Origin of the sequence: Chryseobacterium capnotolerans, assembly GCF_021278965.1 — a bacterium.
GTDB classification, from domain to species: Bacteria; Bacteroidota; Bacteroidia; order Flavobacteriales; family Weeksellaceae; genus Chryseobacterium; species Chryseobacterium capnotolerans.
The window spans coordinates 1,559,129-1,674,471 of record NZ_CP065589.1 but is presented as its reverse complement, the minus strand read 5'-3'; the positions used below and the strand labels follow the sequence as shown (position 1 = coordinate 1,674,471).

Here is a 115,343-nt window from a genome sequence, read left to right as displayed (position 1 = left end):
ATACAGAAGCAGCTCGATATTTCTGAGAAGAGCATCAACAATACATTACAATTATTAGCAGAAGACTGTACCATTCCTTTTATTTCCCGTTACAGAAAAGATAAAACCGGAAACCTGGATGAAGTACAGATTGAGCAGATCGCTAAAATCAGCAAGCAGTTTGATGAGATTGTTAAAAGAAAGGAATCTATTTTAAAATCGATAGAAGAACAGAATGCTTTAACTCCTGAACTGAGACAAAGAATTGAAGAAAGCTTTGATGTTCAGGAACTGGAAGACTTATATCTTCCTTTTAAGAAGCGTAAGAAAACGAAGGCTGATGCTGCTAAGGAAAAAGGATTAGAACCTTTAGCGAAAATCATTATGAGCCAGAAAAACGATGACGTCCAGTTTCTGGCCTCCAAATATCTGAATAATGATGTTCCTTCAGAGGAAGAAGCACTTCAGGGAGCAAGGGATATCATGGCAGAATGGATCAATGAAAATATGTATGTCCGTAAGAACCTGCGCCGTTTGTTCCAGCGTAAGGCTGTTGTTACTTCTAAAGTGGTGAAAGCTAAAAAGGATGAAGAAGATGCCCAGAAGTTTTCCCAGTATTTTGAATGGGAAGAGAACCTCAGCAGAACTCCTTCCCACAGGCTTTTGGCGATGCTGAGAGCAGAATCGGAAGGTTTTGTGAAAACCAATGTGGGAATTGATAAAGAAGAAGCCATCGATTTTATTGAAAAAGCCATCATTAAGTCTAATAATGAAAGTTCTGAACAGATTGCTTTAGCGATCAAGGACAGTTATAAAAGACTTTTGGAACCGGCAATTTCCAATGAAGCTTTACAGGAAGCCAAAGAAAAAGCCGATAAAAAAGCGATTGAGATCTTCTCTGAGAATCTGAGTCAGCTGCTTTTGGCTCCGCCATTGGGAGAAAAAAGAATTCTGGCGATTGATCCAGGTTACAGAAGCGGCTGTAAAGTGGTTTGTCTGGATGAAAAGGGTGATCTTCTTCATAATGAGACCCTTTACCCTCACGCTCCTCAGAATGAATCCGGAATGGCCATGAAAAAGATCCGTTCTATGGTGAATGCTTACAATATTGAAGCGATTTCTATCGGAAACGGGACTGCAAGCCGTGAAACGGAGTTTTTTATTAAGAAAATAGCTTTTGATAAACCTTTACAGGTTTTTGTGGTTTCGGAAGCGGGTGCCTCCGTGTATTCTGCCAGCAAAATTGCAAGGGACGAGTTTCCAAGTTATGATGTAACGGTTCGTGGTGCGGTTTCTATCGGAAGAAGGCTTTCTGATCCGTTGGCGGAACTGGTAAAGATTGATCCAAAATCTATTGGAGTCGGGCAATATCAACATGATGTGGATCAGACTCAATTGAAAAATGAACTGGATTCTACTGTAATGAAATGTGTAAACTCTGTAGGAATTAACCTAAACACTGCCAGTAAATCTTTATTAAGCTATGTTTCCGGGATTGGAGAAAAAATGGCTGAAAACATTGTGAATTATAGGGCTGAAAACGGTGCTTTTGAGGATAGAAAACAGCTTAAAAAAGTACCTAGACTTGGCGAAAAAGCCTTCCAGCAGGCAGCCGCATTTGTAAAGATTACCAATTCAAAAAATCCACTGGACAATTCTGCAGTGCATCCTGAAGCCTATAAAATTGTAGAAAAAATGGCTAAAGATCTGGGTATTAAAACCGATGAACTGATCGCCAATAAGGAAAAAATTGCTCAGATAAAACCAGAGAACTATATCACCGAAGAGATCGGAATTCTGGGAATCAAGGATATTTTAAAGGAGCTTGAAAAACCAGGCTTAGATCCAAGAAAAGCAGCCAAGGTATTTGAATTTGATCCTAGTGTAAAAAGTATTAAAGACCTGAAGACAGGTATGATTCTACCAGGAATCGTTAACAATATTACGGCTTTCGGATGTTTTGTAGATCTTGGAATCAAAGAAAGCGGGCTGGTTCACATTTCACAGCTTAAAGACGGGTTTGTATCGGATGTGAATGAGGTGGTAAAACTGCATCAACATGTGAGAGTAAAGGTAACTGAAGTGGATGAAGCAAGGAAAAGGATACAATTGAGCATGATTCTGTAAGTTGTATCTATTATTTTAACCATTAAGATATTTAAGGCGTTTAGAATATTAAGCTGAGCTTCGCTTTAAGGCGTTTTGCTTATAAAGATTTTTCTTTAATTAAGTTTAAGATTTAAACCCACCTTAATGGTTGAATAATCACCTCATGAAATTAAGAATCATTATTCATCAATTAAAAAAGAAATACGTTGAAATATAAAAATTTAATTTTCGATCTGGATGGAACTTTATGGGACTCCAGAGCAACAATCATTAAAATATGGAATGATGTTTTAAACAAGCATCAATTGATCCAACAGGAACTGAAACCTGACGATATGAATCAGTATATGGGCTTACTGGCTCATGATATTCTAAAGGATATGCTTCCAGGAGTTTCAGACCGCCAGATTCAGGAAATCCTTTCTGAAGTGGTTGCTCAGGAAAATAAGGTACTGCGTATACAAGGTGGCATTCTTTATCCCAGTGTGGAAGAGACATTAAAAAGTCTGGCGAACACTCATAATCTTTTTATTGTAAGCAACTGCCAGGATGGATACATAGAGTCTTTTTTAGAATATTATCAGTTCAATAGCCTCTTTACAGACTTTGAATCTCATGGAAGGACTCAAAAGACAAAAGCAGAAAATATTCAGCTTCTCATGGAAAGAAACAGTTTATCTATTGATGATTCTGTATACGTTGGAGACACTCAGACTGATTATAACTCTGCTGCGTCTAACGAATTACCTTTTATCTTCTGTGACTATGGTTTTGGAAAGCTTTCCAAACAACATGAGGTCCAGATTTCAGTATTTTCTGATTTAAAAAAGTATATTTAAATAAAGAGGGTGTCTCAAAAGTCAAATAATTTGACTTTTGAGACACCCTCTTTATTTTATCTTATCTTTTTATTTCTTCAGATTTATTTACTTCTGAATTTTTTATGTTTTTAATCAGCACTATATACTATAGTTCGCCTTACATTATTTCCTATTTGTTCAAGGGAAAGTTTTGTAACTCCTCCTTCATAAGTAAGTTCAAAAATTATTTTTGTCTTTTTTATAATAGTGTACGAAATTGATATTAGTGCACTTCCATTTTTGATTTCTTTTGCCCCATTCCTATATGGAAGGCTAACAGGTAAATTTTCAATAGCATCTATTTCATTTTCTGCTATAGTTTTTTGATATACCACTTCTGAAGTAATATTTTTAAAAATACACTCTTGTTTCAAGCCATCATCAAGATGAATATTTTTACAATTGCTAACACTTGGGTTTTTATCATTATTTATTTTAAGCGATTGATCTGAATTAAAATAACAATCAATTACCTTGTTCCATATATTACTATTATATTTCAATACAATAGGGTTTTCAATGTCATTTGTTACATCTAGTATTTTTTTATTTCCTCCGTCAATTATAATTGATCCAATAGTATTTTGGCTAGTATCTGAACTATCATATAACATTATTGTCATTCTATTTTTTTCAATTTTATCTATATTAATATCAATGTTTTTGATAAATGGATTTTGAATAGATGAACTGGCAATAAGTTGTCTTAGTAATTTCTTACAGTTATCAATATTATCTTTAGATGTGTGTTTCTGTGAGTTTTCTACCCCTAAATATTGCTTATTGGTCGTATTTACATTATTACGCTGTTTTCCATAACTATTATGCTCCTTACAAGAACATAATGCTATTAAAAATACAATTATGACTTTTAGAATATAGCTATTTTTCATCTTTAAAACTATCTACTATTTTTGATTTTATACCCTTTAGAGATTCTCGATATTTCTCTTGTGCTTTTATATCTTTGGCATTGTACCATCTTGCATAATTTCCATTATATCTTTGTATATATTCTGCTTTATACTCCATTCCTGCTACAACTGAAGGTAGTTTTACAAAGGCCTTGGGTTTCTTAGTTTCCTGAACATTACCTCCTTGCCCACTTAATCCTTTTCCTTCCATATGACTCCAAATACCAATAGGTGTATATTCTGGATGATTTTTAAAAGTTGTTGGATCCCACCCATAATATGGTGCAGAGCCATGAACCTCCATACCTCCTGTTCCACAATTTTTATACTGCTCAGAAGTAAAATGTGTGGTCTCTAACCGATACATTTTTTCAACAATGATTGCTATTTCTCTTCCGTGTTTGTCATATATATACAATAGCGCAACTCTTGCATCATGTTCACTGAAGCCATGCTCATCATTATATTCTTGAGTAGAAGAACTGTCGAAGGAATTTTTATATCCTTCTCTTAAAATAGGTAATGCATCAAAAACATCTCTTCTGCGTTGATGATTTCTTTCACCTTTATCAGTTAAAGGATTTTTATCCAAGTTAAATCCTATAGATCCAGTAAAATATTCAAAATGTAACATATAAATTGTTTCACCATTTAATTTCATTAAAGGAACATATTCATGTGTCTTTTTGATATATTTTAGCAGCTTTCCAGTTTTACCCAATTCTTGCTTTTGCACAACCTTATCTCCCTTCTTAACCTTAATACTTTTTGGATCAAGCTCTCCATACCTAATAATAAAATCTCTCCCATCTTTAAGAGTATGTCGGATACTGATTTGATGCGTTTCACAATAAAAATCCCTAACTTCTAAAACTTCGCCATCTGCAATGGCAACAACAGTTTCAAGGGGATTAGTGTATAAATCCCTCCCTGCATGTTTCCTTGTCGTACCGGATCTCCCTGCATTATATGTTGCCATATTATTTCCCGGTTGAGTGGCCCAGTTTCTTGCTTTTCCCCACTTTTTCATATCATCATTTTCTGGTTTAACAAGCAACGGAAAAATAATTAACTTATCTTTCTTCTTATCCTGTTTCGGCTCTTTAATAATCGCAGGAGAATCATTCGGATCTACTTTCACGGATTCAGCACCAGCACTTACAGGGATCACCTGGGATGTTACAGAGGTATTCAAATGCTCAACTTCTATAAAATACTCCCTTTCGTTGCCTTCGCCCCATTCGTAGCTTTTGGTATACATATCTTTGGTCAAAATAACACCATTGATAAAGTTTATAGTATTGTGAATCAACTGTACTGATACTTCATATATCAGATCATTGCTATACTGTGAGAAGTCTTCTTCCCAAATCCTTATTTTTATATTTTTCCCTTTCATGTTTTGGGTAGTGATCTTAACAGATACAGCATCTCCTGTTTTAGCATTTTTCAAAGGTTTTCCTGTAGCATCTGTAAATTCTGCACTTATGATTTTCCCTTCAGGATCTGCCTGTTTCTTTGCAGCTGGAGTTTGTGGAAATTTTGGGGTATCTTCTTTAGGTTTTGGTTTATCAGGTTTTACTTCCCTCTTTTCAGGAGCCATGGGAGGTTTCCTGTGAGCAGGATGATTTTCCTTTGGCTTCTGTTTTTCAGGAGGCTCAGGAATATGAGCAGGATTAGCCACATTTACATTGGGGCTGGCCTTTATAATATGTTTGGAGATCATTTCTGCTGTCACGTAATATTCATGGGTTTTACCCTCACTTTTATCTCCTCTGGCTACTTGAGCATTGGCAATCTGTACTGCCATAGTATAACTGGGCAGCCTGAAAACCACTTTAGCAACTCCTTCATGATCTACTTCTCCTACAAGAGGCACCGGATTGATCCTGTTCATCATGTTTATAACCGGATCGTGTCCCTTTCCTATTGCATCATCTTCCCATAAAGTAAAAGATACTTTATGTCCGAACATTCCCACACAATGAGCTTTGGCAATGAGTGTATCTGTATAATGAAGCTGTTTCCCTTTTTGCAATCGTTGAGAATTAATATCTAATACATCTACACGGAGAATTTTCGGTTCTTCAGCCTGCTTTGGTTTTATATAAAGTTCACCTTTATCTTTCCCTCTTTTCACTTCAATTTTTAAAGCTTTATATTGTAAACTTTTATGTGTGAATTGATACGTAATATGTTCACCTTCTTTGGTATTCCCATGAGCAATTCTCCATCCTTTTTTATCCTGTACATGAATATTCCATTGTATTTTGGGTGGCGGAAAAGAAAATGGGTTGGAAGATACCAGATTATAAAACACCGAAAGTGAATAAGCTTCTGTATTTCCAACAACAGGTTGGGTACTGCCTGTAATAGTCAATTTTGCCATGTCTGTTATTTTTGAAGTCTTTTATTCATAAATCGGATCGGGTTCTTCCAGTTCTTCCTGAGATTCTTTCAAATCCATAAACGGATTAATAAGATGGTAACTTTGAGGATCAGCCAGTGTTATATTCTGACGGTTCATCGTAGAGGATTGTCCATGATCTTTCACAGTAATTATTCCCCCAGTAGTGCACATAAGCTCAGAGATTTCTGAAAGACAGCTTTTGCCCATGACCTTTACCTTTTCATAGGTCTTCTGCCACGTTCCAGCAGGAGCATAAGCACAAGGTAAATATCCACCAGAAGATGGTTTTAATCGACACTTTCCGAAGCTTGGCCCAGAAGGAATAAACTCTATGTCTTCCTCCGTTACAGCAAGATAATCTGCTGAAACCTCTTTATGATTCCAATAATGCTTTTGATGGGAGCTAACCTTAAACTGCGGGAACAGATCTCCCTGATTGCAGCTGGCTTTGCCTTTTTGAATGACAAAATGTTTACCGTCGTGTGCTGATAAATTTTCTGACATAATTTTTGTGTTGGGTTCGTTCAATGATGTTTTTTAATTATCCCGCTAATTTTTCCAATTCAAAAGTGATGGACTTCTCATAATCAGCAATCTGGACATCAAATTCTGCTTTTACTTTCTGAACTGAAAAATCTTCAGCATTTAACGTATATATTGCCGAATGATTGGCTGCTAGTGATTTTGAATGAATCGTTTCCGATGGATTATATTCCCGACCAGAATCAAAAAGTTCCTCAACTGTGCGATAATCCACCGATTTTCCGGTCTGCAGCACTTCTATACGATTTGATTTTTTCTTCTGATATAATTTGATTAATGACATCCATCCTAATTGGAGAAGCCGGAGCCAGCCATGAAAAATTCTTCTGTATAAGGACCCGTACTATTTTGTGGGTTATAATGAGCCTGATAAAAGCTGCCAAAAAGCAACTGTATGGGCAATATATTTTTCAAGCTCTTATAAATAACCTTTAAATCAGCCATTTTATCTTTCATCTGATCAATATGCATGGATGCATACCTACCCTTGTGATAGTTCTTTAATGCCTCAATTTCATTAATGATATGTTGAATTTCTTTATGGGTTTCAGCTGCCACCAACTTTCCCGATCTCTCGATCATTAATGTTATCGGATAAATGATTTTTACAAACGCAGAAGCCAGACTATTGATCTTTTGTTCCAATTCTCCCCCATCTTTTGTAAAATCACTCATTGAAAAATGAATATAATGCCTGTTTTCCTCTTCTTTTAGATAATGAAAATGTATTGAATAAGCATATTAACTTTTCTGAATGCCATCATCACTTTCGGTTTGTATGACCCTGTATTTTCCGGAAACAGCCTCTGCATTAAAAAAAAGTTTTCCGTTTGGAAGTTGTTTAAATAAACTTTCTCCTCTTTCCTGTATGACAGAGTTTATTTTCAAAATCTCTTCCGGACTGGGAATACAAAGTTTCTGCAACAGCCTTAATTTTCCATTCTCAGGAATGATATCCAGAAAACTGCAGCACTGATTATGATATTCTTTGAGATATTGGGAATTTTCAAGCATAAGATCCTGAGAAATACTATCCAGTGTTTCACCAGGCTTTACAATATAAAAATATTGTTTATCTATAGGGTCTGTTCTACGGACCGGATTTTTCCGGTCTGAAATATCTTTTTCATAATGTGGTGTGTTTTTTTAATTCTAAAAGCTTTTTAAAATTAAAAATCCACCCTTTACCTCTTTTTGTATTTACATGTTTTTTTATTGCATATTATACCCTCTGACAATATGTACAACAAACAAAATATTGTACAAATAAAAAGACTGCCCTTTCGGACAGCCTTTTTGAAAAATTCTTTTTTGTAAAGAATCTTTTTATTATTTATAATCTTTAGAACTTCTTTTAGGTTCTTTTGCTTCCGGCCACTGTACCAGGTTTCCTTTATCGTCTTTAGGCATCACTCTTTTTCTCTGTTGGTAAATTCAGGATCTTCAGACGCCATATAGGCCAATGCTGCCGTTAGGATCACATTATTCTTCACCTCATCAAAAACGATTTTGTCGTAGGTATCTTTTGTTGTATGCCATGTGTACCCAAAATAGCCCCAGTTCAAAGAACCCAGCGAGAATCCAGGCACTCCTGCTGCAACAAATGAAGCATGGTCAGATCCACCGCCGCCAGGCATTCCAGGGAAGTCAGTCTTAATGTGGCTTCTTACTGCTTTTGGAACTCCGTCAAGCCATTTCCCTATATAATCATAAGCCTTTACAAACCCTTGGCCACTGATATTCACGACACGCCCAGTCCCGTTATCCTGGTTGAAAGCAGCCTGTGTTCCTTTTATAATCTGAGGGTTATCTGCTACAAAACCTCTTGAACCGTTCAATCCCTGTTCTTCGCTTCCCCAAAGACCAATGACAATTGTTCTTTTGTTATTGGGATAGTATTTTTTCAGAATTCTCATGGTTTCCAGCATCGTCAGGGTACCGGTTCCGTTGTCTGTAGCCCCTTGAGCACCATCCCAAGAATCAAGGTGAGCCGAAAGAATGACATACTCATCCGGTTTTTCTTTTCCTTTAATCATACCGATTGTATTAAAGCTTTTCGCTTCAGGAAGCACCTTAGACTGTGCATCAATTTTAATTTTAGGCTGTGCCCCTTTCTCTGCCATTCTGTAAAGCATTCCATAGTCTTCCACATCAATGTCTATCATTGGGATTTTAGATGTTTTTGCTCCAAAAATTCTGTTAGCCCCCATGATTCCGGTCCAGTTTGAAATGGCAATTCCAGCTGCACCTGCATTTTCCAATGCTTCTGGAAGGGTATTATTATCATACCCTATGTTCTTTACATAGGCTGTAAAGTCTTTGGAAGCCTGTTCTTTTTCAGCTTTAAGCTTTTCATAAAGTTCCGGGGTTGCAAATTCTTTGATCTGTTCATCAGAACGTCCGATCTTCTGATATTGAGCCATCAGTACAATCTTTCCCTTTACAGACGGAAGCCATTTGTCGAATTCTGCTTTAGATGATACTTTTGGAAGAATGACTACCTCTGCTTCAACCGCTTTTTTAGTGGCAGGACTCCACGCCAGCTGAGTAGCAGCCAAAGATTTTACTCTTGGAAATACCATATCAACATGGGTAGTTCCTCTCTGCCATCCTTTCCAGGTTCCAAATTGCTGAAGATTGGCATCAATTCCCCATGAACGAAGCTTTTCTGCACTCCATTCATTAGCGGCAAGCATTTCCGGAGTTCCCACAAGACGTGGTCCTATCCCATCCAGAAGTTCATAAGCCATCCCTTCAAGCTGGGAATTGTTATTAACCTCATCTACAAAACTTTTTACGATTGGGTGAAGGTTTTCTTTTGGGTCTACCTTTACCTGAGCCCATGAAAATTGGGCAGCCAGCATAACAGCCGGTACTGCAAAAAATCTATTTATCCTCATAATGTATATTGATTGCATTAAAGATAGAGGAAATTGCGGAGATGATAAAGAAATTAAAGTAAAAAAGTCTTTAGGCATCAGTATTTAAATCCATTTTAGAAGAAAAATGAAATTATTTTCCTGATCTCTTAATTTAACAATATAACATTTCTCTTTTATTTTGATCCGAAATCCGGTAAACTTCTGTTGATAAAGGCCTGTTCCTCTGTAGTAAGCAGAATCGAATTATTTTTATCTTCTTTTACTGAGGTGTTATCCCAGATATTTTTATTAAAATCTACTCTGGGAGTTAATCCATTTTTATCAGATTTCTTAAAAGTATTATAAATAAGCTCTCTACTTATTTTCCGTTCATGTTTAACCCCTTTATAATAAGCAATATATTTATTGCCTTCAATCCTACTCATCGCAGGAACATACACTCCTTCATTTTTGTAAAAATCAAAAACAAGAATTGCATTTCCCAACTGATAATCATACTCTTCCCCATTTCCTATTTTTCTTTTAACCATTGGGTACTGATCCTGCAAATAATGAATTTCAAAATAAGTAATCACCTTATCGGTCTTATTATATTTCATTTCTCCTTCCATATCAATTCCCAATCCTGACTTAATAGTAAAGGTGATTAATTGCTCATCTCCCTGTTCGAAAATCATCCACCCGGAATATTTTGATTCTTCATTTTTCACATGAGTCAAGGCTCTGTTCAACTCAAAATTAAAGAAATAATTACCCATATATTCTGGAGAGAATTTCTGTATTTCATTTACAAAAATGCTGTCTGATTTTAAATCCTTAAAATACTTCACATTATTCAGCTGCATTTGGAGGTTATTGTCAAATGATTTGTTGGGATTGTAAAAATTAGTTTTACTCCATAGCTTTGTTTCTGCAATGACTAAAAAATGAATTTGATGATTGTCAACCTTTTTTTCTTTAAATGTAACATCATAAAGGGAGGGCTCATTATAATATCTCTTTTTGTAATTTCTGGCCACATCTTCAAAGATTTTTTTCAGGTCCACCTTAGTCAGTTTTACCTCATCAATACTTTTATATCCTCTTTTCAATTTTATTGGAGAATACAATTTCTGAATAGATGCCTTTTGAAATCCCGATGCTGAAACTTCAAAATCTACTGAGCTTTGATCTACGGGCGCAAAGCCCTCTTCATTAGTATAAACAATCTGATTGTGCAGAAGAATTCTTGCATTAGGAATCGGTTTTCCATTTTCAGCATCTACTACCTGAAGTTTTTGAGCCGAATAAAAATTAAAAATCAGGATAAACAGCAAAAAGGAATGCTTCATTGTATTTCCGTGTAATTGATATTCCTAAAATACAAATTATACAGATGATAACCACTCTACAAGGGAAAATTTAATATTGAAACCCCAAAAGTATATTTCAATTTTTAAAATTCTTTTAAAATGGATGTCTTTGCTGTTTTTGAGAGGCCATCGCAACCAAGAGAAGATAATTGTGCTAAGGGCATAAAAAAACCGGCTACAAAAGCCGGCTAAAGGTTGAATTACTTCTTAGATTCTTCTACAGAAACTTTTCTGAAATCCTTGAACAATTTGCTTAATTCTAAAGCTGATTTACGAGCTCTTGTACCAGCTGCTTTGTTTCCTTTTTCCGCTTGTTGGTTTGCCTCAGTTGTGAACGCCTCAAATTCTGCGTTGATTTTTTCAATTAGTTCTTTCATTATATTTAAAAATTTAGGCTGCAAATATAGGTTTTATGGTGATTCCAGCCTAGTAGCAAGGAAAAAAGTTTAAGCAAAATGAGCGAAATTTTAACATATTTCTATTCACGAACCGATTTTTATCGATTTTTAACCTTCAATTTCGATATAAAACCCGTTGTAATCGTGAGTAAGTCAAATTTCACCACTGAATTTTACATTGATTATTCTTCTTTATTTTCGTTTTATTGATAACACCTTTCTTCTGTTTTTGGATTTTTATCTTACATTTGGAAAAAACGAACTAATCCATGATCAGAAAATTATTGTTCCTGGCACTCATACTGCCGTTCATTGCTTTTTCACAAAACAAGATCAATTATAAGGTTTATTATGATGCAGATCTTTCAAAGAATGGTTTAAAAGTTCAGGTAGATTATAAGCTGAAAAAAGCGTCAGATACTTTATCCTTCTATTATGCCAATGAAAACTGGGGAGAAAATGATCTTTTTAAAAACCTGGTCCTATTAAAGGAGGATAATCCTCATCTTACTTTTGAAATAAAGCCTGAAAGTAATGCCATAAAGATCCATCAGAACAAAGGAACCCAATTTTCTCTGACTTATCATATTAAACAGGATTTTACAGATCCTAATTATAAGATCTTCAACCGCCCCAGAATCAACAATGCTTTCTTCCATGTTTTAGGGAAAAATCTTTTTGTAGTTCCGGCCTCCTTTACAAAAATGCCGAATGAACAGGAATTTGAATTTTCTATTGAATGGTTAAATTTCCCTGAAAAGTTTAAGCTTCATAATAATTTTGCCTCTCAAGTTCGCAAGCAGAAAATCAAGGCTGTTCTTTGGGAAGGTTTTTACAATTCAATTTTTATAGGAGGCGATTACAGGTTTTATTCTTTTACAATACATGATAAGCCTATTTATTTTGCGTTGAGAGATCAATGGAATAACGAGTTGACTGATGAGTTCTTATTTTCCAATCTTAAAAAAGCCGTACAATCTCAAAGGGACTTCTGGCAGGATTATGATCAGGATTATTTTACGGTTACCATGACGCCCACTGTTTCTCAAAAAGACAGTTTATATAAAGGCTACAGTACTACAGGTTCTGCGATCAAAAATGCATTTATAATCCAGGGAACAAATAATCCCTTCAATAACAAGGATTCATACCGATATCTTTTTCATCATGAACTGATGCATGAATGGATCGGGAATACAATTCAAAATAAACATGAAGAACTGAATTATTGGTTCAGCGAAGGTTTTACAGATTATTATACTTATAAAAACAGATTAAGAATAAAAGATATTTCGATGGATGAATGGCAAAAACTCTTTAACAGCGAAGTCATCAAAAGCCATTGGAAAAACCCGGAAAGAAATATTCCTAATTATAAAATAAAGGATAACTTCTGGAAAAGCAGAAATGTAGAAAAGGTTCCCTACAGACGCGGGGCTATTTTTGCCTTCTGGCTGGATAATCAAATTATGCTGAAAACCAATTATAAAAAGTCCTTGGATGATCTGATGCGGGAACTATTGAAAATCTGTAAAGAGAAAAAAATAAAGTTTACGGATGAGCTTCTTCTTGAGCTTGCTCAAAAATATCTGAAACAGGATATTTCCTATTTCTTCCAAAAGCATATGATAAACGGCGAAGATATTGATCTTGCCAAGGAAAAATGGATCAATGGCTTTTCTTTCCAGGTTACTGATGGAATTCCTCTATTGGAAGTTGATAAGAATATCAGATATTTGATTGAATAAAGTAGAGAATTAACCACTCGTCCAATCTTTATCTTTGATCTGATACGAATATATTTGTCTTCCATTGTAATAATTGAGCTAATGAGACTTTTTCTTTTATTTTAGTTTCCATTGAGAATAAATTCATGAACTTTTGTTCCTGCTTCTTCTAATAAACGAAGGCTTTCGGAAGTAATTCTTTCTGAAAAGACAACCCGAAAATGGTGATCATACTTATCTGTAAGAGAAAATGTATTTCCAGGTGTGAATAAAATTTCATGCTTCTCACAATACTTATGAAATTTTTTCATATCCATATTGTCCGGCATTTGTGCCCAGATACTGTATCCGCCTTGAGGTCTGTGAAAATAGGAGCCCTCCGGAAAAGATTTCTTCAGCACCTCAAGCAGCTGAATAGCCTGCTGATTTAATTTTTTACGAAATGAGCGCAGATGTCTTTCATAACTATTCTCCTGTAGCAATTTCAGGATAAGTTCCTGGTAAAGCGGAGATACAGACCTGCCCAATGCAAATTTTGCTCTTTCTGCTCTTGCATAAAATTGCCCGGCATACAGCCAGCCCAAACGAATTCCGGGAGCCAGCGTTTTTGAAAACGAAGAATAGGTCATCACCCATCCTTTTTCATCAAAACTTTTAATACTGGATGGACGCTTTTCTTCAAAGTAAAGATCTGAATACATATCATTTTCGATAATACATACCTGGTGATCTTCCGCAATTCCCAATACATCCTTCTTAGTTTCATCACTCATCCTGATACCGGTTGGGTTATGGAAATTCGGGGTAATGATAAGAGCACGGATATCGTTTTCTGAACAAACCTTCCGAAAATATTCAGAATCAAAACCGTTTCTATAATGAACAGGGATCTCAATAACCTTCAGATCCAGATTAGCAATTACTTCCAAGATAGAAAATACACACGGGCTATCCACTGCTACTACATCTCCAGCCTTGGTTACAGAGCATAACGCAATCGTTAATGCCTGCAGAGCACCATCTGTGATGATCAACTCATCAGGATTGAGCCGGGAGCCATATATTCCCATTTGCTTTATGATCTGTTTCCTCAGTGCTTCAAGTCCATTGGAAGGATAATACCTCAGTAAAGAAGCTCCTTTTTCCCGAATTACTTCCTGCATGGTTCTTAAAATCAGCTTCTGAGGAATTAAAAGATCACCGGGCACAGCCGTATTGAAGGAACTAGATTCTGAAATTCTTTTGGAGGTCAGCAGTAGATTTTTCATAAACCCCTCATCCCGAACTACCGCAGGAAGCTTAATTCTGATCTCAGGAATATATTCTTCTTTTTTTTCTGTTACAAAATAGCCTGAACGTGGGCGGCTTTCAATTAACCCTTTAATCATCAGATATTCGAAACCACTTTGTACGGAACTTATACTCAGATTATACTTTTCTTTTATTTCCCGGATGGATGGCAGCTTATCTCCGCCCTGTAAAATTCCGTTTCTGATCTGCTCTTCTATGATTGCTGTAAAAGCCTCGTATTTGTAAATTTTCATCATCTCTCATTAATCTGTACTGAACAAATTTACAAAATTAGAATCTGTACCGGTTATATTTTAACGATCTGTATCCTTTATGAATGCGTTAATCTGATAATTTTGAAGAAAAAAGAATGAATATTGTTTCAAAATTTACCATAGGTTCCGACGAGGGTGTTGATGATCTTTTTACCATCATTAAATCTGCTGTAAACACTACTTATAAAGAACTTATTTCAGAAGAGGAGATCCAGCATTATATAGAAAACTGGGATCCCAGGAAAATGATTAATGAATTGAATAATCTTTCTAATCAGCTTATTATCATTTATGCTGATGAGAAACCTATAGGGTATGGTATTTTAAAAAGCGGTTCCGGATATCCAGGTTCTCAGAAAGGAAAAAGATTCACACAACTTGATTTTGTTATTCTCGAGGAATATAATACTCCTGAGACCCGTGAATCTCTATGGAAAAAATGTCGTACTGCAGCTTCGTTCACGGATATCATCTGGACCAATGTTCTTGCTGAAGATCCTTTATTGGAGTTTTTGAAAGAGTCTGGATTTGTTATTAAAGAAGATGCTCAAACAATTCCTTTTCAGCTTCCTTCTTATATCATAGAAATGCAGATCAGTAAGAATTAGTAAGGATCTTATATCAATATCAATTATAAAAACTATCAAAGGCAAATCTGAAAAACGAAAGATTTACCTATCTTTGATTTTTATAATTCTGGAAAAATGAGTGATCAACTGGAAACCATAAAAGACTACTACAAACGTACCCGCAGAAACATTCTCGAAATATCTGATGCTGATCTTGAGACCGGAAAGACCCATTTCAACATCATTCCGAGGAAATACTGCAGTTTTAAAAGCCCTTATAACCGACGTGATTATTATAAAATCTGTTTTATCATAGGAAAAGGAACGGCTCATTACGGAACTCATACGACGTATGTTGACCGCCCAGTTCTCTTTTTCCCTTCCCCTAATATTCCTTATACCTGGGAATGTGAAGATGACTTCCAGGAGGGGTTTTCATGTTTATTCAATCAGGAATTCTTTAATATCAATTCAGAGTTTAATCTGTTTAAAAAGACTTCATTATTTAAAGAATGGAGTAACCCGTTTATATTTCTGAATGAGGAACAGATCCAGCTGGCTACCATGTATTTTGAGCAGATGTACAAACTGAATCATTCCACCTATCCTTTCCGCTGCAGCGGTATTAAAAGCAACCTGGCTTCAGTATTGCATCTTGCCCTTGAAAATCGTGTTGAGGATGTGAGTCTTAATGAACTTCCTGCTAATGTCCGCCTGTACAGACTGTTTGATGAACTCCTGAATAAGCAGTTTCCTCTGGATTCGCCAGCCTATCCATTAGCTTTAAAAACCGCTTCTGATTTTGCAGATCACCTGAATGTGCATGTCAATCATTTAAATTCATCTGTAAAATCGGTTACAAGCCTTACTACCACTCAGATTATTAAAGAAAAAATATTTGAAGAATCTAAGAACCTGCTGAAATATACGAATTGGGATATTGCTCAAGTTGGCTACACGCTTGGTTTTGAACAGCCTTCCCATTTTAATAATTTCTTTAAAAAGCATGCCGAGACTTCTCCTTTGAAATTTAAGAACTCTTTCTAAATATTTGAATTTTGTAATTTTTACTTTGTCTTTTAAAATTTAATTTTCTATTCTTGAAGTATTTTTGCAGAGTAAAAAATGAATGAATATGTTGAGAGAAGCATCTGAGAAACGCATCAGATTAATAACCATTATGGCTTTCGTGTCTATCCCGCTTTCAGGGTTTGTCACTGATATTTACCTGCCATCCTTTCCTTCTATGGCCAAGGAAATGATGGTTTCGGAAAAAGATATACAGATCACTTTAACGTCTTATCTGTTGAGTTATGGAATTTCACAGCTATTTGTGGGTGGAATTCTAGACAGCATCGGCCGCTACCGACCTAAATTACTTGCTTTATTGGTTTTGATCCTAAGCAGTATTTTTATTACAATGACCAACAGTATTTTATTAATATGCCTGCTACGTATTCTTCAGGGAATTGCTGTTTCGGTACTGGTTGTAGCTACCCGCGCTATTTTTGTAGATATTTATGATGCTGAACGGGTAAAGCATTACCTGAGCTATTTTACGATTGCCTGGTCCTGCGGCCCTATCCTCGCTCCTTTCCTTGGGGGTTATCTTGAAAAGTTGTTTAACTGGCATGCTAACTTTTATTTCCTTGCCTTTTATGCGGGTTTTTTATTCCTGTTCGAATGGTTTTTCAGTGGCGAGAGTCTTCCACAGAAGAAAAAGCTGGATCTTTCAGAGAACATCAACCTGTATTCAATGATGCTTAAAAATAAGATCTTCATGTTGGGGATTATTATCCTGGGATTAAGTTATTCTATTGTAATGCTCTTTAATATTACCGGGCCTTTCATTATTGAAAACACCTTCCACTTTACTCCTGTAGTGATTGGATATTGCACTTTGATTTTAGGATTTTCATGGATGATTGGAGGCTTTATAGGAAAACGAAGATTGGGACTGGAATTTAAATCAAGAATTCTATTACCTATTATCCTTCAACTGATCCTGATTGCCGGATTAATCACTACCAGCTATTTTGCGGAGAGTCTTTATATTATGATTCCTTTTGCCTTTTTTATTCATATCTGTTCGGGGGTTTTATTTACTTCATTCTTTACAACGAGTATGTTGTATTTTCCTAAGAATGCCGGAACAGCCGGTGGGCTGATGGGCGGACTGGTATATGTTATCACTTCTGTGACCAGCTTTATAATTTCCGTAAGCGGAACAGTAACAGAACAAAAAGACCTTTCCTGGCGATACCTTATCATTGCAATACTGCTATTGGGAGTGATCCTTTTTATGCATCAAGCGGTTAAAAAAGAAAAAGCAGAGAATTGATCTCTGCTTTTTTATTTCAATTACTGGTCTATTATTGATAAAGAAGGAATTATAAGATCAGGATGCTGAAACTGATGTAAAAGGTCACAATCAGCAAATAGAAATATCCATTTATCTCTAAACATCCCTTTAAATTAATGGAATATCAGTGTTCTTCATTTTTTGCAGCGTATACCTATGCAAATTTATTAGTTTTTGAGTATTTTGAGAGTACAACATGAACTATAAGTTTAAATATTTTCTTTGAAGTGAAATATTTAAATTCTAAAAATAATTTTAAAATGCCCTTGCAATAGTATATTTGATAGCTTTACCATAAATCTCAAGTAGGTATTAATCCATTATATTAATCTTCTCATACTTTTTTTTTCAATAAAAAACTTTATCTTTACTCATTCATTTCAATCACAGATAATGTATTATCATGATTATGGGAATGATCTATTAACAAGGCAATATTATTTGGTATAATGAAGCCTATTTTTACTAAAATTTAAATTATAATGAATTATAAGCTCGAGCTCAATACTCAGGAGCCTAACTCTAAAATTGTTTTTCACAACATCATATTTGATACCTTCAAAATCAATATTGTTGAAAGATATATTGGGGCAATGAATTTCCGTCCGAAACTATCTAATGTTTTATTTAAAGTAAGAACTTTAGACAATCAACTTATTAACCGGAAAGATGGTAATATAAGGGTGAAAATTAAAGATGACAACTTTGATACGTATCAAAGATTAACACAGGCATTAAATTCTTACGAATATAAAAATAAGCTGATCAACAGGCAGGAAACGGATCAGAATTATGTACATTTTATATTGAGCCTGGTTATTGCAAACTATAATCTTAATTAATTTTTTGCACTTGATTCTTCATTGATGCCATCTCTTTTGAGCTCAATCTTTATCAATTTATCTTCATCATTGGATAGCTTATACTTTCCTATGAAATAAAAAATTTTTACCGGAGAATTTTCACTGAATTTCACCACTGAAATCATTTGAAACAATCAAATAAGCCTGGAAGCTTTGAAAACTTCCAGGCCATATTATATTTGAATATAATTGGTATTATTTCTTATTCAATCTTATCATTGATTAAGTAATTTCCTACAGGTTTTCTTATATCCTGCCGTTATAACTATTATTCCTTTCAAAATAAACCCATTATCAGCCAGAGTCTTTTCTAAAGGAATCTCAGTTGAAAATTTTTGTATAATAATCAACTATACTTATACAACAATAATTATTTTTCTCAATCTTATTAAAAATAAAAATTTTATTATATTATCCCCATTATACAATATTAAATTTAAAGAATAGGTAATATTAATATATCTTAATTTCCATTTTACCAATATGAACTAATAATTTAAAAAGCAAATGAAATTTACAATAGAACTTATTGATATCTACAATTGCCTAATAACATAATTTGTATTAAATTTGCAACCGATTCTCATGTTTAATTTGAGTTTTCATGGTTATTAGTTTTTATCCTCGAAGTCATTCGGGGATTTTGTTTTTATACTGGTTTAACAAAACATAAACTTTTTCTTAATTATCTTACTTGGCTTATAAAATAGTTTCAAGCTGTTTTCATCAACTAGAATAAATTTTAGTATTTGTACTGTTTGCGGAAATTACCCGGCGTTTGTCCTGTCCGTTTTTTGAAGAATTTTGAAAATTCAGAAGGATCATAAGTGAACTTTCTCGCAATTTCAGCTATGGCCACCTCTTCTTTTACCAATATTTCTTTTATAAGGTTAAAGTAATGATGATGGGAATCGTAATTTGAAAAAGATGGAGTATTCTTTCATCATTTATATGTAAATAAAAGCTGTACCGTGTATTAGTGCAGCCTATTTCGAAACGAAATATGGCCTGATGATGAATAAACTATATGATTACGATAAACCTACCTTTACAATAAATAGTATATATGACAATTTCTGAATTATTCCATCTATCACAGAAATCAAATACTTTAATTACTAAATACTTACATTAAAAACACAGTTAACTATTATAAAAAAATACGAAACCCTTATAGCGTTTCGCATTATTATAGCTTAAATATTGTATAAGAACGTTTCTTTTTAGCAGACTAGCTTGTTTAAATTACAATAAAAATCATACTACCACTTTCAATTGTTCCACAAAATAAGAAGGTGTAAACCCTGTTTGCTGTTTGAAAGCATTAACAAAAACCCTTGGTGTTACATACCCGCACTCTTCTGCGAGGGAAGCAATCTTATACTCTCTGTAAACCGGGTTGTCATAAAGCATCTTAATAGCATAGTTGACGCGAAGTTCATTAATGTAGCTTGTAAAACTATGATTTTTATAAATCTTAATGACTTCCGACAGATATTTCGGATTGGTTCCCAAGCTATTCGCCATCCAACTAAGGCTCAGATCCTTACGAAGAAACTTCTTTGAGCCTTCAAATTTTTCAAGTTTAAGAAGCAGCGCCTTTATGGTTTCGTCTGTAATGGTAATAGAGGATTTTATTGCATTATTTTCGGTAGTCTTCTCTTGTACTGGTTCTCTTGTACTGTTCTGATTTTCAAGATTCATTTTAACGATCAGATCATCATATTTTTTACGGATCATCTTATTGCTTCTTCTTCGGTATATCAGCATGCCTGAAGTTATAAAAACAAGAACAATAAAAGAGATAAGAACAATTGTTTTTATCTTTTTATCTCCGGCAATCTTAGTCTCTGAGATCACCTTTTTAACAGGAGCTTCCACAGCATCTTTTTCTGCGGAAATAATACTGTCATTCAATTTTGAAAAAGATCAAGGTATTTTTGTGAAGTTGTATTATCTCCAATTCCCAGGTAAGATTTTGCCAATACCATATATCCGACTCTTCTATTATAAGGCATGCTGTTAGACTTTTCCAAAACCAGCATATTATCTCCATATTCTATAGCTTTCCTATAATCTTTTTTCAGATGATAAAACTCTTGAAGTGCCTGATATAAGTCTATTTTTGTCTCAGGATTTACTTCTCCTTTAATTAAATCAAGTTGTTTAAGAGCTTCCATAAAATGGAATTCAGACAACTTGATATTCCTTCCTTTATTTCTGGAGTCTCTGTAATGAATTCCCAGGTTCATATTTACTGATACCAGCATATCAATTTTTTTGTCTAAAGGAACCTCTTTACTGGTATCGCTTATTTTCAGAGCCTCTTCCCTACTTTTATCAAGATAATACAGTACTTTTTCATCTGATCGTCCTTGATAATATGGAGCAAAATTATAATAAACCAAAGACGTCTGATAATGCTTATGATCTGCTTCAGAAATCAACTGCGCATATTTTAGAGCCGTTTCATATTCTTTCAGGCTCTCACCATATAGCCCCAAATTTTCGTATAGTATTGCTCTTTTATTATATAAAGTGGATAGTGTTTCATAATCTTTCTGATTAACGGCTACATTTATAGCTCTGTTTGATATTTTCAAAGCTTTTTTATAATCATAATCCTGAGAATAAATTAACATTATATTTTTTGTTGCTTCCAGTTCTCCTTTCTCACATTTCATAGTATTGGCAAGTTCATTAGCCTTTTGAAGGAGTCCAAGAGCTTCTTTAGCTTTTCCGTTGTTATTAAGAGAAATTGCCTGATCTATTAATTGATCTATCTTTTCATTTCCAGGACATAAAATTTTTCCTGCATGGATCATGGAGAAACATAAGAGACACAACAGAGAGATAAAAACAGTCTGTAATCTTTGAAAGAAACTTTTACTGTCTGAACAAATCAACAAGAATATTTGCAAATATAATTTTTCATTCATAAAATGATATGTTATAATAAGTTAGCAATTATTTAATTTAAAACACTAATAATCAAACTACTCAAACATCAAAAAATACTTATTATCAAGACTCCTGGAGCTGATGGTAAATAAATTGATCATTATGCAGAAGCTTTCAATTGTTCCACAAAATAAGAAGGGGTAAAACCTGTTTCTTTTTTGAAAGCATTCACAAATACACGTGGCGTTGTGTAGCCACATTCTTCCGCCAGATAAGTTATCTTATATTCCCTGTAGATTGGGTTTTCATAGAGTTTCCTGATGATATAATTAATGCGGAGTTCATTGATATAACTGGTGAAATTATGATTTCTATACCCTTTAATGACCTCAGAAAGGTATTTTGGATTGGTATTAAGATGATTAGCCATCCAACTAAGGCTTAAGTCCTTACGAAGGTATTTATCTGAATTTTCGAATTTTTCAAGCTTAGGCAGTAGTGATTTTACTGTTTCGTCTGTGATCACAACTGATGACTTCGATTCATTATCTTTAATATCTGGTAACGGTTCTGACGCTTTCTTTTCATCATTGATCTTAGTAATCAATTCCTCATATTTCTTATGAATGATCCTTTTTTTCTTCTCCAAAGGATAATAGTAACCACTGTTGCCATAAGAATGAGAATACCAATGATCATCAACTGTTTTTTTGAATTTTCCTTATGCCCGTTATCTACTTCTGCAACCATTTTCTTTATTGTAGTATTGGCATTTGTTCTCCCTGTAATCGTTATACTATCTTTAAGGTTGGTATATTGCCTCATATAATATTTAGATTTTTCCTTCTCTCCAATTTCCATATAACAGGTGGCAAGGAATTCAAAAGATTCCACTCTTGAAGAAGGACGGCTTTGCTGTTTTTCCAATTGCAATGAACGATTTGCATAATCAATAGACTTCTGGTATTCCTTCTTTTCCATATACAGCCAGCTCAGCTGATTAAAAAGCGTGGTTTGTGAACGGATAGGCAAACCATTTGTTTCTTCCTGGAGTTTTTCTGCTTTCAGAAGATTTTTTTCAGCCAATCCAAGATTTCCTTTTTCATCAGAATATTCAAGATAGAATATACCGAGTCGTATGTAAATAAAAATAACTTCATTATACTTAATCTTATTCGATATTTCTCCGTTATTATCTTTTATTTTTTGTCCGGCATCCAAAGACTTATTAAGATAGTATAAAGTTGAATCTTTGTATATTTTTTTTTCAAATTGATGATTCATACTGGCATAATAAGAATGCAGGTCCATATAGCATTGAGTCTGTCTCAAGTATTTCCGATCAGGATTCTTTATTGTTTTTGCAAATTCAATGGCTGTTTCCACATCCCTTTTACTATCACTATCGAGGCCCAGATACATTAAAGCCAATGCATTCTTTCTATATATACTGGATATAACCCCTGTAGGGTCATCTTTTCTATCTTTAATTATTTTCTTCAGCTCATTTCCCAGGGCAACAATCTCCTTATTTTTATCTTGTTCACTATATGTTGCCATTAAATAATCACTACTTAATAAAACCCCTTCTTCAAACTTTATTTTTTCTGATTCGAATTTAAGTTGCAGCAATACAGCTTCCTCTTGTTTTGGATTTAGGGAAGTATTCTCTTTGATATATTTCAACTTCCCAATAATCACCTCTTTTGTCATGGATCCAGAATTCAGAGGTTTTGCATTTTGGGCCAATGCTCCATAAAAAGACAAAAGGATAAAAAGTAAATAAATTTTCTTCATTTCAGTAAGTTTTAACTAGTATTTATGATAATAACATTATCAGTAATCTAATCTCAATATGAGCTTAAGGAAACTTCAATGCAATTATTACTCTATTTTTTATTTTAAATATTAATAATTATCAACCTTAAAATTCAATGATTCATTACTCTTCATAAGGTTGATTCTTTTTAACAACAAACCTTATTTATATTTATCATTTGCGCAAATTTAATGAAATATATACCCCAAAAATTCAAATACCTAATTGGGATTTTTTAAATTTTATTAAAATACATTAACATCATGCAACTAACTGATTTACAGTATAGCAAATTTGTAAAACAGATTAAACAGTACATGAAACTTTCCGAATTATTCATGTATCAGACTTGTACAGAGATTATGGCAGTCATAATATTGCATCAAAATGAAAACCGATTCTGAAAATAACATGATGAACCAACTCTTCTCTCTGCATTCATTTGGAGGGAGGAGATTTTTCTTATTCGTCTTACTGCTGATCAATTTTCAGATCATACAGGCTGTTTGTAACCATGGCGAATCCCCTTCATTAGAGGCTCCAAATATATCAACCGCTATTGTTATATCAGAGGGCACCATAGTTTCAGGTATGGAACAAATATATGTTTCCCATCCAAAAAAGGAAAAAATAAAGAAGGTTTTCAAAAGAAAAAGCACATTCATATCCAGCAAAAGAAAGCAAAAGAAAGAGGTGAACCTTTCTCAGCCTATTAAAAACAGTCATAAAACCATATTAATTTTCAGTAGAGATAGCCAATCAGAAAAATCTTTATTGGCGCTTTCTGAGAATGAAAAGCAAATTATCAGGCCACAACACATGATGAAATTCCTTCTGCTTAAGCCTGAAAGCAAAACATCTGTTTTATTCCATTTGCTGGATATTTATCTGAATAAAATCCATAAAAATCATGGGTTTTCTCATCTTAGTTTTTCTCAAAACTTCAACCGTCCTCCCCCTCAGATTCATTCCATTTTTCCGCTCATTTAATTTAGGTATCAAGCAGCCTTTATTCAATGAAAAATTTACCCTAATTCATCCTTATTTGCCAGGTTTACCTGATGCGAACAGGCTGTACTATTTATTAAATCAGGCACAAGATTCATAAGCAAAGTCTCATTAACAGCGCCCCTTTACAAAGTTCCCCTTATAAAATCACAGGTTGCAATTGGGAAAACTATACAAAATTGGCCTTAGATAGCATTTTTAAATCCTTCAATCCACTGGATATCCTCAAGAATATCACCTCATATAACCATTTGGGTAGAGATTATAAAGCAACGGAACTATAAGCCTCATCCTTACACAAACCTCTTGAATGAATACCCCTCAGGTTTCATCCTGATTTTAAACTTAAAAAACCTTTTAAAATGAAAAAAAAACCAATTTTATTAACAGCATCTCTTATAAGTGCAACTATTTTTGGACAAGTAGGCATCAATACTCCCAACCCGCACCCCAGCGCTTCTCTGGAACTTGCTTCTACCAATAAAGCCCTCTATCTAAACAGAGTAGCCAATCCTTCGATTATTACTGATCCGCAATCAGGAATGCTTATCTATGACCTTAATGATAAATGTGTAAAAGCCTACCAAGGTAATCCTGCGGGATGGTCAGGGTGCATTGTTGGAAACGGAGGACTTACCGGATCTGTTACCAGCCTTAATTGTGCCAGTGCGTATTTCACTCCAAGCTTTGCCACTGTCGGACAGACTTATAGTGGAACATTAACCATTCCTTATACTGGTGGTAATGGCGGAATATATCCGTCACAAACCACTACAGTAAAAGGACTTACGTTTGACCTTCCATTAGGAGTTTTTGCCAACGGAGATGGTAATGTGGTATATCATGTTACGGGAATTCCTATCACAGCTGGAACGACTCCGGTTAACATTACTATTGGCGGACAAAGCTGCTCAGGAGTCAATGCTATATCCCTTACAGTAAATCCCGCAACAGGTAATCCTGGAGGTATATTGCCTGGAACCGTTACATTATCAAAAAACCAAATATATTGGGTAGCATCTATACTAGACAGTGATTACTTACCTTATACAGTACCTACAACGCCTGCAAGTACAACAAGACCTGTAGCTGCTGACGGAACTGCAGACGTTCCAGTGGATGTACAGGGAAGTATAACCACTACAGGCACTACAGTATATATCCCGGCTACTGTTACGGGGAGTGGAGGCACTGTGTCAGCATGGAGCAATACCATTACCGTTCCGGCAAATCTCACAGAGAATGGTGTAGCAACACAGGTAACATTATCCTGGGCATCGCAAGCCCTTACAACTGCCAATAACAGCATTGCAGCTACCATAAAAACCGTTGGGAATGATTTACTTGCCAAAAAGTTAGACATCAATGCAGGGATAGGAAATGATTATCTGGGTATATTGTTAGGAACCTTCCAATATCCATACAATTCAGCAGGGAATCTCACTACTTATGAACTGCGCGATATACCGGGAATACCAGACAGAATGTTTGGGCAGATAAGCAATGGCGTATATGAGCATAATTTCCTTTACTTACCCATAACAGCAGAAGATGGTAAAGTGTGGCTGAACAATAACCTCGGAGCAAACTATGCCAATGTTAATGACCCCAACTTTAACCTTACCCAACAGGCAACAGAAACAAAAGATAAAAATGCCATGGGCTCCCTCTTTCAATGGGGCAGAAAACCGGATGGACATGAACTCATAATCAGAAATGTTAGTCCTCCTGACCCTACTTTCAATCCACCCGCTTCATATTATGACTCAACATATAAATATGGAACTCTTCAGGGACAAGCAACAACATGGAGCCCTACGACTCCTAATAGAATAAACGCATATGGAGCAACTTCTTCCAGTGACTGGTTATTGACAACAGTGACGACACCAGCACGAGCAGGCAGATGGTTGGCTTCTTCTCCCAACAACCCATGCCCTCAAGGTTTCAAAGTACCCTCACAGGCAGAATGGTCAGCATTAATGGCTGCTACCGGTGGACAAAATGTTGCAAGTAGTAAAATGTATGCAAGTAATAGCCCATCAAAATTGAAATTAACAGGAGGCGGACATAGCAATGCTGATGCTATGCAAGTGACCACTCCTACTATTAACGACTATAGCTACGGTTACTATTCCATAGGAGACTCAGGAGTTTATAACAATAATTTTGTAACCCATATATGGGCTGCCAGATTTGTAAATGGTGGTGCTACAGATGACACTAGAGTACAATATACCAGATCTGTACGTTGCATCAAGGAGTAAAATAAGCTAAAATCCATCTGTCGTTAAGCAGGCACTTTCCACCACCATGTATAACATGTGTAAATAGATTATTCTTCTGCTTAACGGTTCTAAACCTAAATAATTTAATCATATGAATAAATATATAACGCTTATACTCATCATGATGGGGAGCTTCGCTTCCTGTCAGGTTGGTATAGGCACTGCTACACCAAACTCAAGCTCAGACCTTGACTTGGGAGATGCCAATAAGGCTCTTTACCTCAACAGAGTATCCAATACCAATTCCATTAACGATCCACAGCCAGGCATGATGATCTATGATGTATCTGAACACTGTATAAAGGCCTATCAGGATAATCCGGCAAAGTGGTCAGATTGTATGGAATCAGTATCTGGAGTTGTTTCGGGATTTACCTGTGGTTCCGCGTCATTCACCCCAACAGCTATCCAAGGAGCAACCTATAATGGTACATTAACCATTCCTTACACAGGTGGTAATGGAGGAACCCATCCTGCACAAAGCTTTATTCAGAATGGACTTACGTTCACTCTTGCAGCCGGAAACTTCAGTATAGGAAACGGAAACCTTATATATAGTATCAATGGCATTCCTATTACTTCAGGAAATACTTCAGTGAACATCACGATGGGAGGAAAAAGCTGTAGTGGATTAACATTACCTGTAAATCCATAAAACAATAAAAAATGCCTAATAGATCTGAAACTAAGAAGATATTCCATTCAAATCATATAAAAACCTATTTAAAAAATCATGAAAAAACAATTTCTGCCCATCGCAATTTTTCTTGCTGTATCGGGCATTGTAAAGTCTCAGGTTGCCATAGGGAAATCGACAGTAACCAATACTTCGGTCTCCATGGAATTTGCAGACACAGAAAACCGGGGACTGATACTCCCCCTACGTAGAAACGAAAACAGGCATTACAAACAACGGTACCCTTATTTATGATACTGCCGACTACAAAGTAAAATACCTGAAGGATACCGGAACCTGGACTGATCTAAGTATTGATAATACCGGCACAGCCAGTCTTTCGGCCCAAACCAGCAAAACTGAGTCTACAACTGCAAAATCAGTCATCGGATCAGCCGCTGCCACAGACACTACTCCGGGGATATTGGTTTTATCCGATCCCAACAAGGCGATGATATTACCCAAAGTGGCCAGTCCGCACCTCAACATCATTGACCCCGCTCCCGGAATGATGGCTTATGATACAGTTAAACGACAACTTGCCGTATACAACGGCAAAGTCTGGACCTTTTGGAAGCCTTAATTGAATACATACAGCTAAAAACTATTACATCATGAAAAAACAAACCGTCTTTTTCTTCATATTGCTCATCATAGGTAATATGATGATTTCGGCACAAAGCTGCAACATTAATGCAGGAGCCAATGCCGTCATTTGCGGCACGTCTGCCAATCTATCGGGAAGTCCGGGAGGAAGTACAGTTGGAAATCCATTATGGACCCTCGTCTCGAAACCTTCCGGAGCTCAGGACCCGGTTATTGTAACTCCTTCAGGTTATAATACCAACGTCACCGGAATGACCTCTCCCGGAAATTATGTATTCCAGATTGCACAAAACTGTACTACCGGAACAGCAACCTCACAGGTAACCATTACAGCTCCGGGAGATGTTTCATCTTTTACTGCCGGGCCTGATATTACCAATATTTCTGCCAATACCGGAACAGCAACGTTAAATGCTGTAATCCCAGCAGGGTATACAGCTTCATGGACTTACTACAACATTTATAATAAGGAATATTATAACCAGACCACGACCACAAATGCTACTATGTCTAATACAACTACAGCAGCCCCTACTCTGACTCTTATCAAGAAAGCCAATCATGATATTGATCCAGCTTATCGTGCGGTATTAAGAATAACATCCATCAACAATCCAAACTGCTGGTATGAAGACGATGCTATTGTCAGGTTCATTCCTAATCCACAAATCAGTATCCCTGCTATCAATAACAGATGCTATCCATCAACAGATACCAACCGATACATCAGTTTGAGTGGAACGTCTCCAATGTTTGCAAGCAATACAGCAAACTCATCTGGTAATCCTGCATTTGGAACTACAATTACCATGAATGTTATCAGCCAGCCAGCAGGAGGTAATATTTCATTTTATCAAATCAGGAACAGTTCAATTTACTTCAATGGAGTAAATGTTACCGGAGCTTATGTATTCACCATAACGGTCACCAATGCCAATGGAACATATACTACGCCTCAGATTACCTACAATTACAATGGAGCTGATCCCAAACTGGTAAGCTTTATTGATGCTTCATATCCTGAACAAATGCAGTATTATTCTGCAAGTGGCACTGGAGGTGCTGTCTATTGTAATATGGCAGGGACAACAGTACCTATTACCATCTATTTCAAGATTGACCCCTCAGATCCCGCAACGCTTACCTCCACAGTAAGTAATTCTGGGATTGCTCCTCCTGGAGGAAGCCCCACTTTGATTTTGAATGGAGCAGGGACGATGAACAGAAATGTAGTAGTAACTCCACCTGCCGGAGGTTGGCGAGTGGGAACTTATGTGGTTAATTTATCTATTAAAAGTGGCGTCTGTGGTAATAGTCAGGATTATTACATTCATATTTCAGATGGTAACCGTCCAAATGTGGCTATACCCAATACTACAATCTGTTATACAGGATCAGGTATTGTAACGGCTACTGTTCCTTTACCTGCCATATATCAAGGAATGGTTAATACTAGTTATCTTCAAGGTTTTTTGGGTAAATATGATCTTACCTTAGTTTCAAAACCGGCAGGAGCTGCTATTCCTGTTTACGAAGCAAGTAATCTTAGAACACTTACCAATACTTCTACCACGATAAGTAACCTGGATAAGCAGGGAGAATATGTATTCAAAATAAAGCCTGTTCCTAATGCAGGAGGAGTAGACCCCAGATTCCTTGATAAAGAATATACCTGCTCAGGAACTTCTCCGGAGGGTACATTTTCTATATTTGTATCCCCACAGGTAAATGCTAATGCAGGCTCCAATCAAACCCTTGGAATGGGCGCTTCAGAAGCATCTCTCAATGGAAATAATCCTGGAGCCTCATCTTCAGGTTTATGGACCTTGGTTTCAAAACCAGTAGGTGCTCCAGATCCGTTGATTACCAATCCATCTTTGTACAATACCACTGTTACAGGGCTTATCAGTTCAGGAATATATACTTTCAGATGGACTATCACCACCGGTACTTGTACAAGTACCAGCGATCTTACTATTACTGTTACAGCCCTTGGTCCCGGCGGAGTTTCCGGAGCTGATTTCTGGGTAAAATCAGATGATGCAGGAACCATTGCTACAGCATGGAAGGACCACTCTGCCAATGCAGACCATATTCCGAATGTGGGTGGAGTGACATTATCTCCGGCGGATAGAAATCATAATTTTAACCCTTATACTACCGGGTACACCGCTTCTAAATTCTTTCATAATCCTACTTCGGCAATGAACCCTACCAATGCTGAGCTACCTAATATATCTCAGTCCATTTTTTTCAGCAGTAAGGCCTACAACAGCAGGAACCGGACGTATTACAGGAATTGATGATGAAGCAACCTATGGTTCCCAGCCTGGAGTCTCCATTGCGAATGGAAAACCGAGACATTATGAATACCTGAATGTTATAACCTCTACAGATTTTTCTACAACATTTAATTATGGTATTTCCAATATTTTCTCAGCAATAGCAAATAATTCAGTTACCAATGGAGGTACATCTACTTTTTCGGGTGGAGAAAAAAGGTTAGGACTGAATGGTGCTTATGAAACAACCTCTTTCAATAATTCCAATAAATTCCAGCTATATGGCCGTAATCTAAGAGTAGGCCATGCCGGCTGGGATGCATCAGGTGCTTTCCCTGGAGATATTATGGAAATTTTATGGTTCAAACGTACTTTAACAGTAAATGAACAGTCCAGAATAAATTCTTATCTGGCTGTAAAGAATGGAGTTACATTGAATGAGAATTACCTTTCCACAGCCAGCGATGTAATATGGGACAGAACCCTTAACATTAACTACAACAATAATATTTTTGGTATTGCAAAGGATAATCTAACCTTATTACACCAAAAGCAATCAGGAAGTACGAATAACGGCCAGAAACTCGTTATTTCCACCACAGGATTTGCGGAAAGCAACGCTACCAACACTACAGGTTTGGCTAATGACATGCAGTTCCTAATGACAGGAGATAATGGTTTGAAACAAAGCTTTACAATGCCATTATCTTACACCATTGGTTCTAATGGTGTGGTTAATCAACGTTTTGAGGCTATCTGGAAGGTACAGAATACCAATAACGTAGGAATCATAACAGTTGCATGGCCTAAAGGCTTGAAAAACCTGTACCTTGTACAGTCTACGGATGCCGCTTTTGATGCAACTGATACCTTTACTTCAATGACTACAGAAGTTACTGTAAATGGTGTGGTATATGATACGGCCAATGTAGTATTGTCTAATGGACAGTACTTTACTTTTGCAGGCTTTGTACAGGCACCAGGTGGAGTTGTTGGACCTGACTTCTGGGTTAAATCAGACGATGCAGGAGCTGTTGCTGCTGCATGGAAAGACCACTCTGCCAATGCAGACCATATTCCGAATGTGGGTGGAGTTGCCTTATCCCCAGCGGACAGAAACCACAACTTCTATCCGTACACCACAGGATATACTTCTTCTAAATTCTTTTATAATAATGCAGCATTAATGAACCCATTAGGCAATGTAGAGATGCCTAATACCAACACTTCTATCTTTTCAGCAGTAAGACCAACTACAGCTAATGGAACAGGACGTATCACAGGGATCGACGATGATACAAATGCTGCGGAACCAGGAGTTTCGATTGCCAATGGAAAACCAAGACAATATGAATTTTTTAATACCATAACTTCCTCCGATTTTTCTACAGCTTTTAATACTGGTATTTCCAATGTATTTTCTGCCATAGCCAATAATACAGTTGCTAATGGTGGTACATCCTCTATACCCGGTGGAGAGAAACAATTAGGACTCAATGGTTCTTATGAATCTTTTTCAGGCTTTCCTGCAGGTAATAAGTTCCAGATTTATGGTAAAAACCTGAGAATAGGCCATGCCGGTTGGGACGCACCTGGACCTTTCCCTGGTGATATTATGGAAATCGTATGGTATAACCGCTTGTTAACAGCCAATGAACAATCAAGAGTAAACTCTTATCTTGCTGTAAAGAATGGGGTTACATTGAGTGAAAATTATCTTTCTACAGCCAGCAGTATTGTATGGGACAGAACCACTAATGCTGGTTATAACAGCAATATCTTTGGTATTGCTAAAGACGATTTCACAGCATTGGATCAAAAACAGGCAGGAAGCGTGAATAATGGACAACAACTTGTTATTTCTACAACAGGATTTGCAGATAGCAACGCATCGAATACTACAGCATTGGCCAATGATTTACAATATCTTATAACAGGAGACAACAATTTGAGACAAAGCCTTACTATACCATTAACTTATAGTGGCGGTTCGAATGGAGTAACCAACTATCGTTTTGAGTCTGTGTGGAAAGTACAGAATACCAACAATGTAGGAACAGTAACAGTAGCATGGCCAAAAAGTGTGAAAAATCTTTACCTGATACAATCTCCGGATGAAACGTTCGATACAGCAGATACCTTTACTCCAATGGCTACGGAAGTAACGGTAAATGGAATTGTATATAACACTGTAAATGTAACATTAGGAAACGGGCAGTTCTTCACTTTTGCAGGTTTTGGACTTGCCCCGGGCGGAGTTGCCAGTAATCTGTCTTATTGGTATAGAGCTGATAAAAATGCAGATAATACAGGAACCGGAACAGATGTAACCGGATGGACAGACCTATGGAACGGAACTACAGTTTCACAAAGAGTAACTAATGCACTTCCTAAGTATGCTGTAGGTACATCAAGTTATTTCAACTTTAATCCGGGGATTAACTTTACAGCGATTAATCAGACATTAGGTAATATAGTCGTACAGACAGTTACCAATACCAGCAATGACATATTTACAGTTACCAAAGAAGGAATGACAGCACCAAGCAGTCCCAATCCACACTTCCTAAGCATAGGGATGGATAATATAAACACGACTATTTCAAATTGGGATTATATGGGAATGTATCCTACTACCAATGTAATAGAAAGAAGAGTTGTAGGTGGTGGTACACAAATGGTTAATTCTGGATTAATTTACTCCAGTACAATACCGAGCATTATGTACAATACCTTTACCAATACTACATTAGCAAGAGGGCTTAATGGTGCTGCAAACGCTGCTCCTGTAAACTATACTGGTGTAGGGCTTGCCTTAGGAGGACATATATTTGGAGACACTCGTTGGACAGGCAGCGGAAGTGACAACGGAGGTTTTATTGGGAATCTCGGAGAGACAATCATTTATGGTTCTGGTAACCTAACAGCCGCAGAACGTAGAAGAGTGGATTCTTATCTTGCCATTAAATATGGTATTACACTGGGACAGGTTAATACAGAGCACTATCTGAATACAGATGGAAACACGGTATGGAACGGAGCGACCAATACTACATTCAACAATAATATCTTTGGAATATCTCGTGATGATATAGAAGCATTTGAACAGAAAGTGTCAAAAAGTGTCAATGCAGGAACAATTCTTTCTGTTGCTACCATCAATGACTTTGCTTCTCCAAACCAACTTGCAGCACGAACAGGGTTTGCCAATGACAAAACGTATTTCCTATTGGGAGACAATAATGTCACGACAACACCACTTGTCAACATCACGATTTCTGGAAATATAATGCAGAGAATCCAGAGAACTTGGCTGTCTCAACGTTCAAATACTCCAGGAAGTCTATATTTTGAGGCAGATCTTTCAGCTTATGGTTCTGCTTTCACCTCTGGAAACAACATTCAGATGATTGTAGCTGATGATAATGCTTTCACCACAAATGTTAAAACTATTGCTGGAGTATTTACAGGAAGCAAATGGGTATTCATGAATGATTTCAATGCGGATAATACGATAAGATACATCACTTTTGCTGAAGCAAAGACTTATTGCTATAAGCCTGGAGCTCTCCCTACTGCCGGCAATCCTGCATTGTCTACTAAAGTGGGTATTACCGCTCTTGGAAGAGCCGGCGCCGGAAGTACAGACAACTGGCCAATGGTAAGAAAAGGCGGATGGCTGGCGATGGAAGCCAAAACCAAAGGTTTTGTCCCAAACAGAGTGAAGTTTAACGCATCCAATCAACCTGTTGCAGCTGATGGAATAACTCCGGTCATTACAACTCCTGTAGAAGGTATGATGGTGTATGACACCACCAATAAATGCATGAAGATGTACACTCTTAAAGAAGGTGACACTTCCATGGATTGGCATTGCATTTCTACACAGGCTTGTCCTGATTAAGAAGTACAGTGATTTTATTGATAGTTCCTTAGCTCCGGAAAGTTTTCTACAGCACGGAGCTAAGTCTATCAATTCTAAATCAATTAATTATAAAATTCTATAGGATGAATTAGATGATAAACACTAAGAAATATGATGATACAATGCCTGATGAATAATGCAGCATTATATCCTCACAACACTTTAGGTTCTGAAACACTAGATAATAATAAAAACTGATAATAATACCCTATCAATAATATTTTAACGGTAAGGCATTAATTGATCACCTATCATAATGTCCCCCCTTTATAAAAGAAATACAGCTTATGAATTCAAATTTTAGAAATATTCATATTGGAAACTTCATACACCTACGGGTTAAAGAAAACAACATTGACGTACCTCGAATCTGCAACTTTATGAAATGTACGGAAATTGAAATCAACGAAATGTATATGCAGGAAGACCTATCCACCGATATTTTATTAAGATGGAGCAAACTGCTTGAATATGATTTCTTCAGACTCTATTCTCAACACTTGATCCTTTATGCTCCTCCTTCTGCTCCTGTTCGGGAATCCGAGACTTCAAAACTTCCCCGTTTCAGGAAGAACATCTATACCCGGGAAATGATAGAATTCATTTTGGAATTGATTGGTAAGCAAGAGAAAACTAAACGCCAGGTTACAGATGAATATGGAATTCCCTACACCACTTTATGCAAATGGATTGCAAAACATAATATGTAAAATCTCTTATCAGAAATGAAAAGCTAAAAGTATTCACAAATAGATAATAGATCCAGAATTTTTAAATAATGTAATGAAAAAACAAAGTCAACCTAATTATAAAAGAATCTATTCAGATATCATTGAGAAGAAATTCCCTCATAAAAAAACAGAATGCGAAAAACTATTGGAAAAAAAAATGCTTTCTGCCATGGATATTATGGAACTGAATAATAGAGTTTTTGGAACTAAAGACCAAAATCTTAAAAAGATGAATCAGAAACTTCGCTCCTACAATGAATCGGATATTCTGCGCATCCTGGATTACCAAAAAAATCATCGAATGAATAATCTTCAGGTAGCCGAACATTTTGGGCTGAGCAGAAATACAATGACCAAATGGCGAAGAATGTTTCAATAACTTACAAATCATCAATTATTTTATTAAGAATATATTGAAAAATACTAAAGGAGTTCTAAGAAGAGCTCCTTTACTCATTTTAAAACTTTCATAAGTCTTTTTCTGGAAGAAATAATGATTTGAATTGGTGTGAATTTCTGCTGAAAGAATTACAGAAAAAAGAATTTATTGATTGACTTAAATTGTTAAAATTAAATTAAAATGAAGAAAAATTTTAATATTTAAATCACTTAATTTTGATTTTTTAAGAAATACTTAAGAAAAAAGGAGATATTTAATATAATTTTATAGCACTCTATTGACTTAAATTCATCTAATAATTATTATAAAATATCAATATGGAATTTTGTTAAAATTAAAATGAAATTTTTTAACATCAATCATATTCCTTTAAGGAAGGGCTATTGGAACAAATGTAGTATCTGTGTAGATGTAACAAAAATTAAATTTACAAAATAAAATAGCAAAGAATATCGATTTTTATTATAGTTTTAATTCCCAACAATATGATTTCTTTTCATATCGTTAAAAAAAAAGAACCAAAATTAAAAATAACAATATTATGAAACTACACAAGAAACTCTTATTAGGGTCTTTTATTTCAATGGCTATGGTATCATGTAATACTACAAATGATAGCGTAGACGAAAAAACTACACAAGAACAAGGTCTCTCTATGCTGCAAGCAATCTCCCCAGCGGATATCCCTGCAGGTTTCGAAAACACACATATGTGTAAAGATGTTTATCTTCCCGGAGAAGGATATACCCCAGGAGCGGCTTCAAAAGGAGCAGTTGTTACCAGTAAGAAATGGCCTAATGGCAGCGTGATCACCGTAAGTCTTAATGGCGGAACTACTAAAGTTCGTAACAAAGTGATGCAATATGCTAACGAATGGTCTCAATATGCCAACATTAAATTTAACTTTATCACCAGTGGAACAGCACAGATCCGTGTTACCTTCACTGCCAACGCAGGGTCTTATTCATATATAGGAAAAGACGCTCTTAGTATCGCATCCAATAAGGAAACGATGAACTTTGGCTGGTTTAATGATTCAACAAGTGATTCAGAATTCAGCAGAACGACCATCCACGAATTCGGACATGCACTGGGAATGATCCACGAGCATCAGCATCCTCTGGCAGCTATTCCATGGGATAAGCCAAAAGTATATGCCTATTATGCAGGAGCTCCAAACTACTGGTCTCAGGCTCAGGTAGATAATAACCTTTTTGCAAAATATTCAACTTCCCAAACTCAGTATAGTGCTTATGATAAATTATCTATTATGCACTATAGCATCAGTTCAACGCTGACTACAAACGGATTCAGTGTTGGTAATAATACTGTTTTATCTGCTACTGACAAGCAGTTTATTGCATCAGTATATCCAAAATAAGAAATCCACTTATCTCATATATAAGTCTACCTTGTGTAAAATCAGGGTAGACTTTGTCTGTTTGTATTATAACGCCTAAGACTAAAATTCTAAAGACTTTTTATAACAATAATAAAGTTTCTCTATTTGGATTGATTCGTTTTTCCCAAATATAACAAAAGCCACCTAGAGAAGGCGGCTTAATTAGTTGTTTTATAATCAGAATATTCTGATAAAAATTAGTTAGAAATTTCTTGTGACAGGAACACATCCGCAAGCACAGTCCCAAATGTCCTGCTCTGGAATACATTCATAAATAGAAGCACACATATAGATATATCCCACTCTGCAAAAAGTTGGACCTGCTCCTTTGATAGACTTCATACTGTCTCTTGTGATTTTCTTAAGATTTTTCATAGTTGTTTATTAGTTTGTTAGTTTTTAGAACATATCGTTCTCATTTCCAAATATAACTAAATAAAACTATTTTCAAAATATTAATATATTTTATTGTCAACAAAGATGGTTTGTGTATTATTGAGTACCTATTGTTTTTTGTGGTACTGCATTTCTTTAAATCTCTGAAAAACCTTTATCCTGTATACAAACAAGATGCTCATGCGAGAAACCTAATTTTTCTTTCCAATATTTTCAGCGAGTAAAAGGATCTCTTTATTTATTGCATCAGCATTTTCTTTTTCGTAATGATCGTACTATGACTTGCGTTCATAATCATTTGTTTTCCATTAGAAGAGAGCTCTTTTAGTTCTTTTTGCATGTCAAACCATAATTGGACTTGTTTTTCAGGGTCAATTCCTGATTTTCTGTATTTTTCTTTTTGGGATTCTTTATACTGTTCTGTAGCAGTAAATACCAACACAGGTAATGAATCTAAAGCCTTTGATTTACCAGCCCGCTTTAGCACATCATTAGTAAGTTCATTCTCTCTTAAAAACATACGATAAACATCACCAGAATAATTAGTGAGCAATTGTGAACGGCCATACAATTCTTTGGGTAAACCATCACCTTGATACGGTGCTTTACCCATTGTTTTGTTATAAATACCCAAAATGCCTAAGTCTGCAAGGATAGATCCTACTTCCAATAATTTTGCCTGCCCTTCAGGAACCAATTCTTTCTGAGCTAATCGCTTCCATTGTTCAGGATGACTTGAATCTATGAAAACAATTCCTTCAACTTCGTTTGGATAAAGATCCCTAAATATTCTACTATAAGGTCCTCCCATAGAATGACCCACCAAAATGTACGGTGGTTTTTCTCCAATTCTCTCTAATAAGTCATGAAGCTGATGTGCGTAAAATTCAGGAGATATATGATCACTATTACTTGATTCGCTAAACCATTTTCCATCTCTGTCATATCGGATCACTCTTGTTTTGTCTTTCAACCCTTCTGCTATCCAGTGCAGCATATCTGTATTGCTGTGTGCCCCAGCTTCCATAATAATAGTAGGCAATGATTTCTTTTCACCTTCTACCCTCACATGAATGTTGGTTCCATTCACATTAACTAATTGACCTGGTGGAACTGGTTTTGAACTCAATAATCGGTAACACATCCCGGAGAGCAGTAATAATATTAGAATTCCTATTATAAGTTTACCCGTAAACTTCAATATTTTCAGCGTTAATTTCATAGTTATTTTTAAATTTCATATTGACAATGGCGGAAATGCCGAGACAGAATCTTTCAACTACAATAAGCCTATGGAATCTTTGGGATGGGCATCGTTATTAATTTTTCGCAAATATAACAAAAAAGCCTTCTGAAAAGAAGGCTTGGGTATTATTCCATACCTGCTATTTTTTGTCGATGAGGTATTTCTTTTTTGATTTCCTCTTCTATTTTATCATGAAGTTTATTAATAGCATAGCCATCAATTATTTCCGCTTTCCATGATTCTATAGTCTCTGCGGTGGCACGGTCGGCGCGATCAAAAAAGAAATGCTGTTTGATGTCGAAGCCGCAATACGTATAGATACCTGTATCTGAAGTGAGCTTTAGAGCGTTATCCATTCCTATTTCCTGGTATTCCGACTTTGATTTTCCATGCGAATTGATAATGTAAGCGGCTTTGCCAGCCAGCAGTCCTTTTTGCACACCCTTGTCATAACGATAGGCAAACCCATAGCTAAATACCCGATCAATATACCCTTTCATAATGCCCGGCATCCCTGTCCACCATATCGGATAAATAAATGTTACCACTTCTGCCCAGGCAATATATTCCTGCTCAGTTCTGATGGCTTCATTAACGATACCTCTGCGTTGTCCGTCCATGTCTTCAAGGGATAACACCGGATCAAAATTAAGCTGGTATAAATCCCTGATTACAACTTCATGCTTTTGTTGCAGTAATGTTTCTTCAACCGTTTGTTTAAATAGATGATTTAAACTTGCCTTATTAGGATGGGCATAAATAATAAGATGTTTCATTTTGTTTGTTTTTAAGTAATTGAACAAAACAAAAGTAGGATGATCGCAAGCGGGAAAATTGTAAGAAAACGAAAAGGCTACTCTGCTGAAGCCTGACAAATATCTTGCTGGAATCTTACAAAATGTTTAGGAGAAAGATTAATGAAATGCTTAAAATCGTGGATAAGCTGGCTTTGGTCATAATATCCGCATGCATCTACAACTTCAAACCAATCTACATTTTTCGACGACAAAAGAACTTGTTCTATCTGTCTGATTGCTTTTAAAAAACGCTTATATCGGCTAACTTCTTTGGCACTGTATCCAAAATGCTTTTTGTGCATCAATTGTACATTCCTTTCCGTCTGTCCGGTTTCTTCTGCAATAGTTTTGATTGGATTTAGGGTGTCATCTTTAAAATTAGCCAGCAAAGCGGAAGTAGAGTCCTGTATTTTTAAATAGGGTCTACAAAAATCGAGAATACAATCTACTTTATCTGAAATGTTTGGGATGTCATTTAATTGATGCCACAAATAAGTAAAACAATTTTCTTCCATTGCTTCATCAGGATCTATTGGCAGATGGTCAGAAAGAAATGCTTGACCAAAAAAGCGATAAAAAGCATCATCTTTGAAATTAGCAACTAAAATTTGCGATCCGGAGGTAAGGGTATATTCAAAAGCAGACTTTATTGGGCCAAGTACGATACACCTATCTACTTCAATTTCATTTTGCACACTGGAAACCAACCGGGCTTTAGTACCGAAATTGAACACCATGATAGTCTGAAAAGATGGCAGCAAAGTTTTGGTTATTGAACCGGTTGAATTGTTTTCTGCAAAATAGAAATGAGAAAACACCGTCTCAAATTCTTTTGGAACAGGCAGTCTATAGTGGTGATATTGATCGTCTGATTTCATTATTTATAGTCCATCAATTTAGGAAAAATAGACCAAACTAAATTAGGAGTTTTTTTATCTTCCTGACTATTTCCTGGCGGATTAGATTTCCATGTGACAACCTCAGATATATTTATATCAATTAATAGTTTATTCTGAAACCATACACTTCATCAGAGATAAGTAAATATGCATTAAATAAAACATGTATACCACAACATAACCTGACATATTAAAAGATGCACAAAAAATTTCCAGACTCATAATAAAAAAGCCTCCCGTGTCAATAGGGAGGCAAAATTTCAAAACGAAATATAAGTTATGCGAGTGGTGTTAAACAAGTTTTCTTCTTCAAAACTCTTTTATATATTAACAATGGACGTGCCAATTAGATCACTGTTTAAGGAAATCGTTCTTTTTGTGGTATGAAAAAACCTCCAAGGGCATTAGGAGGTTGAATATCAAAATGATATTTTAAACTAGTTTTATTAAAGGTACATATTAATTGTAACAGGTTGTTAAAAAATAAATACCACATTTAATTATGAGCCTGTATTATGGCATACTGCTTGTTAATTCATCAAAAAAATAAAACTAGCAATGGAGCTGTCTCAGCAAGAATTAAGCAATAACGAAATCACCGTAACACTTGCGCTTTTAAATAATGATTTACAAGAAATGATGAATCATTGCCTATTATATAAATGGAAATATGAATTGATTAATTCCTATAATTTACAGCTTCATATTCCAAAAGACTCAGTTCACTTACTATTCTATTTAGGACACAAGATTTTATCAGGTATAAATGTTCCTGGAGATAATCCGAGTTCCAGAAATTATATGAATCAAGATTTCACTTAATGGGATACTGTCATCAAAACGAAAATTGGATATGATTTCCAATTCACTTACCAGAGTTTAATAGCAATAGTAAGAAAAATGAAATGATCCATTTCATAAAAAATCAAAAATTTCCAAAGAATTTACAGGAGACAATTGCTTTATTTATTGATCTTATATGTTATCTACGGCATAAAACTTGTTTAAAAATAAACAATAAAATAGTCGTCATGGACCGAATCAAAACCGAACCATTGCATTTAAACAACGATAAAAAGTTAATTGATGAATACTTCAGTTTGGTTATTAAAAAGGAGTTGAATATTGATATCAATGTCAACAACGAATATGTGGTTGTACAGAATGTTGTTTCAAAAAAATTAATACTTGTCAGAACATTTTCCGATAAAATCATAGAAAATCCATCATTATACCTTTTTTTATCTTCTTTAATTCAGCAAATCAATACCCGTTCGTTAACAAAAAATCAGTTGGTAACATGCCTTGAAGAAAAATAAAATCTCTCAAGTGTTTGAGAGATTTTATTGATGAACTGTTTGATATCTATCAGACTTGTTCTTTTATGTGCTTTGCTACCATTGTTTCAAGATCATCCAGATTAAATGGTTTTGAAACATAATCATCAGCCTTCGCTTCTGATGCTAAAGCAACAATATCATTATTGGCTGTAACATAAATTACCGGAATGTGTTTAAAAGCTTCCGTGCTTTTAAGAAGTTTTGTTGCTTCAACCCCTCCGATTTTTGGAATCCAGTTATCCATCAAAATGACATCCGGCTGATAATCTGCTACTTTCTCAAGAATATCGTGTGATGTTTCTGAGATTTTGACATCATATCCGTTTTCTTCAAATATGATGGTGATCACTTCTAAAATAGCTGTATCATCATCAAAAATTAAAATTTTCTTTTTACTCATCTTATTTAGATTATTTATATTCTTAAATATTATAATTGTTTTATATAACTTGCTAAAGTACCAGGTGTGATAATTAAATCATAATCAATTTCTTCTATAGCATGTCTGGGCATATAATCCACTTCTGCTGTTTCAGGATCCTGAATCCAGACTTTTCCATGATGCTTTTTGATATAACTTAACCCTTCTACTCCATCAGCATTAGCTCCCGACAAAAGAACCCCAATTACATATTCCCCGTAGATCTCTGCTGCAGATCTGAATGTCACATCTATGGAAGGACGAGAATAATTCATTTTCTCAGAGCTGTCTAATGACATATTTTTATTATTCTCAAACAATAAGTGATAATCAGCAGGAACAATATATATGGTATTCTCTTTCAGTTCTGTTTTATCTTCAACCTCTACAACTGGTATTCTTGTAAACTGCTGCAGTAAAGTCCTGAGAATATCTCCAGATTGTGCTTTACGATGAATCACCAATAAGATGGGAATAGGAATTTCATCATCCAGATTTTTAATCATTTCAATAATAACCTGAAGACTTCCTGCTGATCCTCCGATAATAATTAATTCCGTATTTTTTTGTGATTTCATCGCAGCAAATATTAATGATGGTCAATTTTTTTCCAGATTTTCTGATCTTCAATCTGATGATAATTCTTGTCAATAGTAGAAAACCGCAGGGTTTCTTTTGCTCCCAGTGCAAGAAAGCCCAAATTTTCCAGACTGTTATCAAAAAGTCTGAAAACTCTTTCCTGAAGATCCCTGTCAAAATAAATCAGTACATTTCTGCATATAATCAGTTGAAAACTATTAAAAGAGCTGTCAGATACAAGGTTGTGAGTTGATAAAATCAGCTTTTCCTGCAAGCTTTTATCAAATCTTACGCTGTCATAATTGGCAGTATAATAATCAGAAAAATCTTTTACTCCACCGGAAAGCATATAGTTTTCTGAATAAAGTTTCATCTGCTGTAGAGGAAAAACCCCTGCTCTTGCCGTTTCAAGAACGGCAGGATTCAAATCAGTACCATAAATCAGTGACTTATTATAAAGACCGGCTTCTTTCAGCAGAATCGCTATAGAATAAGCTTCCTCTCCTGTTGAGCATCCTGCAATCCATATCCTGATCAGCGGATAGGTACCTAACTGAGGTAATATTTTCTCCCGTAAGGCTTTAAAAAAGAGGGATCTCTGAACATTTCTGTAACATTCACCGTAACTTCCTCTACAAAACGTTTTAAATATTCAATATCATTGATAATGGTATATCTAAGCTCTGCAAAGCTTGTAAACCTGTCTAAAAGGCAAATACGATTTACTCTTCTTTTAAACGAAGCTCTGCTATAGCCTGAAAAGTCATAGCCATAAAGCTCGTAGACATCTCTGATCAGATATTCTATTTCTTCATCTTTTACGATACTTGGTTCCAGCATCTATGAAATTTTTTCTATTGCTACTATTAAAAGATCAACATCAATTGGTTTTGATACGTAATCATCTGCTCCTGCTTCCATACATTTCTCACGGTCTTCGGGCATCGCCTGTGCTGTTACCGCAATTACAGGAACATGTCTGATTTCGGGAGTACTCCTTATCATCCGGACTGCTTCATAACCATCTATTCCCGGCATCATCATATCCATGAGAACGATATAAGACGCGGATCCGGATTTCAGTATTTCCAGGGCCTCCTGGGCCATTGTACAAGATTCAACTGCATATCCACGCGCTTTAAGAGTTAATTTCAATGCAAATATATTGCGTGGGTCATCATCCACAATTAAGATTTTCTTATCCATCAGAATTTTATCTGTTTAACTTTCATACATCCAAACACGAAGGAGCGATAATAACTGATCAATATCTACTGGTTTTGAGATATAGTCAGAAGCTCCTGCCGTAATACATTTTTCACGCTCTCCGATCATAGATTTAGCAGTAATAGCTATAATAGGCAGTTTTTTAAACGCCGGCATTTTTCTTATTACTTTAATGGTTTCATAACCATCCATTTCCGGCATCATCATATCCATTAAAACAACATCTACATCAGGATTTTGGTTAATCTGCTCAAGGGCATGCTTACCATCCATGGCTACAATTACTTCAACTTTATATTTTTCAAGGGCTTTAGTTAAAGAAAAGATATTGCGCACATCATCATCGGTAATCAATATTTTTTTTCCACTCAGCACTTCCGTTAAAGAACCCAGCATCCTCCCTCTGTTATTTTCAGATGAACCATTTTTTTTCTTCCACCAGATGTAAGAATAACCCTACTTCATCCAAAACTCTTTGATAAGAATGTGCCGTTTTTACAACAATAGAATCTGCATATTGTTTTATGTTAAGCTCTTCTTCTTTAGATAAATGATGTTCAGTAAAAATAATAATTGGGAGATTCTCCAGTCCCTCATAGCTTTTGATGGATTCAATAATATGGTAATCATTTCCTTTTGCAGTCCCAACATCCAGGATGACACAATCAACAAGATTTGAAGTAAGTGCTTTTACGCTATCTTCAACATTGTGTTCCACCGATAAGGAAATATTGAAATTACTCAGAAAATAAGACAATGCATTGGCATGTTTGGCATTTTCCTCAACAATCAAAACTTTTTGAGGTCCCTTTTGTAATGCTTCTTCAATTTTCTTAAATACATCAGTCATTTTATCGAGAGCCACAGGCTTATTAATAAAATCAACCGCACCTTTCATAAGACTTTCTTTTTTCACATGAAGGGCAGACATCATATGGACAGGAATATGCTTCACATCAGGGTCCGACTTGAGTTCATCCATAACTTCCCATCCATCTTTTACAGGAAGCTGAACATCCAGTAAAATTGCATGAGGATGATATTGCTGAGCCGCAGAAAGGGCATAGTCGCCTCTTACCACCACAATCCCTTTATAGTTCTGTAAATGGGCATATTTCAGTAAAGCTTTTGCAAAATTGGTATCATCTTCAATAATAAGGATAATTTTATCCCCTTCCTGAATATTCTCTCTGTCATCCTCCACATCTTCAGGTATTTTTAAGGTATTTACCTGAACTGTTTCTCCTTTGTCAAGGATATTGTGGATTTCTTCAACATCTTCGCGAATGATTTCCACCAGGTCCTGATCAGTATCGGAATGAACGATTTTAGCTGCCGGATGTACAGGAATAATGAAAATAAATTCACTTCCTTTGTCCACTTCACTTTCCAGATCTAGTTCACCCCCTAAAAGTCTTGCAATTTCACGGCTTATTGAAAGTCCCAGACCGGTACCTCCGAATTTTCTTTTTGTAGAGCCATCAGCCTGCTGGAATGCTTCAAAGATAATTTTCTGTTTATCTGCCGCAATGCCAATACCCGTATCTTTTACTGAGAATATAATAAATTCAGGCTTTTCAGAATGTTTTTTGATATGTAAATCAATGCTTCCTTTCGTTGTAAATTTTAAAGCATTGGACAACAGGTTTCTTAAGACCTGATCAATTTTGAGACGGTCGCTTTCAATCACTTTCTGTACATCTGAATCAATCTGAATATTGAATGGAAGTGCTTTCTCCTGAAATACAGGATTGAAAAGACTTTTCAGATCTTTTACGATGTCTTCAACTGTCACTTTCTGGTATTCCAGAGTCATTTTACCGGATTCTATTTTTGCCAGGTCAAGAATTTCATCTATTAAGGTTAATAAACTGGTTCCTGAACTTTGAATAACTCTGGCAGATTCTACCTGATCTTCATTAAGATTTTCATCCGGATTTTCTGCCATTAACCTTGATAAAAGAAGGATAGAATTAAGAGGAGTCCGTAATTCGTGAGACATATTCGCTAAAAATTCAGACTTATATTTGGTGCTGAGTGCCAGTTCCTCTACTTTTTTCTGAATTTCATTATTCCGCTCTGCTATTAAATGATTTTTTTCTTCCAGCAATCGTGAGCGCTCTTCCAATTCTGCATTGGCCTGCATCAGTTCTTCCTGCTGTACTTTTAGCTCTTCTTCTGAAGCCTGAAGCTTTTGTGTCTGCGCTTCCAATTCGGTATTGAGATTTTCAAGCTCAGAGTGCTGTACCTGTAATTCTTCAGACTGAGCCTGGGTTTCTTCCAGGAGTTGTTGTTCTTTTTCTCTTCCTTTGGCAGCATTAAGGGCTATTCCTATATTTATACAACACTCCTCAAAATAACTTATCCGGTCTTCCTCAAAATTGGAGGTGGATCCTAATTCAAGTACGCCAATAGCATGTCCGTCTGCGAAAATAGGGATCAGAATTATGCCATAGATTTTAATGGTACTGCTGGCAAAGGTTACTACAAAATCATCTTCATGAAGATTATTATATACCTGTGTTTTAGCATTCAGGAAAGACTGCCCTACCATTCCTTCTCCAGGTTCAAAAGTTCTTTTCATATTGGTTTCTAATCCAAATGCTTTATTGAGCTTTAGAATACCTTCGTCAAAAAGATATAACGAACCGTTGATGCAGTTTCCATATTCAATCAACTGATATAAAGCCTTGTTGGACACTTCCTGTACTGATTTGTTGCCCACCAGGGATTCATTCAGTAAAGCAAGGCCTTTCTGACGCCAGTCGCTTTTATTAATTTTATCAAAAGATGTTTTCAGGGATTCGGTCATATGATTCAGGGATTCTACAAGCTCCCCAAGATCATCCTCCGAGTTATCCACTGCTTTCTCACTGTAATCACCATTGGCCACTCTGTTTGCAATTTTCCGAATGGCACTTACACGGCGTGTCATTTCCTGATCTTTATCTCTCAGCATTTTCTCAAGTTCATCTCTTCTGATAAGATCTGCACGCATTTTAAAATAGAAAAATGCAGTTACCACTACTGCGGCCAATGCAGAAAAAACAATAAAAATCACTGTTGTTTCTGATGAACGTGCTAAATCTTTATTTTTAATTTCAACCTGATTCTCTTCATATTGTACAAAATCTCTTACAATTTTACGGCATTCGTCCATATAAGCCTTACCTGTTACAATCTGCTGCTGGGTCATTATGATTCCTCGCCGTCTGTTTTCCACCAGATTTTTCAGATGATCCATCACCTGGCTGACTGCTATCTTCAATCCAGCCAGTCTTTCCTGCTGGTTTTTATCCTTTACTCCTAATGACTCTGCAAGCACTAAAGCTTGGGAATATTCTCTCATCCCACGTTTATAAGGCTCCAGAAAATCTTCCCTCCCGGTCAGCTGAAAACCTCTGTTTCCGGTTTCAGCATCCAGAAGTGCCACCAGAATATCTTTCACTGCCGTCACAGAACGTCTGCTTTGAGAAAGGCTTTCACGGTGGTTCATCTGATTCTGGATACTCCAGTATGAGGCCACTGAACTCGCTATTAAAATCAGAAGAGAAAGTCCTATTCCAAACTGAAGGTTTCGTATAATTTTTTTCGGCATGAAAATTAGTTTAAAGGTAGAGTAAAATAAAATGTAGACCCTTCATCTACAATACTGGAAACACCAACACTTCCATGATGCTGTTTGATAATTTCAGCACATATAAACAGTCCGATTCCCATTCCCTGGAACTGCAATGACGATTCTTCTACACGATAGAATTTTTTAAATACGGCATCCTGTTTAAAATCGGGAATTCCAATTCCAAAGTCAGTCACATTTACTCTGACTTCCTGGGCTTCTTTATCTACAAATGTTGTCACAATTACCTGGTTATTGTCAGGCGAATACTTAATAGCATTTGTAAGAAAATTAATGAGTACCTGCTCGATACGAATCTCATCCAACGGGATTAAAATATCAGGTTTTGTTCCGTGGCGTTCAATTCTTACCATTTGGTCATCGTGGGTCTGTAATATTGTTTCAACCGCATTACTGATGACACTTTCCAGATTAACGGGCTTTTTATTAATTTTAAGTTTGCCATTTTCAATTTTTGATACGTCCAGAAGATCTGTTATCAGGGTATTTAATTTTTCAATCTGTCCCTGAACTTTAGTAACAAATCCTGCTTCCGGACTTTCTTTATCTAATTTCAGCTTTCTTTCCAATAGCTGAACGTATGCTTTAATACTGGTTAATGGAGTTTTTAACTCATGGCTCGCAATACTTAAAAACTCATCTTTTTCCTTTTCTACTTTTTTCTGATCGTCAATATCAGTAAATGTTCCTACCCAGTTTTTAATACGGTTTTCATCGTATACAGGTGTTATTCTCAATAAATGGTAACGGTACTTACCTGAAATAATATTTTTAATCCTGATTTCTAATTCCAGTGCTTTCCCTTTCTTTCTGCATCTCTCCAATTCTTCTTTTATATCGCGATCATCAGGATGTGTTTCGGGAAAATTCTGTTCTGTGTCGGAATATTGATACCATTTACCATTTACAAAATCCACAATTCCATCCCCATTAAGGGTAAATGCAATCTGAGGAAGGGATTCCAGCATCAGATGAAAGTGATCTATCTGGGATTTCATAGTAACCTGGGATTCTCTTCTCCCCTTCACTTCAAGTTCAAGATTCTGCTGTGTTTTTTTCATGGCAAGATTCTGCTCCTGAAGGTTATAAAATGTTTTTACTTTAAGCAAAAGTATTTCGGGATCTACAGGTTTGGTAACATAATCTTTAGCACCGGAAGCATAACCTTGTGTGATAAATTTTTTATCTGTATTGACAGCTGATAAAAATATGATAGGTACATCTTTCGTTTTGCTGTAATCCGAAAGTGTTTCGGCCACTTCAAAGCCGTCCATATCCGGCATCTGAACATCTAAAATAATTAAGGCATAGTCTTTTTTCAGTGCTTTACCAAGAGCCTCTTCACCTGAACCGGCCGTTTCGACCTGAAAATCCTTAGATTCGAGTAATTTCTGAAGTGAATATAGGTTACTTTGGTTATCATCAACAATTAAAATCATAGAAGTTAAAATCAATAATTAGTTACGGATATTTTAGCTTCAAAAATACTCACAATATTCCGAAAAACATTAATTTTTAAATGATAATCCTTAAGAATTCCATACCACATTTCACATGAAAAAAAATCAATGGCACAGGGATTGAAACTGTTTATAATATTTTAAGAAAAAAACTCTAATTTCAGAAAAAAACAACCTATGAGAAAGACAATAAGCTGTATGAATATTGATGTAAACATCCTTTATTCATTCGGAGGTGAAACCGTGATATGCAAGCCTAAGGAGTTCATTTTCAAAGAAGGTGAGCATTCGCAATATTATTTTCAGATTATCAGTGGCAAAGTAAAGCTAAACACGTTTACTGAAAACGGGAAAGAATTTATTCATAACATCCTGGGCAAAAATCAAAGTTTTGGAGACCCATTACTGTTCATCGAAAAACTTTATCCCACCAATGCTGTAAGTTTACAGGCCACAGAACTGGTGAGGATGCCTAAAAATAATTTCATGGAAATGCTTAAAACCCATCCTGATCTTTCTCTGGAAATGAATATGTGTTTATCGCAAAGGCTATATTATAACAGTTTAATGGTGCGTAATATGGCTTCAGCAGATCCCATCCAGCGCCTTAAGGGGCTATTGGACTATCTAAAAAGTTATCATGATGGAGACTGCCAGCAGTGCTTTCCTGTAGAACTTACCCGTCAGCAAATTGCTGACCTTACCGGTTTGAGAGTAGAAACGGTAATCAGAACTGTTAAAAAGATGGTTAATCAGGAAATAATAAAAATGGAAGGCCGAAGAATTTTATATTAAAAATTGACTTCCTTATTTCCTATTATTTTATGGAAGACTGAGAGATCCATAAAAAATAGAATACAAATAAACTATTAAACCCAAAGAATAATGACCGGAACCTTCCGGCACCGGTCATTATTTTTAAACTAACTTAATCCATTAATTGGTTTTCTTTCTCCATTCTGCCTTTACATCTTCAGCGGCATCTTTGGTCTTTTCCCATGCTTCATCCGCTTTGTCTTTAATATCTTCCCAAGCATCAGAAACGTTTGACTTCACTCTATCTAACCAGTCTTCCTGAGTAGCCTCCTGATCATTTTTTCTTTTTTCATTGATATAATCTTTAGCCTTATCTGCTAAGTCACTGATCTTCCATTTTGCTTCATCCGCTGCATTTTTTAGAGAATTTTTTGTTTGATCTACTGCATTTTCCGCTTTGTTGTAATCTGAATTGTTCATAATATAATATTTTAGTAATTGGTATATAAATAAACAATGTTTATGCCTAAAAGAATATTTACAATGTTAAAATTTCTTAAAATATCAAATTGTCATTTAGCCGCTTATTGTATATTGAACTATCCATCTCATATTCAAAACAATATACCCCTTCAATCCTATTCTTACTATTAAAAAAGTCTATTTATCCTTAGCAAGGTTTTTAATCATTCCTTTAAAAATAATTCCATGAAACGGAAGGACCATCAACCAATATATTCTTCCCCACAGGCCTTTTGGACGAAATACGGCCTTCTGCCATATCTTATTTTTATACACTTTAAACATCAGCCAGGCTTCTCCCGGAAGTTTCATTTCAGCCAGCAAAATCAGCCTCCCTTCTTTACGGTCAGCATATAGTACCCTCCAGAAATCCAAAGCATCTCCTTCTTTAAGATCAGAAGGATGTCTTCTTCCGCGTCTGAGCCCAGGCCCGCCAAAAAATTTATCAATAAAGCCTCTTATTTTCCATAACCCCTGCCCATACCATCCATTTTTACCACCCAACTGAAAAACCCGGTTCACACAAGCTTCCCTGTTATCATACTCTTCTGTTCTGAGATCTGTAAAACATCCATATTTGGGAACATCCTGATATTCTTTTAATGTAGAATCATTCCGGCTGCTGATAAAACTGTCTTTCCAGCTTGAGATGATTTCATTGGACTGAATTTTTGCCAACGTCCTTTTGAGTGCGGTTTCATAAGAAAACGGCTGTATCTGTGTGATGGATTTAATCTGAGCCAGACTTTCAGGCCTGCACACCACTTCTATTTTCATGCTCCCCACAAGGGCCTTTGCCAGATTATAAGAGGTTGAAGTAATAAAATACAGCCAATAGGAAGAAAGCTTTGGAGTCATCACCGGAAGGGTAAAAATAGTCCTTTTTAAACCTCTTACCTCTCCAAACTTCAGCAACATATCCTTATAGGTGAGAATATCATCACATCCTATATCAAAATCTTTACGGTAAGCCTGTTCTTTAAACAAAACAAAAATCAGAAAATCCAGAACATTTGCAATTCCTATTGGCTGACATTTCGTATACAGCCACTTAGGAGCAATCATCACAGGGAGTTTTTCAACGAGATCTCTTATAATTTCAAAAGAAGCACTTCCTGAACCAATAATAATGCCTGCCCGAAGAACAGTAACAGGAACTTTACCACTCATAAGAATTTTCTCAACCTGATACCGAGAGCTCAAATGCTTTGATAATTGTTTTTCATTCACCAGACCCGACAGATACACGATATGTTTACATTGCGTCTTTTCTATGTATTGAGAAAAATTATAGGCACATTTCTTTTCTGTATCTTCATAATTCTCAGCAGCGCTCATGGAATGCATCAGATAATACGCTCCTGTAATATCTTCGGGAATATTCTTTAATGTTTCCGGTTTCAGAAAGTCAACTTCAATTACTTCAACGCGATTAACATCAATATCCATACCTGGCTCAAACCGCTTGACATCTCTGCAACAGCATACCACTTTATAGCCTTGCGCAGCAATGACACTGATCATTCTTTTACCAATATATCCGGTAGCCCCGGTAAGCAGAATTTTTTCCATGGGGTTCTGAATTTAAATGTATCATAAAAAACATTATGCCTTAGATCAAGACATTATATCTTCTCTAAAAGATGGCCGAAATAATCCTTTTTCTTAATAAGATAACTTTGATTCATCTCATTAGAGTCTATTTCCAAAGGAACTCTGCTGTTGAGAATGATATCACTGTTCTCAACAGATTTGATCTTGTCTGGATTATTAGTTAGTAAATTAACCTCTTTTATCTTTAGAATATTCAGCATCTCAACGGCTACATCAAAGTTTCTTCCATCCGCTGGGAGCCCAAGCTTCAAATTGGCTTCAACGGTATCCAATCCTTTTTCCTGAAGTCCGTAAGCCCGCAGTTTGTTGATAATTCCGATATTTCTTCCCTCCTGACGGAGATAGATGATGACTCCTCCATTTTCAGTCATATATTTCATAGCAGCATCCAGCTGTTGTCCGCATTCGCATTTTTTGGAATGAAAAACTTCTCCCGTAATACATTCTGAATGGAAACGTACATTTACTGCTGCTGTAAAATCTGTATTCTCTGCCACCCAAACCAAATGGGGACTCCAGTCTTCTTCACTTTCTGAAAATGCATATACCGTGAATATGCCGTAATCTGTAGGTATTTTTGATTGTGCTTGTATTTTGAGCATTTTTTTTCTCTTTTAAGTTGATATATTTATTTATCGAACGGGCTTTTTTTATCCTGCTTTACCCAGATAAGTTTTGATGTATCGTAACCGATCTCCTGAGCTTTGGTGATAAAATTTTGTTTTATATTCTCCGGAACAGTCTTTTCGCGGGACAGAATCCACAAATAATCTAAGTTTTTACCTGCAACCAATGCATACTTGTAATCTTCGAGCGCGACGACGTTATATCCGGCATAGAAAGGTCCGAAAAAACTTACTTTCAGTGCTGCTGTATTCTTATCTCCCCTGAATTTAGCGGTACCATTAACAGACACCCATTTGTTCTTTTTAAAATGATATCCGCTATTGACTACGTTTACACTTCCGTCCGGATTAAGGCTGTATTGTGCCATTGCATTATCAAGATCTTTTTCAAAACGGTAATCAAATCTTGCTATTTCATACCATGTACCCAAGTACCGTTTGACGTCAAACTGATTGACAGGTTTTGCTTTTTCAGGCATAGAAGAACAGGAGATCAGGCCATTTAAAAATCCGAAGCTTATCAACAATGTAAGTATGATTCTATTTTTCATTTTTCGTTATTTTTTTAAAGAAATAAATATTGAGTAAAAACTGGCTGTAACCGTAAACAGCATCTTCAACAGGAATAGTTCCCATTCTAATTCCTAAAAATTCATCAGGATTGTAATTAACAACCGGCGAGGGAATGAAAGAACCTGTAAGGATTCCGTTTACAGCAAAAAAACCGGGCATTAAAATCAGATACACAAAACTGGCTTTTCCCAACCATTCTTTTTGAGCGATAAAATGCAGATAGCAAAGCGTAAGTATCGTTACAATTACTGTCAGCAAAGTATATATTCGTTCATAATATAGAAGACCTATGACACCAAGAACAATAACAGACGTAAACACAATGAGATTGTTTAAAACACTAATCCATTCTAGAGTAAAGAATTTTTCCAGGCAATAATAAGTAAAAACACAGGCGAAGGGAATGCAGTAAAAAAACAGCCATTCTTCTACCGGCAGCCCCGCTATTTTAATTCCCAGGGTATAATGGAGATCAAACCACCACACTCCTTTCGCAGTAAACCATATATCCCAGACAATAAAAGGAATGGCTACAATTGTAGATGAGAGCAAAAATTTTCCGAAAAGCTTATTAAATTGTATCCTTCCATCAAAAGAGGCTAAGAAACAAATAATTACAGTGAAAAAATTAATCAATATGTAAGTATAAGGCATCATTTTTTATTAAAATACATGTTAAAATATTTAAAAGGAACCCACAGAAAACCGAAACATTCTCCATCTTCTTTTCCCAAATGCTTGTGATGCTGCTTATGAGCACGTCTGATAGCAAGAAAGTACGGATTCTTTGTTTTAGTGAAAATCTTTGCCCTCTGATGAATAAAAATATCATGTACAAAGAAATAAGCCATTCCGTAAAGACTGATCCCCAAGCCGATAAAAAACCAATAACTAAAATCCTGTTGTACTCCCAGATATAATAAAGCGATAGCCGGGGTTGCAAAAATGAAAAAGAACCAATCATTTCTTTCAAGTTTCCCGTCATGGCTATGATCGTGATGATCCCGGTGAAGGGCCCACAAAAAACCGTGCATAATATACCTATGGATCAGCCATGTAGCTCCTTCCATGGAAATAAATACGCATAAAACGATTAAAACATTCATTTTAACTATTCTTATTGTTAAAAGGTCATTCAAAACCCTGTATCTGAAATCGAAAATGGTTTTTAGTTTTTCTTTTACAAACATCTGATGGGCTATTTTTCCTAACATTCCTAATGGGAGTTCATAGTCTACTGTATCTTTCATAAGGACTCCATGCTCATTAGGAATAAATTCATGAAAATGGTTCCAGTGCTTATATGGACCCTTTTTCTGAAAGTCTGTAAAGCTTTTATAGTCATCCACCTGACTGATAATTGTCTTCCAACTCAATGGAATTCCCAGCAAAGGAGAAACTGTGTAATCTATTTCCATCCCTTTAAAAATAGGCCTATCCTTCACATCGGAAAGCACTACAAAACCCATGCTCTCAGGAGTTATTTCTGATAAATTATGAGGGGAGGAAAAAAATTCCCATGCTGTTTCAATATTACAGTTAAGCTGTTGTTCTCTGTATAATCTGTACATCATTTATTTTTTATTAATCGTTAAACGTTTCAAAAAATCATTCTTAATCCGGAAACTTATTGTCAGAAATAAGCAGACTTGTAACGGATATAACTTTTTGAACGCCACCAACAGCTTTTGTGAATTGGCAATTCTGATTCTTTGCTGGAGCATATTCTGGGAGCTTGTTTTCTTTATTTTTTCAAATAGGGAGAGATAATATCTGTAGGCAAGGTATACACCGAAAATAGATGAGCCCGGCAGCTTTTTTATACCCTGCAACGCTTCTTTAAACTCTTCTTCAATCTCCTTTTCAATATGGGTTTTTACTGTATTATCAAAAACTGACATATTCACGGAAGGAAAATAAGTTCTTCCTAAGATTTGATAATCATCTTTGAGATCTCTTAAGAAATTAACCTTCTGAAAGGCAGATCCTAGCTTCATTGCATATGGTTTAAGCCTTTCATACTGTTTCTTATTGCCTTCAGTAAATATCTGCAGACACATCAAACCTACCACTTCCGCAGATCCGTAGATATATTCTTTATACAATTTTGAGTTATAATCAATTTTATGAAGATCCATTTCCATACTGTGAAGAAACTGATCGATCAGCTTCTTGTCTATATCATATTGACGGACGGTTTCCTGAAATGAATGCAGAATCGGATTGAGCGATATACCATCCTGCAATGCTTCATGGGTTTCAGCCTTTAATCTCTTCAGAAGCTTCTCCTTATCATAACCATGAAAACTATCCACAATTTCATCTGCCAAACGAACATATCCATAAACCGCATAAACCGCAGGCCTAATGGAAGGCTTCAAAGCCAGTATTCCCAATGAAAAACTGGTACTGTATTTTTGTGTAGCGCACTTACTAACCTCGTAAGACAATTCATCAAACAATTTTTTCATATTATTTTATTTTTAGTTTACTAACTTCAGATGCTACAATTTTACCCGAAATTATAGAAGGAGGAACACCTGGCCCGGGAACCGTTAGCTGCCCTGTATAAAAAAGATTCCTCAGCTTTCTGTTTTTTATTTTAGGTTTTAATACTGCTGTCTGAGATAAAGTATTGGACAATCCATAGGCATTTCCCTGATAAGCATTATAATCGGAAATAAAATCACTTACACAATAGCTTTTTTTATATTCAATTCTGGAAATAAGATCAATCTCTCCCGTATGTCTTTCTATTCTATCAAGCATTTTGATAAGATATTTTTCTCTTACAGTTTCCTCATCATCTATTCCTGGTGCCAGAGGCAGCAACAGAAAAAGATTTTCACAACCTTCCGGAGCTACCCCCAAATCTGTTTTTGAGGGGCAGCACGAATAAAAAAGTGGTTTATCAGGCCATTTTTTATCTTTGTAAATACAGTCTATATGCTCATCAAGCTCATTTTCAAAGAACAGAGTATGATGTTTTAAATGAGGGATCTTCCCTTTTACCCCGAGGTAATAAATAAGGCAGGACGGAGCAAATGTTCTCGTTTTCCAATATTCATCATCATAGTTTCTAAGTGCATCGGGGATTAAAGTTTCTGTATGATGATAATCTGACGATGCAATGATGGCATCAAATTCATAGTTTTCATCATTTATTGTTAAAGAAGACGCTCTTCCGTTATCCGTGTTGATTCTTTGTACTTCATGATTAAAATGAAAAGTTACCCCTTGTTTTTCTGCAACCTCTTTCATTGCAAGAATGAGTTGATAAAATCCTCCCATTGGATACTTTGTGCCTAATACATACCCACCATAATTCATAAGGCTGTAAAGAGCAGGAATATCCTTGGGGGAAGCACCAAGAAATATAACCGGAAATTCCATCAGGGATCTGAGTTTGGGATTTGTAAAATAACCTGAAACATATTTCCTGAAATCACTTAAAAGATCAAGCTTCAAGGCACAACCTGCTATTTTTAAGGAAGCAAATTCGAACCAGCTGTAACAGGGCTTTGTTACAAACTCTCTCATTCCCACTTCATATTTAAATCTCGCAGACTCCATAAACCGGTCATATTGCCCGGCCGCTCCTGTTTCTATTTTTTCAAATAGCTCACGGATTTCATCATTTTTTTGGGGAACGGCAACATTTTCTTTTTCAAAGACCATCTCAAACTGGGGATCTAAAGAAATCAGTGTAAAGAAATCAGACGCTTTACAGCCAAAGTCATTGAAAAAGTTTTCAATAATATCAGGCATCCAATACCAACTTGGGCCCATATCAAAAACATAACCTTCTTTTGTTTTAAATTGTCTTGCCCGTCCTCCTGGCTGCTGATGCTTTTCAAATACATGCACTTCATTTCCTGATTTTGCAGCATACGCAGCAGCAGAAAGCCCGGAAAATCCAGAACCTATCACTGCTATTTTCTTTCTTAAGCTTCCCGTTTTCATTGTTATTTATTTAATAGTTTTAACACAGATTTCTACTATTTCATTAATTCAATCTTTTATACACAACATCCAGGAGGTCGCTAGAGTCCAGATACATACGGTAAAAAGAATCATGAAACTCGTCCAGTTTAGAAAGTATGGCAATGAGCAGCATCTGTTCAGAATGACTTAGGTTTCCTACTACCGCTCTTGAAGCTTTACGAATCCCATCCATATGTTCCTCTAATACAGCAAGCCCCTTCTCTGTTATCTGAATATGTTTTGTTCTTTTATCTTCTTCTGAAACAGTCTGTTCTGCCCAGCCATTGCGGATTAAACGATTAATAATAAGTATCCCTGAAGATTTTTCACTTACATTATATCTTATAAGTTCCATTTTAGACATTGTTCCTCTGGTCTTCAAACCGATCAGATAAATAAAGTCATCCTGACTTGAAAAAATTGAATTACCAATTGAACGTGAATACGTTTTCGCATACCTTCCCATTTTTATCAGTAAAGTATTGATGACACTGTCTGCACTTCTTCCCAAATCTTTTCCTACCCAATCCGGTTCTTCTATTGAATCCCCCCTATGCGAAGCATTGATCCATTCTGTAAAACCCTGAAGGTCGTTACTATACATCGCTTTCCCTTCATTCTGCTCTATAAATTGCTGAATGAGTTCTACAACTGATTTTATAAGATCAAAATTCATATCAAACAAATTAGTATACAAATATACATATTAAAGTATATAAATATACTTTTTATTTATTGAAATTGAGAAATGAAAAATTAAATACATAAACAAACGATATAAATAAATTTCATAAAAACATAATAATCAATCATATAAATACAAATATTTACATTAAGATTAAAGAAACAGAACAGAATATAAATAGGATATAAATAGACTATAAACAAAAAAAATGCAAAAAGAGATAGTAAAAACTAATAAGGTATTCTTTACCAATGAAAAAATAAAATAATTAAAAACACACTCCGAAATAGAAGTAGAAATAGAAATAGAAATAGAAAAAATAAGTTATTTAAGAAATAGGTTTATTTATATTCAATTTTAGTAGAAAACTAAGTTTGAATAAAATGCATTTCGAACACAAGATTAAACTCCAACACACTTACATCTAGACATTAACAATAGTTACAAAAAAAAGACGGACAAAACATTATAAAAATGTCTCGTCCGTCTGAGTGACCGCAGAAGGATTCGAACCCTCACTGTCGGAGCCGAAATCCGAAGTTCTATCCATTAAACTATGCAGCCGTATTCATTAGTAATAAATGATAAGTAATGCGTAATACAATATTACTTATCATTCATTGCTTATTACGTATGATTTAGAAGGTAATCTTCACACCACCCAAAATTTGTGGGCCTAAGACTTTATAAGCCTTGTAGGTTTGATATTTTGAGCTTAGAAGGTTATTTCCGAGTGCGAAAATACTGAAATTTTTGTGAATTTTATACTCTGCAGAAAGATTTAAATCGGCGTAACCACCAACTTTATCGTTCGTGTTTTCTAATGATCGGTAAATCATTCCATTAGGAGCTGAAGCATCTGCAATTCCTTCGATTGAAAAAGAGTTGGTTGTTCTGTCGCTTGCGAAAATTCCTTTGAAACCTAGCAATAATTTCTTGTCAAGCATCGTATATTTTGCGCCAATACTAGCGTTCACTAATGGAACGTTGTAGATATTATCGTAGTTCTTCAAGTTATATTTTGTAAACCTTACTTCCCCGTCAATCATTAAGTTTTCTAATGGGAAATACTGAACACTTCCTTTGATATCACTTACATTCCCATCATCGTAGATTGCAGAGAATGTGTTTGCATAGTCATAAGCGGCACGGTTCAGGGTATAATTATTATCAAAAAGATTGTTTGCTCTGAAGAACATGATGTCTTTCATTTTTCCGAAACCGGCAGAAACATCATATTTCAATGTTTCATCAATATCTCCTCTTAATCCTACATAAAAGTGATATTTTGTTTCTGTAGGCTTTAAATACTGGTCAGAAAGCACATAAGGATTCTCCTGAAGAAGATCTCCGTAAGTATTAAGCTTAAGACCACCGTCTACCCCACCATAGAATTTAAATTCTTTAGCAGCAGCCACCTGGAACTCAGCTTGTGGAAACCAATAGGTTTTATTGTTCTTCACCTGATCCATGTGTATGTTTGAGTTTTTAGCATTCAGGAAAGAAAATCCTGATCCTAGCATCAAATAAGATTCTCCTTTTCTGAAGGTCACTTTTGGAGTTAAGCTGGTATTAAAGAAATTGGAAGAATTCTTATCTACCATTTCAAAGTCTGTTTTCACAGCTTCTAACCCTACCCCTAAATCCGCATTCAGATTGATCCCTGATTTACCTAACTCAACAGCATGCTTAGAGAAGTTAGCTAAAACCGAAACCTGGTTTTCCTGAGCGTCAAAATGATCTTTCAGGAATGAAGATTTTACTCTTACATCATTCAGAATCTCATTAGAATAGAAATCATAATATCCATTCACTTTGAACTGATTGACTTTTTGCTTTAAATCAACGTCTGCTGAGGGCGTTAAAGCATAAATCCCGTAATAGTTATAGTTATTCAATCCATATTCAGCATTGATATTGAATTTTCCTTTATCTCCATAAGAGTTAAGGAAAGCTCCTATGGTTGCTGATGTTTGTTTTGATTTCCAGTCGTAATCATTTTTAAGACCACTTGTAGACAACAAATGTACATCTGCTCCTACTTCGAACTTATTTTGAAGGGTTTTGGATACATTTCCATCTAACAGGATCTTCCCATAATTACCCATTCCAAATTGGACATAGTTATTCTGGGCCGTCCCGTCAAATTTTGGAGCTACATCCTCCCCTTGAATGGTAGAAGTTTTGAAGTCAGAAACTGCAGGAACATCTGTAATAGTATATCTTACAGGAGTCTGGGATTTCTCTTCCGGCGGATAGTTTTTAATGGTTTCCACGGAAGTCTTCTTTTCTCGATCTTCTTCACCTCCGGTTCTCTTTTTTTATTAAGAACCAGCTTTTCCTCTTTGATCTGGGAAAACGCAAACTGCGAAACCCCTAAAAATATGATGGATAATAATTGAATTTTTCTGTTCATTACTACTTCTTGTATTTATGTATCCATGTAAAATGCACTAATGTCTGTTTACATGAACAGGATACTGCATTTTTACTTTTTAATCTGCTTTTTAACTTCTTTCGCTTCTGCTACGATATCCGGGAAGCTCTTATAATTGGCAATAATCTGGTCACAAGTATAACTAGCCTGGTAATTATCTTTTAAGCCGATATAGTTTTTAGCCATCAATACCAAGGCTTTTGCACCCCAGTATTCTTCAGATGCATAATTATTCGCAAGCTTGAAAATTGTTTCATTAGAAGACTTAAAGGCTTTTCCTTTATTCTGATAATACGCTTTTGCATACAGTGCTTCTGCGGCTACCGAAGTGTTGGACGATTTTTCAAGAGAAACATAAGCTGCCTGAGCATCTTTATCTTTTCCTGAATTCATCAAGCTTCTCGCCTTGATAACTTTCGCCGTCTCTATAACTGCTGCTGAGTTTTTGGAGTTGGCAATCACTGCATTGGCCAGTTTTTCTGCTTCAGAGAAGTTATTTTCATCCGCATACAGCTTCATCAGCTCAACATTCGCATAGTTTTTAATGCTTATATTGGAAGAATTCTTAATTCCTTCAAGATATTTTTTAGCTTCAGCAGTATTCCCTTGTGCAATGAAGATCTGTGCTAAACGGGTTTGAGCATCATCCTGATAATCATTCTGAACTCCGGCCACCTCTTGCAAAACAAGTAAAGCTTTTGTAGAATTATTAGTTTGATAATAACTTTCTCCCAATTCATATTTAGCCTGATAAAGCCCTTCTCCCGTTGGATTCTGCGTTAGATATTTCTCATAATAAGAAATCGCGTTTTTGTAGTCTTTCTTCGCGAAATATTGTTTTCCTGTAGATAGGTTGATCTCATCAATTTCAGATGCATCAACATTTACGCCTATGCTTCTTGCAAAGTTTTCATAGCCTGCCACATCTCCATTCTTCGTGAATACAGGTTTTGCAGCCTGAACTATTTTTTGAGCATATGCTGTATTTTTATACTGTTCTCCCAATGATTTCAGCTCAGAAAGTGCTTTATCACTCTGATTCTGGTCGATATAATTCTGTGCTCTGTAAATAGAAGCATTAGCGATCAGGTCTTTATCTGAAGATGTTTTTATAACTTTCCCAAAATAATCATTGGAGTTTGCAAAATCATCCTGAGCTGCGTAAGCTGTTCCTATTTCGTATTGTGCATCATCATAATATTCAGAATCCGGATATTTGGATAAAAGATTCTTTAAATTGGTAATCTTCGCCTGAGTATCTCCTTTAAATCCTAAAGCCATTGCTTTCTGATATAAGGTATAATCTGTAGCATCCTGGTTCTTATCATAAATCGCAATGGCCTCGTTCAGGTCGTTATTTGCGTAATGAATATCCGCTAAGCGAAGCTCTGCATCATTTTTAAATTCAGGTTTTGGATTTGTAAGATATTGTTTGAAATAAGTAGCTGCCTGATCGAACTTCTTAGCCTTGAAATAAGCATATCCTAAATCATATGGCAGTTGCTGCTTTTCCGGGAAGTTTTCATTAAGCAACTTTTCATAACGAACAATGGCAGACGGATAATTTCCTTTTTGATAATATACCTGAGCCAGCCAATATAAAGCTCTGCTGTTAAATTCTTTATTGATATTAAAGCCTAAGCTTCTCAAGAAATATTTCTCTGCTTCATCATAATTCCCTTTATTGAACTCTTCTGTTCCTAATAAATAAGAAACTTCCTGATCCACTTTATTGATATCAGGTGTTGAGCTTTGTAATCTATCAATAGCGTTTAATGTCTCTTTATAATTTCCTGAATACAAATATGATTTCACCAATAGTGATCTCATTTCTGAAGCATTGGAAGCATTTTGGTTATCATTGATATAGCTTTGAAGAACGGTAGAAGGATTTTCAAACGGGTTTCCGATATCGTATCCTAATTTCGCATACTGTTCGTGTGCTAGCTTTTTCACTTTTGCATCATAATCCATCTGATAAGAAGAACGGAATGCAGAAAGGGCTTCCTGCTTTTTATCAACCGCTAAATAAGCATTTCCTAATTGATAGTAAGCATTCTGTGCTAATGCTGAATTACTGTTAACAAGCTGGTTATAATAAGAAACCGCTTCATCATACTTTTTCAGCTGAGCAGCCACAAACCCCATTTCATAAAGGTCATTTTCAGAAGGATTCTGCTGTACATTCAGGTAGTCCTTCAAGTGGGGATAAGCAGCATTGTAGTCGTTCTTCATGAAGTAACTCTCCCCAATGATTTTATGGACTTCTGCTTTGTATGATTCTGAAATATTTTCATTCAATAATGCATTTCCTTCAGAAATTGCTTTATCATAATTCTTATCATTATAATACATCTGTACATAATACGGACGTACCAGCCTTGAGAATTTATCCTGATCTTTTATAGAGTCAAAATATTCGAAAGCCTTATCATTTTGCCTGTTACTGTAATACAAATGTCCAAGCATGTAGGCAATATCTCCTTTTTGCGACTGATCGGCAGTTTTGTAAGCTTCTTCCAGAGCATCCGTCGCGCCCTTAGAATCTCCCATCATAAATTTGGCATATCCTAACTTCAGAATATACTGCGTATTCTCCTCTTTTGACAGCTGATATTGGTTCACCTTTTTTAAAGTTTCCAATGCTTTGTCAAAATCTTTTTTGCAAGATAATAATCCGCTAAAGGAAGATTAGCCTGAGCAAAATAAGCAGAATTAGGATATTCTTTCATGAAAGCCGTTAATCCTTCTTCAGCATGATTTTTCTGAAGAATCACACCGATCACATTATCAAAAAACTGAGCCGCCTCCTTCTTTGAACGGGACAAATTCTGATTGTAGAAATATTGTCTTGCGTATTCGTATTGGGAGGCGTTGTATATTTTAGTCTGATAAAGATTTTCAGCTAGATTAAATCTGTAGTTTTCTTTCTGTGTAAAATATTGGGACTGTTGAGCGTCGGAAATTCCGAAATAGATAACCGCAGCTGCTAAAAGTATTTTTTTTGATTTCATTCTTCTTGATATAAGAAAATTAGTCTAAATAAGTTAACGAAAATATTAAAAACTTATTGTTTAAGCAAGTTTTAACAGATTTAATACCATAAACAGGTGTTAGCAAGAGTAAAAAACTTTTCACTATTGTATGATAAAAATTCTTACTTTAGTCTGTTAAAAATGTAAACAATTTCAGTAAACAGTTAACAAAAATACATTTTGATCTGATACTTTTTCAACAGCAGCTAAAAACATACCATAAATACACTGTAATATGAAATTTAAGATACTTTTAGCATTAATTTTTGCCAACCTTATACAGGCTCAAAAATTTCACTTTCCGAAAACAGCTGTTACAGACACCCTTATTTTGGAAAAGCAAATGCCCATATTAGCTGTCCAGCTAATTCCCAATCTACAGACTGTACAACACAAACCTCAGAATACTGTAGATGTATCAGATGTCCTTTTCAGACTTCAAATCATTGCTAAGGATTATCAGAAATCTCTTGCTACACTTACCGAGTATCGGAATCAGTTTGCTGACCATAATATGGCCGGGTATAAATTTATGAGCTATGAAATCTACAGCATGGCTAAATTAATAGAAACTAAAATATCATTTTCAAAAGGGCTTCGGACTGCATTTGATAAAAAGTATGAAAGTCTTCCTGAACACTTACTTCCAAGGGTAGGACTTGCCGTTGCTGGTGATGTAAACAATTTCAGAAAATTATTTAAAAAGGCTCTGAATAAACAGAAAGGAAAAGACAGTATAGATTACAAATCGGCTTTGGCATTATGCAAAGCTTATTTGGATTATAAAACTTATTCCGGCATCCAGCCTGAGATCAAACAGCTATTGACAGCAAAGGACAAGGAAAGATTTATTACAGAAACAAAAGATCTTAAAATCCAGAATGGAAATACGCTGACCCTTACCATTATTAGAAAAAAAGGGAATAAATCTCCCCTTCCTGTTATTCTTACCAATAACATTTATGCCGGAGAACTAGACCGCTTTTTCGGAACAAGAGCAGCGACTTATGGATATATAGGACTTGTAGTCAATACAAGAGGCAAAAGAAATAGTAATGATGAAAATAATCCTTTTGAACATGAATCACAAGATCTATACGAAGTAATCGATTGGGCAAGCAAACAGCCCTGGAGTAATGGAAAGGTTGGCATGATTGGAGGAAGTTATCTTGGTTTCAGCCAATGGGCAGCTGTGAAAAAATTGCATCCTGCTTTAAAAACCATTGTACCACAGGTTTCTGTAGGAATTGGAATAGATTATCCTGCCCGGAATAATGTATTTATGAGCTATATGCTGCAATGGATTCAATATGTTACCAATAATAAGTATACCGATGAGATAGATTTCAACAATGCGGCCAAATGGGATTCTATCAATACAGCATGGTATAAAAGCGGAAGTTCATTCAGATCTCTGGATAGTATCAGCAAAAAGCCAAGCAAAATATTTCAAAGATGGCTGGATCATCCGGGTTATGACCAATACTGGCAGAAAATGGTTCCTTATAAAGAGGAGTTCGCCAAAATCAATATCCCAATTCTTACCACTACCGGCTATTATGACGATGACCAGATCGGGGCATTATATTATTATAACCAACATCTTAAATATAATAAAAATGCGGAACACTATCTCGTGATTGGCCCTTACAACCATGGCGGAGCACAGAGTTTCGGATTTACATACGTTGAAGGAAGTCCTATAGATCCGGCAGCCAGAATCAGTATTGACGATCTTGCCTTTTCATGGTTTGATTATATTCTTAAAAATGGGAAAAAACCGGAACTTCTAAAAGACAAGGTTAATTTTCAGGTCATGAACACCAACTCCTGGAAACATGTTTCCTCTTTTGATAAAATGCATACTTCCTACTTGAAGTTTTATCTTCAGAACAGTAAAAATAATTCTTCTGTATTTAGTAAGCCCACACAGCAAAACTTTACACCTCTCACTGTAGATTTCAACAATAGAAACGATAAAGACACTTATTATGCAGTAAGCAAAAATGACAGCATTAAGACTACAAATTCTACTTATTTTGTAAGTGAAGTATTGGATAAGGATATTATTATCAGTGGAAGTATTTCAGGGTTTTTTACGATTTCTACTAACAAAAAGGATTTTGACACCAATGCTTCTCTTTATGAGATCAGACCTGACGGAAAACTTATCTCATTATCTTCGCATATTGCAAGAGCCAGCTATGCTAAAAATAATGAGACGCGCCAGCTTCTTACTCCCAATACTATTGAGCAGATTCCTATAAAAAATGCCTATGTTATGAGTAAAAAGATCGAAAAGGGAAGTAAATTACTTTTGTTGGTGGGCGTTAACAAAAATCCGAACTGGCAGCTCAATTACGGAACAGGTAAAGATGTAAGTGATGAAACGATACAGGATGCGGGAGAACCTATGCAGATAAAATGGTATAATGACAGCTATGTGGAAATACCTGTTTATTAAGACTAAAGGATTTTCGTTAAGCATTTTTATCTAAATGTTCTTAACAGCTGTTAACATCAAAATAAAAAATCATTACATTTGTTTTTTTCAAATCAAATATAGTTATTGAATGAGTCAACTTTTTAGAAGGAAAGTCTATTCGGATACAGATACTTCAACAGGACTTTTAAGAGTTTTAGGTGTATGGGACATCGTATTTTTTGGTATTGCGGCAATTATTGGAGCTGGGAGTTTCAGCAGTTTGGGAGAAGCCGTTTTCAGAGGTGGCCCTGGTGTGATTCTTCTCTATTTGATTTGCGGCTTTGCCTGTGGTTTTACCGCTCTCTGTTATGCTGAATTTGCCAGCAGAATTCCTACAGCAGGCTCTGCCTATACATATGCTTATGCCAGTTTTGGGGAATTAATTGCCTGGATCATTGGCTGGGCTTTGATTATGGAATATTCTTTCGGAAATATTTATGTAGCCTTTTCATGGTCTGATTATTTCACCAGCTTTTTAGGACGTCTCGGAATGCACATTCCTGATTACCTAACCTGCAGTTACACAGAAGCGAAGAAAGCTGTCTTAAACGGTTCTGAAAACAAAGAACTATTAAATGCATGGAAATCAGCACCATTAATTGGAAACTTAAAGTTCATTGTTGATATACCGGCATTGGTCATTAATGGTTTAATTACATGGCTTTGTTATGTTGGGGTAAAAGAGAGTAAAAACTTTAATAATTCTTTGGTTATCTTAAAGCTAGGAGTAATTCTATTGGTAATCCTGGTTGGTTTTGCTTATATCAATACTGAGAACTGGACACCCATAAGTCCTGTGACAGGAATTCCATCCTTTATGCCTAATGGATTTACAGGAGTGATGAGTGCCGTATCAGGGGTTTTCTTTGCCTATATTGGCTTTGATGCTTTAAGTGTTCTTTCTGAAGAAACAAAAGATCCTCAAAAAACCTTACCAAAAGGAATGATCATCTCTTTGGTATTGTGTACAGTAATCTATATTGCTCTTACTTTGGTATTGACAGGAATGGTAGATTACAGAAAATTTGATGGTGTGGGAGACCCGCTTTCATTCATCTTTGAAAAAACCAATGCGAATGTAGCATGGATGGAGCTTGTGGTTTCTTTTGTAGCTATTGTGGCAATCACCACTGTACTATTGGTTTTCCAGATGGGCCAGCCAAGAATATGGTATGCGATGAGCCGTGACGGATTGATGCCTCAGAAGTTCCTTAAAATTCATCCAAAATATAAAACTCCATCTTTTGCAACCATCGTTACAGGGATTGTGGTAGGAGTTCCTATCTTATTTACAGATAAAACCTTCATCCTTGACTTTACGAGTATCGGAACCATCTTCGCATTTGTTTTGGTTTGTGCCGGAGTTTTAACACTTCCTGCCAAAGAAAAAATAAAAGGCAGATTTCACCTTCCTTATATCAATGGTAAAATTATTTTCCCGGTTATTTTCATCGGTGGACTAATTGCTTTCTACTATTGGCAACCTGAGTTTTTCCAAACGCTAATGAATTGGAGCGATCCTAAGGACGGAGAGTTCAGAGCCTCTATTTTCTTCTTTATTCTCATCAATCTCATCTTATGTGGGGTTACTTTTATCAAGAATCTTTCTCTTATCCCATTAATAGGATTAAGTTCTTGTTTATACCTTCTTACCGGAATGAGCCATGAAAATTGGTTCTGGTTTGGAATGTGGTTCCTGATTGGGATGTTTATTTACTTCTTCTATGGTTATAAGAACAGTAAACTTGGAAAGGAGCTAAAGAATAGCTAAAAACAATACATAACAACATTAAAAAGGCAAAATAGCACATCCAGCTATTTTGCCTTTTTGCTTTTTTATCTCTTATATTAAAATCGGCAGAATTATTGCTGTAAATCCAACAGAAACAATAAACTAATGCCACTATGTCTGAAAGAATCAAAACATACAAAGAGTTTTATCAGTTTTATCTTACGGAACACAGTAAAACAGGAACCCGAATCTTTCATTTTATTGGAACACTACTGATATTTGTTGTAATAGGATATGTTATCAGTTCAGGAAAGGAAAGATTTCTATGGTACATTCCGATCGTAGGATACGGATTTGCCTGGTTTAGCCATGCAGTTATCGAAAGAAATAAGCCAGCTACCTTTAAATATCCGTTGTGGTCACTGATCTCAGATTTCAGGCTTTTCTTTGAACTTTTAATCGGTAAACAAAAGTTTGCAGGTACTGACAATCAGGTGCAAAATCCATAACGTCATACCATTCTATTTTTTACTTTCAACATGATTTTTTTAACCCATTAAGAGAAATTAAAATAGTAGGAATATGAACATTACGGCTTGCTTTTAAAGGTGGGCTGTCGTTCTGAATATATTGGAGTGAAATGAAGAATCTCACCTTCGTTGAAATGACAATGGACTATATAAATTGTAGAATCTCTTTAACATCAAGACGCCTGAACTCAGATTAAATTTATTCAGATGAAGTTGAATTTTTCGGTGCAGTTATTTTCCCAATACAATATCCTAAAGAGGGCAGAACAAAAGACAATACAAGTGGCAATACAAGGGAAAAACCTGTTCTTTCCAGTTTCACAATCAGCGGAAATAAATAGCCATTATAAGCTACTAAAGTCAGAGTAAAAATAAAACTATCATTTCCCATTGACAAAAGATTAAAATCATTTCCAAACTGGTCAAACAATCCGGACATTGCAAAAAATACAATGTTCCCAAAAAACATCCATAGGACAGACCTGTAAGCCATTTTTTGCTTTGCGTTAATGTATCCGGCAAGAATTAAAAAAAGCGACATAGCTGCAGAAATCGAATAATCTACAATGGTAATAACCTCTTCACTACTCCCCTTTCCAAAGAAATAAATGGCATACACCACTAAATTCAGGAGATAAATAACAGTAACATAATTCATAGGTTCATCTTAATATACAGATTCTACAATATCGTAGTGAATGGTATTTAATAGCTTTTCCAACTCGGGATCTTTATCTTTAACCGGAACAGGAATATAACTTGAAAAAGTCATTGTTTTGTCCTTATTTACAGTAACCACCACTTCTTCAAGAATATTCTTATCATCCACATAAAACTGGATCCTGTTCTCTACAATTTTCCAGAAGGAAAGCCTTGGCTCTGATGGGATACAATCTCCTACTTTTCCTTCTATATAGTTATACACCGCAAAACCATCTTCTCGTATAGCATAGTTGCGCATCAGTCGGCAGTTGTCAAAGTCTTTAACTATCTTCTTTTTCCCTTCATAAAATCCAGCTTCTTTCAGCTTCCAAAAACCTATAACATCTTCCTTCTTAAGTTTCTGTGCGCTTACCAAAGTGCTAAAAATCAAGACAGATGAAAACAACAGTTTCTTCTCCATTATTTTTTCTTTTTCTTTTTAATACTGGGACTTTTAGGAGCCTTATTCATCTCTTCACCCAACTCAATAAGCCCCATTGACATCAGAGAGGCCGGGTCACCATGCTTCTCACCTTCTTTCCATGTTTCAAAAGCTTTTTCACGAAGACCTAAAAGATGATAATAAGCCCCCAGAATATTATATCCTTCCGGTTCTCCAAGGTCTATTATCTTTTTGGAAAGCTCTATTAATTCCGGATGGGGTTTCAGCTTCTTATCTTTAATTTTTTCCAGATCTCCAAAAAAACCGGGAGTATATTCCATCATTTTTAATCCAAAGGCATTAAGACAAGCTTTAGCCAGCCCTTGATTACAAAAGTCATCGCTGATTTTTGTATAATCGTTGGCATTGGAGAACAACGCATCCAATCCGGACATATTTTTCGTCTTATCGTAGTACTCTGACAATAAAATGGCTCTTTTCCGGGCATCCTCCGGGTTTACTCTATTATTAACTTCGGTGCTGTCTTTTTTACGAATCCATACTCCATTTTTAACCCAATCTGAAATTCCGATTAATTTATCTTTTTTAATCTTAAAAATAAATACGTCTTTATCCGGGATCACAATTAAGCTATCATTTCTGGTAAAGTAATAGCTGCTTTTAAATCCGTTCGCTATTTTACCATTTCCATCAAAATTGAAACTTTTATAAAAAGTCTCGTTTCCCTGTTCTTCAAAATAGCCTTGAAGTGCATTATCTGCTTGTTGAGCCAATGCATTAGTCGTGATACATACAGCGGAAACTAATACGAATATTTTTTTCATCAATTTAATTCTTACTCTTCTTTTTTAAAAAAATATACACCCTATATTCTTTTAATTTTCTTCATCAAACAGAATTCTATTCAGAGCTTTTGATTCTGTCCATAATTTCCTGGACCCCAATATTTCGCATCTTCATACTAGCTCTGCTTACGATATGATTTTCTCTGATTTCGTTAATTGGATCCTCAAATTAAATGATTAAAAAACGAAAAAACAATCCCTGAAATCCACTAATTCAGGAAAATTTCGGCATGGTAATTGCGAAGTAAGGTCTAAAATCAAGTTTATGAAAAGTATAGCAACAATTCTAAAAGGGGCAGCACCCGCATTAGCATTATTCGCAATGACGCAATGTACAACAACAGCTGGAGTATCTGCCGGAGATGAAAAAACGTTCATCGTAGGACCACAAACAGCAGACTGTACAGGAGTAGCTCCAATGAAATGTCTGCAGGTAAAAGAAAAAGCTTCAGAAGACTGGACTAATTTTTACACAAACATCGAAGGATTTACTTATGAACCAGGGTATGAATATGTTTTAAAGGTAAAAACAGAAAAAATTGCCAACCCGCCAGCTGACGCTTCTTCAATAAAATATACATTGATAAAGCAGGTTTCGAAAACGAAGAAAGATGCCGCAGCAGCAGGTGAAAAAACACTTATTGTAGGAGCACAAACCGTAGACTGTTCCGCAGGAGCAGGCCGTATGAAATGCCTACAGGTAAAAGAAAATGCTTCTGAAAACTGGAGTAATTTCTACAGCAACATTGAAGGATTCACTTACGAACCGGGTTACGAATATGTTTTAAAAGTAAAAACAGAAAAAATTGCTAATCCACCGGCAGATGCCTCTTCAATAAAATATACATTGGTAGAACAGGTTTCTAAAACAAAGAAATAAAACAAAAACGCTTCAGGAATTCCTGAAGCGTTTTTTATTTTATGGTTTGGAAGTCTGAAGCTGGATGCTTGCAGTTACCATCAGCCGGTGAACATATTTTTATCGTATTGTATAGACATTCCCCTGGAAGTAGTTTAAAATAACCCTTCATCCCTACTTTCGGCAATCACAGCTTCCCTCTTCCAGCTCCCATCTCCCTTTCTTTATTAATATCCTGCCTCCTTTTGTGGTGGGTCAGGGTATTTTCCTTTGCTAGCCTCTCCCACTGTGTTGGCAGTTGTCATTGCTACCACAAGGTCATTCAGCATACTGCTGGCAGCCGTTGGTGAATTGGGAAGAAGTACAAGGTTACTTCTGTTACTTGCTCCTACGGAATGTAGGGTATCATAATGCTGCGTCACAACGATAAGGGCCGAAGCTTCATGTGAGTTTATTTCTACATTATTCAGCATTCTTACAGATTCTTCAAGTCCTTTTGCAATCTCTCTTCTTTGATCAGCAATCCCCTGCCCTTGTAGTTTTTTAGATTCTGCTTCCGCTTTTGCCACAGCCACGATTCTGATTCTCTGAGCTTCTGATTCATATTCTGCGGCTGTTTTTTCTCTTTCGGCTGCATTGATACGGTTCATAGCATGTTTCACCTGCTCATCCGGATCAATATCCGTTACCAATGCCTTGATAATGTCATATCCGTAGCTGTTCATTGCTTCCTGCAATTCACTTTTTACCGCTACTGCAATATCGTCTTTTCTTACAAAAACATCATCAAGCTTCAGTTTAGGAACCTCTGCACGCACAACGTCAAATACAAAAGAGGTGATTTGATTTTCCGGATTTTCTAAACGGTAATACGCATCTCCAACCTGATTTCTGATTACCTGATACTGAACAGAAATTTTCATCTTGATGAATACATTATCCAGTGTCTTAGTATCAATCATTACATCCAGCTGCTGGATTCTGAGATTTAATCTTTTCGCGATCTGATCTATGATGGGAAGCTTAAGATGAAGTCCTGAATGCTTTACTCCCTGGAATTTTCCAAAACGTTCAATGATTGCAGCCGTCTCCTGTTTAACCACAAAAAACGATGCAAATAAAATAATTAACCCGAAAATAATAACGGGAGCCAGAAAAATACCCATAGTTTAGTTTTTAAATATTGATTCTTATAAAGATAGAAATAATATTTAAACCGTGGAAGACTTACAGGGAAAGGAAGTTTGAGGCTGGAAGCCGGAAGTAATTGAAGTGCGAAGTAGTAACTTCCAGCTTCCTTTCTTCCTGCTTCCAGCCTTTATGTAATAGGCTTATACCGTCATTCCGATATCGATTCCTTTAATTTTTCTATAAAGGTCAGTCGCGTAATTATCTGTCATTCCGGAAACAAAATCTATGATTCCCAATACTTTCTGGTAATCGGTTCCGTTTTCATACACAAATTGTCTTGGAAGCAATTTCAAGGCTTTCTTATCATAAGATTTTCTCTCATCCTCTGGTTTCAGGATAGAAGGAATAAAATGATCCAGTAATTCATACATTACGTTGTATCCGGCATTCTCAATCTCTACAACCGCTTTATGGTTGTAAATTTTTTCGATAGAGAATGATTCTATATCCTGTAAAGCAGTATTTTCAGATTTGTAAACATCCAAAAGTCCTTTGTCCAGGTTCCCTTCCAGAATGGTTTCAAAATTTTGTTTATAAATTTCAAGTGACTTATTAATCAAGGCATTGATCGCTTTTGCTCTTAAATATGAGATCTTTTCATTTTCATTGGAAATGGAAGTCAATTTATTTTTAACCTTATCAATATCATTACTTTCTGATTTTACCAGTTCGAAGAAAAGATTTTCACAATCGGAAGTGGATACAATTCCCAATCTGTGGGCATCTTCCATATCGATAATGTTGTAGCAGATATCATCAGCAGCTTCTACCAGCCAGACAAAAGGATGTCTTTTGAAAATATGCGGTTCTTCACATTCGGAGATGAGTTGAGTTCCTTTTGCTATTTCAAGGAAAATATCTTTTTCATTCTGGAAAAATCCAAATTTCTTACGGTGAATAATTCCTTTTTTCTTGGCTACTGCTTCACACGGGTATTTTGCGATACTGGCCAATGTAGAAAATGTAAGCTGGATTCCACCAGCATCTTTTCCCTGCTGCTGCTGAGCCAATACTCTGATGGCGTTGGCATTTCCTTCAAAATTAACCAGATCTGCCCATTCTTTTTCATTGAATTTAGACTTCAGGTCTTTTTCATTTCTTTCAAAATAGCTTGCTATAGCATCTTCTCCTGAATGTCCGAAGGCAGGATTTCCAACATCATGACAAAGACATGCCGCCGCAATTACATTTCCTAAATTATATAGATAAAAACTTTTTGAATCTTCGGTCAGTTCGCTTTTATAATCCTCAGCAATGAATTCACCAATAATACTTCCTAAACTTCTTCCTACAGATGACACTTCCAGGGAATGTGTCAGCCTGTTGTGTACAAAAACACTTCCGGGAAGAGGAAAAACCTGGGTCTTATTTTGCAGTCTCCTGAATGCAGAAGAGAAAATAATTCTGTCGAAATCCCTTTGAAAATCAGTTCTTGAAGCCTTAGTATTTGGGTTGTTTCCTGTACGTTGATTGGTGAAAATCTGGTTTAAATTCATCATTTTTCAAAATTACTCCAAATTTTAGTTTTATGGAATAGTATTCAGATATTTCTTAAACAGATATGATCATTCAAAAAATCTATTGCTGTCAGAGTCTTTTCCGTTGGGTAATACCGCTGAAAACATCCTACATTTGATAAAACTTAAACTATTAAAAATGAAAGACACTGCATGGCTTGATAAATGGAATGAAAGATATACCCACGAGGAGTTTGTATATGGAACAGCACCTAATAATTATCTGGAAGAACAGCTCAAAAAATTAAATCCCGGCACCATTTTGTTTCCTGCAGATGGTGAAGGCAGGAATTCTGTGTATGCAGCATTACAGGGTTGGAAAGCGTCCTCTTTTGATATCAGCGAGCAAGGCAGATCCAAAGCTTTACAACTTGCAGAGCAGAATGACGTGACTATAGATTATCAGGTGGGTGAACTTCAAGCATTAGATTATCATGAACAGCAATTTGATGCAATCGCTCTTATCTATGCTCATTTCCCTGGAGATATTAAATCATCTGTTCATCAAATGCTGGATCAATATCTTCGTAAAGGCGGCATTATTATTTTTGAAGCCTTCAGTAAAAAGCATCTTGATTATGTCACCAAAAATGAAAAAGTAGGTGGACCAAGAGATGTAAAGGATCTGTTTTCTATAGAAGAAATTAAAGCAGATTTCCCTAACTATTCTATCCTAGAACTTCAGGAAACTGAAATTGAGCTTCAGGAAGGTTTATTTCACAACGGAACGGGTTCTGTCATCCGTTTTGTGGGACAGAAGCAATAAAAATAACGGCACTATTTACTATTCTGCAGGAATCTGGTTTTGGATCTTAGAACATTACCGAGATTCCTGCAGAATGACAAATGAACAGATGAAATCATTATTTTAAGTTCCAGTTATAACCCGATGGATTAATATCTGCTATATAATTTTATTTTTTCGGAATAGTATTTGAACTTTTTTATTGAAAAATAACATTATGCCTGAAGGTCCATCTATTATTTTAATGAAAGAAAACCTGCAGCAGTTTGTTGGCCATAAAGTAACAGACATATCAGGTAATGCAAAATTTGATAAGGAAGTATTTAGCGGTCAGATGCTTCGTGAGATCCGCACCTTTGGTAAGCAAACTTATCTGGTCTTCGAGAAAGCAGCTATCCGTATTCATTTACTGATGTTCGGCTCTTATGATATTAATGAACAGACAAAGCCTGACAAAAGCTTAAGGTTAGCTTTATTTTTCTCAGGCGGAAGCATGTACTTTTATACCTGTTCTGTAAAATTTGTTGAATTAGAATCCCTTTCTGCTATCGATTGGGAAGCAGATGTGATGAGCAGTCTCTGGAGTTCTGAAAAAGCAGAAAAGAAACTGAAATCCAATCCGAAAATGATGGTATGTGATGCATTAATGGATCAGAATATTTTTTCTGGAGTCGGAAATATTATTAAGAATGAAGTTTTGTTCAGAATTGGTGTACAACCGGAAAGCATGATAGGAAATCTTCCGGCTAAAAAGCGTAAGGAACTTATTGCAGAAGCAAGAAATTACAGTTTTGAATTTCTGGAGTGGAAAAGAGAATTTACTCTTAAAAAACATTGGCTGGTACACACAAAATCCATCTGCCCAATCTGCGGACAAAAACTGATTAAGAAAAAAACAGGAATTGGAAAAAGAAGGAGCTTTTATTGCGAAAATGACCAGAAGCTTTATTAAGTAGAATCTTTTTTGATAGATTTTATGGGCAGTAAGTTTCCACTATAGCTTATGAATTATCAATCTGCCCCTAAAAGCCCGCCAGCATATTTTGTGAAAAAATCGGCTTTATACACTTCTCCAATAGGAATTTCAGCTTCTTCAATGTATATATTATGATTATCAAATGAATCGATATAATCTGCATTCACCACATATGACTTACTGACCCTGATAAAATTCTCACCGGAAACTTTCTGATGAATTGTCTTAAGGTTCATCGCTGTAATAAGTTTTTGCTGTTTGGTATGGATGACTACATAATCCTTCAGTCCTTCTATAAATTTAATATCTGCAAAATTGATCTTGTAAAACCTGCGGTCTGCTTTAATGAATAAAAAATCAGCAGTATTGGACTCCACCGTATTTTTTATGGTATCATTAGAAAGAAGTTTGGTATATAATACAGCTTTATTGATTGCCTTTTCAAGTCTTTGCGGATCAATGGGTTTTAAAAGATAATCTACTGCTTCCAGTTCATAACTTTTCAAAGCATATTGGGAATAAGCTGTCGTAAAGATGATCAGTGATCTTTTGGGAAGCATTTCTGCAAATTCCAATCCAGTGACCATTGGCATTTCAATGTCAAGAAAAATAAGATCTACGTCATTATCTTTAAGGAAATCCAGGGCAGAGGGAGCATTGGAAAATTCACCCAGAATATCAATCTTTGACGTCTCATTGATGAGGGAACGCATTTCTCCTCTTGCTAAGGGTTCATCATCAACTATAATACAATTCATCATATAGGAATTTTTAAATGGATAGTATATTCTTTAGATTCTGAATCTATTTTCAGATCAAAAGTATCATTATAAAGAAGTTCTAATCTTCTGGTAATATTGGCAAGACCAAGGCCGCTGTTCTTCTTATCTGAAATAAAATAATCAGGATCTCTGGAGTTCACGCATTTAAAATAGAGATTTTGTTCTTCAATACTGATATTTATTTTTACAAAAGATTCTTTCCCACTGATATTCACACTATGTTTTACTGCGTTTTCTACAAAAGTTGTAAAAAGATTCGGAGGAATAAAGGTCGTATTGATTGTTCTGTTCTCAGCTTTTGTTTGAATATCAAAGGTGAAATTTTCACGTCTTATTTTTTCAAGGTTTAAAAAATTAGACAGAAAATCAATTTCTGAGGTTAGGAGTGTTTTTTCTGCACTGTTTTCATAAAGCTGATATCTGAGAAATTCCGAAAGCTTAACAATCACCACTGAAGCTTTTCCAGGATCTGTTCTGATAAGAGCTTTTACATTATTCAGCATATTAAACAGAAAGTGAGGATTGATCTGATTTCTTAATTCATTCAGTTCCATCTGCATGGTAAGATTACTTAGCTCATTGATTCGTTGATTATCTTTAATCCATTTCTGCAGCAGCTTGACCGTGGTGGTTGTAAAAATGATAGGAATACACATCAACACTCCTTCATAAACACTTCCTTTTTCGGTTTGTCTGGGGATATCTCCAGCCCTGAAATCAGCGAAAACCGACCTGAAGCCAAATCCTATAATATTAATTCCTATCACTCCCATAATGATAAGAAGCGACAGATATGCAATATATCTTGTTTTAAAAAAGAGCTTAGGCACAAGGACATAAATATTAATATATATCATTGTAATAAGTATAGAATACACAAAAAGCAGTACATACAGCTGATGTATTCCTGAAAATGACTGCCAGAATCTGGCACTATATAACCAAAGGAAAAAGGAAATCAGAAACAGCAGGTGCCTGGCATATTGGTAACGGCTTTCCACCAGAAAGTCCATTGCAAGTGTTTCTTTAAAATGCCATAGTCTGTACTTCATATGCTAAGGTTAATATATAAATACAAAAATAGATAATCCATCAGTTTCTCTTATAATATTATACGAAACCTATATTTTATTATACCAATTATAGCTTCTATTCATGATCGGATTTCGTATAAAATAATGGCAGTTTTGTATAAAAACAAATTGCAGAACCCAAATTCTATCTTTCTTTGCAATGTTTAATCAGTGTATATGGAATTAGCAGTTTTTCAGGAATTAACGGAAGAAATCACATCAGAATGTTTTTTTATGACAGAATTACAACAGGAAGAAAAGGTAATACAGCTTATTGATCTTCATCATTTTGTAGAATGTTTTGATTCGGAGATCAACATCCTCCACTATATTCAGCATCCTATTAATATTATAGAACAAAACGGAATAAAAAAAGGAATTCTTTTTTATAGCCTGAAGCATTCAGCTTTTCCAGACTGCAATACCTGTGAAGAATTTAAAAGAAGACATTCTCTTTCTGAGCTATGGTTTGTATTTGTAGAGGAAGAAACCGTACCCCATACGGCCCGCCACACCGATTTTATTATTGAAAATAGTCTGGAAATTTTCTATGAGAGGATTTTTTTATTTCAGTTCTTTCAATCTAATATACAGAAGTTGAAATGAGTAATCAATAATAAGCAATGAGTAATACCATAAATGATGATTCATGATTGATACTGGATGGATGTTGGTTGATAGAAAATGATGTAATGAAGAATTAATGGGTTCCCATTTTTGAAAACATATTGATTACGATTACCCCCAAAATAATCAACCCTATTCCGATAATGGCAGGCAGATCCGGAACCTGCTTAAATGCAACAACTCCAATTATTGTGATGAAAACAATACCTACTCCGGACCATATTGCATACGTAATCCCAACAGGAATCTGGCGAAGGCTCAGACTTAAAAAATAGAAAGCACAGGCGTATCCTAATATGGTAACAACAGACGGCCATAGTTTAGAAAACTCTTCTGATTTTTTTAGGAAAGTAGTCGCTATGATTTCAAATACAATTGCCAAAGCCAAAAAAGATAACTGCGTCCCATAAAGTATTATTTATACAAAAATAGTAAAACCTCTCTCCTATTCCCAAAAAGAAGGCTGCAACTTCTATATTTCGTGTTCTTCATCTACTTGTAAACCCCAGCAAGCTGACAAACAAAAGATTTTTTTCCAGTTGTGTCATAAAAATAATGTCATGAAATCGGACAGCTGACAAAAAAATCGCCACAAAAATCAGCAGTAAAAATAAATTTTCTTAACATAGAAATCTCTTTCTTACTGAAATTTTACATCTGAAAATATCCATTTACACCAATACTATGCACCGCATTATTTATTGTTTGTTTTATCAAGTCTAATATAGAAGTCTGGAAACGGTTAACGTTTTCACATATTTATGAAGACAGAACAATAAATATATTAATAAATTCACAATAACACATTAACAAAACGTAAACAAAAAATCTCTTAAAAATTAAATAAAACACCCATAACACACTGATATACATCATAGTGTTTTGCTTTGGCACGTGATTTGAAAGCTGTAATATTGCAATTGAAAGATTAATAAAAAAAAGTCAAATAATTAAAAATAATACAAAATGGTAACTTATATCGGTATCGCAACATGTTTAGTAGTATTCTCATCATATTTTATGACTGTAAAAAGAGAAAGAAACTAATCATTAAAATCAAAAAGCCTATAGCAAAACTATACTAATTATATTGTTTTATGTTTTTACTCTGAGAAATCAGATCGCTCTTTTACCAATGAGGTAAAAGGGCCCAAAAACATAAGCAGAAAGATCTTAGTTTCATAACAAATTTTAATATCCAAATGATAAATCCGGGCACTAGTCCGGATTTATTTTTTTAGTTATGATAATGAAAAGAGACTATTTATTAAACCCTCCTCATTATTTATTACCCCTCATTAATTACCCATTCTCCCCCTGGTCTAGCTGTTTATTCTCAATCAGGATGCTTCTCCCCATTTTATAAAGCCTTATCTTTGTTAGATTCAAGAATTTATTAATTATCATTATGAATCTGTACAACCTCATTATTCAAGATAAAGAGCCAATAAGTCTTAACGATGTATTTCTCAATAAAAGCAACAGAGATCAGCTTATACAACTGATTAAGGAACATACGTACAGCAAACAACTTCAGGAATATGGACTTCCTGTAAATCATAAGATCCTTCTTCAGGGAAGCTCAGGATGCGGAAAAACAATGACAGCAAAAGCGATTGCCAATGCCCTTGGAAAAAATATTATCATTTTAAACTTAAGTAATATTGTTTCCTCCAGAATTGGTGAGACTTCTCAGAATATTAAAATGATTTTTGATAAAGCAGCCAGAGAAAGATCTGTTCTGTTTCTCGATGAACTGGATCAGATCGGAAAAGCAAGAGGCAGTGATGATAAAGATGTTGGTGAAATGAGAAGATTAGTGAACACTTTACTTCAGCTTATTGATTATTATCCTGAGAATGCACTTTTATTATGCGCCACCAATCACCCTGAAATTATTGACACAGCACTACTAAGACGTTTTCAGCTTAGGATCAATTACGAAATGCCTTCTGTGGAGTTTCTGGATACTTTCTATGACACACTGCTCAGCCGTTTTCCAGATGATATGCGGACTATTGAAAGAAAATACTCCATTTCTTTTGCAGAAGCTAAAGACCATGCATTAACAGCTGTAAAAACGACTTTAATTCAAAAACTGGAAGCTAAAGAAATCATTCCATCATGAAAGAAAATATCCTTCATAACCTGAATATCATCAATACGCGGATTAAAGATGCCTGTGAAAAAGCAGGAAGAAACCCTGATCAAGTTCAACTTTTACTGGCTACTAAAACAGTTTCTGCTGAACGTATTAAAATCGCACTGGAAAACGGACAGACCTTAATCGCTGAAAATAAGATTCAGGAGCTGAAGGAAAAATACGAAGACCTGAAAGAAATACCTCACATCAATCATTTCATCGGGCATCTTCAGACCAATAAAATCAAAGATATCCTGAAATATGATGTCACCTGCGTACAGTCAATGGATCGGTTAGAACTGGCGGAAAAACTGCACCAAAGACTTTTAACGGAAAATAGAACGATTGAAGTTTTCATTCAGGTCAATACCTCTAATGAAGAAAGTAAATTTGGAGTGGAGCCCAGTAAAGCCATTGAATTAACCAGAAAAGTTTCCGAATTTTCTACATTAAAAGTAAAAGGATTAATGACCATTGGCTTGTTCAGTGCAGAGACAGAAAAGGTAAGAGAATGCTTTAAAATCCTCAAAAACCTGCAACAGGAAATCATCAGTGAAAATATTCCTAATGTTGAAATGAATGACCTTTCCATGGGCATGAGCGGAGATCTTGAAACAGCCATAGAAGAAGGTGCCACCATTGTACGTGTTGGAACCGCTGTATTTGGAGCAAGAATCTATCCGGACAGTTATTACTGGAATGAAGAAACCAAAGTAAATAAATAATAAAATTATATGTTCCCATTTATTTATACATTTAAAGTAGAAATAACAGCAGATAGGACCTCAAAAAATATAATTGATGCTGCACGTGATTCTTTCCTAGAAAGAGAAATGAATGATATAGAAATACAAGGCAATACTGTTATCGGAAAAGACAGTCTTGTTAAACTGGACTTTTCAAACAGATATCCGCTTACCCTATCTCCCGGTAAGGAATATTTCACCTATGATGAAAATAAGAAAGTACTAACCTATAAAGTTGAAGTTCTTTTCAATTTAATATATGCCTCTGCGCTTTTCTTAATCCTATATTTCTTTGTTCATCAATGGATAATAGAACTTGTCATCCCTTCTTTATTTTTTATTCTTATCACCTTTATCAGTTATTTTCAATATCAATCGGTAATTAATAAGGTTTCCAGAAATCTAAATAAGAGGCAGTAAAAGCAGCTTACATTTAGTCCACAAAATCGGTATACTTTTTGATTATAAAACATTAATAACCAAATAAATGCAACTATGATCAAAAAATTACTATCGGGCTGTCTATTGTTGGCAGTATTATTCTTTTATTCTTGTGAAAAAGAAAACACACAGATGAAAAGTGGAATTTCCATTGAAACCATTTCAATGATCACCGTTCTTACTATGGGAGTAGCCATTTTGGTGGCGTACAGCTATAAGAGAAGATAATGAAATAAATATAACAGATTGAGACTTTCAAAATTTTGAAAGTCTTTTTTATAGAGCTACAGCTTCATAAAATCTCCCTGCTTTGCAGAATCATAAAAAATCCCTCTCAACAATGAAAGGGATTTGTTATATCTAGAAAAAACTCTAATTACATATAAGCTTCAATTGGCTCACAAGTACATACTAGGTTTCTGTCTCCGTAAGCTTCGTCTACTCTTGATACAGAAGCGAAGAATTTGTGGTCTCTTACCCACTCTAGCGGATAAGCTGCCTTTTCTCTGCTGTATGGTTTATCCCAAGAATCAGAGATCACCAATTGTTCTGTGTGAGGAGCGTTTTTCAATACGTTGTTGGCCGGATCAGCCTGTCCGTTAGCAATCTCATCAATTTCTTGTTTGATAGAGATTAAAGCTTCTGCAAAACGATCGATTTCAGCCTTGCTTTCAGATTCTGTAGGCTCTATCATTAATGTTCCTGCCACAGGGAAAGAAACAGTAGGAGCATGGAATCCATAGTCCATCAATCTCTTCGCCACATCAGCTACTTCAATTCCTAAAGACTTGAACTGACGGAAATCTACGATACATTCGTGAGCCACTCTTCCGTTTTCGTTTGAATATAAGATTGGGAAATGCTCAGCTAAAATTTCCTTAAGGTAATTTGCGTTCATAATAGCATGACCTGTAGCTTTTTTCAATCCATCTGTTCCTAGCATCTTGATGTAAGCATAAGAAATGTTTAGGATCAATCCTGAACCGTAAGGTGCTGCAGAAATACCATCGATAGCTTCTTTAGTTCCGATTTTGATGTTTGCATTAGAAGGAAGGAATGGTACTAAGTGCTTCGCTACACAAATTGGACCTACTCCAGGACCTCCACCTCCGTGAGGAATTGCAAAAGTCTTGTGAAGGTTTAAGTGGCAAACGTCTGCTCCAATGTTTCCTGGACTTGTAAATCCTACCTGAGCATTCATGTTAGCACCGTCCATATATACCTGTCCTCCGTGCTCGTGGATTAAGTTTGTAATTTCTTTGATGTTAGCATCAAAGAATCCATAAGTAGACGGATATGTAATCATTACAGCTGATAAGTTCGCTGAATGTAATTCTGTTTTAGCTTTAAGATCTTCGAAGTCGATTTCTCCGTTTTCAAGATTTTTCACGACTACGATTTTCATTCCTGCCATTGCAGCAGAAGCCGGGTTTGTTCCGTGTGCAGACTGAGGGATCAATACTACATTTCTGTGGTGGTCTCCTCTTGAGATGTGGTATTCTCTGATCACCATTAGTCCTGCATACTCTCCTTGAGCTCCAGAGTTTGGCTGTAATGAAGTTCCTGCGAAACCAGTGATTGTTGCCAAATCTTTTTCAAGCTCTGCAATCATCTGTTGGTATCCTCCAGCCTGATCCACTGGCACGAATGGGTGTACACTTCCCCAATCAGCCCATGAAAGCGGTAACATTTCAGTAGCTGCGTTCAGTTTCATTGTACAAGATCCTAAAGAAATCATTGAATGTGTCAACGATAAATCTTTTCTCTCAAGACGTTTGATGTAACGCATCAATTCAGTTTCTGTATGGTATCTGTTGAATACTTCTTCTGTAAGAATCTGATCCTTTCTAAGGTTTTCTTCAGGAATACTGTATCCTTCTTTAATTTCTAATTTGAAAGTCTGCTTGTCTTTGAACTGAGCAAAAGAAGCCATCAGATAGTTTAATTTCTCTAATGTAGTACTTTCGTTGATCGCAATACTTACCACCCCTTCTGTGAAGTAGTTAAGGTTGAGTCTGTGATCCTGCATCATTCTCATCAGTCTTCCTTTTTCCTCTTCCGGCATTGTAATTTTTACCGTATCGAAGATTGGCTCTTCTACTACCTGATATCCTAATGCTGCAAGACCTCCTTTCAAAGCATTGGCTTTAAAGTGGATTTGGTCTGCAATATAGTTTAATCCTTTTGGACCATGGTAAACCGCATACATACCTGCCATTACTGCTAAAAGAACCTGAGCAGTACAGATATTAGAAGTTGCCTTCTCTCTCTTAATATGCTGTTCTCTTGTCTGTAATGCCATCCTTAATGCACGTTTTCCGTACATATCCTGAGAAACTCCAATGATTCTTCCAGGGATATCTCTTTTATATTCTTCTCTACAAGCAAAGAATGCTGCGTGAGGACCTCCGTATCCTAATGGAATACCAAATCTCTGTGAAGTACCTACTGCGCAGTCAGCACCCATTACAGCCGGTGATTTTAATTTCACCAATGCCATTGGATCACAAGCAACCGCTACCTGAAGGTCTAATTTTTTATATTCTACGATATTTTCTGTATAGTCCAGAACAATTCCGTTTTTACCAGGGTATTGTAATAAAACACCATAATAAGAAGCATCAAATGCATGTGTCTTATGGTCACCTACAACCACTTCAATTCCCTAATCCTTCAGCCTTGGTTTTCAATACAGAGATTGTTTGAGGCAATACAAGGTCAGAAATAAAGAATTTATTAGCTTCTCCTTTCTTCTGATCTTTAGTTCTGTTGTTGAAGAACATGTGCATTGCTTCAGCAGCAGCAGTAGATTCATCCAGCAAAGAAGCATTCGCAAGACCAAAACCTGTAAGGTCACACACTACAGTCTGGAAGTTAAGAAGAGCTTCCAGTCTTCCCTGTGCAATCTCAGCCTGATATGGAGTATATGCAGTATACCAGCTAGGGTTTTCGAAGATATTTCTCTGAATAGCTGATGGTAAAAGGGTATTGTGGTATCCGAAACCGATATAACTTGTATAATCAGTATTTTTTGATGCCAACTCCTTAGAGTGGTTTAGCATTTCGTATTCCGAAAGTGCATCTGAGATCTCAAGATCTTTTTCTAAACGGATAGAAGAAGGAATGGTCTGAGAAATTAACTCTTCAATACTAGAAACGCCAAGTTTTTCCAACATCGCCTGTTTATCGGCTTCATTTAGGGAAATGTGACGGCTCACAAACTGTTCTGTATTCATTTTTATTTATTAGATTTTGTTTGTAAAAAGATGGGTAAAATTACAATTTTTTACACGATTGTACAACAGCTTATCACCAATGATAATTCACTAAATAGTTCAATTATCCCAAACCTACTAGCTTTTGATAACTGTCCAATAAGGTTTACCCCATTTTAAACAACTATTATCTTTCTTTTACAAATAGTATTCAATATTATCAATGATTCTTTATTAATAAAACAATGAATCATTCATTAAAAAAACAGATAAAATTGTAAGTAAGGATTAAAAATAATCCCAAACCTGTTTTTATTTATAACAGGTAAAAAGTAAATATGTTAGTATGAAAAAATGCGAAAAGATCCACCTTCAATATAGTAAAATTTTATAACATTTTGTTCTGTAAAGAAGCACCCAGACTGCTATTCATCAGGTTTTAAGAATTTTATGAAATTTTATTAATTATATTTATTCTAAATTAATATATTTGCAACATGAATATGATTGTCCCGTTTAAAGTTCCGCCTTTGGCACCTGTGTACTCATTCAACAACGAAGAGATGTTTTGTGAAAAGAAATCTTGCTGCAAAAAATTCAAAAAAGGGAAAAGATGTAAAAAGTGTCCTGGAAGGAAGAAAATGGCTTAAAAGAATTCCTTTATCAGAAAATATAAAGCAACTGCCAGTATCATAACACCCCAAAACAGCATTATAATCTTAGGCTGACCTGATTTATTAATCACCGTTCTGGGCTGTGGCTTAAACATTTCATCCACTGTATTTTTGAATTGATCTGTATTATTCTCAAAAACCTCAGTAATTGTAATTCCCTGCACTACGGTTTTATGTAATAATGAATTGGTGGCATGAAGCAATAGCTGGAATTTCCCGTCTTTAAATTCTGTAATCTTAAAGATCCTTTCTCCATAAGGTTTTTCAAGTCCGAAAGGCAGAACCTTTACCACATCCGCATTGCTGGTCTGCCAGCTGATAATAATCTCCTCTCCTTTTTTCGCATGAACTTTATTGGCTGTAAAAGTTTTAATAGCAGGTGGGATATTATACCTGAAACTTCGCTGATGGCTTTCTAAATTCTGGTCATAAGATTTTCTCCTTGAAGGCTCACTCAATGTTTCATAAGCTTCCTGAATTTCACGAAAGCGATCTGCAAAAAAATCATCATTCTCATTTTTATCCGGATGATATTTCAGAGAGAGTTTTCGATACGCTTTTTTGATGTCTTCTTCTGAAGCATCCTGGGATATACCGAGAAAATAGTAGTAATCTTTCATTGAGTAATACAAAAATAAGGATTTATTTTTCTTTTTGCTTTGTATTCATCCTAAATAATAAGCTGTTATTTCTCAGAATTTCAAAGTCTGATATCTTTGTTGGAAAGCGCAAAGTCGCAAGGAATATTGAAAAACTTTATGTTTTTAAGACGCAAAGATTTTATCTTCGATAAAATTGAATACTGCATTTTTGATGGCCACTAATGCACGAATGGGTTTATTTGTAGAAAATCTATGCTTCCTTTAGTTTGTAAAAAGAAATTAAATTTCTGAACTAAAGGGGAAATAGAAAAGATTTTTTTATTAATAGTTAAATTATTCGAGCATTCGTGGTAAAAAAATCTGTGCTCTTATGTTTTTCAACAAACTATACAAAGTTAATTCCCTATACTCTTTACAGTTATTTACGACTGATCCATTCTTTTGTGGGAAGAATCCAGTCTTCCAGAGCTTTAAATAAAAAACCGTGATTCAATCCTGTATTAAGTTCAATCTCTTTAAAATCTTTAATATTTGATCTGATAAATCGCTGCTCCTGCGATAGAGGAACGTGGCCGTCATCTGACTTTTCTGTAATGGAAAGTATTCTTCCATACAATTTGAAATTCGGGTCTTTTTCTAAAGAATCATCTTTAAAACTAGCACCAATAAAAACAAATTTCAATTCCGGATTTTTTTCATACCAGGAAATATATTGCGCAATATAACCACCTTGAGATGTTCCTACCACTGTAATATTTTCAGCTTTAACTCCCTTTTTAATCAGACGATCAATCTGCTTCTTTATTTTTAGAGCATATCCTGCCGGATCAGTATTAGGCTTTCTTTTCTCAAAAAGAATAACATTAGTACTGTCTTTCAACTGGTGTAGGACTTTTTCATATTCTACAATACCATATTTAGGATGTGCTTCATCCGCAGAATGGTCCTCCAGAAATTTATTGTGCAGAAAGAAAATATATTGCTTCTGCTTCAATTCAGATTTCTGCCCATAAGCTGCCATAGAAAAAAGAGTGAGGATAGTGATGAAAATATTCTTCAGTTCCATTATAGTATAATATTAATAAAAAGAAAACAAATTTAGTCTTTAATTAATACATTCACTGCCAAAACATTCTTAAATTCTGGTTAATGGTTTGATTGGCTTTAAAATAAAAAATTCGGGCTCGGGAAGCTTTGCTTCCCGAGCCCGAATTAAACAATTTCAATTTAGTTATTTACTTTTTATGCTTCGCAGGTATTATCCTTTTACAGCATCTTGAGCTGAATTCTTTTTTGAATTTTCCTTTCAGTTCCTGATAGTCCTCATCATTCATTTCTCTGATCTTGTCTGCTAATCCGAAAGGAGATTTTTCTTTGATTCCATACTCATCAAAAATGCCTCTGATAAATCTTTTTCTTTGTGCTGCTTTTTTAGCGATTAGGGCTACACCCACAACGGCTAGGGCTCCAAGAGCTCCTTTTAATGCTGAATTTTTCATTTTTTCAAAATTTTAAATTTTACTACTTCTTGTTTTTTATAAAGACGAATGAATTTTAATTTTACTTTACTACTTCTTTAAAAATTTCAAATTATTCGTTATTTCTGTTGAAGAATCCTCCGGAGCATCTGTTTCTCCAGGCTTCTTTAAATTTCTCTTTTTCTTCGGGTGATAAACCTTCCATTTTTTCCCTCATCTTTCGCTCCTTGAAATCTCTCATTCCTTTACCAAAATGGAAACCTCCAAAAAGAATTTTACTTAAGATAAGAATCCCCATCGCCTGCCAGAATGTAATGGATTTTACCCCTAAAATTTCAGGAAGAAGACAATTCCACAGCGACATTACAATCCAGGTAACGGCTAGGAGAATTAATGGTGGACATAACAATAAAAAAATCCAGCCCTTTTTGTGTTTATGATTCATAATTTCTTTTTCTAACTTTTTAAATCTTCGTATAATCTTCTCAATCTGTTTCTAAGATGCTTTACAGCATAGTTTTTTCTACTGATGATGGTTTTGATGTTTTCCCCTTGTTCATCGGCGATCTCCTGGAGGGTTTTGTCGTTGAGTTCGTTTTCTACGTAGACCAGCCTTTGTTTTTCGGGAAGTTCATCAAGCGCTTCAAACAGTTTTTTCCAGATCTCATCCTGAAACATCTTTACTTCAGGTCCGGCACTTTCGTCCATCAATAAAATATCTTTGATGGAAAAGCTTCCGTCTTCATCTTCATAGACGAAATCTTCCAGATTTTCTGTTTTCTTTTACGATAACGGTCTGTAATTTTATTCGCCGTTACCCTATACAGCCAGCCCCCAACATTCACGATCTCGGAAAGATTGGTAAGACTGCTGAACTGATACCACACTTCCTGCAGAATATCTTCCGCATCTTCCGTGTTTTTCACTTTGGGACGAATATAAGACATCAGCTTCCCTCCGTAGTTGGAAACGGTTTGTGAGATGATGCTTTCTTTATCCTTCTGTGGCATTGTTATTTTTTCGACAACCTCCATACTGCTATGACGGCTATCCTTTTGGATTTACTTTAATAAATTTAAAATATTTTTCTTACAATTCAACTTTTCCTGTATTCATCGGATTTTCATTTCATCTTTTTTTTGTATTATCTAAAAATCTGTGAGAAGTTATTATTGAGGTTCTTCATTCTGCTTCGCTTTATTCAGAATGACAAAAAAGCTGTTGATTTTTTTTTATCTCGCTGATTGAGCAGATTTGGCAGATGATTGAGGCTAAAAAACTGCAACGTCTACGAAAGACAGTTTAGATTCCATGCTACGCTCCGTTTCGCTCTGAATGACAAAAATGGTTATCTTATAATTAATCTATGGAACAATAGCTTTTTCTATAATACGAACTCTTTAGGAAAAAAACTACGAATTAAAAATCTGCGAAATCTGTGAGATCTGCGAGACAAATATATGCAACATTCAATTTTATCGCAGATAAAATCCTCCTATGTTTGTATAAGTTATAATTTGCTTTATCTCAAATATTATCTTAGCCATAAAGTGAATAAGAATGAGAGTTGAATAAAAATCCAATAGTTCAAAGAAACATATTCGGCGCAAGAAACGACCTCATTCTTTTTTATCTTTTAGAGTCAGAGCAGAATGTAAGGAATTAAAAACCTCATTTAATATCCAGAATATCCAATCAGGAGAAAAGACGAAGGAAGATATCTCACTTAAAAAGTAATAAAAGATGAAAGTATTAAAACAAGTAGCCGGTATAGATGTGTCTCAAAAAGAATTAGTAGTTACTTTAGGTTGTCTATATGAAGATCAAACTATAAAATTTCTAGCTTATAAGGTATTTAAAAACACAGATGTTGGAATCCCATTATTGATTAATTGGATTGAAAAACAAAGTGTTGAAGATCAGGAAATTCACTATGTTATGGAAGCCACAGGGGTTTATCATCAGAAGTTCGCTTATTATCTTGCTGAGAATAATAAAAAGGTCTATATCGTTTTGCCCAATAAAATAAGTAGCTACCTAAGAACTCTTGATATAAAAACGATAACTGATAAAAGTTGTTCTCAGGCTATTACTCAGTTCGGTCTTGAAAGAAAATTAAATCATTGGAAAAAACCTGATCAGACTTATAATGAGCTGCAACAGCTTACCAGAGAGCGCGATCAAATTGTTCAGGAGCGGAATGTGATAAAAAATCAGCTTCATGCAGAAACTATTCAAGCTTCTCCTCATTTAAAAAGTATAGAAAGAATGCAAGCTCGTATGAATTTGCTCAATGCTCAAGAAAAAGCAATAAAGAAAGATATCGATACTATTATCAATACTAATCCTGTGATAAAACAATTGATAGAACGACTTACAACAATACCGGGAGTTGGTGTTTTAACTGCGGTTACTGTTTTGGGAGAGACCAATGGCTTTGAACTGATTAGAAACAAGTCTCAATTATCAAGTTATGCAGGGTTAGATGTTAGAGAAAAACAATCTGGAACGTCGGTAAAAGGTAAATCACGGATATCAAAAAAAGGAAATAGAATGTTAAGGAAATGTTTGTTTTTGCCGGCTTTAACAATTGTGAAGTGGGATGATAACTTCAAAGAAGTTTATATAAGACTCACTTCAAAACATGGAATAAAAATGAAGGCTTTAGTAGCAATCCAAAGAAAAATATTAGAATTGATCTATATTCTTTTTAAAAAATGAAACCGTTTATGACGGTAAATATAAATCAAAAAATAGCGTGAAAACTGAGATAGTATAGCACGCTACAGAGTCTAGCTCTAGGCCGACTTAAAAAACAAATTTACAAAAAAATATAAATATTATTTGCAGATTAACACAGAATCTTGCGCTATAAAACACAAAGTCTATCAATAATCTTGCGTCTTTGCGATTTCCAACCTCTACATTTAAATTTCATAGAGAATAAATTCGCTCGCAATGAAAAAAAGAAACGGAAGACATCACATCCTCCGTTTCCAAAATTATAAAAATTGCCGGTTTATTTTTTATTGAAATTCTCAGCAAAGAATCCCAGCATTGCTTTATACAGTTCAATTCTATTAGGCTCTTTTCCAAACCCATGTCCTTCATCATATTTTACCATGTAAGGAACTTCGAAACCTTTGGCACGCATTGCTTTTACAATCTGATCAGACTCATTGATATTTACTCTTGGATCATTCGCTCCCTGTACTACAAATAAGGGTTTCTTGATTTTATCAATCTGAAATACGGGTGATACTTCTTTGGCAATTTTAGCTTCTTCCGGATTATCCAGGTCATACCAGATCTGTTTTACCATTTCTTTATAAGGCTTCCAGTATTCCGGGAAAGAAGCAAAGAAGGTGAAAATGTTAGAGACTCCTACGTAATCTACCCCACACGCATATAGATCTGGTGTTTTGATTAATCCCATTAAAGTAGCATATCCTCCATGGCTTCCCCCATAAATTGCAATTTTATCTTTGTCTATCCAACCTTGACTGATCGCATATTTCACTCCATCTTCCACATCATCCATGGCCTTCCTTCCGATCTGCTTATATCCTGCTTTCTGGAACTCTTTTCCATATCCTCCTGAAATTCTGAAATTCACTTGAAGAGTTGCATACCCTCTGCTTGCAAACAATTGAGCTTCAGGATTGAATCCCCAATGATCTCTCACTCCCTGAGGACCACCATGAGGATTTACAATCAAAGGGACCTTTTTACCTTCCAAAGCTGCTTTAGGTAATGTAATATATCCACGAATGGTTAATCCATCCCTGCTTTTGAATTCTATAGGTCTCATTTCAGCCATATCTTCCTCTTTCAGCTGTGGCATAAGATTATAAAGAAGTTTTGTCTGTTTGGTTTTGGTATCATACTCGTAATAAGTTCCGTATAATTTGTCACTTCCTACTACGACCAAGAGCTTATCATCATTATCATCAGAAGAAACAACACTAAATTCTTTATCTCCAAACTGTGCTTTTAATTTCTCATCAACTTCTTTATAAAATTTACTTACTGGGACTGTTTCTCCTTTCAAACCTTCATAGCTGATGTAATCCAGTTCGTAGTTTCTGTTCTTGCCAGCCAGGCTTATCGAACTTACATCAAATACGGGATTAGCATATACTTCTTTAATGACTGCATTTTTTTTCAGATCATATAAAACAATTCTTGTCTTATCGCTATCCAGATTGGTCACTACATAAGCCTCATCTTTATTCTTAGAATTATCGTTAAACTCAATAATACTGAAAGTATCTGACCAGTCCGCAGATTTCAAAAGGTTGAATTTTCCTGTCTGCAAATCTTTGTAATAAGTTTTAGTGGTCAATCCGTTTTCAAGAACATTATAGCCTCTTAAATTACCTTCTTTATCAAAAAGATAACCGTCGATAGGACTATTGACATCTTTATTTTCATAAAGTTGTGTCATTTCTCCTGTTACAAAATTGATTTTATAAGGTTCAAAGATCTGCTTATTGTTTTTATTCATTGTCACTACAACAAAATCAGTATCTTTTATGGGAATAATCTCACCTAGGGTAATTCCGTCAAATGGAGTTAAATCTTTAAGATTAGTTCCATCCACATTCGCGGCATACAAGTGGATATTCTCATTTCCTCCCTTATCCTGAGTATAGAATAAACGGCTCTTATTTAGCCAGCCATACGCTTTTATCAGATCATCCTTTTCAACAATGGCTTTGGTAATTTTCCCTGTATTCAGTTCTTTAACATAGACATGATTTTTACGGTCCTTATCTTTTTCCTTATAAGAAAGATATTTCCCGTCAGGAGAAATTTTAAATACAGAAGCTTTTGGCCTTGCAAAATAATCTTCCACTTTGTATGTAAAGTTTCCTTTGTCGTAGGAAACCAGTTTTTCAAGATTGGCTTTAGTAGATGGAAGGGTGGGATCTCCCGGAAGTTTATTTGCTGTATTTTGAGCATTGATCATAATAGCAGAAAGTACGATATAAGCTGTACCGAAAATTTTGGAATTTAGATTCATAACTTACGTTTTAAAATTAAAAACAGAGTCCCCAATATTTTAATCAATAAAAAATCAGATTCTTTATTAATAAGACAACTCAAAACTCAAAACGTTACAATATTTAACATTTATTTTGATCGTTTTAAATAAAAAAACAGCCCCGAAAGGCTGCTTATATGTATTAATGTAAATATATTCCGAAATACCAGGTCCATGCAATTAAAATAATCTGCATGGGAATTCTTTGGGTATAAAGGTATTGCATTCCCGGGCCGGTATAATCTGCTTTAAAAATATTAATCTTCTTTTGAGATGAATGAACATTGGCTACAAAAACCAATACATAAAAAACAATCAGTAAAATGGCAGTCATTTCACGGATAGCAGGAATCATCAGCCCTATTCCGGCAGCAATTTCCAGAAAGCCTGTACCATATACCCAAAACATTTTAGCAGGGATAAAATCAGGAGATCATCATGGCCATTCCTTTTTGAAATTTAAAATGGGAGAAACCTGTAAATATGATAAAGACCGCCATTCCAAGATTTCCAGAAAATAAAAGATCCGGCTTTCCCTGAAATAGCATAGTTCCCAGCAGAGCCAATATAAATGTACCGAAGAGAATAACTAATAGCTTCATAGTTTTGTTGAATAGTTAGACAATAAATAATAAGAAGAAATACACAATGGGATGTTAAAGACTTTATAAGATTTTATTTGAACCCGAATCCAAATCATTCTTTCCTTCTACACTTCACTCCGGTTAACTCCTTCGGCCAGACTTTTTACAACCATCAGACCTTTCGTAAATCCGGTATCCATATGATCCCGCCATTCACTGTCTACCTGGACTTCAGTATGAAGCTTGGTTCTTCCATCAAAATCAGTCAGGAAGTATTTTTCAAAACAGCCACTCCATTCCATGACTTCTTTGCTTTGTGTATCTTCTACTCCATTTTCAGTCATCCCCAAGTGTTTAAAAACGATTTGATGAGGCTCATCCAGGCTGTCTATGGTAGAAACCATTCCATCTCCTTTTTCATTAAGAAAATAGGTTTTCCCGCCAACCTGCCAATCGGATTTCATGACAGAAGATCCGGCCCCAAAGTATTGTGTCCATTGACCGTAGGTTTCAGGTCCCCAGAGAATATCCCATACTTTTTGTAAGGGAGCCTCTATTATTGTTTCGTAAGATAAGGTTTCCATATTTTAGATTTTTGTGATTGGTTATCTCTCTAAATGGGTATTTCTTTACAGCTGATTTTCCGAAAGGTGTTTAACAATATTCATTGCTTTTGGAAATTTTTCTTCAAAAAAAGATTTAAATTCAGCTGGAGTATTAATTACTGTTCTCAATAAAGTTCCTTCATCATTTTCTTCAAGGAAGTAAGCCTCTGTTGCATCGCCCCATTCCTGGGCTACTTCAATCCCTTCATAAATCTCCCCTAAATGCAGAAATTTTATTTCCTGATTGGGAATCACTTTTATAACCCTGCTGTACATCCCATTGTTTTTGGGGTCCAGGAATTTAACAATACTATTTTCTTCTAACACGCCTTCATAAAAAGAGCCTTCTGTAAAAGCAGTAGTCCATTGTCTGTAAGTAATTTCACTCCAAAGGACGCTCCATACTTTTTCAGGTTCTGCATTGATTTCTATTTCATATGATAATTGTTCCATATTTTTTTATTTATTAAGTGGTATGTTTGAGTTTTTCAGAGAACTTAAGAATATAAAAGGAGAGGCTATGTGATCATTTTTAGCCTCCGACAAAATCTCCACCATTGATATGAATTACTTCCCCTGTGATATAACTGGCATCTTTAGAGGCGAGAAAAACATAAGCGGGAGCTACTTCTGATGGCTGCCCTGCACGTTTTAACGGAGTATCCTTTCCAAAGGTTGAAAGATCATCAAATGCTTCTTTTACAAGTGGCGTCCATATAGGTCCGGGCGCTACTCCATTGACCAGAATTTCTTTTTTAGCAAGATTATCTGCCAATGAACGGATAAAGGATAAGATGGCTCCTTTAGTAGCTACATAATCAATTAAATGATCGCTTCCCCGATACGCCGTAACCGAAGTTGTACAAATAATACGGCCTCCTTTTTTCATCAGCGGAAGAAAATTTCGGGTAAAAGAAATCATAGAAATGATATTGGTATCAAAGGTTTCTTTAATCTGCTCATCTGAAATTTTTTCCAGACTATTTTTAGAAGTATGAATTCCTGCATTATTAACCAGAATATCAATACTCTTCCAAGCTTCTCTAATCTTATCTGTACATTTATCTCTAAATGTTTTCCGGGTAAGATCACCTTTAATCAAAAGGCATTTCCGACCTTCTTTTACTACCAATCGTTTGGTTTCTTTAGCATCATTGTCACTTTCCTTATAAATAATAGCAACATCTGCACCTTCCCTGGCAAAATGAACGGCTACTGCCTGCCCTATTCCACTGTCTCCTCCGGAAATAACAGCTTTCTTGTTCCATAACTTCTTGCTTCCCTGATAATCATTCCGGATAATTTCCGGAAACAGTCCTTCTTTAGGGACTTTTGATTTAGATTGTGATTTGTTCTGTGTTTTCATAAGCAAACCTTTTATCTAGATAACATCAAACAGCAAGCCGAAATATATTTATGAATTATAAGCGTCTTCCAAATCCTGTATAATAATTTTCTGCATTTTCATCATCGCCTGTACCACTTTATAAGCTTTTTCCTGATTAGGATCATTCATCAGCTGAATCAATTTTTTAGGAACAATTTGCCAGCTCAAACCATATTTATCTTTTAGCCAGCCACACATACTTTCTCTTCCGCCGTTTGCTGTAAGTGCGTTCCAGTATGTGTCGGTTTGCTGTTGGTCATCCGTCATTATTACAATAGAAATTCCTTCATTGAAATCAAACTGATGATCATACGAATTATCCATACAGTATAAAGTATAATTTCCAATGGTCATTTGAGCATGCTGCACATTTTCAGCCGGCTCCTGTATACTATGCCCTTCTCCTCCTTGTCCGTAAGTTAGAATCCCCTCTATCTTTGAATCAGGGAAGGTCTGGGTGTACAGTTCCATAGCCTCTTTAGCTTTACCATTATTTTCATGAATAAACATCAAAGTAGGAACGATCTTTTGCCCACCTGCTTTTTCTCCAAAAAACAACTGCCAGGTTACTCCATATTTATCTTGTACCCATCCGTATTTTGTACTCCAAGAATAGGAATCAAGTTCCATTAAAGCTATCCCGCCCTCTATCAATTGGTCCCAGTATTTCTGAACTTCATCTTCTGTTTCACAAAGTACTGTAAAAGAAATGGAAGGATTCTTTTTAAATTGTGGCCCGCCGTTAAGCAACATTAGTCGTTGACCAAACAGATCAATGTTCATGACAACCGGAGTGTCTGCAGTTATCTCTCCTCCAAAAACTTTACAGTAAAATTCGGCAGATTGTTTAGCCTCTCCGTCATACCACAGACATGGGAAAATATCGTTATTCATAAGTTTATATTTTAAAGTTGAGTTCTATGCTGTTTATTTGTCTGACAAGTTTGAAAGTTCTGCATCATTTATTATGCAGAGATTCTTCATTATGCCCTGCTTCATTCAGAATGACAAAGTATTATTATAATTGTTTTTATATTAACAAATTAAAATGTGCTAAAGACAAACATAAAGCAAAAGAAATATAATGTCCCTGCATTCAAAGAAAATTATTTTCATCTAATTGCAACGACACGATAAAAATCAAGTCTTTTACATTTATGTTTCTTTAAAACACATTTGATGCTCCTTCATATGATCTTTCAGCTTCATCATTGTATTTTTTCCGAAACCATGCAGCTGTAGAATTTCTTTTTCAGAATAATCTGACAGCTTTTCCAAAGAATCTATCTTCTCCTTTTTCAAGGCTCTTCTTGCGGGTACAGCAATAACTCCCAGAAGAAAATCATCTTCCGGATCATAGCTCATCGCATAAATGGAATTCAAACTCTTTGACATGATAACTAAATTGATCATGGCTACAAAAAATATTTTTAATGATTCTCAACATACTTATGGAAATTATTGAGAATAGCGTACCAGCCATCTCGCTGCATTTCCACAGAATTTTGTTTCTCAGGATCAAAAATCTCAATAACCTTTGTGGTATTCTCATCGATCTTATCAAAAATAACCTCTACCTTACGCCCATCTTCCATGTGATATTTTATAAGTGCGTGGGGAGTAACTTCATCATATACCCCTTCAAAATCGAATGCAAAGCTTTTATCTTTTGCTTCCATTTTGTTTTTAAATCTGCCTCCTACTTTCAGGTCATTTTCAGAACTTGGACAATGCCAGCTTTCATGGGCAAAATTCCATTTGGTAATGTGTTTGGGTTCGTTGAAGTAATTCCAAACTTTTTCTACTGGGGCTAAAATGGTAATGTCTATTTTAATTGGATCCATAGTTCTATTTTTTTTGATGTTTACACAAAAGAGCTGCCCGAAGACGGGCATCTCTTTTTATAATTAGTTAAATATAAGATTATTTCCCGTATTCTTCATTATAATTTACCATCCAGTGAACACCATATTTATCCTGAAAACTTCCAAAATAGTCGCCCCAAAACTGATCTTCAATGGGCATTTCTACATTCCCGTCTTCAGAAAGACCTTTGAAAAGTCTGTCTGCTTCTTCTCTTGATTCCGGAAAAATAGAAACGTAATTATTATTCCCTACATTTAATTTCTGTCCAAAGCTTGGAACAATATCAGATGCCATTAAAAGATCACCTCCGATTGGCAATGCAATATGCATCACTCTGTTTTTTTCTTCTTCAGAAAGATTTTCGGTACCGGGAGCATTTCCCATTTTATGAATCTCACCTACGAATTCTCCTCCAAAAACTGATTTGTAAAAATTGAATGCTTCTTCAGCTTTTCCATCGAAATTTAAGTACGGATTTAATTTTGCCATGATTTTTAAGTTTAAAATGTTATGTATTATTTTATTTAATCACAAATGACACTCATGTTTTAACAAATGACATCATATCCTGATGTGAAAAAATTTGAATGCAATCTGTGACTTTATTTGTTTAAAAAATTTTCTACTTCTTTAGTTGTAAAGTTGACTAGATTTTCATTGAAACTGCCATCAAAGTCAGCCATCATATAAGTTCCATGTCCTACAGGAAGGATCATCAGCTGTGAATGTTCTACCAGCCGCCACATAGCTACGGTATGCTCAGGCTTCATCACATCTTGGTCTCCACTAATAAACAAAGTAGGTGATTCGATAGACCTCAACACCTCATCATCCCAGTCAATAAAAGTCTGCATTCTTTTACTATCTTTTTCAAATAGGTTTTCCAGCTTGGAAAAATCCGGATTGAGATCCAAAAAATTGATTTTGAAAGGCTCAGGCATTGAGTCAAAGGTAGCCTCTTCCATCATTTCAAAAAAACCATCCATCATTCCGTTTCTTTTATAAAACGCTGAAGCAACGACCAGTTTTTCTACAATTTTGGGATGACGATATCCAATCTGCATTACGGTATTCCCTCCATTGCTGAAGCCAAAAAATGAAGCTTTATGAATGTTCAGTTCTGCTAAAAGTGCAGCTACATCATCAGCATCCTGCTCAAATGTTTCAGGAATATCACGATGCTCACTTCTCCCATGATTCTGGAGATCTATTCCAATAAGTTGAAACTTGTTTTCCAGCCTTGCAATGACCTCTTTGAAGTCATATAAAATAGAAGACCCGCCTCCATGAATCAAAACCAGAGGTTTTCCGGAACCGTAGATTTCATAATACAACTGAATTCCGTTAACTCGTTTATATCCTTTTTCTACCGGACTCATCATTAATAGGTAAGATTTTCATCTACATCATACTTCATTCCCGGATAGTCTAAAATTCTTCGCATCAAACCAATTTGCCCACTGAGATAGTCTTCACGGCCAATGCACATTCCTGCAAAATTGAGTTTAGTTTCTTTAATGAAAGGAATATTCATCCCTATTTCGAAGATTTCATCCAATTCTTCGTCTGTTACTTCAAACAATTTCTGATATACCTTTGGAGAAATATCATGGAAGCTTTTCTTCAAATTGGCTAATGTTGGATAGGTATAACTTTCATCCAATGTTTTTCCCTGAAAAAACAGGTCATTATTAGGGTCCTGATCCTGAAGACCTAATACCATTCCCAACCCATATCGCATATTCACGAAGTTTCCTGCCATCCAAACAATATGATTGGTTTTGTTTTCAATTCTTTTGAGTGCATCTTCTTCCGAAATGCCATCCAAAACATTCACAAAGCTTTGGGTGTGCATTCTATAAGCCGGAATAATGAGCTCCATTTTTTTTGATTTTGGTGTGTTCATTATTTTATTTTTTTGATATTAAACGGTTGGCAAGCGCAAAGGGCGCAAAATTAATTGATAAACGTTGTGCTTTAAGGCGCTAAGATTTTATCTTCGATAAAATTTCTGATGATTATCTTGATATTTAATACTCTTGTTTTTTATCTCGCAGATCTTACGGATTACGCAGATTTTTAAGGTTAATCCGGATCTTTGTACTATTGATTTCTTATTTTATTCCTCCGGATTTTCCTAAGAGTCTACGAATATAACCCAGCTGCCCCGAGTGATAGTTCTCATGAAAACAGAGTGTTCCAATATCATTAATATTTTCAGGATTGAATTTCTCTAGGGTATTTAATTTCGCCTCCAGTTTTTCCTGAGATTTTTGCAGATAGGATTTTAATTCTTCAAAATCTATAAATTCATCTTTCTTTTCTAAAGCCGCCACTCCTCTTTTGTACGCTGAAAACGGATCTCCATTCCATACAGATTCTTCTCCCAGAATATTTAATAATGCATTTCTTACATCAATCAGGTGCCCTAATATCCAATTCATACAATTTGCTTCTTCGTCAGGAAAAATCATTGATTCCTCATGGGTAATTCCCTCAATATTAATAAGAATTACTTTATAGGTCACTCCTACCTGGTGCTTTACCAATTCTATCTCATTTGATTTTGTTTCCATCTCTCATGTGATAATTTGATTAATAAACTATTCGGAAGGGATTTGAGAGGCATCCGCATACATCACTTCCCACTGATGGCCGTTTAAATCCGCAAAAGCACTTTGATACATCCAACCGTGGTCCATAGACTCGCTGTATTTTGAACCTCCGTTTTCAATGGCTGTTTTTACCATCTGATCTACTTCTTCTCTACTTTCTACCCCAATGGCAAGAAGTACCTGAGTAGTATCTCCTTTGGAAGTAGGTCTGTTGGTAAAGGTTTGGAAAAATTCTTCTTTCAGAAACATCGTGTAAATATGATCTTCTTTCATCACTACACACACTGCTTTATCATCCGAAAACTGTTCGTTAATGGAAAAACCGAGTGTTGTCCAGAATGCTCTGGTTTTTTGTACGTCTTTTACGGGTAAATTGACATAGATCTGATTGATTTTCATTTTGTATAAATTTGGTGTTAAACTTTAAACCAAAATTACCAAGGTGTAATGAAAATCTACTTGTCATAAGGCAAGATTTAAATCTTCTTGGGATGCGAGACCAATTCTTTACGAATTCTGCTCAGTGAAGTATCTGTTACACCCAGATAAGATGCAATCTGCTTCAATGGAGCAAACTGTACGACCTTAGGCTTCTGTTCCAGCAAATTCAGATATCTTCTTGTTGCTGAAAGGGTAAACATTTCTACAGAACGCTGTTTATAATCGAAAAGCTCTTTAGACATCCAGGCTCTTCCCCATTCTCTGAGGTTTGGAATTTTGTGGAATAACTCCTGAAAGGTATCATAATCCAGCTTCCAGCATTCACAGTCTGTGATACAAATAATATTTTCCTGCGTTGGAATTCTTTGAAACATGGATAAAACCTCAATAATAACCTCATTCTCTACAAAAAAATGGGTGGTTACTTCATTTCCGTTAAAATCATTGACAAATGAACGGGCTAGTCCGCTATCCAGAATATAATACTCATTGGCCATTTTTCCTTCCTCAAGAATAAAATCTCCTTTCTGGAAGGATGTTTTTTCATGAGCCTGAAATATTTCATCAAGTTCTTCCCGAAAAAAAAACGGAAAATCATAGCATATTTCGAGGGATTTGTGAGTCATTTGGTCAATTTTTTTTAAGACTTTAAAAATAAAATTTTTAATTGAATTAAAGGTAATTATTGTTAAACAAAATGTTCTAATTGTGATTTAATATCACATATTTTATTGAATTTAAGATAAATCAGCAGTATTTTATTATTAAACAGAAGTTTAAATACTGGAGAAAACCACCCCGTCAAATCTTCGATCTGACATCCCTCCACTGGAGTGGAATGGTTATACCCATATTATCGTTTTTATAGGGAAAGTTAAGATTTGAAATAGAATTTCTCAGTAATTGGACTTGCTCTTTTTTTTAAAATAAAGAAAGCTGAATGGCTTTAGGAGGACTAGGTTTCTGGGCATCACCCATCACCGTTTTCCCACCAAAACGCCATGAGTTCTGACGTTCTTCTTCAATGACTTCCTGGATATCAAAATCCGGAGTGAAATCTTTTTCAGCTTTGGTTACAATCTGATGAAGCTTATTTAAGGTATTCAGTTTATCTGAATTTCCAAGTTTGGATTTTTCTATTCCTTTTCTGAGGATAGTGATACTTTCATCATATACATTGATTGGAACCGGGAATGGATGTCCGTCTTTTCCTCCATGCGCAAAGGAAAACCTTGCAGGGTCACTAAATCTTGAAGGAGCTCCATGAATGACCTCGCTTACCAGCGCCAACGATTGCATAGTCCTTGGTCCCACTCCTTCCAGCATCAGTAAATCTTCAAAATTCTGCGGCTGTTGTTCACGGGTGATATACAAAAGTGCTCCCAGACGCTTAAGATCTACATCAGAAGCCTGTACATCATGATGAGCCGGGAGAATGAGCCTTGAAAAATCTTTCATGACGTCTATAGAATCCGTATGGGAAATATCCAGAATTCCCTTTCTGTTTTCAGCGGCTTCGGAATCTGTAAGGTTTAAAATACGTCCTCTTGAAATCCCATTGATTCCCGTATGAGGTTCTTCTACAAATGAAGTTATATTTTCAGAATGCCAATGATAACGTCTTGCAGTACCGTCAGACTCATGCATTCCCTGTTGAATGACGCTCCAATTTCCGTTATCTGATAGGATAAAGTTATGCAGATACAACTGATACCCATCCTGAATAGCCGTATTATCAACCTTTGCTGAAAGTTTACTGGCTCTTACCAGCTCGTGTCCGTTTAGACCTGTTTTTTCAGCAATCTGAATGAGTTCTGACGGAGTCTCTCTGGAAAACTTTCCTTTTCCACCACAAATATAAAGCCCCAATGATTGGGAATTAGGATTAATAGAACGCTTCAAAGCGCCCATTACTGAAGTGGTTATTCCTGAAGAATGCCAATCCATCCCCATCACGGCTCCAAAACTTTGGAACCAAAACGGGTCTGCTAATCTGCGAAGTACTTCATCTTTACCATAATCCGTCAGGATCGCTTCAACAATAGATAGGCCCAGAATAGACATACGTTCATACAGCCATGGCGGTACTTTGCCATAGTGAAGGGGTAAATCTGCTGTTCCTGAACGTTTCATTTTTTATTTTGTAGAACAAAGTTAGTTTTAATATTCGAAATGGATGATGATCACAATCAACCTTATTTTCCGAATGGATATTAGGATTACTTATATTTCAGACCATTAAAAAACTTATTGGGTTTTTAAAAGGTAAATACCAGGACAGAATTAAAAAGATTGAGTAGAGATTATTTCTTATTCTATTGAGTGAAATTTTAAATCTCCATGCTTTTTCTCATCGTATTTTTCATTGAAAATAATTTTATTTCCAAAAGGATCATTTACAGTAAAAGAAACAGCATCATAGAAAGTTTTTTCGAGTCCAGGGCGGTTGTATTTATAGTTTTTATCAATAAGTTCCTTATGATATTCTGCAACGCCTTCTCCCCAAATAAAAATACTGCTTCCAGGGCTTGCATCTCCATGATGCTCCGTCAGATGAATAATAATATTTTCTTTTTTCACCTCTATATAAGCAGGCATATTTTCTTCAAAACGGTGTTCCCAGGCAATTTCAAAGCCTAGCCAATCAACATAAAATTCAAGAGCTTTCTGGTAATCAAAGATTCTGAGTACTGGGATAATTTGGTCTGCTTTCATAATAAATCAGGGATATATAGATTTCTGAAATTGGAACGGTTAATTTTTAGGTTTTAGCTAAAACCAGATGATAATTTCTATTTTTACGCAAGCGGACTGAAGTCCGCTCCTATTGAATTACACAGCATTTTTATTGATGGGATAAGATATTAATTACTTTTCCGAATGGATCTTTTACAAAAAAGCGGCGCACTCCCCAATCTTCATTTGTAATATCATAAACAATTTTAAAACCTGCTTTTTTCATTTTATCATAAATTTCCTCAATGTTATCAACTTCTATTGACAAATCAGGAACTTCTGTTTCATTCCCTCCCTGTTGGGCAAAGCTGATCTGAACAGTCGCTTTCTCATCAGTACCGAGTGTTTTAATCCAGCCATGATCCATCAAAATATCAAGTTCTAAAATATCCTGATAAAAGAGGTTTCCTTTTGCAAGATCCTCTGTTTTTATATTAGCTACAATTCTTTTTACCATGTTTGATCTTTATTCATAAAAAAGCTCTGTGAAAATACTTAAAATTCCCCAGAGCCTTTTCAGTTTTTATTGTTAATTTATATTTTAAAGAGAAGATGCGGCTTCCAAAATCAGTTGTGTAACTTCTTTTGGATGTGAAGCCAATGAAGCATGCCCGGCATCCAATGTGATTATTTTTTTAGGCTGCATACGTTCCGCCATTTCTTTTTCTGTTTCCGCCGGAATCATACGGTCATCGGATGAAATCTGGTACCAGCTTGGTTTTGTTTTCCATGCCGGTTCTCCTGCAACATCTCCGAAACACTGCCCATGAATAGGTTTTTGAGACAATGCCATTACCAACGCTTTTTCATCATCCAGATCCTGACTGAATGCGGATTTAAATTCATCATATTTGATCCATAAAAACCCTTTATTATCTGGATAAATGCTTGCTCCACCCGGAGATTCTCTTCTTCCTAAAAGAGAGCCCAAACTATCACCTGCATCTGGTGCAAAGGCAGCAATATAAACCAATCCAGCTACTTTATCATGGTTTCCGGCTCCTGAAATAACCGCTCCACCATAAGAATGCCCTACTAACAGAACTTTCCCTTCCTGGGCATCAATAAGATCTTTTGTTTTATCAATATCGTCCTGCAAAGAAGTAAGAGGATTCTGAACGCTTCTTACTTTATACCCTGCTTTTACCAGGGAAGGAATAATGTACTGCCAGTGAGATCCATCTCCCCAAGCTCCGTGTACCAAAATAATGGTTAAATCTTTCTGTTCCATAATGATAAGTATTAAATTTTAATAATGTAAAGCTACACCCTAAAATATCACAGGACGTTAACTTAAGTTAATTTACGATCCTACTCCGGATTCTGCTTAATGATTGTTCTGTAACGCCCAGATAACTCGCAATATGTTTCTGTGCTATTTTCTGGAAAAGAAGAGGTTGTTTTTTTAAAAGGTTCAGATACCTGTTTTCCGGAGATAGGCATATCAAATCATCAATCCTTTTTTTGGCATCCAAGTAAATTTTCTCACTCATCACCCGCCCAAATTTCTGCCAATAGGCTTCTTTCTGATATAATGCCTGCAAATGCTCCTTACTCAACAATAAGATCTCACAATTTTCCAATGCCTGAATGTTCATATTGGATACAGTATCACAAAGTATGCTTTCGTAATCGGTAAAGAACTCATTTTCAAAATAGAATCCAAAGTTAATCTCTCTACCCTGATCATTGATATAAAAGCATCTTATTGTTCCTTTCTTGATAAATCCCAGGTATTTGCATTTGTCACCCTGCTTCAGAAAGAAATCTGATTTTAAAAGCTGGGTATCTTTAAGGAGGGCATAAAACTCATCAAAATGCTCCTGATCTACCTGAAAAAGTTCTCCATATTTTTCATAATGATCTGACATCATATTATTGTGTATTTTAGATTCAAAAAAAGCCTTGCAAAATCAATTTCACAAGGCTTTCTATAAAGATTATTTCTACTAATTGTTTAATGCTGCAAGCGCTGCATCATAGTTAGGTTCGTCAGCAATTTCTGAAACCTGCTCAGTGTAAACCACTTTATTGTTTTCGTCTGTAACAATTACCGCACGGCTTAGAAGGCCTTTTAATGGAGAATCTGTAATCGTTACTTCATAATCATCACCAAAGCTGCTTCTGAAGTCTGAAAGGGTCTCAACATTGTTCAATCCTTCTGCTGCACAGAATCTTCCTAATGCAAACGGAAGATCTTTAGAAACGTTGATTACCACTGTATTTTCAAGTTTTGAAGCTTCTTCATTAAATTTTCTGCTGGAAGCAGCACAAGTTGGCGTATCAATACTTGGGAAGATATTGAATACTTTTTTCTTTCCTTCAAAAGTTTCAAGAGTCTTTACTGCTAATCCTGAATCTACCAATGCAAAATCTTTAACAGTAGTTCCTACAGCTGGTAATGTTCCTATTGTGTGTACTTCGTTTCCTTTCAAAGTGATTGTCGTTGACATAATATTTATTTTTTTAGTTTTTCAAATTTAATCAAAAAGAAAATTTCTATGTGAAATATAAGGTTAAATTAATCTTAAAGTGAAAATAAAAATACTGTAATCTGGCCATCAGTTTTTTAAGTGATTTCCAATATCACTTCAGGTCTTAAAAACTTTAAAGTTGAGTTTAATATCAATTTTCACGGAACCGGAGAATACACAATTGTTCAGATATAAAAAATCAAAAGAACTTTTTTGCTTCTTTTTTATTTAAAAATTCCCTAAAAAAAACAATCATATTTAGTAAATTTGTGGGACTTTAATTTCAAATAATAAATAACAGTATAATGTCAGAAAAATCAAAAATTTACTACACATTAACGGATGAAGCACCAATGCTGGCTACCCACTCGTTTTTACCGATTGTAAAAGCTTTCACTAAATCAGCAGATATCGAGATCGCTGTTCCGGATATTTCCCTGGCAGGCAGAATTTTAGCTAACTTCCCTGAATTTTTAAAGGATGACCAGAAAATTGGTGATGCTTTAGCTGAATTAGGAGAATTGGCTACTCAACCGGATGCTAACATCATCAAATTACCCAATATTTCTGCTTCTGTTCCTCAGTTGGATGCAGCTATTGCTGAATTACAAGGAAAAGGGTTCGCAGTACCAAACTACCCTGCTGAGCCTAAGAATGATGAGGAAAAAGCAATTAAAGCTAAATATGCTAAGGTTTTAGGAAGTGCTGTAAACCCGGTATTAAGAGAAGGAAACTCTGACAGACGTGCTCCAAAAGCTGTTAAAAACTATGCAAAAGCTAATCCTCACAGAATGGGTGACTGGGCTTCTGACAGCAAAACAGACGTAGCTCACATGAACAATGGAGATTTCTACGGAACAGAAAATTCTACAACGTTAGAAAACGCTACAAAATACAGAATCGTATTCAAAGGAAATGAAGGAGAAACAGTATTGAAAGATTTCGCAGGTCTTCAGGCTGGTGAAGTAATTGATTCTTCTGTAATGAACCTTAATGCATTGAAAGCTTTCGTTCAGGAGGCTATTGAAGAGGCTAAGAAAAGAAATGTGCTTCTTTCTGCTCACCTTAAGGCTACGATGATGAAAATTTCTGACCCCATTATTTTCGGGGCTATCGTAGAAACTTTCTTCAAAGACGTATTCACTAAATATGCTGAGACTTTCAAGTCTTTAGATATCAATCCAAATAATGGTCTTGCTGATCTTTTCGAAAAAATCAAAGGAAATGCTCAGGAAGCGGACATCAAAGCTGACATTGAAAAAGCTTTAGCTGAAGGACCAAGAGTGGCTATGGTAAATTCTGACAAAGGAATTACTAACTTCCACGTTCCTTCTGACATTATTGTTGATGCCTCTATGGCTGCTCTTGTAAGAGGCGGAGGTAAAATGTGGAACAAAGACGGAAACGAAGAAGATACAGTTTGTATCATCCCTGACCGTTCTTATGCTGGTTTCTATCAGTCTGTAATTGATGATATGAAAGCGCACGGAAAACTAGACCCAACAACAATGGGATCTGTTCCAAACGTTGGATTAATGGCTCAAAAAGCTGAAGAATATGGTTCTCACGATAAAACGTTCCAATTATCTTCTGAAGGAACTGTAGAAGTTCAGGATGAGGCTGGAAATGTTCTTCTTTCTCAGAAAGTTGAAAATGGTGATATCTTCAGAATGTGTCAGACTAAAGATGCTCCAATCCAGGACTGGGTAAAATTAGCGGTAAACAGAGCTAGACTTTCTGATACACCGGCTATTTTCTGGTTAGATAAAGGAAGAGCTCACGACAGAGAGATCATCAAAAAAGTAGAAAAATATCTTGCAGATCACGATACGACAGGTCTTGACATCAGAATTCTTGATGTAAAAGATGCAATGACTGAAACGCTTAAGAGAGCTAGAGAAGGAAAAGATACTATTTCTGTTTCAGGAAACGTATTGAGAGATTACTTAACTGACCTTTTCCCAATCCTTGAGCTTGGTACTTCTGCTAAAATGCTTTCTATCGTTCCATTGATGAATGGTGGTGGTTTATTTGAAACAGGTGCCGGAGGTTCTGCTCCAAAACACATTGAGCAGTTCCTTGAAGAAGGATACTTAAGATGGGATTCTCTAGGTGAGTTCTTAGCACTACAGGCTTCTTTAGAGCACTTAGCGCAAACTCAAGGGAATACAAAATCTCAGGTGTTAGCAGATGCATTGGATGAAGCTAACGCTAAATTCTTAGCTACAGATAAATCTCCTGCCAGAAAAGTAGGTCAGATCGATAACAGAGGTTCTCACTTCTATTTAGCAATGTATTGGGCTGAAGCTTTAGCTAACCAGACTGCTGATGCTGAATTAGCAGCTAAGTTTGCTCCGGTTGCTGATGCAATGAAAGAAAATGAAGAAGTAATCAACGCTGAATTAATTGGTGCTCAAGGTAAACCTCAAAATATTGAAGGGTACTACAAAACAGATACGTATAAAACATATGCTGCAATGAGACCAAGCACTGTTTTAAATGAAATTATTGACGCAATCTAATTTGTAAAGATTCAGTTAATCATACAAAAACCTCGCAAATTGCGAGGTTTTTGATTTTATCAACATAACACCCTCTGTTTGTGATTTTTTCTATATTTACCAAAATAAAACTAATTATTATGAAAAACTCACTCTTTCTTTTATTAACGGCCCTATTTATTGTATCCTGTAAACAAAATACAAACAAGGACCAAAGTGGAACTAAAGAAATCACACCAGAAAAAGAAACTCCTGTCAATTTTGATTGGTTAACCGGAAAATGGAAAAGATCAAATGAAAAAGCAGGAAAAGAAACTTTTGAAAACTGGAACAAAATAAGCCCAACAGAATATTCGGGAATTGGATTTACCCTACAAAAAGGAGACACCATCAGCAAGGAAACAATGAAGCTTGTTAATAGCAGCGGACAATGGAATCTACTCGTTAAAACCCCAGCAGAAAAACAATTCGTTAAATTCAAAATGACTGAATTAAAAAATAATGAATTTATATGCATCAATGATTCTTTGGATTTTCCGAAACGAATTCAATATTCATCAGAAGGCAAAAAATTAAAAGCTATGATTTCTAATGAAAAAATGAAGATTCCTTTTGAATTTGAAAAAGCTGAATAATATCAACAAAAGCTCCCTTTTAAAGAGGGCTTTTTTATTGAATACAACGTAAACCAATAGGCAATTTTAAATAAAATCCATCAACATACAGCCTATATATTATCAATACCCTCTCTAAATATCAAAAATAAAACAACATTCATTTTATTTTCTCCATTTTTTCAATATGTTTGTAAAAAACAGACTGTCTTAATGAAAAAAATCTACATTCTTGCTTTTTCTTTATCAACCATCGCTTTTGCTAATGCTCAGGAAAATGAAAATCATATTGATGAAGTAAACATCCATGCCAGATCAAAAGTGATCAAAGAAAGAGAAGAGTTTAAAAAACATGCACAATCTACAGAACTGATCTCCGAATATGAAATCAATCGAAATAATCCAGCGTTTATAGAACAAAGCCTTAATACCATGGCCGGGGTTCAGGTAGAAAAAAGAACCCAGCTGGGAGGTCAGAGAATTGTTATACGAGGATATGGAAATGATCAGAAATTCAACAATTGGGGGATCAAAATGTATCTTAACAACATTCCGCTCACCGGAGCTGATGGGGTTACCGTTCTGGATGATGTCAATTTTGGATTGGTAAACCGTATAGAAGTAATCAAAGGACCTGCAGCCACGTTATATGGTGGCGGTTCGGGAGGAGCAGTAAGGCTCTATATGCAGCCTGAAAGCAAAAAGGGAATTCTGTTTCGGAACAGTTTATGACCGGATCTTTCGGATTATTTCAAAGCTCAACTTCTGCAACAAGTGTAGGAGATACTCATTCCATTACTGCCAATTATGGGCATATTGGAAGTGACGGATACCGCCCTCACGGAAAAAGCATTAAAAACTTTTACAATATCAATGGGGAGTTTAAACTTAATTCCAATCAGAAAATAACCTTATTAGCGACTCATAGCAATTCACTTGAACAGGTTTCCGGCCAGATTTCCTATGATGATTACTATAATGGAATTGATAATGGTAATTTTGCCTACATCAGACGTGGAGCGAAAACAAAATTTGTTACTTCAAGGGTTGGAATTGGCCATTTATGGAAAATAACGCCTAATTTTAAGAATAACACTACTATTTTCTACACCGGTACAACAGGTGAAAGAATTGCTGCCGGAGCGAATGAGACGTCTTCTTTTTCCAATTATGGGCTCAGATCTGTATTTGAATTCAATAAGGAGTGGGAGCATTTCAGAAGCCAGACGGAATTTGGTGTTGAAATTCAGCAATCTCAATCTACCATTACCAATTATCGCTATAAAAGTGTAAAAATTACAGAGGAACCTGTCCTGAGACCCTTGTATGATGGTTCCTACTTCAATAATACCAACAATCAATCTAATTATTTTGCAGTTGAGAAAATCACATATAAACCTTGGGATTTAATGTTCCTTGCAGGAGTGAGTATCAACCAGCTTAATTATAAAAGGAAGGATCTCCTGGCACTTCCAGGCTTGTTTGTTGTGAATGGTAAGGATCTTTACAATAAAGATTTGTCGTTTGACAAGAAGTTCAGTGCAGTGGCAAGTCCTCATTTTGCTTTACAGAAAACCTGGAACAACCAGATCTTCAACCTTAGTTATAGTGAAGGCTATAACGCTCCTACTTCTGTTACAGCCTTTATTACCGGGCTAAATGTAACTAATGATAATCTTGTTGCAGAAAGAGCAAAAATGTGGGATTTCAGTATCCAGGGACTGATAGATGATACTTCTATTGATTATCAGTTCTCCTTATTCAGCATTAATATTAAAGATAAGCTTACTCAGTTAGGCGGAAGAATGTCTAATCCGGAACAGACACCTTATACCTACTGGGCAAACACAGGAGAACAGAAAAACAAAGGCCTGGAAATGAGCATAGGCTATTCTTATCAACCTAAAAACCTGTTTATTTCCAGAATTCAGCCTTTTGTAAGCTATACCTATAATGATTTTAAATACTCTACTTATTTTAAAGAAAACGGGGATAAAGCCAATGTGGTGGGGGTTCCTAAAACTAAGGTATCTATAGGATTAGATTTTGATACTCAAATCGGATTATATTGGCAGAATACTTATAATTATATGGGCAGTGTTTATACTGATTTCACCAATACCAATAAAGTAAAGAGCTTTGGACTTTTAAATTCCAAAATTGGATATAAACATAGCTTTAATCAATGGGATCTGGATGTATTTGTAGCCGGAAACAACCTAACCAGCCAGATCAATTATACCTTCCTTTTCTACGGAAACAGTATTAATGATTCTGATAAAGATAACCAGTATAATAATGCAGCTATTTATACGGATGTGAATCCGGGATCGAGTAAGGCTTATTTTTTTACAGGATTTAATTTGAAATATAATTTCTAGAAGCTCTTCAACAAACTAAGAATGGTATTTTGAAAATTTGGACAATTTATATTTAGGCTTCGGCTAAAGCCAGATGAATATTGATTTATAGTGAGAGCGGGCTAAAGCCCGCTCTTATTGAATAACCACCCCGTCAGATTAAAAATCTGGTCCCCCTCCAGAGCAGTGGAATATCACCGCATTTTTACTAATGAAGACGAATAAACATTAGATTTTGTCTTTATACTTTATTCATTTTAGTGGATATTTTCCTATTCTCTGCTGGCTGATCTTTACTGTCTCAGTTCATAAAGATCTCCGGGATCCATTCAAATGCCGGAGCTTTTATCTTTGTAAAACCCAGCCCAGGCCATGGCAAATGAGAAGCAAATGCTCTGGTTTTTGTATCTGCCAGCTGCTTGAGAAACTTCTTTCTGGAGGCAGCAGCAATATCCAGATCCGTATCTCCTGAAAAGCCCCAATCAGGATGAGGGAAAAGAATGACATCTGAATGAATAAGATCAGCCACATACATTAGTTTTTCATTCCCTGAAGATATGGTAGTGACTGTTAAACCGGGAGTATGCCCTGGAGCTAACTGAAAACTGAAATGATTATACAACGTCTTGTTTAAATCATAAAATTTCAATTTTGGCTGAATCGCTTTCAATATATTCTGAAGGGCCGGGATAATTTGGGTGAGCATTTCGGGATGGGCTTTCAAGGCACTGTTATTAAAATCGTTAATGGAAGCATTCATCCAAAAATCATGTTCTATTTTCGAAATAAAAATAGCAGCATTGGGGAAAACAAGCTTATTCTGCTTATCTACCACTCCACCCATATGATCCGGATGGGCATGAGACAAGAAAACATCAGTAATTTCGTTGGCTGAGAACCCTGCTTTCTGAAGACTTTTTAATAAAAACCCGGTTCTTTCATCAGCAAACATTCCCATCCCTGTATCCATCAGGATCAGTTTTTCTTTTGTTTTAACAAGCAGGACATTAATTGCCATATCAATATAATTATCAGCCCTGAAATTGTCTTTAAGGATGGTTTTTAATTCAGAAACATTTCCTCTTGGCGAAAATGAATTCAGGTTTTCTTCATGGATATATCCGTCTGTAAGGATAAACAGCTCTAATTCTCCAAGTTTAATCTTTTTAAAACCAGAAAGATCATCTTCTGCTTTTTCCGGGACGATGTTTGTTCCTGCCAATACATTTGAAAAAGGAACAAGACTTAATGTTCCTACCAGCAATCCGCTTTTCAATAGTTCTCTTCTATTCATAATTTATGATGGTGTTTCTGCATTTATTATAACTAAAATAACATCTCCTGAGATGGAAATGTTTTATACTAACAAGTGCAATATATTTTATAGAAAAAACTGAGCTTCTGATATTCAGAAACCCAGTGTAAGTTTAGTGTCTAGTTATTAACCAGTTTCATTGAACCTTCATTATATCTTTCTCCTACATTAGGATATTTTTTCAGAATGGCATCAATGGTATCTAAATCTGACTTCGATAGCTCAATACTAGCTGCAGCCACATTTTCTTCCAGATATTTAATACGTTTGGTTCCTGGAATTGGAATGATATCATCTCCCTGATTCAATACCCATGCTAATGCCAGCTGAGTTCCTTTTACTCCTTTAGAAGCCGCAAACTCATTAATTTCATTAGCTAGTTTTGTATTATTCTCCAGATATTCCTGCTGATAACGAGGTAATGACCTTCTGAAATCGTCATCACCTAAGTTCTGTACTTCATTGATGTTGGCGAAAAGTCCTCTTGCCAATGGTGAATACGGAACCAAAGAAATCCCTAATTCTCTGATGGTTGGCAGAATCTCATTCTCCACATCTTTGGTAAGAATAGAATACTCTGACTGTAAAGCAGCTATCGGATGAATTTTATTAGCTTTTCTGATAGATTCTGCAGAAGCTTCAGATAATCCTATATATTTTACTTTACCAGCTTTAACAAGCTCTGCCATAGCGCCAACAGTCTCTTCAACCGGAACGTTTGGATCCACTCTATGGGCATAATACAGGTCAATAGTATCAATTTTTAATCTTTGAAGACTTAGGTCCACTGCTTGTCTGATCCATTCCGGAGAACCGTCAAAATACGTTCCCGGAGCACCGCTATGACTTGCTTTCCCATCCTTAAATCTGAATCCGAATTTAGTAGCAATGAAAATCTTATCCCTGTTGGGTACTAAAACTTTAGAGATTAGTTTCTCATTTGCTCCGTCGGCATACATATCTGCTGTATCCCAGAAGTTAACGCCTAAATCTAATGCTTTGTGCAAAGTATTGATACTTTCCTGCTCATCTGACGGGCCATAAGCAAAGCTCATTCCCATGCAGCCTAATCCAATAGCAGAAAGTTGTTCACCGGTGTTTCCTAATTTTTTAAATTTCATGATGGTATTTATTTTAATTTTCTACAGGACAAAATTAGAACATGAAACAGCCGCCATTGATATAGAATTCAAACTAAGAATTATAAAATTCAAACAAGGTTCAATCTTAAAGCATTCGGGGTTATTCCAGTCTGTTTTTTAAAATAGTTGGTAAAATAAGCAGGTTCTTCAAAGCCCAGTCCATAGGCAATTTCAGCAATATTCCAGTCTGTATGGGTTAATAAAGCATTAGCTTCCTGTATTACTCTTGCTGTAATCTGCTGGCTCGTCGTTTTTCCTGTAATTTCTTTTACAGAACGGTTTAAAGAATTAACATGAATGGAAAGACTCTGTGCATAATCATTAGGAGATTTTAGCTTCAAAAAAGCTTCAGGGCTGTCAATCGGAAACTGTCTTTCCAACAACTCCATAAATAAGGTTGCTACTCTTTGGGATGCATTCTGATAAGGCTCAAATGTTTCTGCCGGATGCATTCTCATGGTTTCATGGATCATCAGGTGAAGGTAGGCTCTCAGCATATCATATTTGTGGACATAGTCCGATTCAATTTCCTTCATCATTTTGGTATACAGATCCGACAGTACTTTCTGTTGATCTTCATCCAAAAAGAAAACGGGGGTTCCGCCAATTTTAAACAATGGTGAATCCTGAAGATTTCCTAAGCGGCTTCCATTCTGTAAAAATGATTCGGTAAATAGACAGAACCACCCCTTCTGGTTATCATCATCAGCTTCCCAGGAATAAGGGACAATAGGATTAGAGAATAACAATGCAGGGCGATCTACATAGATCCATTTATCAGCATAATGAATCTTTCCTTTTCCTATAATCAGTGAAATTTTATAATAATCTCTTCTGCTGTATGGTGATAACAAAGAACAGTGATCTCGTGAAAACACATTAAAGTGCCCCATTTTGTTGGATCCTAAGCAAAGAGATCCCAATCCGGGAGCATTTCGTTCGTAAAAACCTTCTATTGATTCATTTGATTCCATATTTCAAAGTTATAAAATTCAAACAAATTAATGGATATAATTTTAAGAAAGGAATTAGTGGGCTGGAAGCAGGGAGATGGAAGATGGAGGTTATTTTTTCACATTGATTTTATGGAAATTTATTTATTAGGATTATAGCCCACTGCTATCAATATTGTTTTTAATAGGGATATAGACAAGCAGATGCTTAACAACTATATTATTCATTATTCATTATTCATTATTCATTATTCATTATTCATTATTCATTATTCATTATTCATTATTCATTATTCATTACTTATAAAAAAATGGCCAGCACAAACGCCAGCCATTTCAATAGTGAATAATATATATAATAGTTGATAATGGTTAATCCCGGTCATCATGGTGACGCCCATGATTGTGTTTGTTTTGTTTTTTATAGTATTTAGCCCTTTCTTTATAATACTTATCCCGTTCTTTACGATATTTTTTATAATCATTTTTTCTTTCGTATATAAAGACAGGATTTTGTCCTCTATAATATCTCTTTTTAAAGACAATATATTTTTCTCTTCCCAGAATTCTTTCCAACTCAGAGTATCTATCATCTCTCCATCTTCCGGGTTCTACTACATATACTCTATTCCATGAATCATAATTACGGTATCTGTCATTTAAGGCATATATCTGGTTAGCCTGAGTAGTGGAAAGCAGTAGATCAGCCACTACAGTCTGCCAGTTAACATCTGAAATACTTCTTCTATAATCGTTATAATAATCAGATTGGGCATAGCTCAAACTGAACGTCCCAATTAAAAATGCTGTTAGCAATAACTTTTTCATTTCATTCCTCTTTTAAATTAAACATGTTCACATACTCAATTAAAGTGCCAATTATCAACTCCAATTCCCAATATTTGTTAATTAAAATCATAAATAACTGGTTATATTTGAAATAAATTATGAAAACAAGACAAATTATTTAATTTTAAATTAGTAAATAATGGTGTTTTAATAATGTTTCATATTATTAAACAGAGGTTTGAGTTTGGAATTTGAGATTCGAGAGTGAAATGAATTTTAAGGATGCACAGTGATCGTTATTAAATCACATTAATTATAATAAGATTGAGAATTTTAGGTTTTGACTAAAGCCATATTGAATGGATTTTATAATTAAAGCGGGCTGAAGCCCACCTCTATTGATGTTGATAACCAAACGCATAATAGTCGTTTAACGAAAAGATCTTTTATCTTTTATCTTTTATCTTTTATCTTTTATCTTTTATCTTTTATCTTTTATCTTTTATCTTTTATCTTTTATCTTTTATCTTTTATCTTTTATCTTTTATCTTTTATCTTTTATCTTTTATCTTTTATCTTTTATCTTTTATTTATCCGATACTTTTATAAAATTCGTTAAGATTCTCAAAAACTATTATTTTGTGTTAATTAATTTTGTAATTTTAAGGAAGAGAATGCTTTCAGGAGCACTCAAAATTATTATTTTATCCACCAAATCTCAATAATTATGGAAAATATAAAATTTATGGTATCTCCATATCAGGATGAACTGCAGTTGTTTATTGATGAGAAAAAAGCGGGTTATATGTCCATAGAGGTTGACGGACGACTTCTTATTGTATATTATACCAAGCTGGATGAAGAACGTGAAGGTAAAGGGTATGCCAAATTATTGCTGGATGAGCTGGTTCGCTATGCAGAAGAAAAAGATTTGCTTGTAGACCCGGAATGTGATTTTGTACGCCAACAATTTGAAAATCATCCCAGAAGATATAAAGACATCTGGCATGCCTGATCAGTCTTCCCACCAGATTGTAAATGGCTGATCTTTACGGTTCAGATCTACCACCTCTCCAATCATAGGAGTAAGGATGTCTAAGCTTTTTTCTTTTCCTAAACTTGTTATTTTTTGTAAAGGCTCATTCCAGGGATGAAGCGCCAATGCAAACTTTGCAGCATGTACGGGAATTATATGTCTGGCATCTATATCTACAGCAGCCTGAATAACATCTTCAGGTAAAGTATGGATGTATCTCCATGCTTCTCCATATTGCCCATTTTCAAGAATAGCATAGTCGAAAGGACCATATTTATCCCCTATCATTTTAAAATGGGAATCA

The 115,343-nt window shown here is 35.5% G+C and carries 109 protein-coding genes, 1 tRNA gene and 6 pseudogenes (2 of these 116 running past the window's edge); 35 read left to right on the top strand and 81 right to left on the bottom strand.

Going from position 1 to position 115,343, the window contains the following annotated elements; genetic code table 11:
• Together H5J24_RS07825 and H5J24_RS07820 are read left to right on the top strand one after the other, a co-directional pair.
• A protein-coding gene (locus H5J24_RS07825) for a Tex family protein (protein WP_068943656.1) crosses the window boundary here: on the top strand, window positions 1-2,106 show its 3' portion. 18 nt of this gene lie to the left of the window's left edge; 2,106 of the gene's 2,124 nt are visible here — the last part of the coding sequence; its start codon lies beyond the left edge, outside the window; it ends in the stop codon at window positions 2,104-2,106.
• A 188-nt stretch (window positions 2,107-2,294) separates the two neighbouring features.
• Window positions 2,295-2,927, top strand: a complete 633-nt coding sequence (locus tag H5J24_RS07820) for an HAD family hydrolase (RefSeq protein WP_068943657.1) — start codon at window positions 2,295-2,297, stop codon at window positions 2,925-2,927.
• 110 nt (window positions 2,928-3,037) lie between these two features.
• Here H5J24_RS07820 and H5J24_RS07815 read toward each other — a convergent pair whose 3' ends face one another.
• The 9 genes and pseudogenes from H5J24_RS07815 to H5J24_RS07775 all read right to left on the bottom strand — a co-directional run bounded on the left by H5J24_RS07815 (window position 3,038) and on the right by H5J24_RS07775 (window position 11,426).
• Window positions 3,038-3,841 carry a hypothetical protein gene (locus H5J24_RS07815; protein WP_068943658.1) on the bottom strand — a complete coding sequence of 268 codons (804 nt, stop codon included), beginning with the start codon at window positions 3,839-3,841 and terminating at the stop codon, window positions 3,038-3,040.
• Window positions 3,831-6,251: a M23 family metallopeptidase gene (locus H5J24_RS07810; RefSeq protein WP_068943659.1), complete on the bottom strand. Its 2,421-nt coding sequence runs from the start codon at window positions 6,249-6,251 to the stop codon at window positions 3,831-3,833. Before H5J24_RS07810 ends, H5J24_RS07815 begins: the two co-directional genes overlap by 11 nt.
• Window positions 6,252-6,272: 21 nt before the next feature.
• The gene (locus H5J24_RS07805) at window positions 6,273-6,776 is read right to left on the bottom strand and encodes a DUF4280 domain-containing protein (RefSeq protein ID WP_068943660.1); all 504 of its coding nucleotides are present in this window, start codon (window positions 6,774-6,776) and stop codon (window positions 6,273-6,275) included.
• 37 nt (window positions 6,777-6,813) lie between these two features.
• A complete protein-coding gene (locus H5J24_RS07800) occupies window positions 6,814-7,098 on the bottom strand; it encodes a hypothetical protein (RefSeq protein ID WP_232816194.1) in 285 nt (94 codons plus the stop codon).
• 5 nt (window positions 7,099-7,103) lie between these two features.
• A complete protein-coding gene (locus H5J24_RS07795; protein ID WP_232816193.1) occupies window positions 7,104-7,490 on the bottom strand; it encodes a hypothetical protein in 387 nt (128 codons plus the stop codon).
• 66 nt (window positions 7,491-7,556) lie between these two features.
• Window positions 7,557-7,829: a hypothetical protein gene (locus H5J24_RS07790; protein WP_232816192.1), complete on the bottom strand. Its 273-nt coding sequence runs from the start codon at window positions 7,827-7,829 to the stop codon at window positions 7,557-7,559.
• Between the two features lie 315 nt (window positions 7,830-8,144).
• Window positions 8,145-9,715 (bottom strand): annotated as a pseudogene (locus H5J24_RS07785) (M20/M25/M40 family metallo-hydrolase).
• Between the two features lie 155 nt (window positions 9,716-9,870).
• A complete protein-coding gene (locus H5J24_RS07780; protein ID WP_068943664.1) occupies window positions 9,871-11,028 on the bottom strand; it encodes a carboxypeptidase-like regulatory domain-containing protein in 1,158 nt (385 codons plus the stop codon).
• 221 nt (window positions 11,029-11,249) lie between these two features.
• Window positions 11,250-11,426: a histone H1 gene (locus H5J24_RS07775; protein WP_034684091.1), complete on the bottom strand. Its 177-nt coding sequence runs from the start codon at window positions 11,424-11,426 to the stop codon at window positions 11,250-11,252.
• A 290-nt stretch (window positions 11,427-11,716) separates the two neighbouring features.
• On the opposite strand from H5J24_RS07775, the gene H5J24_RS07770 reads away from it, so the two are divergent.
• Entirely contained in the window at window positions 11,717-13,195 is a 1,479-nt protein-coding gene (locus tag H5J24_RS07770; RefSeq protein ID WP_068943665.1) for a M1 family aminopeptidase, read from the top strand.
• Between the two features lie 101 nt (window positions 13,196-13,296).
• Here H5J24_RS07770 and H5J24_RS07765 read toward each other — a convergent pair whose 3' ends face one another.
• The gene (locus H5J24_RS07765) at window positions 13,297-14,721 is read right to left on the bottom strand and encodes an aminotransferase-like domain-containing protein (RefSeq protein ID WP_082811229.1); all 1,425 of its coding nucleotides are present in this window, start codon (window positions 14,719-14,721) and stop codon (window positions 13,297-13,299) included.
• A gap of 113 nt (window positions 14,722-14,834) precedes the next feature.
• Between H5J24_RS07765 and H5J24_RS07760 the strand changes: the two genes are divergently transcribed.
• The 4 genes from H5J24_RS07760 (at window position 14,835) to H5J24_RS07745 (ending at window position 18,512) form a co-directional block, all read left to right on the top strand.
• Window positions 14,835-15,347: a hypothetical protein gene (locus H5J24_RS07760; protein ID WP_068943666.1), complete on the top strand. Its 513-nt coding sequence runs from the start codon at window positions 14,835-14,837 to the stop codon at window positions 15,345-15,347.
• A 96-nt stretch (window positions 15,348-15,443) separates the two neighbouring features.
• Window positions 15,444-16,355, top strand: a complete 912-nt coding sequence (locus tag H5J24_RS07755) for a helix-turn-helix domain-containing protein (protein ID WP_068943667.1) — start codon at window positions 15,444-15,446, stop codon at window positions 16,353-16,355.
• Between the two features lie 88 nt (window positions 16,356-16,443).
• Entirely contained in the window at window positions 16,444-17,649 is a 1,206-nt protein-coding gene (locus H5J24_RS07750) for an MFS transporter (protein ID WP_068943668.1), read from the top strand.
• A gap of 503 nt (window positions 17,650-18,152) precedes the next feature.
• Window positions 18,153-18,512 (top strand): prevent-host-death protein, encoded by a 360-nt coding sequence (locus tag H5J24_RS07745; RefSeq protein WP_068943669.1) that lies wholly within the window; start codon window positions 18,153-18,155, stop codon window positions 18,510-18,512.
• Window positions 18,513-19,275: 763 nt separating this feature from the next.
• Here the strand turns inward: H5J24_RS07745 and H5J24_RS07740 are convergent.
• The 5 genes and pseudogenes from H5J24_RS07740 to H5J24_RS07720 form a co-directional block, all read right to left on the bottom strand.
• Window positions 19,276-19,416, bottom strand: a pseudogene (locus H5J24_RS07740) (helix-turn-helix domain-containing protein); the annotation flags it as partial.
• A 374-nt stretch (window positions 19,417-19,790) separates the two neighbouring features.
• Window positions 19,791-20,450: a helix-turn-helix domain-containing protein gene (locus H5J24_RS07735; RefSeq protein WP_232816191.1), complete on the bottom strand. Its 660-nt coding sequence runs from the start codon at window positions 20,448-20,450 to the stop codon at window positions 19,791-19,793.
• Entirely contained in the window at window positions 20,447-21,472 is a 1,026-nt protein-coding gene (locus H5J24_RS07730) for a tetratricopeptide repeat protein (protein ID WP_232816190.1), read from the bottom strand. Before H5J24_RS07730 ends, H5J24_RS07735 begins: the two co-directional genes overlap by 4 nt.
• A 122-nt stretch (window positions 21,473-21,594) precedes the next feature.
• Window positions 21,595-22,041 (bottom strand): helix-turn-helix domain-containing protein, encoded by a 447-nt coding sequence (locus tag H5J24_RS07725; RefSeq protein WP_232816189.1) that lies wholly within the window; start codon window positions 22,039-22,041, stop codon window positions 21,595-21,597.
• Window positions 22,038-23,231 carry a hypothetical protein gene (locus H5J24_RS07720; protein ID WP_232816188.1) on the bottom strand — a complete coding sequence of 398 codons (1,194 nt, stop codon included), beginning with the start codon at window positions 23,229-23,231 and terminating at the stop codon, window positions 22,038-22,040. Before H5J24_RS07720 ends, H5J24_RS07725 begins: the two co-directional genes overlap by 4 nt.
• A gap of 409 nt (window positions 23,232-23,640) precedes the next feature.
• On the opposite strand from H5J24_RS07720, the gene H5J24_RS07715 reads away from it, so the two are divergent.
• The 3 genes from H5J24_RS07715 (at window position 23,641) to H5J24_RS07705 (ending at window position 27,204) form a co-directional block, all read left to right on the top strand.
• Complete coding sequence (locus tag H5J24_RS07715; RefSeq protein WP_068943672.1) at window positions 23,641-24,243, top strand: hypothetical protein; 603 nt, start codon at window positions 23,641-23,643, stop codon at window positions 24,241-24,243.
• Between the two features lie 380 nt (window positions 24,244-24,623).
• Window positions 24,624-26,528, top strand: coding sequence for a fibrobacter succinogenes major paralogous domain-containing protein (locus tag H5J24_RS07710; protein ID WP_068943673.1), 1,905 nt, complete (start codon window positions 24,624-24,626; stop codon window positions 26,526-26,528).
• 112 nt (window positions 26,529-26,640) lie between these two features.
• Window positions 26,641-27,204 (top strand): hypothetical protein, encoded by a 564-nt coding sequence (locus H5J24_RS07705; protein WP_141395698.1) that lies wholly within the window; start codon window positions 26,641-26,643, stop codon window positions 27,202-27,204.
• Between the two features lie 285 nt (window positions 27,205-27,489).
• Here the strand turns inward: H5J24_RS07705 and H5J24_RS07700 are convergent, their stop codons facing one another.
• Entirely contained in the window at window positions 27,490-27,717 is a 228-nt protein-coding gene (locus H5J24_RS07700; protein ID WP_232816187.1) for a hypothetical protein, read from the bottom strand.
• On the opposite strand from H5J24_RS07700, the gene H5J24_RS26360 reads away from it, so the two are divergent.
• From H5J24_RS26360 to H5J24_RS07675, 6 genes are all read left to right on the top strand, one after another.
• Window positions 27,677-27,808: a hypothetical protein gene (locus H5J24_RS26360; protein ID WP_488153959.1), complete on the top strand. Its 132-nt coding sequence runs from the start codon at window positions 27,677-27,679 to the stop codon at window positions 27,806-27,808. The genes H5J24_RS07700 and H5J24_RS26360 overlap by 41 nt on opposite strands.
• Window positions 27,809-27,839: 31 nt before the next feature.
• Window positions 27,840-30,134 carry a hypothetical protein gene (locus tag H5J24_RS07695; RefSeq protein ID WP_232816186.1) on the top strand — a complete coding sequence of 765 codons (2,295 nt, stop codon included), beginning with the start codon at window positions 27,840-27,842 and terminating at the stop codon, window positions 30,132-30,134.
• Window positions 30,049-34,017, top strand: a complete 3,969-nt coding sequence (locus tag H5J24_RS07690; protein ID WP_232816185.1) for a DUF8202 domain-containing protein — start codon at window positions 30,049-30,051, stop codon at window positions 34,015-34,017. Before H5J24_RS07695 ends, H5J24_RS07690 begins: the two co-directional genes overlap by 86 nt.
• A gap of 401 nt (window positions 34,018-34,418) precedes the next feature.
• A complete protein-coding gene (locus tag H5J24_RS07685) occupies window positions 34,419-34,748 on the top strand; it encodes a hypothetical protein (protein WP_315095458.1) in 330 nt (109 codons plus the stop codon).
• A gap of 73 nt (window positions 34,749-34,821) precedes the next feature.
• Complete coding sequence (locus H5J24_RS07680; protein ID WP_068943678.1) at window positions 34,822-35,148, top strand: transposase; 327 nt, start codon at window positions 34,822-34,824, stop codon at window positions 35,146-35,148.
• Window positions 35,149-35,710: 562 nt separating this feature from the next.
• Window positions 35,711-36,550, top strand: coding sequence for a M12 family metallopeptidase (locus tag H5J24_RS07675; RefSeq protein ID WP_068943679.1), 840 nt, complete (start codon window positions 35,711-35,713; stop codon window positions 36,548-36,550).
• A gap of 222 nt (window positions 36,551-36,772) precedes the next feature.
• Here the strand turns inward: H5J24_RS07675 and H5J24_RS07670 are convergent, their stop codons facing one another.
• The 4 genes from H5J24_RS07670 to H5J24_RS07655 form a co-directional block, all read right to left on the bottom strand.
• Window positions 36,773-36,946 (bottom strand): bacteriocin-like protein, encoded by a 174-nt coding sequence (locus H5J24_RS07670; RefSeq protein ID WP_167387009.1) that lies wholly within the window; start codon window positions 36,944-36,946, stop codon window positions 36,773-36,775.
• Between the two features lie 259 nt (window positions 36,947-37,205).
• Window positions 37,206-38,189: an alpha/beta fold hydrolase gene (locus H5J24_RS07665; RefSeq protein WP_232816184.1), complete on the bottom strand. Its 984-nt coding sequence runs from the start codon at window positions 38,187-38,189 to the stop codon at window positions 37,206-37,208.
• 149 nt (window positions 38,190-38,338) lie between these two features.
• Window positions 38,339-38,989 (bottom strand): NAD(P)H-dependent oxidoreductase, encoded by a 651-nt coding sequence (locus H5J24_RS07660; RefSeq protein ID WP_068943681.1) that lies wholly within the window; start codon window positions 38,987-38,989, stop codon window positions 38,339-38,341.
• A gap of 77 nt (window positions 38,990-39,066) precedes the next feature.
• A complete protein-coding gene (locus H5J24_RS07655; RefSeq protein ID WP_068943682.1) occupies window positions 39,067-39,888 on the bottom strand; it encodes a helix-turn-helix domain-containing protein in 822 nt (273 codons plus the stop codon).
• A gap of 1,052 nt (window positions 39,889-40,940) precedes the next feature.
• Between H5J24_RS07655 and H5J24_RS07650 the strand changes: the two genes are divergently transcribed.
• Complete coding sequence (locus H5J24_RS07650) at window positions 40,941-41,228, top strand: hypothetical protein (protein ID WP_068943684.1); 288 nt, start codon at window positions 40,941-40,943, stop codon at window positions 41,226-41,228.
• Between the two features lie 49 nt (window positions 41,229-41,277).
• Here the strand turns inward: H5J24_RS07650 and H5J24_RS07645 are convergent, their stop codons facing one another.
• From H5J24_RS07645 to H5J24_RS07610, 8 genes are read right to left on the bottom strand one after another with little or no spacing between them, the layout of a single operon-like run.
• A complete protein-coding gene (locus H5J24_RS07645) occupies window positions 41,278-41,649 on the bottom strand; it encodes a response regulator (RefSeq protein WP_068943685.1) in 372 nt (123 codons plus the stop codon).
• Between the two features lie 29 nt (window positions 41,650-41,678).
• Window positions 41,679-42,248, bottom strand: a complete 570-nt coding sequence (locus H5J24_RS07640; RefSeq protein WP_068943686.1) for a chemotaxis protein CheB — start codon at window positions 42,246-42,248, stop codon at window positions 41,679-41,681.
• A gap of 11 nt (window positions 42,249-42,259) precedes the next feature.
• Window positions 42,260-42,778: a CheR family methyltransferase gene (locus tag H5J24_RS07635; protein ID WP_232816368.1), complete on the bottom strand. Its 519-nt coding sequence runs from the start codon at window positions 42,776-42,778 to the stop codon at window positions 42,260-42,262.
• A 20-nt stretch (window positions 42,779-42,798) separates the two neighbouring features.
• Window positions 42,799-43,089: a protein-glutamate O-methyltransferase CheR gene (locus H5J24_RS07630; RefSeq protein WP_232816183.1), complete on the bottom strand. Its 291-nt coding sequence runs from the start codon at window positions 43,087-43,089 to the stop codon at window positions 42,799-42,801.
• Window positions 43,090-43,455, bottom strand: coding sequence for a response regulator (locus H5J24_RS07625; RefSeq protein WP_068943688.1), 366 nt, complete (start codon window positions 43,453-43,455; stop codon window positions 43,090-43,092).
• Between the two features lie 15 nt (window positions 43,456-43,470).
• Window positions 43,471-43,872, bottom strand: coding sequence for a response regulator (locus H5J24_RS07620; protein ID WP_232816182.1), 402 nt, complete (start codon window positions 43,870-43,872; stop codon window positions 43,471-43,473).
• A gap of 16 nt (window positions 43,873-43,888) precedes the next feature.
• Window positions 43,889-47,074 (bottom strand): ATP-binding protein, encoded by a 3,186-nt coding sequence (locus H5J24_RS07615; RefSeq protein WP_232816181.1) that lies wholly within the window; start codon window positions 47,072-47,074, stop codon window positions 43,889-43,891.
• A gap of 5 nt (window positions 47,075-47,079) precedes the next feature.
• Complete coding sequence (locus tag H5J24_RS07610) at window positions 47,080-48,555, bottom strand: hybrid sensor histidine kinase/response regulator (RefSeq protein ID WP_068943690.1); 1,476 nt, start codon at window positions 48,553-48,555, stop codon at window positions 47,080-47,082.
• Between the two features lie 198 nt (window positions 48,556-48,753).
• Between H5J24_RS07610 and H5J24_RS07605 the strand changes: the two genes are divergently transcribed.
• Window positions 48,754-49,371, top strand: a complete 618-nt coding sequence (locus H5J24_RS07605; protein ID WP_228407643.1) for a Crp/Fnr family transcriptional regulator — start codon at window positions 48,754-48,756, stop codon at window positions 49,369-49,371.
• A 141-nt stretch (window positions 49,372-49,512) separates the two neighbouring features.
• Here H5J24_RS07605 and H5J24_RS07600 read toward each other — a convergent pair whose 3' ends face one another.
• The 12 genes and pseudogenes from H5J24_RS07600 to H5J24_RS07545 all read right to left on the bottom strand — a co-directional run bounded on the left by H5J24_RS07600 (window position 49,513) and on the right by H5J24_RS07545 (window position 62,787).
• Complete coding sequence (locus tag H5J24_RS07600) at window positions 49,513-49,812, bottom strand: hypothetical protein (protein WP_082811231.1); 300 nt, start codon at window positions 49,810-49,812, stop codon at window positions 49,513-49,515.
• A 180-nt stretch (window positions 49,813-49,992) separates the two neighbouring features.
• Entirely contained in the window at window positions 49,993-51,426 is a 1,434-nt protein-coding gene (locus H5J24_RS07595) for an SDR family oxidoreductase (RefSeq protein ID WP_068943691.1), read from the bottom strand.
• Window positions 51,427-51,479: 53 nt separating this feature from the next.
• On the bottom strand, window positions 51,480-52,070 hold the full coding sequence (gene ribA / locus H5J24_RS07590; RefSeq protein ID WP_068943692.1) for a GTP cyclohydrolase II: 591 nt from the start codon (window positions 52,068-52,070) through the stop codon (window positions 51,480-51,482).
• A gap of 26 nt (window positions 52,071-52,096) precedes the next feature.
• Entirely contained in the window at window positions 52,097-52,645 is a 549-nt protein-coding gene (locus H5J24_RS07585; protein WP_068943693.1) for a lipocalin family protein, read from the bottom strand.
• Window positions 52,635-53,321 carry a lycopene cyclase domain-containing protein gene (locus H5J24_RS07580; RefSeq protein ID WP_232816367.1) on the bottom strand — a complete coding sequence of 229 codons (687 nt, stop codon included), beginning with the start codon at window positions 53,319-53,321 and terminating at the stop codon, window positions 52,635-52,637. The genes H5J24_RS07585 and H5J24_RS07580 overlap by 11 nt, the downstream gene beginning before the upstream one ends.
• On the bottom strand, window positions 53,321-53,773 hold the full coding sequence (locus H5J24_RS07575; protein WP_068943695.1) for a sterol desaturase family protein: 453 nt from the start codon (window positions 53,771-53,773) through the stop codon (window positions 53,321-53,323). The genes H5J24_RS07580 and H5J24_RS07575 overlap by 1 nt, the downstream gene beginning before the upstream one ends.
• Window positions 53,774-54,300: 527 nt before the next feature.
• Window positions 54,301-55,138, bottom strand: a pseudogene (locus H5J24_RS07570) (phytoene/squalene synthase family protein).
• 1 nt (window position 55,139) lies between these two features.
• Window positions 55,140-56,630: a phytoene desaturase family protein gene (locus tag H5J24_RS07565; protein ID WP_068943698.1), complete on the bottom strand. Its 1,491-nt coding sequence runs from the start codon at window positions 56,628-56,630 to the stop codon at window positions 55,140-55,142.
• Between the two features lie 43 nt (window positions 56,631-56,673).
• Window positions 56,674-57,327 (bottom strand): MarR family winged helix-turn-helix transcriptional regulator, encoded by a 654-nt coding sequence (locus H5J24_RS07560; RefSeq protein ID WP_068943699.1) that lies wholly within the window; start codon window positions 57,325-57,327, stop codon window positions 56,674-56,676.
• 501 nt (window positions 57,328-57,828) lie between these two features.
• Window positions 57,829-57,900: transfer RNA gene (locus H5J24_RS07555), tRNA-Arg, on the bottom strand.
• A gap of 74 nt (window positions 57,901-57,974) precedes the next feature.
• Window positions 57,975-59,752 (bottom strand): annotated as a pseudogene (locus H5J24_RS07550) (TonB-dependent receptor).
• 72 nt (window positions 59,753-59,824) lie between these two features.
• Window positions 59,825-62,787, bottom strand: a pseudogene (locus tag H5J24_RS07545) (tetratricopeptide repeat protein).
• A gap of 256 nt (window positions 62,788-63,043) precedes the next feature.
• Between H5J24_RS07545 and H5J24_RS07540 the strand changes: the two are divergent.
• From H5J24_RS07540 to H5J24_RS07530, 3 genes are all read left to right on the top strand, one after another.
• Window positions 63,044-65,272: a CocE/NonD family hydrolase gene (locus H5J24_RS07540; RefSeq protein WP_068943702.1), complete on the top strand. Its 2,229-nt coding sequence runs from the start codon at window positions 63,044-63,046 to the stop codon at window positions 65,270-65,272.
• 109 nt (window positions 65,273-65,381) lie between these two features.
• Window positions 65,382-67,064: an APC family permease gene (locus tag H5J24_RS07535; RefSeq protein ID WP_068943703.1), complete on the top strand. Its 1,683-nt coding sequence runs from the start codon at window positions 65,382-65,384 to the stop codon at window positions 67,062-67,064.
• 134 nt (window positions 67,065-67,198) lie between these two features.
• Window positions 67,199-67,534, top strand: coding sequence for an Mpo1-like protein (locus H5J24_RS07530; protein ID WP_068943704.1), 336 nt, complete (start codon window positions 67,199-67,201; stop codon window positions 67,532-67,534).
• Between the two features lie 220 nt (window positions 67,535-67,754).
• On the opposite strand, the gene H5J24_RS07525 is transcribed toward H5J24_RS07530, so the two are convergent.
• From H5J24_RS07525 to H5J24_RS07515, 3 genes are read right to left on the bottom strand one after another with little or no spacing between them, the layout of a single operon-like run.
• Window positions 67,755-68,213 carry a hypothetical protein gene (locus H5J24_RS07525; protein WP_068943705.1) on the bottom strand — a complete coding sequence of 153 codons (459 nt, stop codon included), beginning with the start codon at window positions 68,211-68,213 and terminating at the stop codon, window positions 67,755-67,757.
• 9 nt (window positions 68,214-68,222) lie between these two features.
• Window positions 68,223-68,678, bottom strand: a complete 456-nt coding sequence (locus H5J24_RS07520; protein WP_068943706.1) for a lipocalin-like domain-containing protein — start codon at window positions 68,676-68,678, stop codon at window positions 68,223-68,225.
• Window positions 68,678-69,484, bottom strand: coding sequence for a hypothetical protein (locus H5J24_RS07515; protein WP_068943707.1), 807 nt, complete (start codon window positions 69,482-69,484; stop codon window positions 68,678-68,680). The genes H5J24_RS07520 and H5J24_RS07515 overlap by 1 nt, the downstream gene beginning before the upstream one ends.
• 286 nt (window positions 69,485-69,770) lie before the next feature.
• On the opposite strand from H5J24_RS07515, the gene H5J24_RS07510 reads away from it, so the two are divergent.
• Complete coding sequence (locus H5J24_RS07510; RefSeq protein ID WP_228407644.1) at window positions 69,771-70,385, top strand: DUF4377 domain-containing protein; 615 nt, start codon at window positions 69,771-69,773, stop codon at window positions 70,383-70,385.
• A gap of 206 nt (window positions 70,386-70,591) precedes the next feature.
• Here the strand turns inward: H5J24_RS07510 and H5J24_RS07505 are convergent, their stop codons facing one another.
• Entirely contained in the window at window positions 70,592-71,530 is a 939-nt protein-coding gene (locus H5J24_RS07505; protein WP_068943708.1) for an SPFH domain-containing protein, read from the bottom strand.
• A 165-nt stretch (window positions 71,531-71,695) separates the two neighbouring features.
• The gene (locus H5J24_RS07500) at window positions 71,696-73,051 is read right to left on the bottom strand and encodes a deoxyguanosinetriphosphate triphosphohydrolase (RefSeq protein ID WP_068945133.1); all 1,356 of its coding nucleotides are present in this window, start codon (window positions 73,049-73,051) and stop codon (window positions 71,696-71,698) included.
• Between the two features lie 160 nt (window positions 73,052-73,211).
• Here H5J24_RS07500 and H5J24_RS07495 point away from each other — a divergent pair, with 160 nt between their 5' ends.
• Together H5J24_RS07495 and H5J24_RS07490 are read left to right on the top strand one after the other, a co-directional pair.
• Window positions 73,212-73,838, top strand: coding sequence for a class I SAM-dependent methyltransferase (locus H5J24_RS07495; protein ID WP_068943709.1), 627 nt, complete (start codon window positions 73,212-73,214; stop codon window positions 73,836-73,838).
• Window positions 73,839-74,019: 181 nt separating this feature from the next.
• Complete coding sequence (locus H5J24_RS07490) at window positions 74,020-74,769, top strand: DNA-formamidopyrimidine glycosylase family protein (RefSeq protein ID WP_232816179.1); 750 nt, start codon at window positions 74,020-74,022, stop codon at window positions 74,767-74,769.
• Between the two features lie 59 nt (window positions 74,770-74,828).
• Here H5J24_RS07490 and H5J24_RS07485 read toward each other — a convergent pair whose 3' ends face one another.
• Together H5J24_RS07485 and H5J24_RS07480 are read right to left on the bottom strand one after the other, a co-directional pair.
• Window positions 74,829-75,551, bottom strand: coding sequence for a LytR/AlgR family response regulator transcription factor (locus tag H5J24_RS07485; protein ID WP_068943711.1), 723 nt, complete (start codon window positions 75,549-75,551; stop codon window positions 74,829-74,831).
• On the bottom strand, window positions 75,551-76,627 hold the full coding sequence (locus tag H5J24_RS07480) for a sensor histidine kinase (RefSeq protein WP_068943712.1): 1,077 nt from the start codon (window positions 76,625-76,627) through the stop codon (window positions 75,551-75,553). Before H5J24_RS07480 ends, H5J24_RS07485 begins: the two co-directional genes overlap by 1 nt.
• 198 nt (window positions 76,628-76,825) lie before the next feature.
• On the opposite strand from H5J24_RS07480, the gene H5J24_RS07475 reads away from it, so the two are divergent.
• Window positions 76,826-77,254, top strand: a complete 429-nt coding sequence (locus tag H5J24_RS07475; protein ID WP_068943713.1) for a hypothetical protein — start codon at window positions 76,826-76,828, stop codon at window positions 77,252-77,254.
• 94 nt (window positions 77,255-77,348) lie between these two features.
• Here the strand turns inward: H5J24_RS07475 and H5J24_RS07470 are convergent, their stop codons facing one another.
• The gene (locus tag H5J24_RS07470) at window positions 77,349-77,690 is read right to left on the bottom strand and encodes a DMT family transporter (RefSeq protein WP_232816366.1); all 342 of its coding nucleotides are present in this window, start codon (window positions 77,688-77,690) and stop codon (window positions 77,349-77,351) included.
• Between the two features lie 993 nt (window positions 77,691-78,683).
• Between H5J24_RS07470 and H5J24_RS07465 the strand changes: the two genes are divergently transcribed.
• The 4 genes from H5J24_RS07465 (at window position 78,684) to H5J24_RS07450 (ending at window position 80,833) form a co-directional block, all read left to right on the top strand.
• A complete protein-coding gene (locus H5J24_RS07465) occupies window positions 78,684-79,403 on the top strand; it encodes an AAA family ATPase (RefSeq protein ID WP_068943715.1) in 720 nt (239 codons plus the stop codon).
• The gene (locus tag H5J24_RS07460) at window positions 79,400-80,143 is read left to right on the top strand and encodes a YggS family pyridoxal phosphate-dependent enzyme (RefSeq protein WP_068943716.1); all 744 of its coding nucleotides are present in this window, start codon (window positions 79,400-79,402) and stop codon (window positions 80,141-80,143) included. The genes H5J24_RS07465 and H5J24_RS07460 overlap by 4 nt, the downstream gene beginning before the upstream one ends.
• A gap of 9 nt (window positions 80,144-80,152) precedes the next feature.
• The gene (locus H5J24_RS07455; RefSeq protein WP_068943717.1) at window positions 80,153-80,584 is read left to right on the top strand and encodes a hypothetical protein; all 432 of its coding nucleotides are present in this window, start codon (window positions 80,153-80,155) and stop codon (window positions 80,582-80,584) included.
• 75 nt (window positions 80,585-80,659) lie between these two features.
• Window positions 80,660-80,833, top strand: coding sequence for a hypothetical protein (locus H5J24_RS07450; protein ID WP_167387010.1), 174 nt, complete (start codon window positions 80,660-80,662; stop codon window positions 80,831-80,833).
• A 148-nt stretch (window positions 80,834-80,981) separates the two neighbouring features.
• Here the strand turns inward: H5J24_RS07450 and gcvP are convergent.
• The 7 genes and pseudogenes from gcvP to H5J24_RS07415 all read right to left on the bottom strand — a co-directional run bounded on the left by gcvP (window position 80,982) and on the right by H5J24_RS07415 (window position 87,584).
• A pseudogene (gene gcvP / locus H5J24_RS07445) lies at window positions 80,982-83,841 on the bottom strand (aminomethyl-transferring glycine dehydrogenase).
• A gap of 625 nt (window positions 83,842-84,466) precedes the next feature.
• On the bottom strand, window positions 84,467-85,114 hold the full coding sequence (locus tag H5J24_RS07440; protein ID WP_068943719.1) for a J domain-containing protein: 648 nt from the start codon (window positions 85,112-85,114) through the stop codon (window positions 84,467-84,469).
• Between the two features lie 400 nt (window positions 85,115-85,514).
• Complete coding sequence (locus tag H5J24_RS07435) at window positions 85,515-86,162, bottom strand: hypothetical protein (protein WP_068943720.1); 648 nt, start codon at window positions 86,160-86,162, stop codon at window positions 85,515-85,517.
• Between the two features lie 169 nt (window positions 86,163-86,331).
• Window positions 86,332-86,595: a hypothetical protein gene (locus tag H5J24_RS07430; protein ID WP_232816178.1), complete on the bottom strand. Its 264-nt coding sequence runs from the start codon at window positions 86,593-86,595 to the stop codon at window positions 86,332-86,334.
• A gap of 91 nt (window positions 86,596-86,686) precedes the next feature.
• A complete protein-coding gene (locus H5J24_RS07425; protein WP_068943722.1) occupies window positions 86,687-87,019 on the bottom strand; it encodes a hypothetical protein in 333 nt (110 codons plus the stop codon).
• Window positions 87,020-87,030: 11 nt separating this feature from the next.
• On the bottom strand, window positions 87,031-87,282 hold the full coding sequence (locus H5J24_RS07420; protein WP_232816177.1) for an RNA polymerase sigma factor: 252 nt from the start codon (window positions 87,280-87,282) through the stop codon (window positions 87,031-87,033).
• Entirely contained in the window at window positions 87,282-87,584 is a 303-nt protein-coding gene (locus H5J24_RS07415; protein ID WP_232816176.1) for an RNA polymerase sigma factor, read from the bottom strand. Before H5J24_RS07415 ends, H5J24_RS07420 begins: the two co-directional genes overlap by 1 nt.
• A 733-nt stretch (window positions 87,585-88,317) precedes the next feature.
• Here H5J24_RS07415 and H5J24_RS07410 point away from each other — a divergent pair.
• A complete protein-coding gene (locus H5J24_RS07410; protein ID WP_232816002.1) occupies window positions 88,318-89,295 on the top strand; it encodes an IS110 family RNA-guided transposase in 978 nt (325 codons plus the stop codon).
• 298 nt (window positions 89,296-89,593) lie between these two features.
• Here the strand turns inward: H5J24_RS07410 and H5J24_RS07405 are convergent, their stop codons facing one another.
• From H5J24_RS07405 to tpx, 21 genes are all read right to left on the bottom strand, one after another.
• Complete coding sequence (locus H5J24_RS07405; RefSeq protein ID WP_068943724.1) at window positions 89,594-91,600, bottom strand: S9 family peptidase; 2,007 nt, start codon at window positions 91,598-91,600, stop codon at window positions 89,594-89,596.
• Between the two features lie 163 nt (window positions 91,601-91,763).
• On the bottom strand, window positions 91,764-92,030 hold the full coding sequence (locus H5J24_RS07400; RefSeq protein ID WP_232816175.1) for a DoxX family protein: 267 nt from the start codon (window positions 92,028-92,030) through the stop codon (window positions 91,764-91,766).
• A 16-nt stretch (window positions 92,031-92,046) separates the two neighbouring features.
• A complete protein-coding gene (locus H5J24_RS07395) occupies window positions 92,047-92,223 on the bottom strand; it encodes a hypothetical protein (RefSeq protein ID WP_232816174.1) in 177 nt (58 codons plus the stop codon).
• A gap of 107 nt (window positions 92,224-92,330) precedes the next feature.
• Entirely contained in the window at window positions 92,331-92,789 is a 459-nt protein-coding gene (locus tag H5J24_RS07390; protein WP_068943726.1) for an SRPBCC family protein, read from the bottom strand.
• A gap of 45 nt (window positions 92,790-92,834) precedes the next feature.
• Window positions 92,835-93,263 (bottom strand): SRPBCC family protein, encoded by a 429-nt coding sequence (locus H5J24_RS07385; protein WP_068943727.1) that lies wholly within the window; start codon window positions 93,261-93,263, stop codon window positions 92,835-92,837.
• A 79-nt stretch (window positions 93,264-93,342) separates the two neighbouring features.
• Complete coding sequence (locus tag H5J24_RS07380) at window positions 93,343-94,176, bottom strand: SDR family oxidoreductase (protein WP_068943728.1); 834 nt, start codon at window positions 94,174-94,176, stop codon at window positions 93,343-93,345.
• A gap of 48 nt (window positions 94,177-94,224) precedes the next feature.
• Window positions 94,225-95,091 carry a VOC family protein gene (locus H5J24_RS07375; protein ID WP_068943729.1) on the bottom strand — a complete coding sequence of 289 codons (867 nt, stop codon included), beginning with the start codon at window positions 95,089-95,091 and terminating at the stop codon, window positions 94,225-94,227.
• 261 nt (window positions 95,092-95,352) lie between these two features.
• A complete protein-coding gene (locus H5J24_RS07370) occupies window positions 95,353-95,610 on the bottom strand; it encodes a helix-hairpin-helix domain-containing protein (protein ID WP_068943730.1) in 258 nt (85 codons plus the stop codon).
• 17 nt (window positions 95,611-95,627) lie between these two features.
• Window positions 95,628-96,041 carry an SRPBCC family protein gene (locus H5J24_RS07365; RefSeq protein WP_068943731.1) on the bottom strand — a complete coding sequence of 138 codons (414 nt, stop codon included), beginning with the start codon at window positions 96,039-96,041 and terminating at the stop codon, window positions 95,628-95,630.
• A gap of 79 nt (window positions 96,042-96,120) precedes the next feature.
• Entirely contained in the window at window positions 96,121-96,552 is a 432-nt protein-coding gene (locus H5J24_RS07360; protein ID WP_068943732.1) for a VOC family protein, read from the bottom strand.
• A 113-nt stretch (window positions 96,553-96,665) separates the two neighbouring features.
• On the bottom strand, window positions 96,666-97,445 hold the full coding sequence (locus H5J24_RS07355) for an alpha/beta fold hydrolase (RefSeq protein ID WP_228407646.1): 780 nt from the start codon (window positions 97,443-97,445) through the stop codon (window positions 96,666-96,668).
• Window positions 97,445-97,969, bottom strand: coding sequence for a hypothetical protein (locus H5J24_RS07350; RefSeq protein ID WP_068943734.1), 525 nt, complete (start codon window positions 97,967-97,969; stop codon window positions 97,445-97,447). The genes H5J24_RS07355 and H5J24_RS07350 overlap by 1 nt, the downstream gene beginning before the upstream one ends.
• A gap of 208 nt (window positions 97,970-98,177) precedes the next feature.
• Window positions 98,178-98,639: a hypothetical protein gene (locus H5J24_RS07345; RefSeq protein ID WP_068943735.1), complete on the bottom strand. Its 462-nt coding sequence runs from the start codon at window positions 98,637-98,639 to the stop codon at window positions 98,178-98,180.
• 27 nt (window positions 98,640-98,666) lie between these two features.
• Window positions 98,667-99,077 carry a VOC family protein gene (locus H5J24_RS07340; RefSeq protein ID WP_068943736.1) on the bottom strand — a complete coding sequence of 137 codons (411 nt, stop codon included), beginning with the start codon at window positions 99,075-99,077 and terminating at the stop codon, window positions 98,667-98,669.
• Between the two features lie 77 nt (window positions 99,078-99,154).
• Window positions 99,155-99,745 (bottom strand): Crp/Fnr family transcriptional regulator, encoded by a 591-nt coding sequence (locus H5J24_RS07335; protein WP_068943737.1) that lies wholly within the window; start codon window positions 99,743-99,745, stop codon window positions 99,155-99,157.
• Between the two features lie 295 nt (window positions 99,746-100,040).
• Window positions 100,041-101,252, bottom strand: coding sequence for a DUF763 domain-containing protein (locus tag H5J24_RS07330; RefSeq protein ID WP_068943738.1), 1,212 nt, complete (start codon window positions 101,250-101,252; stop codon window positions 100,041-100,043).
• A 177-nt stretch (window positions 101,253-101,429) separates the two neighbouring features.
• Window positions 101,430-101,834, bottom strand: coding sequence for a glyoxalase superfamily protein (locus H5J24_RS07325; protein WP_068943739.1), 405 nt, complete (start codon window positions 101,832-101,834; stop codon window positions 101,430-101,432).
• Window positions 101,835-101,964: 130 nt separating this feature from the next.
• Window positions 101,965-102,312, bottom strand: coding sequence for a VOC family protein (locus tag H5J24_RS07320; protein WP_068943740.1), 348 nt, complete (start codon window positions 102,310-102,312; stop codon window positions 101,965-101,967).
• An 84-nt stretch (window positions 102,313-102,396) separates the two neighbouring features.
• Window positions 102,397-103,086 (bottom strand): alpha/beta hydrolase, encoded by a 690-nt coding sequence (locus H5J24_RS07315; protein ID WP_068943741.1) that lies wholly within the window; start codon window positions 103,084-103,086, stop codon window positions 102,397-102,399.
• 67 nt (window positions 103,087-103,153) lie between these two features.
• Window positions 103,154-103,729, bottom strand: a complete 576-nt coding sequence (locus H5J24_RS07310; RefSeq protein ID WP_068943742.1) for a Crp/Fnr family transcriptional regulator — start codon at window positions 103,727-103,729, stop codon at window positions 103,154-103,156.
• Window positions 103,730-103,804: 75 nt separating this feature from the next.
• Window positions 103,805-104,308: a thiol peroxidase gene (gene tpx / locus H5J24_RS07305; protein ID WP_068943743.1), complete on the bottom strand. Its 504-nt coding sequence runs from the start codon at window positions 104,306-104,308 to the stop codon at window positions 103,805-103,807.
• A gap of 326 nt (window positions 104,309-104,634) precedes the next feature.
• On the opposite strand from tpx, the gene H5J24_RS07300 reads away from it, so the two are divergent.
• From H5J24_RS07300 to H5J24_RS07285, 4 genes are all read left to right on the top strand, one after another.
• Window positions 104,635-106,851, top strand: a complete 2,217-nt coding sequence (locus tag H5J24_RS07300; RefSeq protein ID WP_068943744.1) for an NADP-dependent isocitrate dehydrogenase — start codon at window positions 104,635-104,637, stop codon at window positions 106,849-106,851.
• Between the two features lie 119 nt (window positions 106,852-106,970).
• Window positions 106,971-107,465, top strand: coding sequence for a DUF6265 family protein (locus H5J24_RS07295; RefSeq protein WP_068943745.1), 495 nt, complete (start codon window positions 106,971-106,973; stop codon window positions 107,463-107,465).
• A 192-nt stretch (window positions 107,466-107,657) separates the two neighbouring features.
• On the top strand, window positions 107,658-108,176 hold the full coding sequence (locus H5J24_RS07290; RefSeq protein ID WP_232816173.1) for a TonB-dependent receptor plug domain-containing protein: 519 nt from the start codon (window positions 107,658-107,660) through the stop codon (window positions 108,174-108,176).
• Complete coding sequence (locus tag H5J24_RS07285; protein ID WP_232816172.1) at window positions 108,173-109,825, top strand: TonB-dependent receptor; 1,653 nt, start codon at window positions 108,173-108,175, stop codon at window positions 109,823-109,825. Before H5J24_RS07290 ends, H5J24_RS07285 begins: the two co-directional genes overlap by 4 nt.
• Before the next feature lie 280 nt (window positions 109,826-110,105).
• Here H5J24_RS07285 and H5J24_RS07280 read toward each other — a convergent pair whose 3' ends face one another.
• From H5J24_RS07280 to H5J24_RS07265, 4 genes are all read right to left on the bottom strand, one after another.
• On the bottom strand, window positions 110,106-111,098 hold the full coding sequence (locus H5J24_RS07280; RefSeq protein WP_068943747.1) for an MBL fold metallo-hydrolase: 993 nt from the start codon (window positions 111,096-111,098) through the stop codon (window positions 110,106-110,108).
• Window positions 111,099-111,238: 140 nt separating this feature from the next.
• Window positions 111,239-112,240 carry an aldo/keto reductase gene (locus H5J24_RS07275; RefSeq protein ID WP_068943748.1) on the bottom strand — a complete coding sequence of 334 codons (1,002 nt, stop codon included), beginning with the start codon at window positions 112,238-112,240 and terminating at the stop codon, window positions 111,239-111,241.
• An 89-nt stretch (window positions 112,241-112,329) separates the two neighbouring features.
• Window positions 112,330-113,235 (bottom strand): helix-turn-helix domain-containing protein, encoded by a 906-nt coding sequence (locus tag H5J24_RS07270; protein WP_068943749.1) that lies wholly within the window; start codon window positions 113,233-113,235, stop codon window positions 112,330-112,332.
• 351 nt (window positions 113,236-113,586) lie between these two features.
• On the bottom strand, window positions 113,587-114,042 hold the full coding sequence (locus H5J24_RS07265) for a hypothetical protein (protein WP_068943750.1): 456 nt from the start codon (window positions 114,040-114,042) through the stop codon (window positions 113,587-113,589).
• A gap of 688 nt (window positions 114,043-114,730) precedes the next feature.
• On the opposite strand from H5J24_RS07265, the gene H5J24_RS07260 reads away from it, so the two are divergent.
• Window positions 114,731-115,018, top strand: coding sequence for a GNAT family N-acetyltransferase (locus H5J24_RS07260; protein WP_068943752.1), 288 nt, complete (start codon window positions 114,731-114,733; stop codon window positions 115,016-115,018).
• On the opposite strand, the gene H5J24_RS07255 is transcribed toward H5J24_RS07260, so the two are convergent.
• A protein-coding gene (locus H5J24_RS07255; RefSeq protein ID WP_228407647.1) for an MBL fold metallo-hydrolase crosses the window boundary here: on the bottom strand, window positions 115,019-115,343 show its final stretch. 863 nt of this gene lie beyond the right edge of the window; only the last 325 of its 1,188 coding nucleotides appear in the window; the start codon falls outside the window, past its right edge; the stop codon is at window positions 115,019-115,021.

Coding starts and splice junctions, on each gene's coding strand:
- H5J24_RS07815 (WP_068943658.1), bottom strand. CDS start 3,841: ATGAAAAATAGCTATATTCTAAAAGTCATAATTGTATTTTTAATAGCA.
- H5J24_RS07810 (WP_068943659.1), bottom strand. CDS start 6,251: ATGGCAAAATTGACTATTACAGGCAGTACCCAACCTGTTGTTGGAAAT.
- H5J24_RS07805 (WP_068943660.1), bottom strand. CDS start 6,776: ATGTCAGAAAATTTATCAGCACACGACGGTAAACATTTTGTCATTCAA.
- H5J24_RS07800 (WP_232816194.1), bottom strand. CDS start 7,098: ATGTCATTAATCAAATTATATCAGAAGAAAAAATCAAATCGTATAGAA.
- H5J24_RS07795 (WP_232816193.1), bottom strand. CDS start 7,490: ATGAGTGATTTTACAAAAGATGGGGGAGAATTGGAACAAAAGATCAAT.
- H5J24_RS07790 (WP_232816192.1), bottom strand. CDS start 7,829: ATGCTTGAAAATTCCCAATATCTCAAAGAATATCATAATCAGTGCTGC.
- H5J24_RS07780 (WP_068943664.1), bottom strand. CDS start 11,028: ATGAAGCATTCCTTTTTGCTGTTTATCCTGATTTTTAATTTTTATTCG.
- H5J24_RS07775 (WP_034684091.1), bottom strand. CDS start 11,426: ATGAAAGAACTAATTGAAAAAATCAACGCAGAATTTGAGGCGTTCACA.
- H5J24_RS07770 (WP_068943665.1), top strand. CDS start 11,717: ATGATCAGAAAATTATTGTTCCTGGCACTCATACTGCCGTTCATTGCT.
- H5J24_RS07765 (WP_082811229.1), bottom strand. CDS start 14,721: ATGATGAAAATTTACAAATACGAGGCTTTTACAGCAATCATAGAAGAG.
- H5J24_RS07760 (WP_068943666.1), top strand. CDS start 14,835: ATGAATATTGTTTCAAAATTTACCATAGGTTCCGACGAGGGTGTTGAT.
- H5J24_RS07755 (WP_068943667.1), top strand. CDS start 15,444: ATGAGTGATCAACTGGAAACCATAAAAGACTACTACAAACGTACCCGC.
- H5J24_RS07750 (WP_068943668.1), top strand. CDS start 16,444: ATGTTGAGAGAAGCATCTGAGAAACGCATCAGATTAATAACCATTATG.
- H5J24_RS07745 (WP_068943669.1), top strand. CDS start 18,153: ATGAATTATAAGCTCGAGCTCAATACTCAGGAGCCTAACTCTAAAATT.
- H5J24_RS07730 (WP_232816190.1), bottom strand. CDS start 21,472: ATGAATGAAAAATTATATTTGCAAATATTCTTGTTGATTTGTTCAGAC.
- H5J24_RS07720 (WP_232816188.1), bottom strand. CDS start 23,231: ATGAAGAAAATTTATTTACTTTTTATCCTTTTGTCTTTTTATGGAGCA.
- H5J24_RS07715 (WP_068943672.1), top strand. CDS start 23,641: ATGAAAACCGATTCTGAAAATAACATGATGAACCAACTCTTCTCTCTG.
- H5J24_RS07710 (WP_068943673.1), top strand. CDS start 24,624: ATGAAAAAAAAACCAATTTTATTAACAGCATCTCTTATAAGTGCAACT.
- H5J24_RS07705 (WP_141395698.1), top strand. CDS start 26,641: ATGAATAAATATATAACGCTTATACTCATCATGATGGGGAGCTTCGCT.
- H5J24_RS26360 (WP_488153959.1), top strand. CDS start 27,677: ATGATATTACCCAAAGTGGCCAGTCCGCACCTCAACATCATTGACCCC.
- H5J24_RS07700 (WP_232816187.1), bottom strand. CDS start 27,717: ATGATGTTGAGGTGCGGACTGGCCACTTTGGGTAATATCATCGCCTTG.
- H5J24_RS07695 (WP_232816186.1), top strand. CDS start 27,840: ATGAAAAAACAAACCGTCTTTTTCTTCATATTGCTCATCATAGGTAAT.
- H5J24_RS07690 (WP_232816185.1), top strand. CDS start 30,049: ATGCTGAGCTACCTAATATATCTCAGTCCATTTTTTTCAGCAGTAAGG.
- H5J24_RS07685 (WP_315095458.1), top strand. CDS start 34,419: ATGAAATGTACGGAAATTGAAATCAACGAAATGTATATGCAGGAAGAC.
- H5J24_RS07680 (WP_068943678.1), top strand. CDS start 34,822: ATGAAAAAACAAAGTCAACCTAATTATAAAAGAATCTATTCAGATATC.
- H5J24_RS07675 (WP_068943679.1), top strand. CDS start 35,711: ATGAAACTACACAAGAAACTCTTATTAGGGTCTTTTATTTCAATGGCT.
- H5J24_RS07670 (WP_167387009.1), bottom strand. CDS start 36,946: ATGAAAAATCTTAAGAAAATCACAAGAGACAGTATGAAGTCTATCAAA.
- H5J24_RS07665 (WP_232816184.1), bottom strand. CDS start 38,189: ATGAAATTAACGCTGAAAATATTGAAGTTTACGGGTAAACTTATAATA.
- H5J24_RS07660 (WP_068943681.1), bottom strand. CDS start 38,989: ATGAAACATCTTATTATTTATGCCCATCCTAATAAGGCAAGTTTAAAT.
- H5J24_RS07655 (WP_068943682.1), bottom strand. CDS start 39,888: ATGAAATCAGACGATCAATATCACCACTATAGACTGCCTGTTCCAAAA.
- H5J24_RS07650 (WP_068943684.1), top strand. CDS start 40,941: ATGGACCGAATCAAAACCGAACCATTGCATTTAAACAACGATAAAAAG.
- H5J24_RS07645 (WP_068943685.1), bottom strand. CDS start 41,649: ATGAGTAAAAAGAAAATTTTAATTTTTGATGATGATACAGCTATTTTA.
- H5J24_RS07640 (WP_068943686.1), bottom strand. CDS start 42,248: ATGAAATCACAAAAAAATACGGAATTAATTATTATCGGAGGATCAGCA.
- H5J24_RS07630 (WP_232816183.1), bottom strand. CDS start 43,089: ATGCTGGAACCAAGTATCGTAAAAGATGAAGAAATAGAATATCTGATC.
- H5J24_RS07625 (WP_068943688.1), bottom strand. CDS start 43,455: ATGGATAAGAAAATCTTAATTGTGGATGATGACCCACGCAATATATTT.
- H5J24_RS07620 (WP_232816182.1), bottom strand. CDS start 43,872: ATGCTGGGTTCTTTAACGGAAGTGCTGAGTGGAAAAAAAATATTGATT.
- H5J24_RS07615 (WP_232816181.1), bottom strand. CDS start 47,074: ATGCCGAAAAAAATTATACGAAACCTTCAGTTTGGAATAGGACTTTCT.
- H5J24_RS07610 (WP_068943690.1), bottom strand. CDS start 48,555: ATGATTTTAATTGTTGATGATAACCAAAGTAACCTATATTCACTTCAG.
- H5J24_RS07605 (WP_228407643.1), top strand. CDS start 48,754: ATGAGAAAGACAATAAGCTGTATGAATATTGATGTAAACATCCTTTAT.
- H5J24_RS07600 (WP_082811231.1), bottom strand. CDS start 49,812: ATGAACAATTCAGATTACAACAAAGCGGAAAATGCAGTAGATCAAACA.
- H5J24_RS07595 (WP_068943691.1), bottom strand. CDS start 51,426: ATGGAAAAAATTCTGCTTACCGGGGCTACCGGATATATTGGTAAAAGA.
- ribA (WP_068943692.1), bottom strand. CDS start 52,070: ATGCTCAAAATACAAGCACAATCAAAAATACCTACAGATTACGGCATA.
- H5J24_RS07585 (WP_068943693.1), bottom strand. CDS start 52,645: ATGAAAAATAGAATCATACTTACATTGTTGATAAGCTTCGGATTTTTA.
- H5J24_RS07580 (WP_232816367.1), bottom strand. CDS start 53,321: ATGCCTTATACTTACATATTGATTAATTTTTTCACTGTAATTATTTGT.
- H5J24_RS07575 (WP_068943695.1), bottom strand. CDS start 53,773: ATGAATGTTTTAATCGTTTTATGCGTATTTATTTCCATGGAAGGAGCT.
- H5J24_RS07565 (WP_068943698.1), bottom strand. CDS start 56,630: ATGAAAACGGGAAGCTTAAGAAAGAAAATAGCAGTGATAGGTTCTGGA.
- H5J24_RS07560 (WP_068943699.1), bottom strand. CDS start 57,327: ATGAATTTTGATCTTATAAAATCAGTTGTAGAACTCATTCAGCAATTT.
- H5J24_RS07540 (WP_068943702.1), top strand. CDS start 63,044: ATGAAATTTAAGATACTTTTAGCATTAATTTTTGCCAACCTTATACAG.
- H5J24_RS07535 (WP_068943703.1), top strand. CDS start 65,382: ATGAGTCAACTTTTTAGAAGGAAAGTCTATTCGGATACAGATACTTCA.
- H5J24_RS07530 (WP_068943704.1), top strand. CDS start 67,199: ATGTCTGAAAGAATCAAAACATACAAAGAGTTTTATCAGTTTTATCTT.
- H5J24_RS07525 (WP_068943705.1), bottom strand. CDS start 68,213: ATGAATTATGTTACTGTTATTTATCTCCTGAATTTAGTGGTGTATGCC.
- H5J24_RS07520 (WP_068943706.1), bottom strand. CDS start 68,678: ATGGAGAAGAAACTGTTGTTTTCATCTGTCTTGATTTTTAGCACTTTG.
- H5J24_RS07515 (WP_068943707.1), bottom strand. CDS start 69,484: ATGAAAAAAATATTCGTATTAGTTTCCGCTGTATGTATCACGACTAAT.
- H5J24_RS07510 (WP_228407644.1), top strand. CDS start 69,771: ATGAAAAGTATAGCAACAATTCTAAAAGGGGCAGCACCCGCATTAGCA.
- H5J24_RS07505 (WP_068943708.1), bottom strand. CDS start 71,530: ATGGGTATTTTTCTGGCTCCCGTTATTATTTTCGGGTTAATTATTTTA.
- H5J24_RS07500 (WP_068945133.1), bottom strand. CDS start 73,051: ATGAATTTAAACCAGATTTTCACCAATCAACGTACAGGAAACAACCCA.
- H5J24_RS07495 (WP_068943709.1), top strand. CDS start 73,212: ATGAAAGACACTGCATGGCTTGATAAATGGAATGAAAGATATACCCAC.
- H5J24_RS07485 (WP_068943711.1), bottom strand. CDS start 75,551: ATGAATTGTATTATAGTTGATGATGAACCCTTAGCAAGAGGAGAAATG.
- H5J24_RS07480 (WP_068943712.1), bottom strand. CDS start 76,627: ATGAAGTACAGACTATGGCATTTTAAAGAAACACTTGCAATGGACTTT.
- H5J24_RS07475 (WP_068943713.1), top strand. CDS start 76,826: ATGGAATTAGCAGTTTTTCAGGAATTAACGGAAGAAATCACATCAGAA.
- H5J24_RS07465 (WP_068943715.1), top strand. CDS start 78,684: ATGAATCTGTACAACCTCATTATTCAAGATAAAGAGCCAATAAGTCTT.
- H5J24_RS07460 (WP_068943716.1), top strand. CDS start 79,400: ATGAAAGAAAATATCCTTCATAACCTGAATATCATCAATACGCGGATT.
- H5J24_RS07455 (WP_068943717.1), top strand. CDS start 80,153: ATGTTCCCATTTATTTATACATTTAAAGTAGAAATAACAGCAGATAGG.
- H5J24_RS07450 (WP_167387010.1), top strand. CDS start 80,660: ATGATCAAAAAATTACTATCGGGCTGTCTATTGTTGGCAGTATTATTC.
- H5J24_RS07440 (WP_068943719.1), bottom strand. CDS start 85,114: ATGAAAGATTACTACTATTTTCTCGGTATATCCCAGGATGCTTCAGAA.
- H5J24_RS07435 (WP_068943720.1), bottom strand. CDS start 86,162: ATGGAACTGAAGAATATTTTCATCACTATCCTCACTCTTTTTTCTATG.
- H5J24_RS07430 (WP_232816178.1), bottom strand. CDS start 86,595: ATGAAAAATTCAGCATTAAAAGGAGCTCTTGGAGCCCTAGCCGTTGTG.
- H5J24_RS07425 (WP_068943722.1), bottom strand. CDS start 87,019: ATGAATCATAAACACAAAAAGGGCTGGATTTTTTTATTGTTATGTCCA.
- H5J24_RS07420 (WP_232816177.1), bottom strand. CDS start 87,282: ATGGACGAAAGTGCCGGACCTGAAGTAAAGATGTTTCAGGATGAGATC.
- H5J24_RS07415 (WP_232816176.1), bottom strand. CDS start 87,584: ATGCCACAGAAGGATAAAGAAAGCATCATCTCACAAACCGTTTCCAAC.
- H5J24_RS07410 (WP_232816002.1), top strand. CDS start 88,318: ATGAAAGTATTAAAACAAGTAGCCGGTATAGATGTGTCTCAAAAAGAA.
- H5J24_RS07405 (WP_068943724.1), bottom strand. CDS start 91,600: ATGAATCTAAATTCCAAAATTTTCGGTACAGCTTATATCGTACTTTCT.
- H5J24_RS07400 (WP_232816175.1), bottom strand. CDS start 92,030: ATGTTTTGGGTATATGGTACAGGCTTTCTGGAAATTGCTGCCGGAATA.
- H5J24_RS07395 (WP_232816174.1), bottom strand. CDS start 92,223: ATGAAGCTATTAGTTATTCTCTTCGGTACATTTATATTGGCTCTGCTG.
- H5J24_RS07390 (WP_068943726.1), bottom strand. CDS start 92,789: ATGGAAACCTTATCTTACGAAACAATAATAGAGGCTCCCTTACAAAAA.
- H5J24_RS07385 (WP_068943727.1), bottom strand. CDS start 93,263: ATGGAACAATTATCATATGAAATAGAAATCAATGCAGAACCTGAAAAA.
- H5J24_RS07380 (WP_068943728.1), bottom strand. CDS start 94,176: ATGAAAACACAGAACAAATCACAATCTAAATCAAAAGTCCCTAAAGAA.
- H5J24_RS07375 (WP_068943729.1), bottom strand. CDS start 95,091: ATGAATAACGATATTTTCCCATGTCTGTGGTATGACGGAGAGGCTAAA.
- H5J24_RS07370 (WP_068943730.1), bottom strand. CDS start 95,610: ATGATCAATTTAGTTATCATGTCAAAGAGTTTGAATTCCATTTATGCG.
- H5J24_RS07365 (WP_068943731.1), bottom strand. CDS start 96,041: ATGGATCCAATTAAAATAGACATTACCATTTTAGCCCCAGTAGAAAAA.
- H5J24_RS07360 (WP_068943732.1), bottom strand. CDS start 96,552: ATGGCAAAATTAAATCCGTACTTAAATTTCGATGGAAAAGCTGAAGAA.
- H5J24_RS07355 (WP_228407646.1), bottom strand. CDS start 97,445: ATGATGAGTCCGGTAGAAAAAGGATATAAACGAGTTAACGGAATTCAG.
- H5J24_RS07350 (WP_068943734.1), bottom strand. CDS start 97,969: ATGAACACACCAAAATCAAAAAAAATGGAGCTCATTATTCCGGCTTAT.
- H5J24_RS07345 (WP_068943735.1), bottom strand. CDS start 98,639: ATGGAAACAAAATCAAATGAGATAGAATTGGTAAAGCACCAGGTAGGA.
- H5J24_RS07340 (WP_068943736.1), bottom strand. CDS start 99,077: ATGAAAATCAATCAGATCTATGTCAATTTACCCGTAAAAGACGTACAA.
- H5J24_RS07335 (WP_068943737.1), bottom strand. CDS start 99,745: ATGACTCACAAATCCCTCGAAATATGCTATGATTTTCCGTTTTTTTTT.
- H5J24_RS07330 (WP_068943738.1), bottom strand. CDS start 101,252: ATGAAACGTTCAGGAACAGCAGATTTACCCCTTCACTATGGCAAAGTA.
- H5J24_RS07325 (WP_068943739.1), bottom strand. CDS start 101,834: ATGAAAGCAGACCAAATTATCCCAGTACTCAGAATCTTTGATTACCAG.
- H5J24_RS07320 (WP_068943740.1), bottom strand. CDS start 102,312: ATGGTAAAAAGAATTGTAGCTAATATAAAAACAGAGGATCTTGCAAAA.
- H5J24_RS07315 (WP_068943741.1), bottom strand. CDS start 103,086: ATGGAACAGAAAGATTTAACCATTATTTTGGTACACGGAGCTTGGGGA.
- H5J24_RS07310 (WP_068943742.1), bottom strand. CDS start 103,729: ATGATGTCAGATCATTATGAAAAATATGGAGAACTTTTTCAGGTAGAT.
- tpx (WP_068943743.1), bottom strand. CDS start 104,308: ATGTCAACGACAATCACTTTGAAAGGAAACGAAGTACACACAATAGGA.
- H5J24_RS07300 (WP_068943744.1), top strand. CDS start 104,635: ATGTCAGAAAAATCAAAAATTTACTACACATTAACGGATGAAGCACCA.
- H5J24_RS07295 (WP_068943745.1), top strand. CDS start 106,971: ATGAAAAACTCACTCTTTCTTTTATTAACGGCCCTATTTATTGTATCC.
- H5J24_RS07290 (WP_232816173.1), top strand. CDS start 107,658: ATGAAAAAAATCTACATTCTTGCTTTTTCTTTATCAACCATCGCTTTT.
- H5J24_RS07285 (WP_232816172.1), top strand. CDS start 108,173: ATGACCGGATCTTTCGGATTATTTCAAAGCTCAACTTCTGCAACAAGT.
- H5J24_RS07280 (WP_068943747.1), bottom strand. CDS start 111,098: ATGAATAGAAGAGAACTATTGAAAAGCGGATTGCTGGTAGGAACATTA.
- H5J24_RS07275 (WP_068943748.1), bottom strand. CDS start 112,240: ATGAAATTTAAAAAATTAGGAAACACCGGTGAACAACTTTCTGCTATT.
- H5J24_RS07270 (WP_068943749.1), bottom strand. CDS start 113,235: ATGGAATCAAATGAATCAATAGAAGGTTTTTACGAACGAAATGCTCCC.
- H5J24_RS07265 (WP_068943750.1), bottom strand. CDS start 114,042: ATGAAAAAGTTATTGCTAACAGCATTTTTAATTGGGACGTTCAGTTTG.
- H5J24_RS07260 (WP_068943752.1), top strand. CDS start 114,731: ATGGAAAATATAAAATTTATGGTATCTCCATATCAGGATGAACTGCAG.